The sequence below is a fragment of the Burkholderia sp. LMU1-1-1.1 genome (assembly GCF_040675865.1).
In the GTDB taxonomy this organism is placed as follows: Bacteria; Pseudomonadota; Gammaproteobacteria; order Burkholderiales; family Burkholderiaceae_D; genus Rugamonas.
Genome location: NZ_JBEGHG010000056.1, coordinates 168,422 through 282,497, shown reverse-complemented (window position 1 = coordinate 282,497; position 114,076 = coordinate 168,422). Strand labels below are relative to the sequence as shown.

Annotated in this window: 100 protein-coding genes and 2 tRNA genes (2 of these 102 cut by a window edge); 40 read left to right on the top strand and 62 right to left on the bottom strand. The window is 64.6% G+C overall.

The features are described 5' to 3' along the window. Both MRBLMU1_RS26825 and senA read right to left on the bottom strand, forming a co-directional pair. On the bottom strand, positions 1-1,167 hold the 5' portion of the coding sequence (locus MRBLMU1_RS26825; protein WP_363508282.1) for a metal-dependent hydrolase family protein. Its footprint begins 123 nt before the window's first position; 1,167 of the gene's 1,290 nt are visible here — the first part of the coding sequence; the start codon lies at positions 1,165-1,167; its stop codon lies off the left edge, out of view. A gap of 178 nt (positions 1,168-1,345) precedes the next feature. Then, entirely contained in the window at positions 1,346-2,545 is a 1,200-nt protein-coding gene (senA, locus tag MRBLMU1_RS26820) for a selenoneine synthase SenA (RefSeq protein ID WP_363508279.1), read from the bottom strand. A gap of 34 nt (positions 2,546-2,579) precedes the next feature. Between senA and senB the strand changes: the two genes are divergently transcribed. The 3 genes from senB to MRBLMU1_RS26805 all read left to right on the top strand — a co-directional run bounded on the left by senB (position 2,580) and on the right by MRBLMU1_RS26805 (position 5,518). Next, positions 2,580-3,584, top strand: coding sequence for a selenoneine biosynthesis selenosugar synthase SenB (gene senB, locus MRBLMU1_RS26815; RefSeq protein WP_363508277.1), 1,005 nt, complete (start codon positions 2,580-2,582; stop codon positions 3,582-3,584). Between the two features lie 4 nt (positions 3,585-3,588). Next, positions 3,589-4,635, top strand: coding sequence for a selenide, water dikinase SelD (gene selD, locus MRBLMU1_RS26810; protein ID WP_363508274.1), 1,047 nt, complete (start codon positions 3,589-3,591; stop codon positions 4,633-4,635). 229 nt (positions 4,636-4,864) lie between these two features. Next, on the top strand, positions 4,865-5,518 hold the full coding sequence (locus tag MRBLMU1_RS26805; RefSeq protein ID WP_315218409.1) for a hydrolase: 654 nt from the start codon (positions 4,865-4,867) through the stop codon (positions 5,516-5,518). 35 nt (positions 5,519-5,553) lie between these two features. Here the strand turns inward: MRBLMU1_RS26805 and MRBLMU1_RS26800 are convergent, their stop codons facing one another. Further along, positions 5,554-5,991, bottom strand: coding sequence for an HD domain-containing protein (locus tag MRBLMU1_RS26800; protein ID WP_363508271.1), 438 nt, complete (start codon positions 5,989-5,991; stop codon positions 5,554-5,556). 9 nt (positions 5,992-6,000) lie between these two features. Beyond that, positions 6,001-6,933: a LysR family transcriptional regulator gene (locus MRBLMU1_RS26795; protein ID WP_363508268.1), complete on the bottom strand. Its 933-nt coding sequence runs from the start codon at positions 6,931-6,933 to the stop codon at positions 6,001-6,003. A gap of 102 nt (positions 6,934-7,035) precedes the next feature. On the opposite strand from MRBLMU1_RS26795, the gene MRBLMU1_RS26790 reads away from it, so the two are divergent. Next, positions 7,036-7,809 carry an SDR family NAD(P)-dependent oxidoreductase gene (locus MRBLMU1_RS26790; RefSeq protein WP_363508265.1) on the top strand — a complete coding sequence of 258 codons (774 nt, stop codon included), beginning with the start codon at positions 7,036-7,038 and terminating at the stop codon, positions 7,807-7,809. A gap of 6 nt (positions 7,810-7,815) precedes the next feature. Here the strand turns inward: MRBLMU1_RS26790 and MRBLMU1_RS26785 are convergent, their stop codons facing one another. Next, on the bottom strand, positions 7,816-8,328 hold the full coding sequence (locus MRBLMU1_RS26785) for a nuclear transport factor 2 family protein (protein WP_363508263.1): 513 nt from the start codon (positions 8,326-8,328) through the stop codon (positions 7,816-7,818). Between the two features lie 594 nt (positions 8,329-8,922). Here MRBLMU1_RS26785 and leuA point away from each other — a divergent pair. Continuing rightward, positions 8,923-10,617 (top strand): 2-isopropylmalate synthase, encoded by a 1,695-nt coding sequence (leuA, locus tag MRBLMU1_RS26780; RefSeq protein WP_363508260.1) that lies wholly within the window; start codon positions 8,923-8,925, stop codon positions 10,615-10,617. Positions 10,618-10,726: 109 nt separating this feature from the next. On the opposite strand, the gene MRBLMU1_RS26775 is transcribed toward leuA, so the two are convergent. From MRBLMU1_RS26775 to egtD, 4 genes are all read right to left on the bottom strand, one after another. Beyond that, positions 10,727-11,695 (bottom strand): FecR domain-containing protein, encoded by a 969-nt coding sequence (locus tag MRBLMU1_RS26775; RefSeq protein WP_363508258.1) that lies wholly within the window; start codon positions 11,693-11,695, stop codon positions 10,727-10,729. A 222-nt stretch (positions 11,696-11,917) separates the two neighbouring features. Continuing rightward, positions 11,918-12,424, bottom strand: a complete 507-nt coding sequence (locus MRBLMU1_RS26770) for a GNAT family N-acetyltransferase (RefSeq protein ID WP_363508255.1) — start codon at positions 12,422-12,424, stop codon at positions 11,918-11,920. 320 nt (positions 12,425-12,744) lie between these two features. Continuing rightward, the gene (egtB, locus tag MRBLMU1_RS26765; RefSeq protein ID WP_363508252.1) at positions 12,745-14,025 is read right to left on the bottom strand and encodes an ergothioneine biosynthesis protein EgtB; all 1,281 of its coding nucleotides are present in this window, start codon (positions 14,023-14,025) and stop codon (positions 12,745-12,747) included. Positions 14,026-14,041: 16 nt separating this feature from the next. Next, positions 14,042-14,983, bottom strand: a complete 942-nt coding sequence (egtD, locus tag MRBLMU1_RS26760; RefSeq protein ID WP_414646121.1) for an L-histidine N(alpha)-methyltransferase — start codon at positions 14,981-14,983, stop codon at positions 14,042-14,044. Positions 14,984-15,178: 195 nt separating this feature from the next. Here egtD and MRBLMU1_RS26755 point away from each other — a divergent pair, with 195 nt between their 5' ends. The 6 genes from MRBLMU1_RS26755 (at position 15,179) to MRBLMU1_RS26730 (ending at position 19,728) form a co-directional block, all read left to right on the top strand. After that, complete coding sequence (locus tag MRBLMU1_RS26755) at positions 15,179-16,054, top strand: putative selenate ABC transporter substrate-binding protein (protein ID WP_363508246.1); 876 nt, start codon at positions 15,179-15,181, stop codon at positions 16,052-16,054. 16 nt (positions 16,055-16,070) lie between these two features. Beyond that, positions 16,071-16,904, top strand: coding sequence for a phosphonate ABC transporter ATP-binding protein (locus MRBLMU1_RS26750; protein WP_363508243.1), 834 nt, complete (start codon positions 16,071-16,073; stop codon positions 16,902-16,904). Beyond that, positions 16,904-17,737 (top strand): PhnE/PtxC family ABC transporter permease, encoded by an 834-nt coding sequence (locus MRBLMU1_RS26745; protein ID WP_363508240.1) that lies wholly within the window; start codon positions 16,904-16,906, stop codon positions 17,735-17,737. Before MRBLMU1_RS26750 ends, MRBLMU1_RS26745 begins: the two co-directional genes overlap by 1 nt. Next, a complete protein-coding gene (gene phnE, locus MRBLMU1_RS26740) occupies positions 17,734-18,540 on the top strand; it encodes a phosphonate ABC transporter, permease protein PhnE (RefSeq protein WP_363508237.1) in 807 nt (268 codons plus the stop codon). The genes MRBLMU1_RS26745 and phnE overlap by 4 nt, the downstream gene beginning before the upstream one ends. Positions 18,541-18,567: 27 nt before the next feature. Beyond that, a complete protein-coding gene (locus tag MRBLMU1_RS26735; protein WP_363508234.1) occupies positions 18,568-19,263 on the top strand; it encodes an ABC transporter ATP-binding protein in 696 nt (231 codons plus the stop codon). A 177-nt stretch (positions 19,264-19,440) separates the two neighbouring features. Further along, positions 19,441-19,728, top strand: a complete 288-nt coding sequence (locus MRBLMU1_RS26730) for a hypothetical protein (protein ID WP_090320664.1) — start codon at positions 19,441-19,443, stop codon at positions 19,726-19,728. Positions 19,729-19,868: 140 nt separating this feature from the next. On the opposite strand, the gene MRBLMU1_RS26725 is transcribed toward MRBLMU1_RS26730, so the two are convergent. Beyond that, positions 19,869-21,200, bottom strand: coding sequence for a hypothetical protein (locus tag MRBLMU1_RS26725; RefSeq protein ID WP_363508230.1), 1,332 nt, complete (start codon positions 21,198-21,200; stop codon positions 19,869-19,871). A gap of 137 nt (positions 21,201-21,337) precedes the next feature. On the opposite strand from MRBLMU1_RS26725, the gene MRBLMU1_RS26720 reads away from it, so the two are divergent. Together MRBLMU1_RS26720 and MRBLMU1_RS26715 are read left to right on the top strand one after the other, a co-directional pair. Then, on the top strand, positions 21,338-22,882 hold the full coding sequence (locus MRBLMU1_RS26720; protein WP_363508227.1) for a DUF1800 domain-containing protein: 1,545 nt from the start codon (positions 21,338-21,340) through the stop codon (positions 22,880-22,882). A gap of 40 nt (positions 22,883-22,922) precedes the next feature. After that, on the top strand, positions 22,923-24,110 hold the full coding sequence (locus MRBLMU1_RS26715) for a DUF1501 domain-containing protein (protein ID WP_363508224.1): 1,188 nt from the start codon (positions 22,923-22,925) through the stop codon (positions 24,108-24,110). A gap of 37 nt (positions 24,111-24,147) precedes the next feature. Here the strand turns inward: MRBLMU1_RS26715 and MRBLMU1_RS26710 are convergent, their stop codons facing one another. The 3 genes from MRBLMU1_RS26710 to MRBLMU1_RS26700 all read right to left on the bottom strand — a co-directional run bounded on the left by MRBLMU1_RS26710 (position 24,148) and on the right by MRBLMU1_RS26700 (position 25,503). Next, entirely contained in the window at positions 24,148-24,690 is a 543-nt protein-coding gene (locus MRBLMU1_RS26710) for a TetR/AcrR family transcriptional regulator (protein ID WP_363508717.1), read from the bottom strand. Positions 24,691-24,704: 14 nt separating this feature from the next. After that, on the bottom strand, positions 24,705-25,172 hold the full coding sequence (locus MRBLMU1_RS26705; protein WP_363508221.1) for a nuclear transport factor 2 family protein: 468 nt from the start codon (positions 25,170-25,172) through the stop codon (positions 24,705-24,707). Between the two features lie 73 nt (positions 25,173-25,245). After that, positions 25,246-25,503, bottom strand: a complete 258-nt coding sequence (locus tag MRBLMU1_RS26700) for an ArsR family transcriptional regulator (RefSeq protein ID WP_363508218.1) — start codon at positions 25,501-25,503, stop codon at positions 25,246-25,248. An 86-nt stretch (positions 25,504-25,589) separates the two neighbouring features. Here MRBLMU1_RS26700 and MRBLMU1_RS26695 point away from each other — a divergent pair, with 86 nt between their 5' ends. After that, on the top strand, positions 25,590-27,911 hold the full coding sequence (locus tag MRBLMU1_RS26695; protein ID WP_363508215.1) for an FdhF/YdeP family oxidoreductase: 2,322 nt from the start codon (positions 25,590-25,592) through the stop codon (positions 27,909-27,911). 99 nt (positions 27,912-28,010) lie between these two features. Here the strand turns inward: MRBLMU1_RS26695 and fdhD are convergent, their stop codons facing one another. The 9 genes from fdhD to MRBLMU1_RS26650 all read right to left on the bottom strand — a co-directional run bounded on the left by fdhD (position 28,011) and on the right by MRBLMU1_RS26650 (position 37,584). Then, positions 28,011-28,829 (bottom strand): formate dehydrogenase accessory sulfurtransferase FdhD, encoded by an 819-nt coding sequence (fdhD, locus tag MRBLMU1_RS26690; protein ID WP_363508212.1) that lies wholly within the window; start codon positions 28,827-28,829, stop codon positions 28,011-28,013. A 181-nt stretch (positions 28,830-29,010) separates the two neighbouring features. Continuing rightward, positions 29,011-29,784, bottom strand: coding sequence for a GNAT family N-acetyltransferase (locus MRBLMU1_RS26685; protein ID WP_363508209.1), 774 nt, complete (start codon positions 29,782-29,784; stop codon positions 29,011-29,013). A 107-nt stretch (positions 29,785-29,891) separates the two neighbouring features. Continuing rightward, on the bottom strand, positions 29,892-30,512 hold the full coding sequence (locus tag MRBLMU1_RS26680) for a hypothetical protein (protein WP_363508206.1): 621 nt from the start codon (positions 30,510-30,512) through the stop codon (positions 29,892-29,894). Positions 30,513-30,577: 65 nt separating this feature from the next. After that, complete coding sequence (locus MRBLMU1_RS26675; RefSeq protein ID WP_315218365.1) at positions 30,578-30,958, bottom strand: response regulator; 381 nt, start codon at positions 30,956-30,958, stop codon at positions 30,578-30,580. A gap of 9 nt (positions 30,959-30,967) precedes the next feature. Continuing rightward, on the bottom strand, positions 30,968-33,667 hold the full coding sequence (locus MRBLMU1_RS26670) for an ATP-binding protein (protein WP_363508203.1): 2,700 nt from the start codon (positions 33,665-33,667) through the stop codon (positions 30,968-30,970). Beyond that, a complete protein-coding gene (locus MRBLMU1_RS26665; protein ID WP_363508200.1) occupies positions 33,654-34,466 on the bottom strand; it encodes a transporter substrate-binding domain-containing protein in 813 nt (270 codons plus the stop codon). The genes MRBLMU1_RS26670 and MRBLMU1_RS26665 overlap by 14 nt, the downstream gene beginning before the upstream one ends. A 24-nt stretch (positions 34,467-34,490) precedes the next feature. Next, the gene (locus MRBLMU1_RS26660) at positions 34,491-35,945 is read right to left on the bottom strand and encodes a Ppx/GppA phosphatase family protein (protein ID WP_363508197.1); all 1,455 of its coding nucleotides are present in this window, start codon (positions 35,943-35,945) and stop codon (positions 34,491-34,493) included. 168 nt (positions 35,946-36,113) lie between these two features. Then, positions 36,114-37,295, bottom strand: coding sequence for a GGDEF domain-containing protein (locus MRBLMU1_RS26655; RefSeq protein WP_363508194.1), 1,182 nt, complete (start codon positions 37,293-37,295; stop codon positions 36,114-36,116). A 13-nt stretch (positions 37,296-37,308) separates the two neighbouring features. Then, positions 37,309-37,584 carry a hypothetical protein gene (locus tag MRBLMU1_RS26650; protein ID WP_315218359.1) on the bottom strand — a complete coding sequence of 92 codons (276 nt, stop codon included), beginning with the start codon at positions 37,582-37,584 and terminating at the stop codon, positions 37,309-37,311. A 260-nt stretch (positions 37,585-37,844) separates the two neighbouring features. Here MRBLMU1_RS26650 and MRBLMU1_RS26645 point away from each other — a divergent pair, with 260 nt between their 5' ends. Further along, positions 37,845-38,525, top strand: coding sequence for a transferase spermidine synthase (locus tag MRBLMU1_RS26645; RefSeq protein WP_363508714.1), 681 nt, complete (start codon positions 37,845-37,847; stop codon positions 38,523-38,525). Between the two features lie 155 nt (positions 38,526-38,680). On the opposite strand, the gene MRBLMU1_RS26640 is transcribed toward MRBLMU1_RS26645, so the two are convergent. Continuing rightward, entirely contained in the window at positions 38,681-39,856 is a 1,176-nt protein-coding gene (locus tag MRBLMU1_RS26640) for a LacI family DNA-binding transcriptional regulator (protein ID WP_363508191.1), read from the bottom strand. A gap of 151 nt (positions 39,857-40,007) precedes the next feature. Between MRBLMU1_RS26640 and gudD the strand changes: the two genes are divergently transcribed. From gudD to MRBLMU1_RS26625, 3 genes are all read left to right on the top strand, one after another. Next, complete coding sequence (gene gudD / locus MRBLMU1_RS26635) at positions 40,008-41,363, top strand: glucarate dehydratase (RefSeq protein ID WP_363508188.1); 1,356 nt, start codon at positions 40,008-40,010, stop codon at positions 41,361-41,363. Positions 41,364-41,446: 83 nt separating this feature from the next. Beyond that, positions 41,447-44,305 (top strand): glycosyl hydrolase 115 family protein, encoded by a 2,859-nt coding sequence (locus tag MRBLMU1_RS26630; RefSeq protein WP_363508185.1) that lies wholly within the window; start codon positions 41,447-41,449, stop codon positions 44,303-44,305. A 222-nt stretch (positions 44,306-44,527) separates the two neighbouring features. Then, positions 44,528-45,157 carry a hypothetical protein gene (locus MRBLMU1_RS26625; protein ID WP_363508183.1) on the top strand — a complete coding sequence of 210 codons (630 nt, stop codon included), beginning with the start codon at positions 44,528-44,530 and terminating at the stop codon, positions 45,155-45,157. A gap of 120 nt (positions 45,158-45,277) precedes the next feature. Here the strand turns inward: MRBLMU1_RS26625 and MRBLMU1_RS26620 are convergent, their stop codons facing one another. The 5 genes from MRBLMU1_RS26620 to MRBLMU1_RS26600 all read right to left on the bottom strand — a co-directional run bounded on the left by MRBLMU1_RS26620 (position 45,278) and on the right by MRBLMU1_RS26600 (position 50,641). Then, complete coding sequence (locus MRBLMU1_RS26620; protein WP_363508180.1) at positions 45,278-45,817, bottom strand: hypothetical protein; 540 nt, start codon at positions 45,815-45,817, stop codon at positions 45,278-45,280. 15 nt (positions 45,818-45,832) lie between these two features. Then, a complete protein-coding gene (locus MRBLMU1_RS26615; RefSeq protein WP_363508177.1) occupies positions 45,833-46,315 on the bottom strand; it encodes an acyl-CoA thioesterase in 483 nt (160 codons plus the stop codon). 149 nt (positions 46,316-46,464) lie between these two features. Then, positions 46,465-49,914, bottom strand: coding sequence for a response regulator (locus MRBLMU1_RS26610; protein ID WP_363508174.1), 3,450 nt, complete (start codon positions 49,912-49,914; stop codon positions 46,465-46,467). A gap of 87 nt (positions 49,915-50,001) precedes the next feature. Further along, positions 50,002-50,367 (bottom strand): hypothetical protein, encoded by a 366-nt coding sequence (locus MRBLMU1_RS26605; protein ID WP_363508711.1) that lies wholly within the window; start codon positions 50,365-50,367, stop codon positions 50,002-50,004. Between the two features lie 133 nt (positions 50,368-50,500). Further along, positions 50,501-50,641 carry a hypothetical protein gene (locus tag MRBLMU1_RS26600; RefSeq protein WP_177196792.1) on the bottom strand — a complete coding sequence of 47 codons (141 nt, stop codon included), beginning with the start codon at positions 50,639-50,641 and terminating at the stop codon, positions 50,501-50,503. 210 nt (positions 50,642-50,851) lie between these two features. Here MRBLMU1_RS26600 and MRBLMU1_RS26595 point away from each other — a divergent pair, with 210 nt between their 5' ends. Next, a complete protein-coding gene (locus MRBLMU1_RS26595; protein WP_363508171.1) occupies positions 50,852-51,043 on the top strand; it encodes a hypothetical protein in 192 nt (63 codons plus the stop codon). A 92-nt stretch (positions 51,044-51,135) separates the two neighbouring features. On the opposite strand, the gene MRBLMU1_RS26590 is transcribed toward MRBLMU1_RS26595, so the two are convergent. The 3 genes from MRBLMU1_RS26590 to MRBLMU1_RS26580 form a co-directional block, all read right to left on the bottom strand. After that, on the bottom strand, positions 51,136-51,300 hold the full coding sequence (locus MRBLMU1_RS26590) for a hypothetical protein (RefSeq protein WP_363508168.1): 165 nt from the start codon (positions 51,298-51,300) through the stop codon (positions 51,136-51,138). Between the two features lie 127 nt (positions 51,301-51,427). Then, positions 51,428-52,174, bottom strand: coding sequence for an SIMPL domain-containing protein (locus MRBLMU1_RS26585; RefSeq protein ID WP_363508165.1), 747 nt, complete (start codon positions 52,172-52,174; stop codon positions 51,428-51,430). A gap of 69 nt (positions 52,175-52,243) precedes the next feature. Then, entirely contained in the window at positions 52,244-52,762 is a 519-nt protein-coding gene (locus MRBLMU1_RS26580; RefSeq protein ID WP_363508162.1) for a hypothetical protein, read from the bottom strand. A 132-nt stretch (positions 52,763-52,894) separates the two neighbouring features. Here MRBLMU1_RS26580 and MRBLMU1_RS26575 point away from each other — a divergent pair, with 132 nt between their 5' ends. Further along, positions 52,895-53,452: a UPF0149 family protein gene (locus MRBLMU1_RS26575; protein ID WP_363508159.1), complete on the top strand. Its 558-nt coding sequence runs from the start codon at positions 52,895-52,897 to the stop codon at positions 53,450-53,452. A gap of 6 nt (positions 53,453-53,458) precedes the next feature. Here the strand turns inward: MRBLMU1_RS26575 and treA are convergent, their stop codons facing one another. Together treA and MRBLMU1_RS26565 are read right to left on the bottom strand one after the other, a co-directional pair. After that, positions 53,459-55,060, bottom strand: a complete 1,602-nt coding sequence (gene treA / locus MRBLMU1_RS26570) for an alpha,alpha-trehalase TreA (protein ID WP_363508156.1) — start codon at positions 55,058-55,060, stop codon at positions 53,459-53,461. Between the two features lie 129 nt (positions 55,061-55,189). Continuing rightward, the gene (locus tag MRBLMU1_RS26565; RefSeq protein ID WP_363508154.1) at positions 55,190-55,795 is read right to left on the bottom strand and encodes a TetR/AcrR family transcriptional regulator; all 606 of its coding nucleotides are present in this window, start codon (positions 55,793-55,795) and stop codon (positions 55,190-55,192) included. A gap of 120 nt (positions 55,796-55,915) precedes the next feature. Between MRBLMU1_RS26565 and MRBLMU1_RS26560 the strand changes: the two genes are divergently transcribed. Together MRBLMU1_RS26560 and MRBLMU1_RS26555 are read left to right on the top strand one after the other, a co-directional pair. Next, positions 55,916-56,674, top strand: coding sequence for an SDR family NAD(P)-dependent oxidoreductase (locus MRBLMU1_RS26560; protein ID WP_363508151.1), 759 nt, complete (start codon positions 55,916-55,918; stop codon positions 56,672-56,674). 35 nt (positions 56,675-56,709) lie between these two features. Further along, entirely contained in the window at positions 56,710-57,675 is a 966-nt protein-coding gene (locus tag MRBLMU1_RS26555) for an SDR family NAD(P)-dependent oxidoreductase (protein ID WP_363508149.1), read from the top strand. 157 nt (positions 57,676-57,832) lie between these two features. Here MRBLMU1_RS26555 and MRBLMU1_RS26550 read toward each other — a convergent pair. The 5 genes from MRBLMU1_RS26550 to MRBLMU1_RS26530 all read right to left on the bottom strand — a co-directional run bounded on the left by MRBLMU1_RS26550 (position 57,833) and on the right by MRBLMU1_RS26530 (position 61,574). Then, positions 57,833-57,922: transfer RNA gene (locus tag MRBLMU1_RS26550), tRNA-Ser, on the bottom strand. A 296-nt stretch (positions 57,923-58,218) separates the two neighbouring features. Continuing rightward, positions 58,219-58,308: transfer RNA gene (locus MRBLMU1_RS26545), tRNA-Ser, on the bottom strand. Between the two features lie 68 nt (positions 58,309-58,376). Beyond that, on the bottom strand, positions 58,377-59,666 hold the full coding sequence (gene serS / locus MRBLMU1_RS26540; protein ID WP_363508146.1) for a serine--tRNA ligase: 1,290 nt from the start codon (positions 59,664-59,666) through the stop codon (positions 58,377-58,379). 103 nt (positions 59,667-59,769) lie between these two features. After that, positions 59,770-59,976, bottom strand: coding sequence for a hypothetical protein (locus MRBLMU1_RS26535; RefSeq protein ID WP_363508143.1), 207 nt, complete (start codon positions 59,974-59,976; stop codon positions 59,770-59,772). A gap of 152 nt (positions 59,977-60,128) precedes the next feature. After that, positions 60,129-61,574, bottom strand: coding sequence for a PLP-dependent aminotransferase family protein (locus tag MRBLMU1_RS26530; protein WP_363508141.1), 1,446 nt, complete (start codon positions 61,572-61,574; stop codon positions 60,129-60,131). A 189-nt stretch (positions 61,575-61,763) separates the two neighbouring features. Between MRBLMU1_RS26530 and MRBLMU1_RS26525 the strand changes: the two genes are divergently transcribed. Beyond that, positions 61,764-62,087, top strand: coding sequence for a DUF2917 domain-containing protein (locus tag MRBLMU1_RS26525; RefSeq protein WP_363508138.1), 324 nt, complete (start codon positions 61,764-61,766; stop codon positions 62,085-62,087). Between the two features lie 85 nt (positions 62,088-62,172). Next, positions 62,173-62,589: a hypothetical protein gene (locus tag MRBLMU1_RS26520; RefSeq protein ID WP_363508135.1), complete on the top strand. Its 417-nt coding sequence runs from the start codon at positions 62,173-62,175 to the stop codon at positions 62,587-62,589. 20 nt (positions 62,590-62,609) lie between these two features. Here the strand turns inward: MRBLMU1_RS26520 and MRBLMU1_RS26515 are convergent, their stop codons facing one another. From MRBLMU1_RS26515 to MRBLMU1_RS26500, 4 genes are all read right to left on the bottom strand, one after another. Continuing rightward, a complete protein-coding gene (locus tag MRBLMU1_RS26515; RefSeq protein ID WP_363508132.1) occupies positions 62,610-63,449 on the bottom strand; it encodes an alpha/beta fold hydrolase in 840 nt (279 codons plus the stop codon). 9 nt (positions 63,450-63,458) lie between these two features. Continuing rightward, positions 63,459-64,763, bottom strand: coding sequence for a replication-associated recombination protein A (locus MRBLMU1_RS26510; protein WP_363508129.1), 1,305 nt, complete (start codon positions 64,761-64,763; stop codon positions 63,459-63,461). 66 nt (positions 64,764-64,829) lie between these two features. Continuing rightward, positions 64,830-65,462 (bottom strand): outer membrane lipoprotein chaperone LolA, encoded by a 633-nt coding sequence (lolA, locus tag MRBLMU1_RS26505; RefSeq protein ID WP_363508126.1) that lies wholly within the window; start codon positions 65,460-65,462, stop codon positions 64,830-64,832. 18 nt (positions 65,463-65,480) lie between these two features. Beyond that, complete coding sequence (locus tag MRBLMU1_RS26500; RefSeq protein ID WP_414646120.1) at positions 65,481-67,862, bottom strand: DNA translocase FtsK; 2,382 nt, start codon at positions 67,860-67,862, stop codon at positions 65,481-65,483. A gap of 235 nt (positions 67,863-68,097) precedes the next feature. Here MRBLMU1_RS26500 and trxB point away from each other — a divergent pair, with 235 nt between their 5' ends. The 4 genes from trxB (at position 68,098) to MRBLMU1_RS26480 (ending at position 72,397) form a co-directional block, all read left to right on the top strand. After that, complete coding sequence (gene trxB, locus MRBLMU1_RS26495; RefSeq protein WP_363508120.1) at positions 68,098-69,051, top strand: thioredoxin-disulfide reductase; 954 nt, start codon at positions 68,098-68,100, stop codon at positions 69,049-69,051. A gap of 2 nt (positions 69,052-69,053) precedes the next feature. Then, a complete protein-coding gene (locus MRBLMU1_RS26490) occupies positions 69,054-69,725 on the top strand; it encodes a Smr/MutS family protein (RefSeq protein WP_363508117.1) in 672 nt (223 codons plus the stop codon). A gap of 177 nt (positions 69,726-69,902) precedes the next feature. Then, a complete protein-coding gene (locus MRBLMU1_RS26485; protein ID WP_363508115.1) occupies positions 69,903-70,532 on the top strand; it encodes a trimeric intracellular cation channel family protein in 630 nt (209 codons plus the stop codon). A 131-nt stretch (positions 70,533-70,663) separates the two neighbouring features. Continuing rightward, positions 70,664-72,397 carry a rhamnogalacturonan lyase B N-terminal domain-containing protein gene (locus MRBLMU1_RS26480; RefSeq protein WP_363508112.1) on the top strand — a complete coding sequence of 578 codons (1,734 nt, stop codon included), beginning with the start codon at positions 70,664-70,666 and terminating at the stop codon, positions 72,395-72,397. Positions 72,398-72,581: 184 nt separating this feature from the next. Here MRBLMU1_RS26480 and MRBLMU1_RS26475 read toward each other — a convergent pair whose 3' ends face one another. From MRBLMU1_RS26475 to MRBLMU1_RS26450, 6 genes are all read right to left on the bottom strand, one after another. Further along, the gene (locus tag MRBLMU1_RS26475; RefSeq protein WP_363508109.1) at positions 72,582-75,632 is read right to left on the bottom strand and encodes a TonB-dependent receptor; all 3,051 of its coding nucleotides are present in this window, start codon (positions 75,630-75,632) and stop codon (positions 72,582-72,584) included. A gap of 145 nt (positions 75,633-75,777) precedes the next feature. Beyond that, positions 75,778-77,331 carry a tryptophan halogenase family protein gene (locus tag MRBLMU1_RS26470; RefSeq protein ID WP_363508106.1) on the bottom strand — a complete coding sequence of 518 codons (1,554 nt, stop codon included), beginning with the start codon at positions 77,329-77,331 and terminating at the stop codon, positions 75,778-75,780. Positions 77,332-77,703: 372 nt separating this feature from the next. Continuing rightward, positions 77,704-79,149, bottom strand: a complete 1,446-nt coding sequence (locus MRBLMU1_RS26465; RefSeq protein WP_363508103.1) for a sulfatase family protein — start codon at positions 79,147-79,149, stop codon at positions 77,704-77,706. Positions 79,150-79,161: 12 nt separating this feature from the next. Then, positions 79,162-81,474, bottom strand: a complete 2,313-nt coding sequence (locus tag MRBLMU1_RS26460) for a TonB-dependent receptor (protein ID WP_363508101.1) — start codon at positions 81,472-81,474, stop codon at positions 79,162-79,164. Between the two features lie 269 nt (positions 81,475-81,743). Further along, positions 81,744-82,082 carry a P-II family nitrogen regulator gene (locus tag MRBLMU1_RS26455; RefSeq protein ID WP_008447011.1) on the bottom strand — a complete coding sequence of 113 codons (339 nt, stop codon included), beginning with the start codon at positions 82,080-82,082 and terminating at the stop codon, positions 81,744-81,746. Between the two features lie 154 nt (positions 82,083-82,236). Further along, on the bottom strand, positions 82,237-84,291 hold the full coding sequence (locus tag MRBLMU1_RS26450; protein ID WP_363508097.1) for an NAD(+) synthase: 2,055 nt from the start codon (positions 84,289-84,291) through the stop codon (positions 82,237-82,239). Between the two features lie 123 nt (positions 84,292-84,414). Between MRBLMU1_RS26450 and MRBLMU1_RS26445 the strand changes: the two genes are divergently transcribed. After that, positions 84,415-85,548 carry a GNAT family N-acetyltransferase gene (locus MRBLMU1_RS26445; protein ID WP_363508094.1) on the top strand — a complete coding sequence of 378 codons (1,134 nt, stop codon included), beginning with the start codon at positions 84,415-84,417 and terminating at the stop codon, positions 85,546-85,548. A 126-nt stretch (positions 85,549-85,674) separates the two neighbouring features. On the opposite strand, the gene MRBLMU1_RS26440 is transcribed toward MRBLMU1_RS26445, so the two are convergent. Further along, positions 85,675-86,160 carry a Dps family protein gene (locus MRBLMU1_RS26440; protein ID WP_315218278.1) on the bottom strand — a complete coding sequence of 162 codons (486 nt, stop codon included), beginning with the start codon at positions 86,158-86,160 and terminating at the stop codon, positions 85,675-85,677. A 314-nt stretch (positions 86,161-86,474) separates the two neighbouring features. Here MRBLMU1_RS26440 and MRBLMU1_RS26435 point away from each other — a divergent pair, with 314 nt between their 5' ends. Beyond that, positions 86,475-87,071 carry a Crp/Fnr family transcriptional regulator gene (locus MRBLMU1_RS26435; protein ID WP_363508091.1) on the top strand — a complete coding sequence of 199 codons (597 nt, stop codon included), beginning with the start codon at positions 86,475-86,477 and terminating at the stop codon, positions 87,069-87,071. Between the two features lie 106 nt (positions 87,072-87,177). Here MRBLMU1_RS26435 and ppa read toward each other — a convergent pair whose 3' ends face one another. The 6 genes from ppa to hemC all read right to left on the bottom strand — a co-directional run bounded on the left by ppa (position 87,178) and on the right by hemC (position 92,557). Further along, the gene (gene ppa / locus MRBLMU1_RS26430) at positions 87,178-87,723 is read right to left on the bottom strand and encodes an inorganic diphosphatase (protein ID WP_363508088.1); all 546 of its coding nucleotides are present in this window, start codon (positions 87,721-87,723) and stop codon (positions 87,178-87,180) included. Between the two features lie 94 nt (positions 87,724-87,817). Then, positions 87,818-88,189: a translational machinery protein gene (locus MRBLMU1_RS26425; protein ID WP_315218274.1), complete on the bottom strand. Its 372-nt coding sequence runs from the start codon at positions 88,187-88,189 to the stop codon at positions 87,818-87,820. Between the two features lie 190 nt (positions 88,190-88,379). Then, positions 88,380-89,576 (bottom strand): heme biosynthesis protein HemY, encoded by a 1,197-nt coding sequence (locus MRBLMU1_RS26420; protein WP_363508085.1) that lies wholly within the window; start codon positions 89,574-89,576, stop codon positions 88,380-88,382. 2 nt (positions 89,577-89,578) lie between these two features. After that, a complete protein-coding gene (locus MRBLMU1_RS26415; RefSeq protein ID WP_363508082.1) occupies positions 89,579-90,736 on the bottom strand; it encodes a uroporphyrinogen-III C-methyltransferase in 1,158 nt (385 codons plus the stop codon). Then, on the bottom strand, positions 90,733-91,533 hold the full coding sequence (locus MRBLMU1_RS26410) for a uroporphyrinogen-III synthase (protein WP_363508079.1): 801 nt from the start codon (positions 91,531-91,533) through the stop codon (positions 90,733-90,735). Before MRBLMU1_RS26410 ends, MRBLMU1_RS26415 begins: the two co-directional genes overlap by 4 nt. A gap of 7 nt (positions 91,534-91,540) precedes the next feature. Continuing rightward, positions 91,541-92,557 (bottom strand): hydroxymethylbilane synthase, encoded by a 1,017-nt coding sequence (hemC, locus tag MRBLMU1_RS26405; RefSeq protein WP_363508708.1) that lies wholly within the window; start codon positions 92,555-92,557, stop codon positions 91,541-91,543. 163 nt (positions 92,558-92,720) lie between these two features. Between hemC and ppc the strand changes: the two genes are divergently transcribed. From ppc to MRBLMU1_RS26385, 4 genes are all read left to right on the top strand, one after another. Continuing rightward, complete coding sequence (gene ppc, locus MRBLMU1_RS26400; protein WP_363508076.1) at positions 92,721-95,591, top strand: phosphoenolpyruvate carboxylase; 2,871 nt, start codon at positions 92,721-92,723, stop codon at positions 95,589-95,591. Between the two features lie 208 nt (positions 95,592-95,799). Beyond that, complete coding sequence (locus MRBLMU1_RS26395) at positions 95,800-98,799, top strand: ligand-binding sensor domain-containing protein (RefSeq protein WP_363508074.1); 3,000 nt, start codon at positions 95,800-95,802, stop codon at positions 98,797-98,799. A gap of 101 nt (positions 98,800-98,900) precedes the next feature. Next, positions 98,901-99,680, top strand: coding sequence for a 3-hydroxybutyrate dehydrogenase (locus MRBLMU1_RS26390; RefSeq protein WP_363508071.1), 780 nt, complete (start codon positions 98,901-98,903; stop codon positions 99,678-99,680). 115 nt (positions 99,681-99,795) lie between these two features. Next, positions 99,796-100,209, top strand: coding sequence for a chorismate mutase (locus tag MRBLMU1_RS26385; RefSeq protein ID WP_363508068.1), 414 nt, complete (start codon positions 99,796-99,798; stop codon positions 100,207-100,209). An 8-nt stretch (positions 100,210-100,217) separates the two neighbouring features. Here MRBLMU1_RS26385 and MRBLMU1_RS26380 read toward each other — a convergent pair whose 3' ends face one another. Then, positions 100,218-101,426 (bottom strand): PQQ-dependent sugar dehydrogenase, encoded by a 1,209-nt coding sequence (locus MRBLMU1_RS26380; RefSeq protein ID WP_363508065.1) that lies wholly within the window; start codon positions 101,424-101,426, stop codon positions 100,218-100,220. 217 nt (positions 101,427-101,643) lie between these two features. Then, a complete protein-coding gene (gene rpoD / locus MRBLMU1_RS26375) occupies positions 101,644-104,127 on the bottom strand; it encodes an RNA polymerase sigma factor RpoD (RefSeq protein ID WP_363508062.1) in 2,484 nt (827 codons plus the stop codon). Between the two features lie 478 nt (positions 104,128-104,605). On the opposite strand from rpoD, the gene MRBLMU1_RS26370 reads away from it, so the two are divergent. From MRBLMU1_RS26370 to MRBLMU1_RS26355, 4 genes are all read left to right on the top strand, one after another. Next, entirely contained in the window at positions 104,606-105,070 is a 465-nt protein-coding gene (locus tag MRBLMU1_RS26370) for a ProQ/FINO family protein (RefSeq protein ID WP_315219023.1), read from the top strand. 73 nt (positions 105,071-105,143) lie between these two features. After that, positions 105,144-105,761 carry a 3'-5' exonuclease gene (locus MRBLMU1_RS26365; RefSeq protein ID WP_363508058.1) on the top strand — a complete coding sequence of 206 codons (618 nt, stop codon included), beginning with the start codon at positions 105,144-105,146 and terminating at the stop codon, positions 105,759-105,761. Between the two features lie 71 nt (positions 105,762-105,832). Next, entirely contained in the window at positions 105,833-106,543 is a 711-nt protein-coding gene (locus MRBLMU1_RS26360; protein WP_363508055.1) for a c-type cytochrome, read from the top strand. Between the two features lie 17 nt (positions 106,544-106,560). Then, entirely contained in the window at positions 106,561-107,853 is a 1,293-nt protein-coding gene (locus MRBLMU1_RS26355) for a c-type cytochrome (protein WP_363508052.1), read from the top strand. On the opposite strand, the gene MRBLMU1_RS26350 is transcribed toward MRBLMU1_RS26355, so the two are convergent. Then, positions 107,850-108,971 carry a type IV pilus twitching motility protein PilT gene (locus tag MRBLMU1_RS26350; protein ID WP_363508049.1) on the bottom strand — a complete coding sequence of 374 codons (1,122 nt, stop codon included), beginning with the start codon at positions 108,969-108,971 and terminating at the stop codon, positions 107,850-107,852. The genes MRBLMU1_RS26355 and MRBLMU1_RS26350 overlap by 4 nt on opposite strands. Before the next feature lie 28 nt (positions 108,972-108,999). Next, positions 109,000-109,644, bottom strand: coding sequence for an SAM-dependent methyltransferase (locus MRBLMU1_RS26345; RefSeq protein ID WP_315219019.1), 645 nt, complete (start codon positions 109,642-109,644; stop codon positions 109,000-109,002). A 66-nt stretch (positions 109,645-109,710) separates the two neighbouring features. Here MRBLMU1_RS26345 and MRBLMU1_RS26340 point away from each other — a divergent pair, with 66 nt between their 5' ends. Further along, positions 109,711-110,649, top strand: coding sequence for a head GIN domain-containing protein (locus tag MRBLMU1_RS26340; RefSeq protein ID WP_363508046.1), 939 nt, complete (start codon positions 109,711-109,713; stop codon positions 110,647-110,649). Between the two features lie 15 nt (positions 110,650-110,664). On the opposite strand, the gene MRBLMU1_RS26335 is transcribed toward MRBLMU1_RS26340, so the two are convergent. Next, positions 110,665-111,708: an Rpn family recombination-promoting nuclease/putative transposase gene (locus MRBLMU1_RS26335; protein ID WP_363508043.1), complete on the bottom strand. Its 1,044-nt coding sequence runs from the start codon at positions 111,706-111,708 to the stop codon at positions 110,665-110,667. Between the two features lie 27 nt (positions 111,709-111,735). Between MRBLMU1_RS26335 and MRBLMU1_RS26330 the strand changes: the two genes are divergently transcribed. Next, a complete protein-coding gene (locus MRBLMU1_RS26330) occupies positions 111,736-113,031 on the top strand; it encodes a metal-dependent hydrolase family protein (protein WP_363508041.1) in 1,296 nt (431 codons plus the stop codon). Positions 113,032-113,035: 4 nt separating this feature from the next. Here MRBLMU1_RS26330 and MRBLMU1_RS26325 read toward each other — a convergent pair whose 3' ends face one another. Together MRBLMU1_RS26325 and purU are read right to left on the bottom strand one after the other, a co-directional pair. Further along, positions 113,036-113,578 carry a YaeQ family protein gene (locus MRBLMU1_RS26325; protein ID WP_363508038.1) on the bottom strand — a complete coding sequence of 181 codons (543 nt, stop codon included), beginning with the start codon at positions 113,576-113,578 and terminating at the stop codon, positions 113,036-113,038. A 16-nt stretch (positions 113,579-113,594) separates the two neighbouring features. After that, positions 113,595-114,076: the 3' portion of a formyltetrahydrofolate deformylase gene (purU, locus tag MRBLMU1_RS26320; protein WP_363508035.1), read on the bottom strand. Its footprint extends 397 nt past the window's final position; the window shows 482 of its 879 coding nt (coding positions 398-879); its start codon lies off the right edge, out of view; it ends in the stop codon at positions 113,595-113,597.

The window sequence follows — 114,076 nt, the reverse complement described above, 5'->3', positions numbered from 1 at the left end:
CACCCTGTCCTTCCAACCCAACAAATCGGCCGCGTTGATGGTCGCCGCCTGGATCGCCTGCATCGACGTCATGCCGTACTTGATCATGTAAGCGAACTGCTTGGCGTTATCGCCATGCGGATAAACGCCCGAATCGCTGCCGAACGCCATCTTCGCGCCGCCGGTGAGCGCCTTGCGGAAGTTATCGCGCTGCAGCTGGCCGATCACCTTCTCCTTGGCGATCGACTCGGGCAGCATGCCGGCCTTCTCGCCCTCCTGCAAAATGAAGTCGTCGTTATAGATATCCATCACCAGATAGGTGCCCTTCTCGCGCGCCAGCCGGATGCCCTCGTCGTCGATCAAACTCGCATGCTCGACCGAATCCACCCCGGCCAAAATCGCATCGCGGATGCTGCTGGCGCCATGCGCGTGCGCCGCCACCTTGCGGCCAAGTTTGTGGGCCTCGCCGACGATGGCCTGCATCTCCTCCAGCGTGTACTGCTGCGCGCCCGGCTCGTCGCCCTTGGACAGCACGCCGCCAGAGGCGCAGATCTTGATCACGTCGGCACCGTACTTGGCCATCTCGCGCACCTTGGCGCGCGCCTCCCACGGCCCGTCGGCCACGCCGCGCCCGGTGATCTTCATATCCGCAGGCAGCAGGTTTTCGTCGCAATGGCCGCCCTGGATGCCGATCGCGTAACCGGCCGTGCGCATGCGCGGACCGATGAAATCCCCCTCGTCGATGGCGTCGCGCAGCGCGACGTCGCCGAAGCCGCCCGCGCCCACGTTGCGCACGCTGGTGAAGCCCGCCTCCAGCGTCTTGCGCGCCGAACGCACGCCATACAGCGCCGCGCGCGTGTCGGACACGCCCAGCGCATTGTAGCCGCCCAGGTAGGCGTTGGCGGTCAAATGGGTATGCATGTCGATCAGGCCCGGCAGCACCGTCTGCGACGACAGGTCGATCACCTGCGCGCCGCCCGGCAACTTGGCCGACGCGCTCGGGCCGACCGAGGTGATACGCTCGCCGGTGATAACGATGGTCTGGTCCCTGAGCACCGTGCCGGCCACCACGTCGACCAGTTTGCCGGCGCGGATGACGACCACCTTGGCGTCGGCGGCAATAGACGGTGCCGCCGCGCCGAGGGCGCCCAGTACGCTGGCGGTGATCAGGAGATGCTTGAACTTCATGGCGTGCGCCCTTTTCAAAAAGAGAAAAGAATAGCAGAGCTACCACAGGGGGCGGGCTCATTTTTTGGCGGCCAGCGAAACCCGCACGGCCAAGCGGGGTCGTACCCCACCGGGTACGACCCCTAAGCGGCGACGCAAGCCTCTCGTCAAAAGCACACGGGTTTGATGGCCGGGCGCCTCAGCGCGGCCAGGCGCAGGTGCGCAGCCCCACGAACATATCGTCGCGCTCGGGCATGTAGAAGTTGCGGTACTTGGCCGAAACCATGCGCGGCTGCGTCGCGAACGAGGCGCCGCGCAGCGCCTGGTGGGTCGAGAACCACGGCTGCGAATACTCGCGGTAGCGGTCCGGGGTGAAGTCCGGATACGGCTCGAACGGCGTCGAGGTCCACTCCCACAGCTGCCCCCAGCGGAACGCCGGGTGGCCCGACAACGCGGCGTATTCCCACTCCGCCTCGGTCGGCAGACGGCGTCCGGCCCAGGCGCAGTAGGCCTGCGCCTCGTACAGGGTCAGATGGCGCACCGGCTCCGCGCCGCCCAGCGTGGTCAACTCGCCGAAGCGCATCGTGCGCCACACGCCGCCGTCGCGCTGCCAGTGGCGCGGCGCCGAACGCTCCTGGCGCATCAGCCAGTCGGCGCCCGCGTTGCTCCAGAACTGGCGGTTGTCGTAGCCGCCATCGGCGACGAAATCGGCATACTGGGTGTTGGTCACCAGGCCGCTGTCGATGGTGAACGGCGCCACGCGGCAGGCATGCGCGGCGCGCTCGTTGTCGAACACGAAGCCGCCGCCGGCGCTGCCCATCTCGAAGGTCCCGCCGGGGAAGCCGATCTCGGACGGCGCGAACAGCGCCTGCCCCTGCGCGACGGCCGTCGCCGGCGCCGGCAGCCCGAGCGTCTGCAAGGTGTAGAGCAACGCCTCGCCGTGCATGTCCTCGTGCGCCAGCGCCAGCCGGTAGGGATACAACGCCTCGTCGGTGTTGGGCTCGCGCGACAGCTTGTCGAGCACCCGGTCGAGCACCTCGTGGCAGTAGGTCTTCAGCGCGCCGGTGGCGGGAAGGTCCAGCGTCCAGCGGCTGCGATGCGGCACCAGCGCGGAATCGAACCAGTCGTCGCCCCGGCTCAGCAGGCAGTTGCCGTTGCCGTCGGCCGGATGGCTGGACGTCGCCTCGCGCAAAATGAACCATTCGGCGAACCAGGCGATATGGCCAAGCTCCCACAACGGCGGATTGATGATGCGCAGTTGCGGCACGCGGGCCGGCACGTCCATGCCGGCGGCGGCGAAGCAATCGAACAGCAGCAGCGTATAATCCCGCGCATGCCGCAGCGACTGCGCCAATTGCTGTGGACCGGCGTTCCGGAACGAGGATGGGCTGGAATTCATGGGGCGATTGTAACGACTTTTAAGCAAAACACCAGTGACACGACAGCATATCTGGATCGTCAGCCCGGCGTCGGCCCGCGCCAACAACGGCAACTGGCAGAGCGCCAGCCGCTGGGCGCGTTTCCTGCGCACGCGCTACCGGGTCACGGTCAGCCTGCACTGGCCCGACGCCGGCACGCCCTCGCCGGCCGGCGCGCCTCCTGACCTCCTGATAGCGCTGCACGCGCGCCGCTCGGCGCCCTCGCTTGACGCCTGGACCCATGCCTGGCCGGACCGGCCGTCCATCCTGCTGATGACCGGAACCGACCTGTATCGCGACATCGACACCGAAGCCAGCGCGCGGCGCTCCCTGGAACAGGCCGGGGCGCTGGTGCTGTTGCAGGCGGCCGGCCTGCAAGTGCTGCCGGCGCCGTTGCACGCCAAGACCCACGTCATCTACCAGTCCGCCGCCACGCTGCGGCCGGCGCCTCCCGCGACCAGGCGGCATGCGGACATCTGCATGATCGGCCACCTGCGCGCCGAAAAAGACCCGTACACGTTCATGCGCGCCGCCGCGCTGGTGACGTCGCCATCCGCGCGCCTGATCCACATCGGCGGCGCGCTGGAGCCGGCGCTGGCCACCGCCGCCCGGGTCACCGCCGGCAAAGAGCCGCGCTACCACTGGCTCGGCGCCATGCCGCACGGGGACACGCGCCAGCGGCTCAAGCGCAGCCACGCGATGGCGCTGACGTCGCACATGGAGGGCGGCGCCAACGTCATCATCGAAGCGGTGAGCGCCGGCGTGCCGGTGCTGGCGAGCGACATCAACGGCAATCGCGGCATGCTGGGCGACGACTACGCCGGCTACTTCCCGCCCGGCGACGCCGCCGCGCTGGCGCGCCTGATCGACCGCACCATCGACGAACCGGCCTTCCACGCCTTGCTGCGCGCCCAGTGCGACGCCCGCGCGCCACTGTTCGCGCCGGCCGCCGAACGAACGGCATTGCTCCAGTTAGTGGATAATCTGCTGAACCACCGAATAAGCCCAACCAAGGAATGAACAAATGAGCAACGACGCTATCAAACTAACCTCCTTCTCCCACGGCGGCGGCTGCGGCTGCAAAATCGCGCCCGGCGTGCTGTCCGAGATCCTGAAGAACTCGGCCGGCTTCCCGGTGCCGAAGGAACTGATGGTCGGCATCGAGACGGCCGACGACGCCGCCGTCTACAAGCTCAATGACGAACAGGCGCTGATCGCCACCACCGACTTCTTCATGCCGATCGTCGACGACCCGTTCGACTTCGGCCGTATCGCCGCCACCAACGCCATCTCCGACGTCTACGCCATGGGCGGCACGCCGATCATGGCCCTGGCGCTGGTCGGCATGCCGATCAACAAACTGCCGATCGAAACCATCGGCCAGATCATCAAGGGCGGCGAATCGATCTGCGCCGAAGCCGGCATCCCGATCGCCGGCGGCCACACCATCGACTCGGTCGAGCCGATCTACGGCCTGGTGGTGCTGGGCCTCGTGCACCCGTCCAAAGTCAAACGCAACGCCGACGCCAAGGCGGGCGACGTGCTGGTGCTGGGCAAACCGCTGGGCGTGGGCGTGCTGTCGGCCGCGCTGAAGAAGGACAAGCTGGACGCCGACGGCTACAAGGCCATGATCGCCAACACCACCAAGCTGAATAAGCCCGGCAAGGCGCTGTCCGAAATGGCCGGCGTGCACGCGCTGACCGACGTCACCGGTTTCGGCCTGCTGGGCCACCTGCTGGAGCTGGCGCGCGGCGCCATGCTGGAGGCGCACCTGGAGATGGCGAAGATTCCGCTGCTGCCCGGCGTCGAGCAACTGGCGCACGACGGCTACTTCACCGGCGCCTCGGGCCGCAACTGGGACGCGTACGGCAAGGACGTGACCTTGGGTGCGGGCGTCTCGCAAGCGCAGCACATGCTGCTGACCGACCCGCAAACCTCGGGCGGCCTGCTGGTCTCGTGCGACGAAGGCAGCGTCGACGAAGTGCTGGCCCTGTTCCGCCGCGAAGGCTTCGGCGAAGCGGCCGTCATCGGCCGCATGGCCGAAGGCGCGGCGCGCGTGCGCGTCGAATAACGACGCCAAAAACCGGCCGGGGCGCCCGCCCCGGCCGACGCTTCACCATCCCGCTCCCGCCCCAAAAAGTCATTGTCGATATTTTCGAACATAGACCCGTAATTTTTCCGCTTTTATTTTCCCCTGCCGTCGCGGATACTTCATTCCAGCAGCGAACAACGCGAAATAAAAGCCGCGAAGAACGCCAAACACTCTATCGAAACTATTCAACATAACTTAGGAGCTTACCATGCCAACCGCCATCGCCAAACCAGGCAACACCCTGCTGAACCCAACCAACCACACCCTGATCATGATCGATCACCAGTCGCAGATGTCGTTCGCCACCAAGTCGATCGACCCGGTCCAGCTGCGCAACAACGTCGCGCTGGTCGCCAAGGCGGCCAAAGGCTTCGCCGTCCCGACCATCCTGACCACGGTCGCCGAAAAATCGTTCTCCGGCCCGATCTTCGACGAAATCAAATCGGTCTTCCCGGACGAAGTCGCGATCGACCGCACCACCATGAACACCTGGGAGGATCCGCGCATCGCCGACCGCGTCAACGCCATCGGCAAGGACAAGATCGTGCTGGCCGGCCTGTGGACGTCGGTATGCATCGTCGGCCCCGCCCTCTCGGCGCTCGACCAGGGCTTTGAGGTCTACGTCATCACCGACGCCAGCGGCGACGTCTCCGACGAAGCGCACGAACGCGCCGTCGAACGCATGGTGCAACTGGGCGCCCGCCCAATGACCTCGCTGCAGTACCTGCTCGAACTGCAGCGTGACTGGGCGCGCGGCGAGACCTACAACGAAACCGTGGCCACCTCGATCGCGCACGGCGGCGGCTATGGCCTGGGCCTGATCTACGCCAAAACCATGTTCAACGCCGGCGAAGGCCACTGATCGGCTGCGGGTCGGGCACTTGCCCGGCCCGCCGATCAATCGATCGCGCCGTCACGCCCCAGCAGGATCGCCCGCACGGCCTTGTATTCCTCCAGTCGGGCGAAGTCACGTTCGGTCGGGTTTTCAATGCGCGACAAATCCATGTTCTCGGCGTTGTCGGCCAGCTTCACCTGGCGCGCCACCGGATCGGCGGCCGCCCTGCGCGCCGCGTCCACGCGCGATTCGCCGGGACGCTTGGTGAGCGCTTCGACGGCGGCGATGACCTCCGGCGCAAATCCCTCTCCCACCAGCTGTTGCAACGACACCGGCGTGTCTTCGACCACGTCGTGCAGCGCCGCCGCCATGCGCTCATGCGCGGAGGTCAGGCGCAGCATCACCCTCAGCGGATGAAGGATATAAGGTTGTCCCGCCTTGTCGAACTGTCCGGCATGCGCGCCGGCCGCGATCTCAATTGCCCGTTCCAATGTCGCCATGGTCAATCCTTAAAAAATGGAGCGCCGCGCTTGAGCGCGTGATCCTTCAAGCATAACAGGCCGGGTGATCTGCATGATCCAGTTGAACACCGCCTCCGCGCGCGGCGCGATGTGGCGGCGCTGCGGCACCATCAACGACACCTGCATCGGCGGCGCGCGAAATTCCGGCAGCACCTCAACCAACGCGCCGCTGTCGATCAGGCGGCGGTTGGTCGGCAGCGCCACCTGCATGATCCCCAGCCCGTTCAGACAGCCCGCCTGCATGAAGGTCGAACTGTTGACCGACAGCGCCGCGCGCATCGGCACCTCGCGCACCACGCCGCCCACCTCGTAGCGAAACGCCGCGCCGTCGCTGCGCAGATTGGCGGCGTAGTGGACGATGCGATGGTCCGCCAGGTCGGCCGGTGTGCGCGGCGTGCCGTGCCGGCGCAGATACGCCGGACTGGCGAGGTTACACATCGCCATCGCCCCCATCGGCCGCGCCACCATGTCGGAATCCGGCAGCGGCCCGATCCTGACCAGCGCGTCGAAACCTTCGCGCACCATGTCGATGCGGCGGTCGTTGACGCTGATGCCCAGGTCGAGCAGCGGATGCTCGGCGAGCAGCGACTGCAGGTGCGGCATGACCAGCTCCTGCGCGAACATGCCGGGCATGTCGATGCGCACCTTGCCCCGCAGCGCGCCGGCGGCGGGCCGGAACATCCCCTGCAACTGATCGGCCTCGGTCAGCAGCTCCTTGCAACGGGCCAGAAAGGCCTCGCCGTCGGGCGTGAGCCGCACGCTGCGCGTGGTCCGCTGCAGCAGGCGGCCACCCACCTCCGCCTCCAGCGCCTGCACCAGTGTCGACACCCGGCCCTTGGCCATGCCCAGTTCCTCGGCCGCCCTGGTGAAGCTGGCCAGTTCGGCGACGCGGCAAAACACCTTCAACTCGTTCAGATCCATCTCATTGTTCTTTTTGACGAAACAGTTCATTCATTTTATAACGATTTATCCCCGATAAGGAGAACGGTAAAGTGGCTGCTCATTCATCCATTCGGAGCATCCATGAACACGACCACCACACCACACCGCATCGCCCTCATCACCGGCGCCAGCCGGGGCATCGGCCGCAGCCACGCGCTGCAACTGGCCGCCCGAGGCGTCGATGTGATCATCACCTACATGAATGGCGCGGAGCAGGCAGCGGCCGTCGTCAAGGAAGTCGAGGTCCTGGGCCGCCGCGCCGTGGCCTTGCGCCTCGACGTCGGCGCCGCCGGCACCTTCGCCGCGTTCGCCGACACGCTGCGCGCCGCGCTCAAGGACACCTGGGGGCGCGAGCGCTTCGACTACCTGGTCAACAACGCCGGCGGCGGCATCAACGCCACACTGGCCGACACCACCGAGGAGCAATTCGACCTGATGATCAACACCCATCTGAAAGGCACCTTCTTCCTGACCCAGAAACTGGCGCCGATGATCGAGGACGGCGGCCGCATCATCAACACCTCGTCGGGACTGGCCCGCTTCACCTTTGGCGGTTACGCCGCCTACGCATCGGCCAAGGCCGGGGTCGAGGTGCTGACGCGCTACATGGCCCTGGAACTGGGCGCGCGCGGCATCAGCGTGAACGTCGTCGCCCCGGGACCGACCGCAACGGACTTTGGCGGAGGCCAGGTCCGTGACAACGCCGCCCTCAACGCGCAACTGGCCAGCATGACGGCGCTGGGGCGCAATGCTGGCGCAGACGACATCGCCGGCGTCGTCGCCGCGCTGCTGATCGGCGACGCCGGCTGGATCACCGGCCAGCGCATCGAGGCCTCGGGCGGCCTGCTACTCTGATTTGTCTTATTTATTATCCCTGTAATGCGCCGACCAGGTGACGGAAAAGATCTTCCATAGCCCGTCGCGCTTGACCATTTGCCAGGCCTCGACGCCGTGGTTCTGCACCACGCCGTCGAACAGGAACTCGTAGTCGAACATGACCCAGGCGACATCGCCGTCCTGGGTGATCTTCAAATCATAAAACTTCTCTTCGACCTGCCGCTTCTCTGTTTTGATGAATTGGACAAAATCGTTGTAACCGCCGGCGCGCACGCCGTCGAAGTTCGGATCGACCTCCTTGCGGATTCGGGCCACCTGCTGGTCGGTCGCCGGCGAGGCGAAAAGGATGTTCGAGTTCAGCATCAACGATGACAACTTGTGCGCATCCTTCGCCTTGAGTGCCGACTGGAAGTCGGTGGCCACGGCCGCAATGGCTGCGGCGTCCTCCGGCGTCGCCACCGGCTTGGGCGGCGCCGCCTGCGCGCCGCCCGCGCCTATCAACACCATCAACACTGCCGCGCCAATAAATCGATACATGGGGAGTCCTTTAAAGATAGAGGCGTCGATAGTAGGCGAGTATGGCAAAAACATCAACATGGCCGCCCTTGACCAAGCCTGCCGGCGCCGACCGGCGTGCCTCGCCGCCCGTCGAGCGCGATGGACACTAGGCCAGCGACTTGGCAAACTAGCCGCACGTTTTCACGTCGCACATCAATTCCCTTGACAGCAATGCGGGCGATCTCGTACATTAAGGCCTATGACTTCGCATCTGCACCTATCCGCTTTCCTGCTGCCGTCTGCTGGCCTATCGCTAGCAGCGCGCCTACTAGCACGCGCTTAATCCGCGTTCCAGCTGTACCCCGTGCCGGCCATAAGCCGCACCCGTCTTCAAAACCCAGGAAAGTCTGCACCGATGCTCACCACGGCCACCCATGCTCCATCCCGCACCGGCGATTCGATCGCGTCGCGGGCTGACGCGCGTGCGTTCGCCCCAGCGCCGCTACTGCTAAAACTACCGATCGGTTGCCTGGCCTAGTGTTCCGTGGCCGCCCGGCAGCCTTTCGCCACACGCAGCGCCAGCGCAAGCAGGCATCCCAGCACTTCCCAATTTAAAAGACCCAGGAGCACCCCATGATGTTGCAGAACCCAGCAGCGAAGTACCGCGCCTTCCCACCAGTTCAATTGTCCGACCGCCAGTGGCCCAATAACATCATCTCCAAGCCGCCGATCTGGATGAGCACCGATTTGCGCGACGGCAACCAGGCACTGATCGAGCCGATGAGCCCAGAGAAAAAACTGCGCTTCTTCGAACTGCTGGTCAAGATCGGTCTCAAGGAAATCGAAGTGGGCTTCCCTTCGGCCTCGCAGACCGACTTCGACTTCGTGCGCAAACTGGTCGAGGAAAACCGCATCCCGGACGACGTCACCATCATCGTGCTTACCCAGTCGCGCGATGAACTGATCCGCCGCACGGTGGAAGCGGCGGCAGGCGCCAAGCGCGCCATCGTCCACCTGTATAACTCGGTCGCGCCGGTGTTCCGCAAGGTCGTCTTCGGCATGTCGCGCGAGGAGATCACCAACATCGCCACCACCGGCACCACGCTGGTGAAGGAATTGATCAAGCAGCACCCGCAAACCGACTGGGGCTTCGAGTACACGCCGGAGTCGTTCTCCACCACCGAACTCGATTTTTCCAAGCATATCTGCGACGCCGTCACCGCGATCTGGGAACCGACGCCGAACAAGAAGATGATCATCAACCTGCCGTCGACGGTCGAATGCAGCACGCCGAACGTCTACGCCGACCAGATCGAATGGATGTCGCGCAAACTGGCGCGCCGCGATTCGCTGATCATCAGCGTCCACCCGCACAACGACCGCGGCACCGCCGTCGCTTCCGCCGAGATGGCCGTGATGGCCGGCGCCGACCGCGTCGAGGGCTGCCTGTTCGGCAACGGCGAGCGCACCGGCAACGTCGACCTGGTCACGCTGGCATTGAACCTCTACACCCAGGGCGTGCATCCGGGCCTGGACTTCTCCGACATCGACGAAGTGCGCAAGTGCGTCGAGGAGTGCAACCAGCTGCCGGTGCATCCGCGCCATCCGTACGTCGGCGACCTGGTGTTCACCGCCTTCTCCGGCTCGCACCAGGACGCGATCAAGAAGGGCTTCGCGCAGCAGAAGGAAGGCGCGATCTGGGAGATTCCGTATTTGCCTATCGATCCGGCCGATCTGGGTCGCAGCTACGACGCCGTCATCCGCGTCAACAGCCAATCCGGCAAAGGCGGCATGGCCTACTTGCTGGAGCAGGACTACGGCCTGGTGCTGCCGCGCCGCCTGCAGATCGAGTTCAGCCGCGCCGTGCAGGCGGTGGCCGACGCCACCGGCCTGGAAATCACCGCCGAAGGCATCTACGATATCTTCAGCAAGGAATACTTCGAACAGAATGCGCCCTACGCCTACAACTCGCACAAGATGGTGGAAGACACCAGCAACGACGAGCCGGTGCAGATCGACATCAACCTGACCCACCGTCAGGCGCCGATGGCGCTGCAAGGCGGCGGTAACGGCCCGATCGACGCCTTCGTCGACGCGCTCGGCCTGGACATCAAACTGATGGACTACCACGAGCACTCGATCGGCTCGGGCGCCAACGCCAAGGCGGCCTGCTATGTCGAACTGCGCCTGGCCAACGGCCCGACCCTGTTCGGCGCGGCGACCGACAGCAACATCCTGACCGCCTCGTTCAAGGCGGTGCTCAGCGCGGTCAACCGCCAGCTGAACACCATCGAAGCGGCGCAAGCCAAAGGCGCGGTAGCGGCCTAAGAGCTTTCAATGCGGCGCCGGCGGGAACAACGCGTTCCCGCCGGCCAGCGCCGCCAGCCGGACGATGGCGCGGCCCCGCGAGAAACCGAAACAGCTCAACTATCTTGAATTATTTTTTCAGGCCGACCGTGACCCAGTAGCGGGTGTAGCGGTCGACCTTGACCGGCAGCGTGGTTTGCAGGATATCGAGCACCTTGTCGGAATCGGCCAGCGGGTAGGTTCCACTGACGGTCAGCCCTGCGGCCGATGGCGCGCAGCGCAAATGCCCGGGGCGATAGCGGTTCAACGCGGACAGGAATTCGGGCAGCGCCATGTCCTGCGCCACCAGCATGCCATCGATCCAGGCCGTGACGGCATCGTCCACCGCCTCCACCGGGCCGACGGCGGCGCGCGTGAAGCCGGCCTGCCGGCCAGCGTCGAGCCTGACGGCGGCGTGGCCACCCGCCGGAAGGATCTCCACGGCGCCGTCCAACACCGACACCACGCTGCGGCCGTCCAGCCGCCGCACCTGGAAGTGGGTCCCGAGCGCGCGCGCGGAGCCTTCGGGCGTATCGACCGAAAAGGAACGCGCCGACGCGCCCTCGAACACGGGTTCGTGCGCGGTGGTGACCAGAATTTCCCCGCGCAGCAGCCGCAGCGTGCGCGCGGTGGCGGTGTAACGGATATCGAGCGCCGTATCGGCGTTCATGCGCACCCGCGTGCCGTCGTCGAGCATCAGCACCGAGCGTTCGCCGACGCCGGTGCGATGGTCGGCCGACCATTCGCGCCATGGCGTCTCCTCCTCGGCCAACCAGGCGGTGGCGCCGACGCCCATCAGGATCGCCAGCGTTTTGAGCGTCTTGCGGCGCTGCTCCGATCGTGCCCCGTGCAGGGTGGCGTGAGCGATGTCCGGTTGAAGGCTTTGGAGCTTGTCGCCAAACGCCTCCACGCGCGCCCATGCCCTAGCGTGCGCCGGATCGGCATCGTGCCACAGGCGCCAGCGCAGCCGCAGGTCGTCGTCGGCCAGCTCCGATTGCAGCTCCATCAGCCACTCCACGGCTTGCGCGCGCACTTCGGATGGAATCGGCGGTGTCGTCATATCAACCGGCGAAACCGCATTGCGGCATTGCCCCGCCTTTTGCGCGGCCAGCACTCAAGCCAGCCGTGGTGGGCGTCGTCGATCGATTTGACCTGTTCGGAATGGAGGGATGCAGCCGACATTAGACTATATGAATGAGAACTGTTCTCAATATTAGCCTAACTTTCATCCTGCACGCAAGAATGCATCGCTAGCGTTGACGGTTTTGCTTAGTGACTGCGCTTACAGCTGGATATCCATCAGTACATCGTCGTACGGCACGCCGTCGACGATCAACGCGCAATGTTCGCGTCCATAGACCTTGAAGCCGATCGATTCGTACAAGGTGATCGCCGCCGCGTTACCGACGGTGACGGCCAGGGTGACCTTGGTCACGCCTTCCATGGTCGAGATGAATTCCATCGCGTGCTCCATCAGCTGGCGGCCCACGCCGGTGCCGCGATAGGCGACATCGACCTGCATGCCGCGGATGTAGGCTTTGTGACGCAGCTTGATCTGCGATTCGCGGCCGACGCCGACCATGCCGACCAGGCGGTCGCCGTCGAAAGCGCCGAAACGGTTGCGGCCAGCCTCGGATTCAAAGTACTTCTCGGTCACGGGGATCGGCGTATTGCACTCCTCTTCATAGCTGGAGGTGAAAGCGGTTGGGGTTTCACGAAGGCCGGAAAGGCGCAATGACTGGAAAGCTGCGGCGTCTGCGGGGGTTAATCGGCGTATGAGGATAGGCATAATAAGAGAATGATAAAAAAGTGGAATCGAACGATGCATAAATTATCATTTACCTCACTACCAATAGCAAGCGAATAGGGGCGCACGAGTGAAACTTAACCGCCATATGGTAATTAAGATCGTTCGTATGACATTTATGACAGGCCTTATGGCGCTTATGTGGACGGATTGTGGCCGGACCAAACCGGTACGGCGACTGGCGCTACGCCGAGGCTGCGCCGTTCCCGGACAAAAACAGGGACGAGAGAGCTATCACCAGTATGAATTTCTGGCCTGCCAGCGGACCGCGCGGTTCGGTGGCGACGGCAACGGCGTGACATTCAGACTTGCCGCGCCAGACGGATGCCGGTGAACTGCCAGCGGGCGCCGGCCGGGAAGAAGTTGCGGTAGCTGGCGCGCGCGTGCCCGGCGGGCGTGGCGCATGAGGAACCGCGCAGCACATACTGGTTCAACATGAATTTGCCGTTGTATTCACCCAGCGCGCCCGGCGCGGTCTGGTAGCCCGGATACGGCGAGTAGCTGCTGCTGGTCCATTGCCAGCAATGGCCGAACATCTGCAGCAGCCCCCCATCGGCAACGGCAGCGGCGCCGGCACCGGCGGCGGCCGGATGCAGCTCGCCGGTTTCGATGGCTGCCCGCGCGGCGGCGACTTCCCACTCCGCCTCGGTGGGCAGGCGGGCGCCGGCCCAATGGGCGTAGGCGTCCGCCTCGAACAGCGAAAGATGCGTCGCCGGCAGGTTCGGGTCCAGCGCCCGCGCGCCGCGCAGCGTGAATTCCTGCCAGTTGCCATTGTCGTCCTGCTGCCAGTAGATCGGGCACTTCAGATTCTGGCTGCGCACCCAGTCCCAGCCCTCGGCCAGCCACAGCGCCGCGTTGAAGTAGCCGCCGGCGGCGATGAACGCCTGGTACTCGCCATTGGTCACGAGGCGCGAGGCCAGCTGGAACGGCGCCACATACTGCTTGTGGCGCGGCAGCTCGTTATCGAAGCAAAAGCCCTCGCCGTCGTGGCCTATCTCGGTCAGGCCGCCGTCAAAGCCCACCCACGACAAGCGCGGCGCGGCCGGCGCGGCAGGCATGGACGCCTCCATATACGCGGGCAGCAAGGCGCTTTGCGCCAGCAAGTGCTTGACGTCGGTGAGCATCAGTTCCTGGTGCTGCTGCTCGTGCTCCAGTCCCAGCGTGATCAGCATCTCGAGCTGTTCGCGCTGCCCTCCATCGAGTTCGGAAGCCAACAACCGCGCCACGCGCGCGTCGACGTCGGCACGGTAGGCGCGCACCTGCGCCATCGCCGGCCGTGTCAGCAGGCCGCGCTGGGCGCGCGGATGCTTTTCGCCGACGCCGTTGTAATAGGAGTTGAACAGCACCCGGAACGCCGGATGGAAAGGCTGGAAGCCGGCCTCCATGCGCTCGAGGATAAAGGTCTCGAAGAACCACGTGGTGTGCGCCAGATGCCACTTGATCGGACTCGCGTCCGGCATCGACTGCGCGCCGCAATCCTCGTCGGTCAAAGGTTCGGCCAGCAGCAGCGAGCGCTGACGCACGGTGTGATAACGGGCGCTGAGCTGGGCGAAAAGTGGCTGCCGGGGCAAACGCATGTCCATGTCGTGTCTCTTCTTGTTAATCGCGGATGACGCGGGCGTGGATGACGGCGAACCAGCCCGCCGGATCGGTCCAGACGCGGGTGGTGGCGAACCCGGACTGCTCCAGCAGGCCGACGAAGGACTGCCGCGTGTATTTATAACTGTCTTCGGTGTGTATGCGTTCGCCCTGCGCGAAGCGGCGCTCGCCGCCCTGCCAATGCACCGTCAACGCGTCGCGCGCCTCCAGGTGCATCTCGATGCGGCTGGCCTCCCGGTTGAAGAAGGCGAGGTGCCGCCATTGGCGCACGTCGAAGTCGGCGCCGATCAAATGATTCACGTGGCGCAGCATGTTCAGGTTGAAGGCCGCCGTCACGCCGATCGCGTCGTCGTACGCCGCATCGAGCACCGCGCTGTCCTTGATCAGGTCCACGCCGATCAACAGGCCGCCGTCGTCGCCGGCGTTGGCGTGCAGGCCGCGCAGGAACACCTTGGCCTGTTCCGGCGAAAAATTACCGATCGACGAGCCGGGGTAAAAGAACAGGCGGCGCCGATGGCGCACGCTGTCCGGCAGCGTGAAGCCGCTGGAAAAATCCAGTCCCAGCGGCGTCATGTCGATTTGCGGGAAGCGCTGTTGCAGGCGCGAGACTGCATCGAGCAGGAAATCGCGCGAGATATCGACCGGCACGTACTGCGCCGGTTGCAGCAGCGGGAACAGGCCGGCCGCCTTGGCGCAATTGCCCGCGCCCAGGTCGATCAGCGAGGTGCCGGTGCCGATGTCGCGCGCCATGTCCGCGCCGTGCGCGGCGAAGATGCCGGCCTCGGTGCGGGTGGGATAGTATTCCGGCAGTTCGCAGATCGCCTCGAACAGCTTGGAGCCCAGGCCGTCGTACAGGTATTTGGGCGAGGTATTCGCGTTGGGAGCCAGCAGACCGGCGCTGATTTCGGCGATGACCGCATCGCTGCCGTGAGGGCGGGACATTTGCATGGTGACTCTGCCTTTGACTGAAGGTGCGTGTCCCGCCAGTGGTCTCCCCTGCCGCAGACAAACTTTTTGTTATGATAGCTGAATATCCATTTTGAGGCGCCGCGTGGCGGATGACCGTGCGGCTTTTCACTTTCGGCCGAGTTACAAGCATATAAATAGAAACACAATCCTTTACATAAGGCACCGACGATGAAATTTTCCCCGATGAACACGCTTAAATCCCTGCTGGCCGCCGGCCTGCTGCTGGCCGCCGCCCATTCCCAGGCGCAATCCGCCGACCGCGTGCTGCGCGTGTCCGCCATTCCGGACGAGGCCCCGACCGAACTCCAGCGCAAGTTCAAGCCGCTGGGCGAGTACCTGGAAAAGAAAATCGGCATGAAGGTCGAATTCACTCCGGTCACCGACTACGCGGCGTCGGTCGAAGCGCTGATCAACAAAAAAGTGGACATGGTCTGGTTCGGCGGCTTCACCTTCGTGCAGGCCAAGGACCGCAGCAAGAACCAGGTCACGCCGCTGGTGCAGCGCGCGGAAGACGAGAAATTCCGCTCCGTGTTCATCACCACCAACAAGGACATCAACAAGCTGGAAGACCTGAAAGGCCGCACCCTGAGCTTCGGTTCGGAATCGTCGACCTCGGGCCACCTGATGCCGCGCTCCTACCTGCTGGCCGCGAAAATCGATCCGGATAGCGATCTGAAACGCATCGCCTTCTCCGGCGCGCACGACGCCACCGTCGCCGCTGTCGCCGGCGGCAAGGTCGATGCCGGCGCGCTGAATATCTCGGTATGGGAAAAACTGGTCGCCGAGAAGAAGGTCGATCCTGCCGTGGTGCGCGTGTTCTACACCACCCCGGGCTACTACGACTACAACTGGACCGTGCGCACCGACATGAGCGCGGACCTGAAGAAGAAAATCACCGACGCCTTCCTGGCCCTCGATCCGAAGAACCCGCAGGACAAGATCATCATGGATCTGCAGCGCGCCTCGAAGTTCATCCCGACCAAGGCCGAGAACTACACCGCGATCGAAGCGGCCGCCCAAAACGCCGGCCTGCTGAAGAAGTAAGGTTTAAAAGCACTTCATGCCGACCTACCAACTGCGGAACCTGACGGTGCGCCACCTCGGCGCCCCGGCCTCGGCTTCCGCCGCGGCTCCTGCCCTGCAAGCGATCTCGTTGACGGTACAACAGGGCGAGCAACTGGCGCTGATCGGCCCCTCCGGCGCCGGCAAGACCACCTTGCTGGCGACCTTGGCGTGCGCCCAGCGGCCGGCCGAAGGCGGATTTGAAGCCTTCGGCGCCGATCCGTGGACGCTCAACGAAGCCGCGCGCCACCGCCTGCGCGCGCAGTTGTTCCTGGCGCCGCAAACGCCGCCGCTGCCGCCGCGCCAGCGCGTGGTGACGGCGGTGCTGGCCGCGCGCCTGCCGCAATGGAGCGTGTGGCGCGCGCTCGTCTCGCTCTTTAAACCGGCCGACCCGCAAGCCGCGTGGCAGGCGCTGTCGCGCTTCAACCTGGGCGACAAACTGTATTCGCGCGTCGACCGCCTGTCCGGCGGCGAGCGCCAGCGCTGCGGCCTGGCGCGCCTGCTGCTGTCGCCGGCCAAGGCCCTGCTGGTGGACGAGCCTTTGTCGGCGCTCGATCCCGCGCTGTCCGAGCTGACCTTGACCACCTTGCGCGAGGAAGCCGCCTCGCGCGGCGCCACCCTGATTTGCAGCCTGCACCAGGTCGAGCTGGCGCTGCGCCACTTCCCGCGCATCGTCGCCCTGCGCAACGGCCGCATCGAATTCGACCTGCCGCGCGAGCAGGTCACGCAGCAAATGATCGACGAGCTGTATCAGGGCGAGCAAACCATCAGCGCCCCGCCGCCGGACCACGAGGCGCTGGCCGTCAAACTGGGCATCGGCGCTTGCCTGTAATGGCCGTCTTTCCGCCCAACCTGCACGCCGACCCGGCCTGGCGCGGCCGGCTGATCGCCTGCGCGGTCGCCGTCGTCATCCTGTGGCCGATGCTGGTCGTCAGCGAATTCAAGCCGTGGATACTGTGGGACTGGCAAAGCCTGTCGGCCACCGGGCGCTTCCTGTCGGACTTCCTGGTGCCGGCGCACGGCGCCGAATTCCTGCAGATGCTGCTGCGCGAAACCTGGCAGACCGTCGCCATCGCCACCGCCGGCCTGGCCCTGGCGCTGCTGGGCGCGATCCCCGCCACCCTGATCATCAACGAAAAGCTATCGATCTCCGCGCTCGGCACGGGGCGCATGCGCGCTCCGGCCAGGCTGCTGCGCCAGGGCGTGCGCTGGCTGCTGGTGCTGCTGCGCAGCGTGCCGGAGCTGGTGTGGGCGCTGCTGTTCGTGCGCATCATCGGCCTCGGCCCCACCGCCGGCGTGCTGGCCATCGCCCTCACCTACTGCGGCATGCTGGGCAAGGTCTACGCCGAAATCCTGGAATCGTCCGACTCCCACGCCACCGACACCTTGATGGCCAACGGCAGCGGCAGACTGGGCGCACTGCTATACGGCGCGCTGCCGGAATCGGCATCGGAACTGATGTCGTACACGGTCTACCGCTGGGAATGCGCGATACGCGGCTCGGTGGTGATGGGCTTTGTCGGCGCCGGCGGCCTCGGTCAGCGCATGGACGAATCGATGAAAATGCTGGCCGGCGCCGAAGTGTCGTCGATGCTGCTGGTGTTCGTGGCACTGGTCGCGCTGGCGGACCTGTTCTCCAAAATCCTGCGGAGGCGGCTCGGATGATCGACGTCAAACCGCACGCCGACATGCCCAAGCCGCCGCCGCGCGACTGGACCGTTCTGACGCTGATGGCGCTGGTGGCGGTGCTGGTGGTGGCCAGCTTCGCCGCGCTGCCGCTCAAGTGGCGCGAGTTCTTCACCGTCGACGCGGTCAACAGCGTGGTCGAACTGCTGGCCGGCTTCGCGCCGCCGGACCTGTCGGCCCGCTTCCTGGCCAAGACCGGGTGGGCCACGATCGAAACGATGTCGATGTCGGCGCTCGGCACCTTGCTGGCGGTGGCCGCCGGGCTGGCGTTGTCGCTGCCGGCGTCGGGGCGCTTCGGCCGGGCGCCGCGCGCCGCGGTGCGCGCCGTGCTCAATGTGCTGCGCTCGATCCCGGAACTGGTGTGGGCCTCGATCCTGCTGATCGCCGCCGGCCTGGGACCGTTCGCCGGCACGCTGGCGCTGGCCGCGCATACCGCCGGCGTGCTGGGACGCCTGTTCGCCGATGCGCTGGAAAACGCCGCGCCGCTGCCGGAGCAAAGCCTGCGCACCAACGGCGCCTCCGCCACCAGCGCCTTCTTCTACGCGACGCTGCCGCAAACACTGCCGCAGATGCTGTCCTATACCCTGTACCGCTGGGAGAACAATATCCGCGCCGCCGCCATCCTCGGCGTGGTCGGCGCCGGCGGCCTGGGTCAGATGCTCAAGTATCACCTGTCGCTGTTCCAGATGCAAAAGGCCGCCACCGTCATCATCGCCATGCTGCTGCTGGTCGCGCTGGTCGACGCCATCAGCTTCGCTATGCGCCGCGCCCTGACGCGCTAATTTCCCCTCCCCGGATACCCACCCGCCATGCTCGAACTGCGCAACCTGTCCAAATCCTATGCCAGCGGCCGTCCGGTGCTGTCCAACCTCTCGTGGACCTTCAAGGCGGGCGAATTCGTCTCCATCATGGGCGACTCCGGCGTCGGCAAGTCGACGCTGCTCAACCTGATCGCCGGCCTCGATACGCCCGATGCCGACCCCAACGCCGCACCGGGCGCGTCGCCGATCATCGTCGACGGCGTGGCGATGTCGGGACTCGACGACGACGCCGCCACCAAATTGCGGCGCGCGCGCATGGGTTTCATCTTCCAGGCCTTCCACGTGCTGCCGCATCTGACCCTGCTGCAAAATGTCGCGCTGCCACTGCTGCTCAACGGCCTGCCGACCGCGCGCGCGGCGGAGATGCTGGCCGCCGTCGGCCTGGACGGGCGCGGCGACGATTTTCCGCACCAGCTGTCCGGAGGCGAAATGCAGCGCGTGGCGATCGCCCGCGCGCTGGTGCACCGGCCGGCGCTGGTGCTGGCCGACGAACCGACCGGCAACCTCGACCCGGATACCGCCCACAGCATCCTCACCTTGTTACGCCGCGAAATCAAATCGACCGGCGCCTGCGCGATTATGGTGACCCATTCGCGAATTGCCGCCGAGATGACAGACAAAGTCCTACAACTATCGAAAAGCTGCATACAAGAAACAACAAACGTCAACCCGTTTAAGCAATAAACAAGATAATTCATTTGTTAAACCCAGCAATTTTTCCCGCAAAGTAGTATTATTTAAAATAACTTGCATGGTTATCAAGAATGTTGAGTCGCGCACCACATTCAGATCAAAAATGTGGGCGCTAGCCTTGCTGGGAAACGTCTTTTTTGACACGTTTGAGCAAAGGAGGAGCAAATCATGAACGTACGGCAAAAAAAGCTGGAACTGATCGAAGCCATGAATCGTGCTCGGGCACTGGAACCATCCAGCTTCGTCCCGAACAAGTTGCTTGATACTTTGATCGAAAAAATGAACTTGAAAAACGACGCGGAATTGTGCCGAGTTTTAGAAGTGCAGCCTCCCATCATCAGCAAAATCCGACACCGCAAGTTGGCAGTTGGAGCCACGATTTTGCTGCGTATGCATGAAAAGTCAGAGATCAGCATACGGGAATTGAAAGATCTGTCGACCGCGTCTATGCATTGAGCAGCTCAGCTGATCTTGCCATGCCAGGCGCCGGCATGCGGTACCGGCGCCCCCTTAATGCACCAAAGCGTCAGCCCAAACCCCGCTGAACGCCGCATTAAGTCCCCACCAAGTTCCAACCCAGACCCACCCAGCTCCCATCAAAAGAATTCAGGATGCCGCTTTAGCAGCATCGCCTCAAAGTCATTGACGGCCGTGAAGTTCGGTACCTTCGGCGCGATGCCGCGTCCAATGTCCCAGCTGCGCCAAGCGCGCGGACTATCGCCGGTCAACAGCAGCAAATCCCCCAGATCCTTGTACGCGCCGCCCAGTACCGGATTGGCCTCCAACACCTCGCCGAACAGCTGCAGGCTTTCCTTGCGCTGGCCAAGCCGCAGGCGGTTGTTCGCCTCCAGCAGCTTGAGGACGTAGGCCTTGCGCGGCGCCTGCTTGCGCAGCTCCGCCAGCGTCTTGACCGCGCCCTCGTACTCCTCCTTGTTCTTCGGGCTGACGGAAGCCAGCATCAGCGCCACCGCCGGGTCCTCGCGCATCCTCTCCAGCTGCGCGGGGGTAAACGGCAGCATCGGTTCGCCGGTGGCCAGCACGCACTCGGTACGGCCCAGCATCGTGTCGAGCAATTGGTCGTCGCGGTAGTCGGCGGCGGTGTCGCAGGGATGGGCGGCGCGCAGCGCGGCCAGCCGCTCCGGCGTCAGCGACGCCATCCGGTCGAGCATGATATCCACTTCGCCCGACTGCGCCACGCGGGGCGCGTAGCCTTTCAGATCGTAGGCCGGCGGCCGCGCGCTTTTCACTTCGGCGACGTCGATGCTGACGGTGCGCACGCCCACGCCGGTGTTGACGGTGAACGTCAACCGGCCGGGAATGATACCGTCCTTGACCAGCCTGGCCAGCAGCCGCGGGTGCCCCGCCTGCGTGTAGCGCAGGAACTGTGCGAAGCGCGCCGCGTCGGCCGCGCCGACCTTGGCGCCGGCCTTGCTCCACGAGGCCAGCTGGCGGCCCTCGCTGGAAAACTCCAGCGTGCCGTCGCCGGCGCTTTCATCGATCTTCGCCGCGTCGTCGTTCGCCACCGACAGCTCCTGCTCGCGGTCCACCTGGCGGCTGAGCGGGGTGTCGATCTTCGCCTTGGCCAGCATGGCGTTGATGTTTTCGCGGTTCTTCAACTCCATGGTGCGGAAGCCGGCGATGCTGTACAGAGAATAGTCGACATAGACCTTGTTGACGGTATCGAGCACGCAGTAGCGCCGCGACTTGAAGTCGTAGATCAATTCGACCTTGGGCATTTTCACGGCGGTGTAGTCGTCGGACAGCGTCACGTCCATCACCTGGCGCGTATCGGCCGGCGGGTTGGTCACGCCCTTGACGGATTCGGTGTGCACCGAGGAGGTGACCTGCAGCGTGACGGCGGCGAAGGCGCCGTGGCTGGCCGCCAGCGCGGCGCACAGTGACAGAAGGCGGAGCGGGTGTCGGGCCATGGAGTGTTCTCTCACCTTGTTCGGGAATTGTTTGGGAAGGCGGCGCGCGCCACGGTAACATGTTGTAGCACACGATACATAGCAAAATATAGCAGTTCGCCGGGATTGGCGTACTCTACAGCCTTATGATGATAACCATGCCCACCCTGTCCATGCGCATCGGATTCCTGGCCGCCTGCGCCGCGCTGCTGATCCTCGGCGGCTGCGCCACGCCCTTCCAGGCCCCCGCCACCTCGGCGGTCAAGCCGGAACAACTGGCCGGAGCCCTGAACCGCGTCAGTTGGGGCATCAACCAGAGCACTTGGCAGCAGGCCGAAAAACTCGGCTACGACACCTGGCTGGACCGGCAGCTGCATCCCTCGCCGGCGGTGCTGCCGGCGGCCGCCCAGGCGCAGATCGACGCCATGACGATCACCCAAAAGCCGCTGCCGCAACTGATCCAGGAGCTGGACCAGCAACGCAAGGACATCGACAAGATCAGTGTCGACGACGACAAGAAATCGGCGCAGCAGGCCTATCAGCAGGAGTTGAACCGCGTGGCCAAGGAGGCGGCGGCGCGCTCGCTGCTGCGCGACCTGTACTCGCCCAACCAGCTGCAGGAGCAGATGACCTGGTTCTGGATGAACCACTTCAGCGTCCATCAGGGCAAGAGCAACCTGCGCGTGCTGGTCGGCGACTACGAGGACAAGGCGGTGCGCCCGCACGCGCTGGGCAAGTTCCGCGATCTGCTGGCCGCCACCGTGCGCCATCCGGCCATGATCCGCTACCTGGACAACGAACAGAACGCCGCCAACCGCATCAACGAGAATTACGCGCGCGAGCTGATGGAGCTGCACACCTTGGGCGTGGACGGCGGCTACAGCCAGCGCGACGTGCAAGAGCTGGCGCGCATCCTCACCGGCGTCGGCGTCAACCTGGGCAGCGCCGAACCGAAGGTGAAGAAAGAGCTGCAGGCGCAGTACGTGCGGCAAGGGCTGTTCGAGTTCAATCCCAACCGCCACGACTACGGCGACAAGGAATTCCTGGGCCAGACCGTCAAGGGCCGGGGGCTGGCGGAGGTCGACGAGGCGATCGACCGCCTGAGCCGCCATCCGGCCACGGCGCGCTTCATCAGCCGCAAGCTGGCGGTGTACTTCGTCGCCGACGAACCGCCGCCGGCGCTGGTCGAACGCATGGCCGCGACCTTCCTCTCCAGCGACGGCGATGTCGCGGCGGTGCTGCGCACCATGTTCACCTCCGACGAATTCGCGCGGTCGCTGGGCCGCAAATTCAAGGACCCGGTGCACTACGTGGTCTCCGCCGTGCGCCTGACCTACGACGACAAGGTGATCCTCAACTCCGGCCCGATGCTGTCCTGGCTCAACCGCATGGCCGAACCGCTGTACGGGCGCCAGACGCCGGACGGCTATCCGCTCACCGAATCCGGCTGGGCCAGTCCGGGCCAGATGACGACGCGCTTTGAAATCGCCAAGGCCATCGGTTCCGGCAACGCGGGCCTGTTCAAGACCGACGGCCCGCAGCCGACCGAGCGCCCCGCCTTCCCGCAACTGGCCAACGCGCTGTACTACCAGACGCTGCAAAAAACGCTGGGCCAGCCCACGCGCCAGGTACTCGACCAGGCCACGTCGCCGCAGGAATGGAACACCTTCCTGCTGTCGTCGCCGGAGCTGATGCACCGTTGATGCGGTAGGCGCACGAGGAAACGCAACGAGGAGACGCACGATGAAACGCCGTACCCTGCTCCAATCACTGGCCGCCCTGCCCGCCGCCACGATGGCCGGCAAGCTGTGGGCCGCGCCCGCCAGCAAGACGCGGCTGCTGTTCGTCTTCATGCGCGGCGGTTATGACGCCACCAACCTGCTGGTGCCGATCTCCAGCCAGTTTTACTACAAAGTGCGCCCCAACATCGCGGTGCCCAAGCCCGGCGACGACCTCAACGCGGCGCTGCCTGTCAACGCCGACTGGGGCCTGCACCCGGCCCTGCGCGAGAGCATCTACCCGCTGTTCACCATCGGCCAGGTGGCGTTCGTGCCGTTCGCCGGCACCGAGGACATCTCGCGCAGCCATTTCGAAACGCAAGACAGCATAGAACTGGGCCAGGCGCTGGACGGCACGCGCGACTACCGCTCCGGCTTCCTGAACCGTCTGGCGACGACCTTGAACGCCGATCGTGCCAGCGCCATCTCCTTCACCGACCAGCTGCCGCTGATCATGCAGGGCGGCGCGCAATTGCCCAATATGGCGCTGCGCTCGATCGGCAAACCGGGCGTCGATGCGCGCCAGGCGAAGATGATCGCCTCGATGTACGGCGACACCGCGCTGGCGCGGCAGGTGCGCGACGGCTTCGTGGTGCGCGAGGACGTGATGAAGGAGATGATCGGCGAGATGGACGCGGCCAACCGCAACGCCATCACCGCCAAGGGCTTCGAGCTGGAGGCGCGCCGCATCGCCAAGCTGATGAAGGACAAATACAACATCGGCTTTGTCGACGTCGGCGGCTGGGATACCCACGTCGGCCAGGGCGGCGCCACCGGCTATCTGGCCGGCCGCTTCGAGGAGCTGGGGCGCGGCCTGGCCGCGTATGCGAAAGAAATGGGGCCGGACTGGAAGGACACGGTGGTGGTGGTGGTCAGCGAATTCGGCCGCACCTTCCGCGAGAACGGCAACCGTGGCACCGACCATGGACACGGCAGCGTCTACTGGGTGCTGGGCGGCGGCGTGGCCGGCGGCCGGGTGCGCGGCGAACAGATACGGCTGGAGCAGAACACGCTGTTCCAGAACCGCGACTACCCGGTGCTCAACGAATACCGCGCCATGTTCGGCGGCCTGTTCGCGCGCATGTATGGCCTCGACGCGGGACAGGTCGAGCGCATTTTCGGTACAAAGGGGCAGGACCTGGGCTTGATCTGAACGTCGACCGTTTGCGCGCACAGCCAATTGGCCGCCGCTATCCCAAACGCACCCGCATCCGCTCCAGCGCGCGCATGAACAGCTCCGGTTCGTCGGCCGCGCGCGCCAGCACCAGCGCGCCCTGGATGCCGCCGACGACGTCCTCGGCCAGCTCGCGCGCCTCCGCCGCCGTGCGCCCGCCGCGCTCGAGCGCCGACGCCAGCGCGGCTATCCACTCGGCGAAATACGCCTGCACCTTCACCGCGAAGCGGTCGCGCTCGTGGCCGAGCGCGAACACGCCCACCAGGCAGACCTTGCGCCCGGACAGGAAGTAGCGGCCGACCGCCGTGAACATGTCGGCCACGCCCCCCCCCGCGTCGGGTCCTTGGCGTAGCGGCTGGAACACCTGGTCGCGGAACCAGCCGTCGATGTTGGCCAGCACGGCCTCGGCCATTTCCTCTTTGCCGCCGGGGAAGAAGTTGTAGATGCTGCCCTTGCCCAGACCGGTGCCCTCGCTGATGCGCGCCAGGCTGGCGCCCTCGAAGCCATAGGTGCGGAACACCTCGGCCAGCAGCGGCACCACGTCGCCGCGCTCGCCCATCACCCGTGCCACGGTCAGAAACCCAGCTCGCTCAGGCTGGCGTGATCGGCCGGGCGCGGGCCGCTCGCGTCCCAGTGGAACTTGCGGTCGGCCGCCGCGATCGGCGCCTCGTTGATGCTGGCCAGGCGCAGCCGCATCAGGCCGTCGGCCGCGAACTCCCAGTTCTCGTTGCCGTAGGCGCGGTACCACTGGCCGGAATCGTCGTGGTACTCGTAGGCGAAGCGCACCGCGATGCGGTTGCCTTCGAACGCCCACAGCTCCTTGATCAGGCGGTAGTCCAGCTCGCGGGTCCATTTGCGCGTCAGCAGGGCGACGATGTCGGCGCGGCCGGTGACGAATTCGGCGCGGTTGCGCCATTGGCAGTCTTCCGTATAGGCCAGCGATACTTTTTCCGGGTTGCGGGTGTTCCAGCCGTCTTCGGCCATGCGGACTTTCTGGATCGCGGTGTCGCGGGTAAAGGGAGGTAGCGGCGGACGTGTCATGGTGGGCTTTCTAGGGTTGTACCAAACGGTACAACCAGTCTACGGCGTTACCGATTTGGATGCAAGGTTTTTTTCAGGTGAACAGTTCGTTCGACAATTGCAGGCCGGCGGTACTCAACCGCACGGTGCCGGTGATGCCGCCCTCGTCCAGCCGCAGTTCGACCCAGCCCGCCTCCACCAGCATCAGCAACTGGCGCCGCAGCACGCTCATCGGGCGCTGCGCCTGCTTGCTCAGCTTTGCCAGCGAACAGGGTTTGCCGGGATGCCCGGCTTCGATACGCCATAGCGCTTCGAGCACGCCGATCAGGGCCGCCATGACTTCATCATCCATTTACCGCTATCCTTTGATCTGTTTTCTGCCGTGAATGTGATTCTGCACTATACTCTCGGAAATACGATATATTACCGGAAAGCAACATGCAAAAAGATAAACCCGAAGGCCACATCGAACCGTACACCCATGCCGCGGGCGGCTGGGGCGCGCTGAAGCAGGTGGCCATCAACCTGGTGCGCGAGAAGGTCAGCGGCGGCAACTATAAGACGCTGCTCAAGCAAAACCAGCCCGACGGGTTCGACTGCCCCGGCTGCGCCTGGCCCGACCGCGAGCACGCGTCGACCTTCGAGTTCTGCGAGAACGGCGTCAAGGCCGTCGCCGCCGAGGCGACCAGCAAGCGCGTGAAGCCGGAGTTCTTCGCCGCGCACACCGTCGCCGACCTGCTGCGCCAGTCCGACTACGAGCTGGAACAGCATGGCCGCCTGACCGACCCGATGGTCTACGACAGCGCCAGCGACAAATACCTGCCGATCGCCTGGGACGACGCCTTCGCGCTGATCGCCCGCCATTTGAAAGCCCTGCCCGATCCGAACCAGGCCGCGTTCTACACGTCCGGCCGCACCGGCAACGAGGCGGCCTTCCTGTTCCAGCTGTTCGTGCGCATGTACGGCACCAACAACTTCCCGGACTGCTCCAATATGTGCCACGAGCCGACCAGCCGAGGCTTGCCGGGCACCGTCGGCATCGGCAAGGGCACGGTCACCCTGGAGGATTTCGAGCACGCCGACACCTTGCTGATTTTCGGCCAGAATCCGGCCACCAACCATCCGCGCATGCTCGGCGAATTGCGCGACTGCGCCAAGCGCGGCGCCCGCATCGTCTCCATCAATCCGCTGCGCGAGCGCGGCCTGGAACGCTTCACCAGCCCGGCCCACGCGCTGGAAATGCTGACCAATTCGAGCACCACCATCAGCACCATGTTCATCCAGCCGACGCTGGGCGGCGACTTCGCGCTGATCAAGGCGCTGGCCAAGCGCCTGGTCGAACGCGACGACGAGGCCATGGCCGCCGGCCAGGCCGGCCTGCTGGACCGCGCCTTCATCGCCGAACACACCAGCGGCTTCGAAGCGTTCGCGCAGGACCTGCGCGCCCAAAGCTGGGCCGAGCTGGTGGCCGAATCGGGCGTGCCGCGCGCGCAGATCGAGGAGCTGAGCGAAGTTTACATCAACGGTAAAAACGTCATCTGCACCTGGGGCATGGGCCTGACCCAGCACAAGGGCGCGGTGGCGACGATCCAGATGCTGTCCAACCTGATGATGATGCGCGGGAATATCGGCCGCAAGGGCGCGGGGCTGTGCCCGGTGCGCGGCCACTCCAACGTGCAGGGCGACCGCACCATGGGCATCGAGGAAAAGCCGACCAAGGCCTTCCTCGACCGCATGCAAAAGGTCTTTGATTTCGAGCCGCCGCGCGAGCATGGCTACGACGTGGTCGAAAGCATCCAGGCCATGCTGGACGGGAAAGTGAAAGTCTTCTTCGGCATGGGCGGCAATTTCGCCATGGCGACGCCGGACACGCCCCTCACCTTCGACGCGCTGCGCGCCTGCGACCTGACGGTGCACGTGGCGACCAAACTGAATCGCAGCCATCTGATCCTCGGCAAGGAGGCGCTGATCCTGCCGACGCTGGGCCGCACCGAGATCGACACGCAGAACGGCGTGCCGCAGGGCGTGACGGTGGAGGACTCGATGAGCATGGTCCACCTGTCCTACGGCATGAACCAGCCGGCGTCGGACAACCTGCTGTCGGAGACGGCGATCGTCGCGCGCATGGCGCACGCCACGCTGGGCAGCGACAAGATCGACTGGAACGCCTATGGCAGCGACTACGCCAGCATCCGCGACGCCGTCGCCAAGGTGTTCGACGACTTTTACGACTTCAACGCGCGCGTGGCCAAGCCGGGCGGCTTCCATCTGAAGGTGGCCTCGCGCGAGCGCGAATGGCGCACCGCCAGCGGCAAGGCGCAGTTCGTGGTGCACGCGGTCGATACCGACACGCCGATCCACCGCGCCCGCGCCCTGCACGGCGAGCGTTTGATGGTCCTGATGACGGCGCGCTCGCACGACCAGTACAACACGACGATCTACGGTATGGACGACCGCTATCGCGGCGTCTTCGGCCTGCGCCGCGTGGTGTTCATCAACAAGGACGACCTGGCGATGCTGGGCATGAAAAACGGCCAGTATGTGGACATGGTCAGCGTATGGGACGACGCCGTCGAACGCCGCGCCGAGCGGTTCGTGCTGGTGGAATACGACATCCCGCGCGGCTGCCTGGGCGCCTACTTCCCGGAGACGAACGGCCTGATCCCGCTGCACAGCACCGCCGATGGCGCCGGCACGCCGACATCGAAATCGATACCGGTGCTGTTATCGCTGTCAGCAAACCAATCAGCCGCCGAGTAGCCCGACGACGACGACGACAACGATCCCCGACATACCGGGGAGGCACGTAGGGCGGATTAGGCGGAACGCCGTAATCCGCCAAGCGCCGCCAGCGGCTCGTCAGGTGTACTCCACACACCCATCCTGCCGACAAAAACTCACCAGCTTGATCCCGGCCTCGCTGGCGATATCGATCGCCAGCGTGCTTGGCGCCGAAATCGTCGCCAGCATCGGTATGTTCATGCGCGCTGCCTTGCGCACCAGTTCATAGCTCGCGCGGCTGGACATGAAAACAAACCCGCCCCGCATATCCACCCCATCGAGCGCCAGATGGCCGATCAACTTGTCCAACGCGTTGTGACGCCCCACGTCCTCGCACACCTTCAGCACCGCTCCGCCGGCATCGCACCACGCGGCCGCATGCACGCCACCCGTAGCCTTCATCAACTGCTGATGCGCGCCCAACTCCGCCGCCGCGCGCGCGATCGCCGGCGGCAGCGACACTTCATCATGCAACGCCGGCGCCGTGATGCGGCCCGGCTTCAGGTCCAGCAGTTCCAGGCTCTCGATGCCGCACACGCCGCAACCGCTGCGGCCCGCCATCGAACGGCGCTGCTGCTTGAGCTGCACGAAATTTTCCTGCGCGATGGTGATTTCCACTTCGAAGCTGCGCGCATGTTCGTGCAGTTCGATGTCGTAAACATGGGAGGCCTGCGCCACCAGGCCCTCGGTGAGCGCGAAGCCCATGGCGAACGGCTGTAGTTCGCGCGGCGTGACCATCATGACGGCATGCGATATGCCATTGACGACCAGCGCCACCGGCAATTCCTCGGCGACGCGGTCGGTGGTGCTGGAGGCGTCCTGCGGCGCGGTGCCGCGATGGCGCACCGCTGGGCGCAGCTGAAAACCCGCGCGTTCTATTTCACTGTCCAATTTCATCGCCGCCGCCCCGCAAATAAACCATTTTACACGGGGCGGCAGCGCACCGCAGAGACACGTAGGGCGGATTAGGCGGAACGCCGTAATCGGCCATCGGTGAGCCGCCGGCGGCGCATCGATGGCCGATTACGCGCTGCGCGCTAATCCGCCCTACGTGTTTTAGACGAATTCCAGCGTCACCTTACGCCGCCAAGGGCTCGTTCGCCACGCCATAGTGGCGCGCATAACGCCCGTCCAGGTTCGCGAGCGGCAGCAGCAGGAACAAGTCGGCGCTTTCGAAATCAGGGTCCCATGCCGGTTCGCCGCAAATCCACGCGCCCGAACGCAGGTAGCCCTTCAACAGCGGCGGCACTTGCGGTTTTTGCGCCGCTTCCAGCTTCGAGAACGGGAACGGCAAATGCGGGGTGACGCGGTATTCGGAAGGAGCCATGTGCTGGCCGATCAGCGACTGGAACACGGCGACGGCATTGTGACCGCCATCGGCCAGGCTGATACTGGCGCAGCCGGCCAGATAGTCGCAATTCTCGCGGCGCATGTATTCGGCCAGGCCGGACCACAGCAGCATGATGACGCTGCCGCCACGATAGTCGGGATGGATGCAGGCGCGGCCCGCTTCGACCATGCGGTTGCGCAGGTTGTTCAGGCGGCCCAGATCGAACTCGCCTTCGGAATAGACACGGCCGATTTTGCGGGCGCGCGCTGCGCTCAGCAGGCGGTAGGTGCCCACCACCTTGAGCGTGTTGGCGTCGCGCACGATCAGATGATCGCAATGCTCGTCGAATTCGTCGCTGTCGAGGCCATCCTCGCGCACCAGCGAGCTCAGTCCCATCGTTTCGATGAAGACCTTGTAGCGCAGGCGCTGCACTTCACGCAGTTCTTCGGGCGTGCTTGCCATACTGAGCACCAGCTTGCCGGAAGTCGCTCGGACGTCCGCTTGTATGATCGAGGTTTGCATGCTTCATCCTTTCTGTGGAAGACGAAGCAAGCGTACCGATCGAATACTTCAAGGAAATGACAACTTAATGTCAGTTCCGTGACATGCGCACAAGTGTTGTTTTTAAATCAGTTTTTCTTCGGGCGGCCGGTCTTGAGCTGCGGCAGGCTGGCCAGCACTTTTTGCAACGTCGCCATGTCGATCTGGCTGATCAATGCAACGCCGATACGCAACAATTCGCTCTTTTTGATCTCGAAACCGGCTTTCAGGCAGGCTTTCTTGACCTGGCTTAGCACCGCGTATTCCTGTTCAGGCATCGTGAAGCTGTCGCGTACCAGCTTTTCCTTCGGCAGTTTGTGCTTAGCAGCATCGGGAGCGGCCGGCTTGGCGGCTGCAGTTTTGGAAGTTTCCACGGACGATTTTGCGGCGGCTTTCGGAGCAGCTTTTGGAGCGGCGGCTTTCGCGGCGACGGCTTTCGGGGATGGCTTGGCGGCGGCTTTAGGCGCCGGCTTGGCGGCGGCCTTCGCCGCTGGTTTCGCGGCTGGCTTGGCTGCCGGTTTAGCTGCGGCCTTGACTGCCGGTTTCGCCGCTGCGGTTTTTGCGGCGGCTGGTTTGGCGACCGGCTTGGCGGCTGCTTTCGCGGCCGGCTTGGCGGCCGGCGTGACGGCGATTTTTGCGGCGGCTGGCTTGGCGGCGGCTTTGGTCGTTGGCGCTTTTCCGTTGGCCAGACCGTTTACGGGCTTGTTCATACTTATTACTCCAAATTAATCAACAATATAAACAATATATATCATTTACGTAAATTTTGCTTGCGTTATCGCAAATGCGCGGCGACCCGGGCGAACAGCAGTTGCGGGCTGACCGGCTTGCGCAGGAAATCCACACCGCCGGCTTTGTGGCCCATCACCTCGTCCTCGGCCTGCCCTTTCGCCGTCAGGAACAGCACGGGAATGGCACTGCTGGCGGGATCGGCCTTCAGGCGGCGGCAGGTCTCGAAGCCGTCCATGTCGGGCATCATGATATCGAGCAGGATCAAATCCACCTTGGCCGAGGCGACGATCTGCAGCGCGGTCGCGCCGCTGGTGGCGACCTTGGTGTTGTAGCGGTCTTTTAACAAACCGGCAATCAAGGTCAGATTGTCCGGCGTATCGTCAACGATCAACACCGTTGCACGGTCATCGGCTTTCGTGTTCATGGCACCTCCTCATTCTTCGTCTTCACCCGCCACGGCGGCCAGCAACTTGCCCGCCGCTTCAAGCTCATACTGTTCCATGTGATGCTTGAGGCGTCCCATGGTCTGCGGCGACAATATCGTCGCCAGGCTTGCGCGCACGCTCTCGAAATAATCCAGGCTCTCGCCGCTGAACTCCGCCAGCAGCACGCGCAGCGCGGCGACCGCCCGGCGCGCATCCTCCTCGCTGATGGTTTGGACTTCCGCGCGCGGCGGCAGCGGCGGCACCACCTTCATCGACATGCCCAGCCAGCGCGAAAGCACCCGGTAAAGCCTCTGCGGATCGATAGGCTTGGTGACGTAGTCCTGCATGCCATTGGCCAGGCAGCGCGCGCGCACGTCGGCCAGCGCGTGCGAGGTCACGGCGATCACCGGCAGCTCGTTGAAGCGGCCGTCCTTGCGCAGCTGCTGGGTGGCCTCGTAGCCGTCCAGCAGCGGCATACCCAGATCCATCAGCACCAGGTCGTAGGCGTGCGGCCCGGCCGCCAGCAGCCGCTCCACCGCCAGTTGGCCGTTGCCGACGACTTCGACGTCCAGGCCTTGCAGCGCCAGCAGCTCCCTGGTGACATCCTGGTTATCGGCGCTGTCTTCGGCCAGCAGCACGCGCGCGGTGCGGCGCGGCGACGCGTCGAGCTTGAGCTCCGCCGCCGGTCCTTCGTAGACGGCGGCGCGCACCGCCAGCGCCGCCGCGTCGGACACCGCGAGCTCCACTTCGAAACGGAAGGTGGAGCCGTGATCGACTTGGCTCTCGACGTCGATATTCCCGCCCATCAGTCGCACCAGCTGCTGCGAAATCGACAACCCCAGGCCGGTGCCGCCGTACTGGCGCGTGGTCGAGCCGTCTGCCTGGATAAAAGCGCGGAACAGCTTACCCTTCTGCTGCGGCGTCATGCCGATGCCGGTGTCTCGCACCGAAAAACACAGCCTGGCCTTGCCATCGGCCGCGGCGGCGCCGGCGGCCAGCGCGCAGCGCAGTTCCAGCGATCCGGCGGGCGTGAACTTGACCGCGTTGTTGACCAGGTTGATCAGCACTTGGCCCAGCCGCAGCGGATCGCCCACCAGATAGCGCGGCACGTCCGGTGCGACGTCGATCACGTAGTTGAGCTGCTTGTCGGCGGCGCGCTGCGCGGTCACGCTGGAGACATGGGCCAGCACGTCGTCCAGCAAAAAGGGAATCGACTCCAGCTCCAGGCGGCCCGCCTCGATCTTGGAAAAATCGAGGATGTCGTTGATGATCCCCAGCAGCGACAGCGCCGCCATGTGGATCTTGCTGATGTAGTCGTGCTGCTTGGGCGTCATCTCCGTGCGCAGCGCCAGATACGCCATGCCTAGCACCGCGCTCATCGGCGTGCGGATCTCATGGCTCATATTGGCCAGGAATTCGGATTTGGCGACGTTGGCCGCTTCCGCCATGACGTTGGCGGCGACCAGCTTTTGCTCGCGCTCGCGGCGCACGCTGATGTCGCGGATGAAGGCGCAGAACTCATAGCCGCCCTGCGTGTCCGTACCGACCTTGGTGATCGACAGCTCGATCGGAAACTCCTCGCCGTTGCGGCGCAGCGCGAACACCTCGATGCGGGTATCGAGCACCCCGCCCCCGCCACCCGACAAATGGCGCCGCATGCCACGGTGATGGTCGTAGCGGAAGCGCGGCGGAATGATGGTCTGGTCCAGTTCACGCCCCAGCGCCTCGTCGCGGCTCCAGCCGAAGATCCGCTCGGCCTGGGTGTTCCAGCCGACGATGCCCCCTTCGGGATTCATGCGCACCACCGCGTCGAGCGCCGTGTCGACGATGGTTTGCAGCTTGGCCTCGCTCTCTTCAGCCATCAGCATCGACTCGGTCAACTCGCGGGTGCGCTCGCTGATGCGCATTTCGAGATCGGCGTTCAGGTCGCGCAGCTCGCGCTCGGCGTCGCGCAGGCGCGTGAGGGTGTCGCGGAAACGCAGCACCGCCTCGGACATGCGCCCCACCTGGTCCTCGCGCCCGATGCCGGACAGCTTGATGTCGGTCTCGCCGTGCGTGAGCTTCTCCAGGGCGGCCTGGATGTCGGAAAAAGGACGCGCGGCGCGCCGCCCCACCAGGAAGATCGACAGTCCGATGCCCAGCGCCAGCAGCAGGTTGGCGGCCACCGTGTCGAAGATGCGGCGGCGTAGGTCCTCGTCCATCTTCTGGCGCGAGAAAGCCAGCTCGATACGACCCAGTTCATAGGTGCGGCGCGCGTCGCTGAAGCTGATGTCGCGGCGCACATGGATCGCCGCCACCGGCTCGCGCAGCGGTGAGACGTAGCTGGCCATTTCGGCGCCGTTGGGCGCCAGCACGCGCAGCACCAGCACTTCCGGCGTGGCGCCGGAGGCGTCGACGACGCTGGAGACGGCCGCGCTGTTGATGTCGAACAGCGGCCGCGCCAGCGCCCGCGACAGCACCGCCGTCAGGCGCTCGGCCCTCTCGCGCAGGTTCTGCTCGGCCTCGGTGCGCAGCGTTTGCATCACATAGGTGGTGTAGATGGCGGTGGAGACGGCCAGCGCGAAGAAGATGCCGAATCCCAGCCGCAGGAAGATATTGCGGCGCCACGCGGCACGCAGCCGCGCCAACGGGCCGCGGCCGCGCATCAACACCGCGTTGGCGGCGGCGTCGCTGGCGGCGGCAGGCCGCCTGGTGTCAATGACCGACACTTTCCGCCCGTTCCAGTTTTTTGTACGCCGCGCTATTGCGCGCCTGCTCGACGGCGCGCCAGATCCGCTCGGCCAGCTCCGGCCGCGAGGCCACCATCGCGTGCGACAAAATCAGGAAATAAGGTTTTTCGATGATCGGGATCGGCAACTGCTCCAGTTCCGACTTGAGCGGGCCGCGCATCAAGCCGCCGGCGTCGCTGCCGCCGACGGCGGCCGCCGCCACCCGGCCGGCGATCAGCTTGCGCGCCAACTCGACGGCGCGCTGGCTGCCCTCGTCCACTTCCAGATTCTGCGCGCGCAGCACGTCGCCGACCGAATACCCCAGCTGGAAGCCGATCGGGCCATCCAGGTTGTGGAAGCTCTTGCCGTCCCATTCGACCTTGCTGCCTTTTTTGCGCAGCACCACATAACGGTCCACGTGCATGCGCTTGCCGACGTCGATTTTCTCGCCGCCGGGATACTCGCCCAGCTCGCGCCGGTCGGGCTTGTAGCTGACGGCGAAGGCGCCGTCGACCGCGTTGGCCTTCAACTGCGCCAGGCAGCGCTTCCACGGGATGCTCAGGTAGTTGAACTGGATGTCGAGCCGCTGCTCGACCATCTTGAGCAGCTCGAAATTGAGGCCGCCGCCCTTCTCGGTACGCCACGGCAGCACGTCCTGCGCCTCGAAACACAGGGAGACGACTTCCTTCGGCTTGTCGGCCGCGTGCGATGCCAACGGCAACACCAGCGCCAGAACGGCAGCGGCAAAGGTGCGCCCAAGGGTTTGCCCACTAAGGTGGGGCTGCGTACGGTCGGTCATCGGCGTCTCCCGTCTTCGTCTTCTTTAGCCGCTGGTGCGGATGGTGAAATCCACGCCCACTTCGTCCCAGTTCTCCTGTTCCTTCTCCAGCCAGTACGACAGCGTGGGATGGTCGGCCACCCACTCGCGGCGGATCTCCAGCTCGATGCGGTTCTTCACGCGCAGCTTGAGCAGGCTGAAATCGATATCGATGCGCGAGTGCATGAACAGCACCGCCAGCCGCAGCGCCACCACCGCCTTGGCGAAATCCGGTTCGGCCAGCACATCGACCACCTTGCGCAGATTGCCCTTGTGGGCGATGATCAAGCGGCTCATGATCTTTTGCTCGCGGGTGGTGAAGCCCGGCAGGTCGGCGTTCTCGATCATGTAGGCGGCGTGCTTGTGGTAGCCGGTCTGCGACACCACCAGGCCCACCTCGTGCAGCAGCGCGCTCCAGTACAGATGGCGCGTGTACTCCTCGGTGGCCGGCCTGGTCTGCAGGTACAGGGCCAGCGCGTCGTCGGCCACGCGGTTGGCGCGGCGCTCGTCGACGTGGAACTTCTGCACGCAGGCCTGCACCGACTGCTCGCGCCGATCGCGCTTGGTCGAGCGCAGGTGCAAATCCCACATCACGCCCATGCGCAGGCCGGCCTCGATCGGCTGCACCACCGGGATCTCGAGCTCGCGCACCAGGCCGATGAGGATCGCCAGGCCGCCGATGATGGTGCTGGCGCGGTCCGGCCGCAGGCCCGCCATCTCGATCTTGCTGACATGGCCGAATTCGATGAAGCGCTGTTTCAGCGCGCCCAGGGTGGCGGCGTTGACTTCGCGCCCGATGCCGTTCTTGATGATGATGTCGGCGATGGTGCGCGCGGTGCCCGAGGAACCGTAGCACTGCTTCCAGAACTGCGGCCGGTAAGGCGGCGCGGCGTCCTCGAAATGGCTGCGCGCCGACAGGATGGCCGCCTCGAACGACGGCGCGTCGACCCGGCCGCCGACGAAGAACGACAGGCTTTGCTTGACCGTGCCGACGCTGAACGATTCGACCTTCTCGATCTCCTGGCCGCGCCCCAGTATCAACTCGGTCGAGCCGCCGCCGATATCGATCACCAGCCGGCGCTCGCCGGGGGTGGCCAGCGCGTTGGCCACGCCCATGTAGATCAGGCGCCCCTCCTCCTCGCCGGAGATGATCTCGATCGGATGGCCGATGGCCAGTTCGGCCTGCGGCAGGAAGGCGGCGGCGTTGCGCGCCACGCGCATCGCCGAGGTGGCGACCACGCGCACGCCATCGAGCTTGTAGCCGTCCAACACGGCGCGGAAATTCTTCAGGCAGGCGAGCGCGGTCTGCATCGCCGCCGGCGTCAGGTTGCCCCTGTCGTCCAGGCCCGCGGCCAGGCGTATCGGTTCGCGCACGCTTTTCAGCACGCGGATCGCGTCGCCGTCATGCTTGCCGACGTGGAGGCGGAAACTATTGGAACCCAAATCTACTGCTGCGTACATAAATGAAAGCCTCTCTGTGCAAACGGCTACGAAGGCTTGCGTTGGATAAACCGGAATCAAACTAAACGATTTACACGGTTACGAAAATCATCACGATATGCGCCCATTATGACAGCGTGATGACGCCCGCGCTCGCGCTCGTCATCAAACACGCCAAACGTGTCTGGTCTACGCCTCCAGCGCGCCGGCGGGCGACTGCGCCTCGGCCACCCGGTTGCGGCCGGAGGCCTTGGCCTCGCGCAGCGCCTCGTCGGCGCGCTTGAACAGGCTCACGGCGCTGTCGTCGGCGCGGATGGTGGTCACGCCCAGGCTGGCTGTCATGTTGATGACGGCTTTTTCGGCCTTCACCGGCAGCAGGGCGATGGCGTTGCGGATACGCTCGGCCACCATCATGGCGTCGTCCTGGGTGGTGCGCGGCAGCTGGATGGCGAACTCGCCGCCACCCAGGCGGCCCATCAAATCGCTGTCGCGCAGCTGTTTTTTGCAGACATCGACCATCGCCACCAGCACCATGTCGCCCACGGCGTGGCCGTAATCGTCGTTGATGCGCTTGAAATGGTCCAGATTGAGGATGATCATCGCCGTCGGCAGGCCCGGGCGGCGCGCCAGCGCCATCCACGGCGTCAGCGCCTGGTAGAAGCCGCGCCGGTTCGGCACGTCGGTCAGCGGGTCGAGCACCTCCAGCCGCGCCAGCTCGCCGTCGAGCCGCTCGTGCCCCAGCAGCAGGTAGCCGAAAGCGTTGCTCAGCATCATCAAATACAGGGCGGCGATGCCCAAGCCCTGGATCAGCGCCGGGCTCATCCAGCCCCAGCCGTCGGGCAGCGCCAGCGACAGCAGGCCGCGCGCCACCACGGCCAGCGCCAGCACCAGCATGGCCACCACCAGATAGCGGCGCAGCATGGTGCCGGCCGACCAGCCGCGTCCCAGCGCGGCTGCGCCGGCGGCGAAGAAGAAGCCCATGACAACCGAGGCGATGGCGATGCGCTCGGGCGCCGGCTTGTCGAGCAGCCAGGCGCTGACGAAGATCGTGATCGCCGCCACCAGCACCGGCACCAGATAGCGGCGCCACACGCGCCGGCCGGCCTGCTCCCACAGCGCGGAAGCGTCCAGCGCGAAGCCGGTGAACAGCAAGGCGTTGGCGAAGGGGATCGTCAGGAAATCGGGCAAGGTGCCGCGCAGGTACAGCAGGGTCCAGGCCACGGCCTGGAACAGCTTGGCCCTGGACCAGGTGGCGGTGCGCACCTGGCCGGCGACGGTGGCGGCGCCCTGCTGCTGCTCAAAAAAGAACAGCGCCGCGCACAGGCTCAGATTGCCCAGCGCCAGCGCCAGTACCAGGGTTTTTATATCCATGACCGCGGGCTGGTCAGACCTCGTGCTCGACGTTGGTGCTGCCGTCGCCCATTTTGCTGGCCCACGCCTGGGTGAAGTACACCTTTTCGTCCTCGGTCGGGGCGTCGTGCCAGAACACGATCAGCGTGCCCTTGTGGTCGTGCAGCTGGCTGACCTTCTCGATGAAAGTCTGCTTGCCGGCCACGTCAGCCAGGGCGACGACGTAACCGTAGACCCGGGTCAGCCGCTCGATACGGTCCGGTTCGGTCAAGCTGTTGGTGGCGGTAAGCGTAGGGTGATCTAAAAACATCGTCTCTCTCCAAGATGGCGGCCAAGGGGCCGCCGGGGCTAACGTCAATGTACCTATTATTTTTCCGTCTGTAAATGCAAGCATGGCGGCCGCGCGCGCCGGCGACACAATCGCCGCGCTTTTGGCCCGTGTCGCCGGACCGGCATGCTACTATAAATCGCCTACGTAAATCCACAAGACAACAAATCTTGACATCCCCCACCCATCGTCCCCTGGTCCACACGCGCGGCGACAAGCGCTCGCTTGAATTCGAGCCGGGCATGATCCAAAGCGAGATGCGGCTGTCGCGCCCGGACGACCTGATCCTCGGCTACGCGCGCGCGATGATGTGCTTCGTGCTGTTTCATCCACGGCCCGAGCACATCGTCATGGTCGGCCTGGGCGGCGGTTCGCTGGCCAAGTTCTGCTACCGCTACCTGCCGCACAGCCGCATCACCGTGCTCGAGTTGCGCGCCGACGTCATCGCCCTGCGCGAGCAATTCGCCATCCCGCGCGACGATGGGCGTTTCCGCGTGGTCGAGGCCGATGCCGCCCGGTATATGCGGCAGCTGCGCGGCGCCGTCGATGTGTTGCTGGTCGACGGTTTCGACGCCGCCGGCCTGCCACCCGAGCTCGGCAGCGCGACGTTTTACGCCGATTGCCGCCGCGCGCTGCGGCCCGGCGGCGTGCTGGTGGCGAATATCTTCAGTTACGACCCGCAGTACGGCGCGATGCTGCGGCGGCTGCGGCACGCTTTCCAGGGGCGGATTTGCTGGTTTCGCGGCATTGCGGGCAATAACCGGATTTTATTCGCGGTCAAGGGCGGCGCGCCGTCGCCGGCGCTGGCCATGCAGCAGAAGGTCGCGCGCAGCCATGGGCTGGCGCTGCCGGTGTTGAATCGGTTGCTGGCGCATTGGACGGTGTTCAGGCTGAGGTGGAACGGCCGCCAACGGACTGAATAAACGCCGTAAATCGGCCATCGTCGGGCCGCCGACGGCGCATGCATGGCCGATTACGCTGCGCTAATCCGCCCTACGTGTATTCGAGGTGTATCCGAGGTACGTGTCCGAGGTGTGCATCCGAGGTGATCCGTGGCATCCGCCCGTCGCTGCCGGATTTACGTACTACCCCGCTGAATCAGCTCAAACCCCGTATCGAACACGCGCGACGCCGTCGCCTGGTCCCCGCCCACGCCATCGATACGGTCAAGTATCGCCTGCGCCGCCACCAGCCCGATATTGCGCCCGTCCACCCGCACCGTCGACAGCGGCGGATGCGTGTGCGCCGCAAAATTCAAATCGCCAAAGCCGATCACCGCCAGCTGCTCCGGCACCTTCAACCCACGGCTCATCGCCTCGATCATCAGGCCGTGCGCCAACGTGTCCGAACTGCAATAGACGGCATCGATGTCCGGCGCCAGCGCCAGCAGCCGCGTCAAACCCTCGCGACCCGCCTGCATCGTGGTCGGTGGCGGCATCGTCTGCACGGCCGCCACGGCGATCCCCAATCTGGCGAGCTCGGCCTGCAAACCCTGGTTGCGCCGCTCGGCGCGCGGATCGTCCGCCGACAGCACCGCGATGCGCCGGTAGCCGCGCTCGACCAGATGCCGCGCCAGCGCGTGGCCGACACCCTCGTGCGAGAAACCGACCACCATGTCGATCGGCGACGGCGACATGTCCCACGCCTCGACCACCGGTATCCGCGCCAGTTGCAGGCGGCGCCGGGTAATATCGGTATGCAACGTACCGGTCAGCATGACGCCGTCCGGACGCCGGCTCAAAATGGTCTCGACCAGCACCTCTTCACGCCAGGCCTCGTAACGCGACAAGCCCAGCAGCACTTGGTAGCCGGCCTGCGTCAGCCGGTCGCTGGCGGCCTCGACCATGTCGGCGAAGATCGGCGTGGCGATGGTCGGCAGCACCAGCGAAATAAGCTTGCTGCGGTTCGACGCCAGCGCGCCGGCCATCATGTTCTTTACGTAGCCGGTCTGCTGCACCGCCTCCTGCACCTTGGCCACCGTGTTCGGACGCACAAGATGCGGCTGGTTCAGCGCGCGCGACACCGTGATCGGCGACACGCCGGCGACCTTGGCGACGTCGATCAAGGTCGCGCCGCTGACGCTCAGGTCGGCGGTGGGCGTGTGCAACACCCGCAGATCGGTCTTGTCGGCGTTTTTGACGGCGACCTTGGCCGCTGCGCCTTTGGCAGCGTTTTTACCGGCGGACTTGGCGGCGCCTTTAGTGGCGGGCTTGGCCTTCTTCACGGCGGACTTGACGGTTTTTTTGTTATCCATAACAACGGATTATACAGCAGCGCATCATTTTCAATCATTATCGCAAGCTTAAAAGTCAATCCGATGAGCAAATTTGTGTTGAATTTTCCAAGGGCGGCCGGTATGATCGAATGATAGCGCAATCATTAGCATGACAAACACAGGAATCACAATGTCACCACACCCTACCTCCTCCGGCAACGACACCCCGCGCGTGGTCGCCATGCGCGTCATCCCGGTCGCCGGCCGCGACAGCATGCTGCTCAATCTGAGCGGCGCCCACGGCCCCTACTTCACCCGCAACCTCGTCATCCTGACCGACAGCGCCGGCCGCACCGGCGTCGGCGAGGTGCCGGGCGGCGAGGCGATCCGTCAGACGCTGGAGGACGCGCGCGAACTGGTCGTCGGCCGCGCGCTGGGCGACTACAACGCCGTGCTTAACCAGGCGCGCCGGGCCTTCGCCGACCGCGACGCCGGCGGCCGCGGCCTGCAGACCTTCGACCTGCGCGTGGCGATCCACGCCATCACCGCGCTGGAGGCGGCGCTGCTCGACTTGCTGGGCCAGTTCCTCAACGTCCCGGTCGCCGCGCTGCTCGGCGACGGCCAGCAGCGCGACGCCGTCGAAATGCTGGGTTATCTGTTCTACATCGGCGACCGCAAGGCCACCGGCCTGCCCTACGCCGACACGCCGGCCGACGCCTCCGATGACTGGCTGCGCCTGCGCAACGAGGCGGCGCTGACGCCGGCGGCGGTGGTGCGCCTGGCCGAGGCGGCGTACCAGCGCTACGGCTTCAACGACTTCAAGCTCAAGGGCGGCGTGTTCCGAGGGGAAGAGGAAATCGAAGCGGTCACCGCGCTGGCCGAGCGCTTCCCCGACGCACGTATCACCCTGGACCCCAACGGCGGCTGGCTGCTCAAGGACGCGATCCGCCTGTGCCGCGACCAGCACGACGTGCTGGCCTACGCGGAAGACCCGTGCGGCGCCGAGAACGGCTACTCCGGCCGCGAAGTGATGGCCGAGTTCCGCCGCGCCACCGGCCTGCTGACCGCCACCAACATGATCGCCACCGACTGGCGCGAGCTGGGCCACGCGATCCAGCTGCAATCGGTCGACATTCCGCTGGCCGACCCGCATTTCTGGACCATGCAGGGTTCGGTGCGGGTGGCGCAGATGTGCCATGAATGGGGCCTGACGTGGGGTTCGCACTCGAACAACCACTTCGACGTCTCGCTGGCGATGTTCACCCACGTGGCCGCCGCCGCGCCGGGCAAGATCACCGCCATCGACACCCACTGGATCTGGCAGGACGGCCAGCACCTGACGCGCGATCCGCTGAAGATCGAAGGCGGCATGGTAAAGGTGCCGGCCAAACCAGGCCTCGGCGTCGAGCTGGACATGGAGGCCGTCGAGGCCGCGCACCAACTCTACCTCGGCATGGGCCTGGGGGCTCGCGATGACGGCGTGGCCATGCAGTACCTGATCCCGGGTTGGAAGTTCGACAACAAGATGCCGTGCATGGTTCGTTGATGTGGACGACTGCGTCCACGGGGACCCGACGCCCCCGCCCCCTTGCCCGACTTACCCGGCTGCTTGCCGCCCTGGCTTGGCTGATGGCTGCAACCGCAGCCCAGGCGCTGGGCACCAGCCGCTTTGTGCAACTGGACGGCGGCGACGGCGTGGTCGTTGCGGCCGAGGGGCGCGCGGCGCCATTGCTGGTGTCGTCCGGCGATTTCGCGGGTGTGCTGCGGGCGGCGCGCGATGTGCAGCGTGATATCGGCAAGGTCAGCGGCGCCACCCCGGCGTGGCGCACGGATACCGCGACCACGGCGGACGACATCATCATCGCGGGCACGCTGGGCCGGCACCCCGTGATCGACCGTTTGGCGAAGGAAGGGAAAATCGATGCGGCGAACCTAGCCGGGCAGTGGGAAGGTTTTCTGATCCAGGCTGTCGTCGATCCAATGCCAGGCGTGAAGCGCGCACTGGTCATTGCCGGCAGCGACAAACGCGGCACGATCTATGGCCTGTATACGCTGTCCGAACAGATTGGCGTCTCGCCGTGGCACTGGTGGGCCGATGTGCCGATGCCCCGCCACCGTTCGCTCACCATTCCGCTCGCCACGCACGTTACGGAAAAGCCCGTTGTGCAATACCGTGGCATTTTCCTCAACGACGAGGCGCCGGCGCTCACCAACTGGGCGAAGGAACGCTTCGGCGGCTTCAACCGGCAGTTTTACGAGAAACTGTTTGAACTGATGCTGCGCATGCGGGCCAATTACCTGTGGCCTGCGATGTGGTATTCGTCGTTCTATGACGACGACAAGGGCAATGGCGAGCTGGCGGACATGATGGGCATCGTCATGGGCACATCGCACCATGAGCCGATGATGCGAGCCCAGCAGGAATGGCACCGCTATGGCAAAGGCCCCTGGGACTATCAGAAAAACGGCGACACGCTGCGCGAATTCTGGGCTGGCGGCTTGCGCAATACGCGGAACTACGAAAGCGTCATCACGATGGCCATGCGTGGCGACGGCGACGAACCGATGTCCGAGAGCGCGAACGTGGGGCTGCTCGAACGCATTGTCGCCGACCAGCGCGATCTGATCCGGAAAGAATGGCGGCGCGAGCCCGAGACCGTTCCCCAGTTGTGGGCGCTGTACAAGGAAGTCCAGGACTACTATGAAAAAGGCATGCGCGTGCCGGACGACATGCTGCTGCTCTGGTGCGACGACAACTGGGGCAATATCCGCCGGTTGCCGACGGCCGAGGAGCGCAAGCGGCGCGGAGGCGCCGGGGTGTACTATCACTTCGACTACGTCGGCGTACCCCGCTCCTACAAGTGGCTGAATGTGACCCAGATCGGCAAGGTGTGGGAGCAGATGAACCTGGCGAACGAATATGGCGCCAACCGGATGTGGATCGTCAACGTGGGCGACCTGAAGCCGATGGAAGTGCCGACCGAATTTTTCCTCGCCTACGCATGGGACCCGGCGGCTTGGCCTGCCGAACGCCTTCCGGACTACCTGCGCCAGTGGGCCGCCCGAGAATTCGGGGCGCGGCACGCGAACCAAATTGCCGACATCGTCGACAAATACACCCGCTACAACGCGCGCCGCCGGCCTGAACAACTGGCCCCGGACACCTACAGCCTTGTGAATTACGACGAGGCCGAACGCGTGGTGACCGACTACACGGCGTTGGCGGACGAAGCACAACGCATTGGCAAGACGCTCCCCAAGGCCATGCGCGACGCCTACTTCCAGCTGGTGGAGTACCCGGTGCGGGCCTCCGCCAACGCTGTCGATCTGTATGTGTCCGCCGGCCGCAACCAGCTTTACGCGCGCCAGGGACGGGTCAGCACCAACGACATGGCGGCGCGGGTGCGCCGGCTGTTCCGGCACGATGCCGAACTGGCACGCCAGTACCAGCATGGCATCAGCGCCGGCAAGTGGAATCACATGATGTCGCAGACGCGCTTCGGCTACACCAACTGGGATCAACCTTACCGCGATGTGATGCCGGCCGTGTCCGAACTGCGCGTTCCCGAACCGGGCCAGTTGGCGGCGCCGAACGGCATTCACCCTTCAGACCGAATGGGCGTGGCGGTCGACGGCAACCCCGTCGCATGGCCCGTCTTCCCGATCCGCCAGTTGGTTCTGCCGGCGCTCGACCGGTACGAACGCAAGCCCCGCCATATCGAGCTGTTCAACCGGAGCGGCGCACCGTTCGATTACACGATCGCCGCCAGCCAGCCGTGGCTCAAGATCAGCCACCCGGCCGGCCATGTGGACAAGGATCGCCGTATTGCCATCGATGTCGACTGGGATGCCGTGCCGGCCGGCGTGACGGAGGCGGAGCTCACCGTACGCGGCCCGGACAAGGCCAATGTGGTGATCAAGGTACCCGTGCATGCGCGCATCAATGCTGTGGAAGGCCACGTCGAGACCGGCGGCGTGATCGCCATCGAGGCCGAACACTACACCCGCGCGCTGGCACCAGAGGGCAGACGGTGGCAGACGATCCCTGGCTATGGCCGGACACTGTCCGGCGTGACGACTATGCCCGGCGCGGCGCCGGCTCTTACGGTGCAGGACGGCATGCGGCTCGAGTACGACGTGCATCTGTTCAGTGCGGGCGACGTGAAACTGCACGTGGTCTTGTCACCGACGCTGAAGTTCCAACCCGGCGCTGGCTTCCGCTACGCGGTATCGGTCGATGATGGTCCGCCCGAGGAAGTCAACGTACACGCCGACCAGTCCGAAGATTACTGGCGGCGAATCGTATCGGACGGCGTGGCACAGTTCGTCACGACTCGCAGGATCGACCAACCCGGCAAGCACACGTTGAAGTTCTGGTCGCTCGACCCCGGACTTGTGCTGCAGCGGCTTGTCATCGACGCGGGAGGATTGCGGCCGAGTTACTTGGGGCCACCAGAAAGCCCCCGGATCGTCCGTCCCAGGGAGTAGTGACTGGCGGCTGCCGCCCCCTAAGCCGACCGTCGTTGCTTCCGCAACAACGGGAATACCGTCGCGCTCCTTAGGTGTATGCATATGGATGGGCCGTCCCTCTCCGTGTAGCAAAAGCCCGATTCCCCGTCCTGTTTTCCCCTATTTTTCTAAGGATTGAACTATCGCCGCGCCGCTCGGTCTAAATATGGGAAAGCAGAACGAAATAGGGGAGAAAATCGCATGAATACCACAGTGACCGTGCAGGTACCCACCGACACGCTGCTCCAACTAATAAAAAAACTACGCCGCCGTGGCGGCTCGCAAGACGTTTCGGAAGCCATCACGACGGCCATCGAATGCTGGCTGCAAGACCCGGCCAGATTCGCGCCGGGCGCGGACCCTGAGGACATCCACGGCTACCAATGGAAATCATTGTTCCTTCCCGAAGGCACCGTGTTGAAATCATGGAGCTACGGCGAAAACAACTACGCGCGCGTTGTAGGTGATCAGATCATCCACAATGGCCGCGCGGTGTCGCCAAACCAGTTCGCGCAATCGTTCGCGCGCTCGACGCGCAATGCGTGGCAGGATTTATTCATCCGTCGCCCCGGCGACAAGACCTTCAAAATAGCATGCCGACTGCGCGATGAACTGATCGCGGCGTCGAAGCCGGCTTCCGCAACGCCAGCCGGCACGATCCCGCCTGTTCCTACCGCAGCCCCGCCGTCGGTCGCATCCACAACAACCTTGCCCGCGCCGCAGGCTCCGTCGCCAACTGGCGCACCACCGCGCAACACCGACCGGGAACCCGGCTGGGATTTACCGGAGCGCAGACAATTCCGCTATCGGCTGGAAGATGTCGCCTATTGAATAAGCAACTACTCTGGCTGGAATTGGAATGACGAGGAATGTCCGTTCTTGGCCGGTAGCGGCCCTCCAACCTTACTTCATCAGACAATACTTGTCAGGTCCAGTCTTAGCAAGTGCACCTTAACGCGCCTTCTCGGCGGCCCGGGCCACTGGCGCCCGCAATACAAGCGTGCGAGCCGGCCCACGCTGCCTTTTCGCGTTGACTGCGTAGACCTCCATTTTCATCGCCAGTGGCTTGTTCGTCACATAGGGCGACTCGAACAGCAGAAAATCGAAGCGCATCGAATCGCCTTCGCGCTCGCCCGTCACGGGCACCTCCTCCACAGACAGCCCGCTGTCTTTGGTCAGCATCTTGAACTGGAAACCGATCTTGTCGAGTTTCACCGCGGCGGTGCGTGGCCAATGGATACGCACGCTTACCCTGCCCGAACTACAGGCTTCGATCCGCTGCCGATAGTCGACGGGGATATAGGGCAAGCGCTCGATCCGTTCGACCTTTAGCACCGGCGCCGGCAGCGCGCGATTCATTGGGGCTTTGTCCCACTCAAAGGTCTCCGGCACCGATGGCGCGAACGTCATATTACTGGTGATCAGTAGACAAGCGGAAGCCGGCGAGGCAAAGCCGGCCAACAGACACAACACGTTTAGTAGGCGATGCATCGCGCGCTTCCGCTATCAGCCCTTGCGCGCGCGGTCGTGCACCATCTGGCGTGATTGCTTGCGCAACAGCGCCTGTTCCCAGCGCTGCTTCTGTTCTTCGGTCTCCGGCACCAAGGTCGGCACTTCGACCGGCTTGCGGCCGGCGTCGACGGCCACCATCGTGAAGTAGCAGCTGTTGGCGTGGCGCACCAGGCGCTGCTGGATGTTTTCCGTCACCACGCGGATGCCGACTTCCATCGAAGTGCGGCCGGTGTAGTTGATCGAGGCCAGGAAGGTCACCAGTTCGCCCACGTGGATCGGTTGCAGGAACATCACCTGGTCCACCGACAGGGTCACCACGTAGCTGCCCGAATAGCGGCTGGCGCAGGCGTAGGCGACGCTGTCCAGGTATTTGAGGATGGTGCCGCCGTGGACGTTGCCGGAGAAGTTGGCCATGTCCGGGGTCATCAGCACGGTCATGCTCAGTTCGTGGGCCGACCACGTCATTGGTTTTTCCATTGTTTGCTCCCTGGTTTAGATTTAAAAATCGTTTCTGTTAGAACGGCGTTTTTCGGACATGGATGCGTCGGCGGTGACGCATGCATGGCGGATTACGCTTCGCTAATCCGCCCTACGTGGTTCAGATCGTGTTTGGGTCGGTGCCCATGTCATGCTTCGGTCTGCGGTATTGCCGGAGCTAGTTGGCGCACCAGCTGTTCGATGTCGCTGACCAGCCCCGGGCCGGCGTCCAGCACCAGCCCCAGCTGATCCCAGGCGCGCGCCGAGGCGCCCTCCTTCAACGCCGTCTCCGCCAGCTGCGACAGCGCGGCCATGCGGTCGGCGCCCACCGTTCCGGACAATCCCTTGAGCGTGTGCAGCACCGGCAGCGCCGCCTGCGCATCCCCGGCGGCGCGCGCCTCCCGCAACTGCGCCGCCAGCTTGACCGATTCCCCCGCGAAGCTGCGCAGCGCCATCAGGTAGACCTGCTGCAAACCGCCCATGCGCTTGAGCGCGGCGGTGCTGTTCAGACCGGCCTCGGGCAGCGCCATGGCGCCGCTGTCGGCGGCGACGGCGTTATCGGCAGGCGCGGGGGCCTCCGCCGCCACGCCCGCCGGCTCGGCCCCGCGCCCCACATGCTTGAGGATGACCTCGATCAGCTGCGCCAGATCGAACGGTTTGCCGACGTGGTCGACCATGCCCGCCTCCAGCGCGGCGACGCGGTCGGCGGCCATGGCGTTGGCGGTCATCGCCACGATCGGTGGCGCGCCCTCCCCCAGCAGCTTGCGGATCGCCCGCGTCGCCTCGTAACCGTCCATCTCCGGCATCTGGATATCCATCAGGATCAGATCCGGCATCGGACCGCCGCGCGTGACCGCTTCGATCGCGAACGCGCCGGAGCCGACCACCTCGACCCGGGCGCCGTCGTTGCCGAGCAACTCGCTGGCCACTTGCTGGTTGGCCGGGTTGTCGTCCACCAGCAGCAGCCGCAGGCCGGCCAGCCGCTGCTTCGACGGCACCGACACCAAGGACAACGGCGCGCGCCGCTCCATGCGCGCGTCGGCCACGGCGTCGAACAGCATCGAGGCGGTGACCGGCTTGACCACGAAACCATCGAGCACCGGCGACAAGTCGTCGTGCTGCTGCGCCAGCAGTTCGCGGTCGTGCGCGGTGACCATGACGATCAGCGGCATCTTGCCCAACGGCGCCAGCTTGCGTATCTGGCAGCTCGTCTCCCAGCCGTCGAGCGTCGGCATGCGCCAGTCGATGAACACCACGTCGTAGGCGCGCTGCTGCGCCACCTGTTCGGCCACGGCGGCCAGCGCCTCGTGGCCGCTGGCCGCCAGGTCGACCTTCCAGCCGAACGAGCCGGCCATTTCACCCAGCACCACGCGCGCGACCGGATTGTCGTCGACCACCAGGCACTTGAGCCCTCGCATCAACTCGTCGGGCGGTTGCGCGCCCGGCTGCGCCTGCCGCGCCGGCTGCTGTTCCGCCGCCTCGCACTCGATGGTGAAGTCGAACACGCTGCCCTTGCCCGGCGTGCTGTCGACGCCGAGCGTGCCGCCCATCAGCGCCACCAGCCGCTGGCTGATCGCCAGGCCCAGCCCGGTGCCGCCGTAGCGCCGCGCGGTCGAGGCCTCGGCCTGCGAAAAGCCGTCGAAGATGTGCCGGCACTGTTCCTCGGAAATGCCGATGCCCGAATCGCGGATCGCGAAGCCGATCGACAAGCGCCGGCCGTCGCGCGCGAGCAGCTTGGCCGACAGCACGACCTCGCCGTGCTCGGTGAATTTGATGGCGTTGCCGGCCAGGTTCAGCAGGATTTGCTGCAGCCGCAGGCCGTCGGCGACGACCATGTCGGGTAGCGCCGGATCGATGCGGAACAGCACTTCGATGTTCTTGCTGCCGACATTGGCCGACAGGATCACCGCCAGGTCGCGCCACAGTTTGTCGAGCCGGAACGGATGCGGGTCCAGCGCCAGCTTGCCCGCCTCCACCTTGGAAAAGTCGAGGATGTCGTTGAGCAGTCCGAGCAAGGCGCTGGCGGCCGAGTGGGCCTTGGACGTGTAGTCCTGCTGGCGCTCGCTCATTTCGGTCTGCTGCAGCAGTTGCAGCATGCCCAGCACAGCGTTCATCGGCGAGCGGATCTCGTGGCTCATGTTGGCGACGAAGTCCGATTTGGCGCGGCCGGCCTGGACCGCCTCCTCCTTGGCCTGCTGCAGCGCCAGGCGCGAGGCGCGCGATTCGGTGCGGTCGGTGCTGCTGCCGACCCAGCTGACGATCACGCCGTCGGCGTCGCGCTGCGGCAGCGCGTGGTTGTCGAACACGCGCCAGACGCCGTCGCGCCGGCGCATGCGGCAGTCGCAGCGGAATTCGGTGCCTTCGGTGCTGGCGCGCCGCCAGGCCGCCGCCATCGCCGCGATGTCGTCCGGGTGGATCACGCTGGCCCAGTTATCGTCGCCCATCATCTGCTCGGGCGGAATGCCGCTGAACTCCTCCCAGTGGTGGCTGAGGAAATCGACGCGCAGGTTCGGCGTGGCGGTCCACACCATCTGCGGCAAGCCTTCCGTCAGCGAGCGCCAGCGCGACTCCGACGCCGTCAGCTGCGTCAGCAAGTCCTGCAGCGCCTGCTTGTTTTCCATCAGCTGCTCGACCGACTGGAATTGCTTGCGCAAGCCGAAGCGCACGCTCATCAGCAAGCCGGCGGCCAGGATCAGCAGCAGCGTGGCGAAGATGGCGGCGTTGCGCACCTCCTTGCGCCACGGCGCCAGGAAATCGTCGCTGGCCAGCCCCACCACCACATACACCGGATAGGCGCCCACCCGCGACACGCTCAAGGTCCGCTCGAGGTTGTCGCGCGGGCTGATGACCGTGTAGGTGCCCCGGTCCTGCTTGCCGTCGATGATGCGCTGGGTGATGGCGTTGACCTTGATGGTGGTGCCAAAGAGCATGTCCTCGGCTTCCGGATAGCGGTGCAGCACGCGCTTGCGGTTGTCCAGCAAGACGATGGCGCCGTGCGCGCCGATATTGAGCGCGGCGAACGCCGTCGTCAGGCGCTCGCTGTTGATGAGGACATAGGCGGTGCCGCCGAAGTCGCCGTCCGGCATCGTCAGCGGAAACGCCAGCGGCAACACCCATTGGTCGCTGATGCGCGACCGGGCCGGCAAGCCGATGATGAGCTCCTGCTCGCTCTTGGCGCGCTGGAAGAATTCGCGGATGCTCAGGTCCTGCGGCTTGGACGGATCGATGCCTTCGCCGTAGATGACGCGGCCGGCGGCGTCGGAGCCGCGCACGGCGTCGGCCTGCGGGATGCGCTCCTTGAGCGAGCGCAGGTAGGCGCTGAACTTTTCGTTGTCGAAACGCCCGGCCGCGTGCATCGCCTGGAACTCGACGCCGGCGCGGCGCATCGCCAGGTCCACCTCGAGGAAATGGGAGTTGAGGAATTTCTCCAGGGTGATGGCGAGGTTGCGCGAAGTCTCGTCGGCGGCGGCGTAGTAGCGCAGGCGGCTCTGGTTGAGGACGTGCCCGATACCCAGCAAAACGATCAACAGGACGACGGCGACGGCAGCCACCAGCACGCCAAACAGCTTCCTAAACTTCCGCAGGGTATCGACTCTCATCACGGGATGCGTGCTCTCATTTACGCCAGTTGCTCATTTATTACTACATTACAGCAAAAAAAACGCCCCAGCGGAGCGTTTTTTCGATCACAAACCTTGATTGGCGATATCGGCCAACGATTCGCGGCCCTTGTCGCTGAGCTCGAAGCCTCCTGCGGCGCGGGGCACGATGTGGGATTTTTTGCCCAGGAACAGCGCCACGTCGGCGTCGAGCGGGCTGGCGGGATCGGCTTCGATGGCGCGCAACCCCAGGATGCAACGACGCAAGAAGAGCACCTCCTCCCCCTTGTCGGTGAGCGAAATGCGGCCGTTCTTGGCGATGGTGAACAGTTTGATGCCGGTCAGGCGTTTGGTGTTGCGACCGACGCAAGCGCTGACGCGCTCGCCTTTGATACCGCGTTTGACTTCGTCCAGCGCGTTGTATTCGTCCTGCGTTAATTTCTCGTTCTTCATTGCCATTTTTTCCATAAGAGACTGCTGCGGCCCTCATGGTACGCGCCCGGCGGGATGACGGCAAGAAAATGCGCCGCCAACGCGTTTCCGAAGAAACGCCCGACCCACCCGGACAATGGCGGAATGGACTGCTTTACAGCGCCCGGATCGCCAGCCACACCAAGCCGATGCTGGCAAAGGCGGCGATACAAATCAGGGCTTGCACACGCTTCGTGCTCAACACGACACTACGACGACGACCGAGGTAGATTTTGTTGTGTAAGGAATTGCCCATGATGCTCTCCGTGAACGAAAAACGATGACATGACTAAATTATAGGAACAGTTTCATGACGGCAGTGTGACGTTGAACACAAACATGTAAATTTGTATCCGTCGAGCAACGATACTCACACTTTCTCACACTGCCCAACGCGCGCCGGTCGACACGCCAAACTGCTAGGATGAATTTCGTCCAACCACGTCCAGCCACTCAAGGAGTCATCATGAATCAACCGAAGAAACCGCACGGCGACGAACACGCCGCTGAAGGCGGCCACATGCTCGACGAAGCCGACATCGGCAGCGGCGAGCGCACGCCGGGGCAACGCGACACCGAGGAGGATATCAAAAGCATTCCCCCGCTGCCGCACGATAGCGAGCCCGGTAAGTCCAAGCAGGCGCCGCGCCCGTCATAGTCTGTGTTCAACCCGGACGGCGGCGTACAGGGGTCGTACCCTGCAGGGTACGACCCCGCCTTATTGGGTTGCCGCCCGGCTCATTCCACCGTCTACGTTTTGATCGGCGGCGCCTTGGGCGTCGGTTCCTCGATCGGCGCCTGCTCCGGCATCGGCATATTGTCCGGCGGCGGATCTTTTTCCGGCTGCGGCGGCGGCACTTCGGGGTCGGGGGTCGAATGGGCGTGGGTAACGGCGCGTGGGTCGATGGCGGTCATGACTAGGTCCTCCTAAGTGGGTTCCAGATGTAGATCGGGCACAAGGCACGATTCACAAGCGCCTGATTACACCGTTGCGTGCGGCAGCGCACGCAAGTCGTCGCAAGACCAGGCCGCCCTCATGTCATCACTTGATGCGGAAGATCATGTCCACATTCTGCGTCCAGCGCAGCACCGTGATCGACAGGAAATCCTTCTCGCTGGTCTTCGCCTGGACCCGGCGGTCCGAGTTGTAGCAGTCGCTCGGCATCAGGCCGACGGCCTTGGTCAGGTTGCGCAGCGGGCTCGACGAAATCGCGGTGACCGACCCCACCTTTTTGCCGAATCCGGCCGCCATGCCCTCGGCGCGGCGCAGCGCGTCCTTGATGGCGGCGGCGGTCAGCTCCTGCTCGACCTTAAGGCGGTCGCTCTTGCCGAAGGTGGTCGACATATGGTCGATGTTCTTCATCTCCAGCAGCGCCTGCATGATGGGGCGCCATTTGGTCAGGTCGCGCACCACGATGTGCACCGAGCTGCGGATATCGTATTCAGGGGTTGCGGCGGGATCGGGATTGGCGGACTTGCGCATTTCCTTGCGCATGTCCTGCACTTCGACGCCGGCCGCGCTGTCGCCTTCCGGCGGCCCGGAATGCTCGATCAGCAGCGCGCGGATTTCTTCCACGCGGGCCTGGATCACTCCGACAGCGACGGCCGGATCGGCGTCGAAGGCGCTGACGTCGAAGTCGATCTCGCCCATGTCCGGCGCCACCATGACAAAGCCCTCGCCGCCGACGTGGATGAACGGATAGGTCGGCAAGTCGGCCGCCCGGACCGCGAACGACGACAGCGACAGCGCCGGCAGCAACGCCAGCACACAAGCAAATTTCTTCAGCATCGACCCGTCCTTGAAAAGTTAAGGACTTAGTATGCTTTATTTTTTAATAATTTTCAATTTGCAACGAATTTATTTACCTTTGTTGATTTCGGTCAGCAGCACAAACACCTCGTGGCGGATGGCCGGTTCGGCCGCCTTGAATTCCTTGTTGGCTTTCACGAAGGCCGGCTTTTTCTGTTCGGCCTTTTCGGCCGGCGTCGGCGTCGGGTCGGCCGCGTACATGCGCGGGCCGCCGTTATAGGTTTCCTTGAGCAGCCGCTGGCCGTAGCTCGACTGGTAGTAGCGGGTCATCTCGACCGCCGTCTCGGTGCTGACCAGGCGCGCCACCGGCTGCGACAGACGGGTGTAGACCATCTCCGGCGTCAGCTTTTCGACCTTGGCCATGGTCAGCTCGCGCTGGGCCGGGCTGGGGAACTTGCTCATGCCGGCGGTCATGCGCAGCAGTTTTTCCGCCTGCATCGACAGCAGCAGATCATGGGCGGCCTTGACCCGCGCCGCGTCGGGCGCGGCGGCCGGAGCCGGAGCGGCGGCGCTGGCCCAGCCGGCGATCGAGAGGGTGGCCGCAGCCAGGAAAATGCTTGGTTTCATGTCGACTCCTTGGATTTTGGAATGAATTAATGTTGGCACGCATCATATTGCGAATTCAATAAAATTGCTTGTCTGATTGAGATCCTCACTTGCAGGTAGAATGTCGACTCCCCCAGACTACCGGTTCAGACCATGCTCACCACACCCCTCACGGACGAAGAATACGACCAGCTTGACGACCTGCTGCGCGACCTCGGCGAACAGGCGATGGACGTCTCGGCGCTGGAGGGACTGCTGACTGCGCTGGTGGTCGGCCCGCGCCCGGTGCCGCAGGCGGTGTGGCTGGAGAAGGTCTGGGGCGGCGCGCAGGCCGGCAACGACACGGCCACCAGCCTGGTGCTGCGCCACCTCGAATACATGCGCAAATGGATGCTGCAGGACCCGGGCAGCTTCGAACCGATCTACGAGTGCGGCGGCGCCTGGAGCGCGCAGGCGTGGACCGCCGGCTTCGAGACCGGCATGGCACTCGACGCCGAAGGCTGGGCGCCGCTGCTGGCGGCCCATCCGGAATGGCTGGCGCCGCTCCAGCGCCAGGGCGACGATTGGGAACGCGCCGTCACGCAGTCGGTCATCCGCATCAACGCCCACTGGCATCCCGAGCCGGTCAAGACCGCCAAGGTAGGCCGCAACGATCCCTGCCCTTGCGGCAGCGGCAAGAAATACAAGAAGTGCTGCGGCGACGGCAAATAAAACCCCTCACTTGTTCAGGTCGGGATAGCGCTCCAGCAAGGCGCTGGTGACGCCGTTGGTCCAGCCGAAGCCATCCTGGGTAGGGTATTCGCCACCGCCGCCGCTCTTGCGTTCCTCGACATCATATTTTTCCAGCAGCTTGCCGGTCTCGGCCCAGGTCCGGGAGACGGTGCCGACCCAGCGGCGGGCGATCTCGTGCGCCAGCTCCTTGTGGCCGTAGCGGGCCAGGCCGTCGACCGCGACCCATTGCAGCGGCGCCCAGCCATTGGGCGAGTCCCACTGCTGGCCGTTGCGGACCAGCGTCGTACGCAAGCCGCCCTCGGCCAGCAGTTCGGCCTTGGTGGTGGCGGCGACCGCGTCGGCCTGGAATTGCGTCGCCATGCCCACCCACAGCGGGTACAGCGTGGCGGCGCTGCGCACCGCCGTCGGCGCGTTTTTGGCGAGGTCGAAGTCGGCGTAGCGCCGTTCGGCGGCGACCCACAGATGTTTCTGCACTGCCGTGGCCCGCACTTCCTTCGCGCGGCGGAATCGCGCCGTGCAGGCGCTGTCGCCGGCCGCCTTGCAGCGCCGCTCGATCTCCCCTTCCAACTGGAACATCAGGCTGTTGAGATCGACCGGCGCGATGGTCGTGGTGCGGATCGTGGCCAGGCGCGCGGGGTCGTCCAGCCAGCGCGACGAAAAGTCCCAGCCGCTTTCGGCCGCCGCGCGCAGGTCGCGGTACACCTCGGGCGCGGGACGCTTGCCTTCGCGCGCGGTGGCGACATCCTCGCCCAGGGCCTCGTCGCGCGGCGAGTCCTTGGCATCCCAGTAGCGGTTCAGGACGGTGCCGTCGGCCAGGCGGGCCACGCGCTCGCAGGCGCCGGCGCCGGCCTTCGGCAAGCACCCTGTGCCGCGCATCCAGAACGCGTGTTCGGTCTTGAGCGCGGCGAGCACCTTGGCGTCGTCGGCGCGGTCGCCGAGCGGCTTGAGCTGGGTCATCGCCGCGAAGAACGGCGGTTGCGAGCGGCTCAGGTAGTAGCTGCGGGTGCCGTTCGGGATGAAGCCGTAGCGCTCGATGAGGCTTTTAAAATCGACGATCATCGAATCGACCAGGTCGCTTCGATGGTCGGCCTTCAGGCCCAGCATCGTGAAGTACGAATCCCAATAATAGATCTCGCGGAAGCGGCCGCCGGGAACGACGTAGTTGGCCGGCAGCGCCAGCGCCGACGACCATTTGGGCGGATCGAGCGGCGGACGGGTCAGCACCGGCCACAGCGACGCGATGTGCTGGCGCAGCGTGACGGCGGTCGGCTCGGGCAGCGAAAAATAGCGCTCGACGAAAGCCTTCAGCGCGACGGCGTCCTTGGGCTGTTCGCGCCGGTACTGCGCCAGGATGGTTTGCGGTTCTTCCTTGGCGACGGCGTCGGCGAAGGTTTTGGCGTCGGGATAGATGCGCGCCGCCTGCACAGCCTCGAACAAGGGGCCGAACATTTCGTGCGGCGTGGCCGCGTGGGGCATCGTCTGCGGCGCGCGCTGCGCCATGGCGGGCCATGCGGCCCCCAGCAGCAATGCGCACGCCAGTACATTTGCGTTCCCTAAAGACCACGACCGGATTGTTGCACGTTCCATGTTTCCTCCATTTCTCCGCGCTAATGCTACGCGATCCCAGGAAAAAACATGTTTTTTGCGCAAGCGAACCGTGCCGCATCAAAACGTCGTGCCCTTGAAAAAAACCGGATCCTCCGGAGAGCGTGATTGTCAGGATGACGCCGGCGGATTCACCGCGCCAGGCCAGGTCGACAATGCCTGGTCGGCGACCGCCAGCAGCATCTCGCGGCTGAAGCCGGACTTGGCCTGCAGGGCCATGCCATGCAGCATGGCCATGACGAAGGCGGCCAGGGCATCCGGCCTGGCCGTCGGCGGCAGGTCGCCTTCGCGCTGCGCCCGTTCGAAGCGTTCACGTAGCCGGGCCTCGCCCCCTGCGCGAAACGCGATGAGCGCCTGCCGCACCGGTTCGGACTCGTCCGCGCCGGCGATGGCGCCGTTCACGCCCAGGCACCCGGTGCGGTCCGCGTACCGGGTGTTCAATTCGACCGAGCTGTACAGCAGGTGCGCCGCCACTTCACGCGACGTCGGCATCGCCAGCGCCTCGGGGATATGGCCCATGTATTGATCTTCATAGCGCTCCAGCGCGCGCCGGAACAATGCTTCCTTGTTGCCGAAGGCTGAATACAGGGCGGGCCGCTCGACTCCCGCCGCCTGCGTCAAGTCCGCATACGACGCGCCTTCGTATCCTTTGCGCCAGAAAACACACAGTGCCGCGTCGAGCACTTTGTCCACATCGTATTCGCGATGGCGTCCCATCCCTACCTCCAAATTCAATAATGACCGTTAATAAATCTCTTGACAGGCCGTTTCATAATTATATACTCTGCGTTACGGTAACGGTCGTTACTGAAAAACGACGTGAAGCGAAAGGGTTTTATGAAACAGTTATTGAAGGGCAAAGTGGCACTGGTGACCGGCGGATCGCGGGGCCTGGGCGCGGTCACGGCCGAGGCACTCGCCGACGAGGGCGCGGACGTGGCCATCAGCTACGTCGCTTCCAAAGAGAAGGCCGACGCCGTGGTCGCACGGCTGCAAACGAAAGGCGTGCGCGCCATCGCCATCCGGAGCGACCAGGCCGACATGGCCGCCGCCAAACCACTGATCGATCAGGTCATGGCGCATTTCGGCCGGCTCGACATCCTCGTCAACAACGCCGCCATCGCGGTGCAGGGCAAGACCGTCGACGATCCCGAACTCGACACGGTCAACCTCGACCGCCAGTGGCAAATCAACGTGATGGGCACGGTGGCCGCCACGCGCGCCGCCGCGCCGGTGCTGTCGCACGGCGGCCGGATCATCTTCATCGGCTCGCTGCTGGGCACGCGCGTCCCGTTCGCGGGCGCCGCCGACTATGCCGGCACCAAGGCCGCGATCGCCGGTTACGCACGCGGCGTGGCACGGGACCTGGGCCGGCGCGACATCACCGTCAACGTCATCCAGCCCGGCGTCATGCCGACCGACATGGCGGCCGAGGTGCTCGGCGACGGCATTCCCCCTGCCCTGCTGGACCTGCATCCCATCCGCCGCATTGCCACGCTCGAGGAAGTGGCGGCGCTGGTCTGCTTCCTGGCAGGGCCGCATGGCGGGTATATCACGGGTGGCGTCCACGATGTGGCCGGCGGCCTGGGCGTCTGACCCGCAACAATTCATTGACAACAGAAGGAAACAACATGACCAAGAAATTTGACGCCACATCGACCGCCGACGACGTCCTTGCCGGCATCGACCTCAAGGGCAAACGCTACCTGGTGACGGGCGTTTCATCGGGCATCGGGCGCGAAACGGCGCGCGCGCTCGTGGCGCGCGGCGCCACCGTCATCGGTACGGTCAAGGACATCGCCGCGGCCGAGGCGAGCCTCGGGCAGGTGCGCGAGGCGGCAAGCCATGGCGGCGGGCGCTTGAAGCTCGTCGCGCTCGACCTGGCGTCGCTGCAAAGCGTGCGTACCTGCGCCGACCAGCTGCTGGCGGACGGCCTGCCGTTCGACGCGGTCATCGCCAACGCCGGCGTGATGGCGACGCCGTTCGGCAAGACGGTCGACGGCTTCGAGACCCAGTTCGCCATTAACTACCTTGGCCACTTCGCGCTGGTCGACCGTCTTACGCCGCTGTTCGCGCAAGGCTCGCGACTGGTGGCGCTGTCGTCCCAGGCACATCGCGTGGCCGATATCGACCTGCTCGACCCGCACTTCGCGCGCCAGGACTACGAGCCATTCGTGGCGTACGGCCGCTCGAAAACGGCCATCACGCTTTTTGCGGCGGAATTCGATCGGCGCCATCGCGCGCAAGGGATACGCGCCGCATCGGTCATGCCGGGAAACAGCCTGACTGAGCTGCCACGCAATTTCACGCCTGAACAATTGCAGGGCCTGTTTGCGACCGTGGGCAAAGCGCGCGCCGATGCCGGCCTGCCGCCCGGCCAGTTGAAAGACATCGGACAAGCCGCCGCCACGTCGGTCTGGGCGGCGGTGGTGGCCGACGCCGACGCCATCGGCGGCCGGTACCTGGAAGACTGCGCCGTCGCGCCGGTCAATGACACGCCCAATCCGTTTGCCGATGGCGTGCGGTCGTATGCGCTCGATCCCGTCAAGGCCGGGCAGCTATGGACACAGAGCGAGGAATTGATCAAGGCCGCATAAATGAAACGGGATGGGCAGATGCTGACGCACACGCCCCGCTCAAACGCTTTGCGAATTCACTTGGGGCCGAGACATTGTAAGAGCTCGTCACGAAGCTCACTCCTCTGCTGTCCGGAAAATAAAAAAGCTCCCTTGCGGGAGCTTTTTTATTCAATCATGGCGGAGAGGGTGGGATTCGAACCCACGGTACGATTTAACGTACGCTTGATTTCGAGTCAAGTACATTCGACCACTCTGCCACCTCTCCTGGTGTTGCTACGCCGGGTCGACGAAGGCAAGATTATAGCAGGCAACAAAGGAAGACGGAAGCCCCGCAAATATAATTCACGCGCGAGTCTTCGCATCACGCGCGCGATACGCTTCGCAAAACAAAAAACCCGCCGAAGCGGGTTCTTCTAAATACTGGCGGAGAGGGTGGGATTCGCCTACATCCCGCAGGCCGCCCTCGCGCGAGTACGCGCGAGTCTTCGAATCCCACGCGCGAGCTGCGCTCGCTCCTCTCCGCAAAACAAAAAACCCGCCGAAGCGGGTTTTTCTAAATACTGGCGGAGAGGGTGGGATTCGAACCCACGGTACGATTTAACGTACGCTTGATTTCGAGTCAAGTACATTCGACCACTCTGCCACCTCTCCTTTTCCCGCGTCACTGCTGCGAGAAGGCAAGATTATAGCAGCCCTCGGCGAAAAGGGAAGGACTATTTTTACGCTTTCAGATGCGTCAGCCCGCCCATGTACGGACGCAGCACTGCCGGGATCTCGACGCTGCCGTCGGCCTGCTGATAATTTTCCAACACGGCGACCAGGGTGCGTCCCACCGCCAGGCCCGAACCGTTGAGCGTATGCAGCAGCTCCGGCTTGCCCTGGGCGTTGCGGAAACGCGCCTGCATGCGGCGCGCCTGGAACGCTTCGCAGTTCGACAGCGACGAAATTTCGCGGTAGGTGTTCTGCGCCGGCAGCCACACTTCCAGATCGAAGGTCTTGGTGGCGCCGAAGCCCATGTCGCCGGTGCACAGCGACATCACGCGGTACGGCAGGCCCAGGCGCTGCAAGATCGTTTCGGCGTGGCCGACCATCTCGTCCAGCACCGCGTACGAGGTGTCCGGATGCACGACCTGCACCATTTCGACCTTGTCGAACTGGTGCTGGCGGATCATGCCGCGCGTGTCGCGGCCGTAGCTGCCCGCTTCCGAGCGGAAGCACGGCGTGTGCGCGGTCATCTTCAGCGGCAAGGTATCGGCGGCGACGATCTCGTCGCGCACGATGTTGGTCAGCGACACTTCCGACGTCGGGATCAGATAGAAAGTCTCGCCCTCGCCTTCGACGCCGCCTTTTTTGACCGAGAACAGGTCGGCTTCAAACTTCGGCAGCTGGCCGGTGCCGCGCAGCGAGTCGGCGTTGACCATGTAGGGCGTGTAGCATTCGGTATAGCCGTGCTCGTCGATGTGGGTGTTCAGCATGAACTGCGCCAGCGCGCGGTGCAGACGGGCGATGCCGCCTTTCATGACCGAGAAGCGCGTGCCGGTCAGCTTGGTGGCCACTTCGAAGTCCAGCCCCAGCGGCGCGCCGACGTCGACGTGATCTTTCACTTCGAAGTCGAACGTGCGCGGCGTGCCGACCTTGCGCACTTCCACGTTGCCCGTTTCATCCGTGCCTTGCGGCACCGATTCGTGCGGCAGGTTCGGGATCGCCTGCATGAAATCGGCCAGCTTGGCCTGCACCGCCGACAGCGCGGTTTCGTTGGCCTTGAGCTCGTCGCCCAGGCCGGCCACTTCGGCCATGATCGCCGTCGTGTCTTCGCCCTTGCCCTTCATCATGCCGATCAGCTTGGACTGCGAATTACGCTTGCCCTGCAGCTCTTCGGTGCGCGTCTGGATCGCTTTCCGTTCAGCTTCGAGGGCGTTGAACGCTTCCACGTCGAGCTGGTACTTGCGGGTCGCCAGGCGCGCGGCGACGTTGGCTATATCTTTGCGGAGAAGTTGGATATCAATCATGGGGACAAGTGCCGTTTGTATCGAAAACGTCAATTGTACCAAGAGGATGCCACTTCCTTGCGAGTTTTGAGCAGCCCGCCGGCTGGTGCGACCGCCCGCTGGATTACAGCGCGGCTTTTTCGGCGGCGGTCAGGCGCTTGGCGGTCACGGTGACGACCGGCATGTCGGCGTTGACGGTGGCGACCTGGGCGACGCGCGTGTCGGCGGCGACCATGATCGCCGGTGCGTCGGCGGCGGTGGCGAAGGTGGTGGCGCCGGCGATGACGGCGACGGTGACGAAGATGATTTCCATGTTTTTAGCGATGTTCATGATAGCTCCCTGGGGTGGTGGTTTCGGCCGACTTATGTCTGCCGCTTTGGTATGGTTGTACTGTACCTAAAGGGCCTATGCGAAACCATCGGGATGCGACGAAGCGCCGGAAACGGCGGATGAAGTGCAAAAATTGGAGATATCCGGAAAACTCAGGCGGCGCTGCGCAGCGCTGGCGCCTCGTCGGCGAGGCTGTGCACCAGCGCGCCAAGTTTGGACACGGCGGCCTCCACCTGCGGACTCCACGCATTGCCACAGTTGAGCCGGACAAAGTTGCCGTACTTGCCAGACGCGGAGAACAACTGCCCCGGCATGCAAGCCACCCCCGCCTCGTGTGCGCGCTGGTGCAGCACCAGCGCGTCGACCTGCTCCGGCATGCTGACCCACACCACGAAGCCGCCCTGCGGCTCCGACACCGTGCACTGCTGCGGGAACGAGGCGCAAATCGCGTCCGACATGCGGGCGATGCGCTGCGACAGCGCCCTTCTCATCTTGCGCAGCTGGTTCTCATAAGCGCTGCCGGTCAGGAACTCGGCCAGCACGGCCTGGAAGAAGTGGCTGGTGGCGCCGCTCGACACCATCTTGAGCACCGCCACGTCCTGCGCGTAGCGCCCGGCCAGCACGTAGCCGACGCGCGCGCCGGGGCTGACCGCCTTCGAAAAGGACGAACACAGCATGACGTGGCCGCTGGTGTCGTACGCCTTGACCGGCCACGGCCGCTCCGGCGTGAAGCACAGCTCGCCGTACACGTCATCCTCGATCAGCGGCACGTTGTGCTGCGACAGCAAACCCGCCAGCCGCTTCTTGTTCGTCTCCGGCATGATGCAGCCGAGCGGATTGTTGGCGTTCGGGACGAACAGCACGGCCTGTACCAGGCCGGCGTTCATCGCCAGCTCGAGCGCGTCGATCGACGGCCCGGTCTTCGGGTGGGTGGGAATCTCCAGCGCCTTCATGCCCAGCGATTCGATCAGCTGCAGCAGCACGAAGTAGCTGGCCGATTCGATCGCGACGGTATCGCCGGGCTTGGCGACGGCGCGCAGGCACAGGCTGATCGCTTCGGTGCAGGAGGTGGTGACGACGATCTCGGCCGGGTCCAGGCGGCCCCAGTCCAGCGCCCGCCGCAGGATCTGGCGGGTGAATTCGGGGTGATTGGTTTCGTAGCAGCTGACAGAGCTCAGCAGCGCGGAGTCGCGCCGCGCCACCGCCGCCACGATCTTCTGCATGCGCTTCATCGGCAGCAGCTCGTCGAGCGGCCAGGCCGAGCCCAGCTGCACAATGTCCGGGTCCTCGTTGGCCTTGAGCACCCGCATCAGCAAGTTGTTGATGCCGACATAGGCCGGCTCCTGAAGATGCGCGGCGTCGGTCATCACCGCCATCGTCCGTGAACGGTGACGCACGTAATACCCCGCCTGCGGCCTGGCCTCGATCAGGCCGCGATCCTCGATCAGCCGTAGCGCCTGCATGACGGTGCTGACCGACAGGCGCTTCTGCTGCGCCAGATGGCGGATCGACGGCAACCGGTCGCCGGGCGCGAAAACGCGGCTGGCGATCAATCCGCCCAGTTCGTTGGCAAGCTGCTCGTACAAATTGATGTGCATTTCGATATTGTGGCCCAGCCCCACCCTCGGCCGACAGGTACAGCGAGCAATCATTTTGACCATAACAGTTTAGCCAAATCGCCTCTGTGATGGTAACAATTTCGATTCGCTGCATCTGTTATGGCCGGGCGCCGCTGCGTATTCTGGTGGCATCACGTAACACCTATAACTCAGCGCGCAGGAGCAACCATGAAACCGCAACTGGTCACCGTAAAACAAGGCTTGGCCGAATATCGTTTGACCCAGGATCATCCACTGCGCATCGCCAACGCGGCCGGCCAGCGCATCGAATGCCTGGACGGCACGGCCTGGATCACCGCCTACGGCGAGCACACCGATTTCATGCTGCGGCGGGGGCTGACGTTCGAGGTGCCGAACGACGGCCTGATGCTGATCGAGGCGGCCGGCGCGGGCGTGGTGCGCATCCGTCTGCCCGCGCAAACGGCGCTGCCGCCGGGCTGGCGGGGCTTACAGCGCAAAGTTGCCACAGTACTTTCCGGTCTGCATCTGTAGGATTTCACCTACGCAACTAATCGTGCGCCCCGCACTCCTCGAAATATGTACAATGCGTCAACAATACAGCCCCGAGGAGAATAATTTGAAAAATCAATATCTGAAGATGGGCGCGATGAGCGCATTGATGGTTCTGGCCGCAGGTTGCTCGACGCTCGGTGGCGGTCCGCCAGCCGACGAGGCGCCGCCACCTGCCAACCCGAACTTCGCCGCTGAAATGGACAAGTTCAACAAGCAGTTCCCGAACGACAAGGCGACCAAGTACGAAGAGGTTTCGCTGAACTATAACAACGCGAAAAAGCTGGACGAGAAAGGCAATTGCCATGACCTGTCCAAGTATCCGGTGGTGATCGTGTTGACCCTGGATGCGTCCGGCAAAGTGGTGAAGAGCACCACCGACGTCGAGAACCGCAAGGCCGCGTGCTTCCGCGACGCGTATGCCGGCGTGCAGTTGCCGGCGCCACCGTTCGCGCCGTATTACAAGCCGATCAAGTTGCGTTAATATTTGATAGCAACTTAAGCTTAAGCCGCCGCGTCCTCACCGGCGGCTTCTTCTTTTGCGGCCGGCTTTTCCAGCCACTCCAGCACCACCGCGTTGAACCCCTCCGGATCGCGCACCATCGGCCAGTGGTCCGTGCTCATCGCCACCACCTTGCAATCCTCCTTCGCCGCCAGCTTGTCGCGCCACTGCGTCGAGTGGAACATGAACGGCTTGCGCGTGCCGTAGATGAACAGCATCGGCACCTTCGGGAAGAACGGCACCAGCGTCCTGTACGATCCCGCCGCGCCCGCCGTCAATATGTAATACGGGAAGTTCATCGCCGAGCTGATGTACTCTTTCGGCGCCGGCACCTTCATCGCGTTGACCATTCCGCGCGTGATCATGTTGCCGATCGGTCCGCCGATCGCCCACGCCAGCGACAGGATGTTCTGATAGCCGCTGACCATCATCTTCTGTCCGAAGGTGCGCGAGCGGTCGGTGGCGTCCGAATTGGCGTCGCCGATATCGACGCCGACGATCGCCGACACCAGCCCCTTGTTACGCATATAAAACTCATAGCCGAACACGCAGCCCCAGTCGTGCAGCATCAGGATCACCTTCTGCTTCTGGTTGACGGCGGCGACGATGTGCAACAGGATGCGCATCGTCGCGTCGAGCGAGTACGAGCGGCGCGGCTTGCCGATGTCGAAGCCCGGCAAGGTGAAGCGCACGCAGCGATAGCGGCTCTTGAGCTCCTCGACCTGCGCATCCCACAGCCGGTGCGTGTCCGGCCAGCCGTGGATCATGATGATCGTCTCGGAACCCTCCACGCCGCCTTCGATATACACGTCGATGTCGTCGACCACCATCAGTTGTTGCATGCTGTTCCTTTAGTTTTTACCGGCGTCTTCATCGAGCTTGCGCAGGAAGGCCATCTTGTCGGCGATCTTGCTCTCCATGCCGCGCGGCACCGGCTGATACCAGCCCGGCTCGCGCATATCGTCCGGGAAGTAGGTCTCGCCGGCCGCGTAGGCGTGCGGTTCGTCGTGGGCGTAGCGGTACTCGTGACCGTAGCCCAGTTCCTTCATCAGCTTGGTCGGCGCGTTGCGCAGGTGCACCGGCACTTCGCGCGACTTGTCCTTTTTCACGAACGCCATCGCCTGGTTGAAGGCGTTGTAGCCGGCGTTGCTCTTGGCGGCGATCGCCAGGTAGATCACCGCCTGCCCCAGCGCCAGTTCTCCTTCCGGCGAGCCGAGCCGCTCGAAGGTGGCGGCGGCGTCGTTGGCCAGTTGCATGGCGCGTGGATCGGCCAGGCCGATGTCCTCCCAGGCCATGCGTACGATGCGGCGCGACAGGTACTTGGCGTCGGCGCCGCCGTCGAGCATGCGGCACAGCCAGTACAGCGCCGCGTCCGGGTTCGAGCCGCGCACCGACTTGTGCAAGGCAGAGATCTGGTCGTAGAAATTGTCGCCGCCCTTGTCGAAGCGGCGCGCGTTCAGGGTCAGCGCGTTCTGGATGAACTCGCTGGTGACCTTGTTGGTCTTGGCCGCGTTGGCCGCCGTGCTGGTTTGCTCCAGCAGGTTGAGCAGGCGGCGGCCATCGCCGTCGGCATAGCCGATCAGCGTGTCGATGGCGGCGTCGTCGAATTCCAGGTGCGCCAGCACCTTGGCGCGCGCCTTGGCGACCAACTGCTTCAACTCGTCCTCGTTGAACGATTGCAGCACATAGACCTGCGCCCGCGACAGCAGCGCCGAATTGACCTCGAACGAAGGATTCTCCGTCGTCGCGCCGATCAACGTGACCAGGCCGGATTCGGCGTACGGCAGCAAGGCGTCCTGCTGCGACTTGTTGAAGCGGTGGATCTCGTCGACGAACAGGATGGTGTGCTTGCCCATCGTCAGATTCTGCTGCGCCTGCTCCATCGCGGCGCGGATGTCCTTCACGCCCGAGAACACGGCCGACAAGGCGATGAACTCGCACTCGAAGGCGTTGGCGGTCAGCCGCGCCAGCGTCGTCTTGCCGACGCCGGGCGGCCCCCAAAGAATCATCGAATGCGGCTGGCCCGACTCGAACGCCAGGCGCAGCGGTTTGCCCGGCCCCAGCAAATGGTGCTGGCCGATGACGTCATCGAGCGTCTTGGGCCGCAGTGCTTCGGCGAGCGGCTGGCGCGGTTCTGTTGCAAATAGGTCAGCCATAGTGTCTCGGAATGGAAAAACGCCGCAGCGTCGCAGCCGCGGCGTTATCGCTGCATGCTTTAATCTTTAATTATTGAACACGTCCGCGCCCTTCGGCATGACGAATTTAAAACTCGTCGCGGTCAGCGCGGGGTTTTTCTCGAATTTGCTGAACGTCAGCAGCGAGGTCTGGCCGAAGGAATCCTTCAGCTCCATCGCTTGCGGCAAGCCGTCGCGCAGGCCGATGCTGATCTGCTCGAAGCTGGTGTCCTTGGCCTTCGGCACGGCCTTGAGCCATTCCATGCCGTCCCTGGTGCCCGCTTCCGACAAGGTGAAGTTCTTTTCCAGATCGTTGCTGCCGAACAGGATCGCGGCCGGCGACGAGCCCAGCGCGTTGCCCAACTGTTTGACGGTGACCTGGTTCAGGTCCTTGTCGAAGATGTAGAGTTTTTCGCCGTCGGCCTGCAGCACCTGGTCGTAGGGTTTCACGTACGTCCAGATGAACTTGCCCGGACGGGCGAACAGGAAGGTGCCGCTCGACGGCGGCGTCGGCTTGGCGGCCTCGCCGTTGGTGTTCTTGACCTGGCGCTGGGTGAACTCGCCCTTGGCCGCCTTGGTCGAGGCGACGAAGGTTTTGAACTGGTCCAGCGCCGTGGCGCCGGCCGCGCCGGCCAGCAGCAAGCCGGCGGCCAGTGCCGCTACGTTTTTCAAATACTTCATACGTTATCTATTCCTTGGTTATTCAGCACTGGCGGCGGGCGCCAGGATCTCGCGGTTGCCGTTCGATTGCATCGGCGACACGACACCGCTATTTTCCATCTGTTCCAGCAAACGCGCCGCGCGGTTATAGCCGATGCGCAAATGGCGCTGCACCAGCGAAATCGAGGCGCGGCGGTTCTTCAACACCACCTGCACCGCCTGGTCGTACATCGGATCGGCCTCGCCGCCGCCTTCGCCGGCGCCCGCGCCGTCGGCGCCGCCCTCGCCTTCCAGCGTGCCGCCCTCGAGGATGCCGTCGATGTAGTTCGGCTCGCCCGTGGTCTTGAGGTGCTTGACCACCCGGTGCACCTCGTCGTCGGAGACGAAGGCGCCGTGGACCCGCACCGGCAGGCCGGTACCCGGCGGCATGTACAGCATGTCACCCATGCCCAGCAGCGCCTCGGCGCCCATCTGGTCGAGAATGGTGCGCGAGTCGATCTTCGACGACACCTGGAACGCGATACGGGTCGGGATGTTCGCCTTGATCAAGCCGGTGATCACATCCACAGATGGACGCTGCGTCGCCAGAATCAAGTGCAGACCGGCCGCGCGCGCCTTTTGCGCGATACGGGCGATCAATTCCTCTACCTTTTTGCCGACGACCATCATCAGGTCGGCCAGCTCGTCGATGATGATGACGATGGTCGGCAGTTTTTCCAGCGGCTCCGGCGAATCGGGCGTGAGGCTGAACGGATTCGGGATCAGTTCCTCGCGCTTCTTGGCCTCGGCGATCTTGGCGTTGTAGCCGGCCAGGTTACGCACGCCCAGCTTGGACATCAGCTTGTAGCGGCGTTCCATCTCGTTCACGGCCCAGTTCAGCGCGTGCCCGGCCTGGCGCATGTCGGTCACGACCGGCGCCAGCAGGTGCGGAATGCCTTCGTACACCGACATCTCCAGCATCTTCGGATCGATCAGGATCATGCGCACGTCGGCCGGATCGGATTTGTACAGCAGCGACAGGATGGTGGCGTTGATGCCCACCGACTTACCGGAACCGGTGGTACCGGCGACCAGCAAGTGCGGCATCTTGGCCAGGTCGGCCACGACGGCCTTGCCGGCGATGTCCTTGCCCAGCGCCACGGTCAGCGGCGACGGATTGTCGTTATAGACTTTGGAACCGACGATCTCGGAGAGGCGCACGATCTGGCGCTTGGCGTTCGGCAGCTCCAGCGCCATGTAGTTCTTGCCGGGGATGGTTTCGACCACGCGGATCGACGTCAGCGACAGCGAGCGCGCCAGGTCGCGCGCCAGGCCGACGATCTGGCTGCCCTTGACGCCGGTGGCCGGTTCGATCTCGTAACGCGTGACCACCGGGCCCGGATAGGCCGCCACCACCTTGGCTTCGACGCCGAAGTCCGACAGTTTTTTCTCGATCAGGCGGCTGGTGAACTCCAGGGTCTCGACCGGCACGGTTTCCAGCACCTCGGCGGCCTCGTCCAGCAGCGACAGGGCCGGCAGCTGGCTGTCGCCGCTCAAGTCCTGGAACAGCACGGCCTGGCGTTCCTTCTCGACGCGCTCCGATTTGACCACGGCGACCACCTGCGGCTCGATCTTGACCGGCGCCGACACCACGTGTTTTTCCACATGCTTGGCGCGCTCGATAACGACCACTTCCTCGCGCTTGACGGCGGCCACTTCGCCCTGGCGGCGGTCTTCGCGGTACTGGTAGCGCTGGATGAACCACTCGATGCCGGTCTCGATCGTGTAACCGATACGCTCGGCGACGGCCAGCCACGACACATGGAAGAACAGGCTGAAGCCAAGGCCGAACAGCAGCAGCAACAGCAAGGTCGCGCCGGTGAAGCCGAACGCCACATGGGCGGAATGACCGATGAGCTCGCCCAGCACGCCGCCCGGCGCGCGCGGCAATTCCGCGTGCAGCGAGTACATGCGCAGGTATTCAAGCCCGACGCTGCCGGCGAACAGCAGCAGGAAGCCGATGGCGCGTATCAGCCCCTCCTGCGCGTGCTCGGGGTCGGATTCCTTCGACAGCACGTATTTTTGGGTCAACTGGCGGTAGCCGTTCCAGACCAGGCGCAGCAGGCAAAACGCCCACCACCAGGCGGAAATGCCGAAAATATACAACAACAAGTCGGACAGCCAGGCGCCGGCGCGGCCGCCCAGATTGGTGACTTTGGGGACCAGCGTCTCGTGCGACCAGCCCGGGTCCATTTTGTTGTAGCTGGCCAGTATCAGAACGAAATACAGGCCCAGCACCGCCAGCGCGAGCCAGCGCGCCTCCGACAGCAGCCGCACCAGCCGGTTCGGCAGCGGTTGGCGCATGGTCGGGGTGCGGGTATAGCCCGGCGAGGAGGAAGTTCCAGCTTTTGGCGCTCGCTCCTGAACTTTTTTACTGCTCATAGGTATTAAGGTGTTGCAACGTTAGCGAGGAGGAAATATTCATATATGCGTATTTTACGGCAAAGCAGCATCAACCGGCCCGACGATTCATCCTCTTCGCCTGCTTGCACTATAATCTTGTATTGCCTGCGTGAATGCAATGGCGGCGGCGGGTGGCAACTCGCACGGCCGCCCTTGCCTCCACTCTAAACGCCCCCAAATTCGGATTAATCCAACATATATTAAGAAGCCCTCCATGACCACTCCTAAACACGCCCGCGTACTGATCCTTGGCTCCGGTCCCGCCGGCTACAGTGCCGCCGTCTACGCCGCCCGAGCCAACCTGAACCCGATGCTGGTCACCGGCATGGAGCAAGGCGGCCAGCTGATGACCACCACGGACGTGGAAAACTGGCCGGGCGACCCGATGGGCGTGCAAGGCCCGGACCTGATGCAGCGCCTGCTGCAACACGCGGAAAAGTTCAACACCGAGATCGTGTTCGACCACATCCACACCGTCGACCTGGCCGCGCGTCCGATCCGCCTCAAGGGCGACAGCAACGAATACACCTGCGACACCTTGATCATCGCCACCGGCGCCTCGGCCCAGTATCTGGGTCTGCCGTCGGAACAGGCTTTCATGGGTAAAGGCGTGTCGGCCTGCGCCACCTGCGACGGTTTCTTCTACCGCGGCCAGGAAGTGGCCGTCATCGGCGGCGGCAACACCGCCGTCGAGGAAGCGCTGTACCTGTCGAACATCGCCACCAAGGTCACCCTGATCCACCGTCGCAACAAGTTCCGCGCCGAGCCGATCCTGATCGACCGCCTGAACGCCAAGGTCGCCGAAGGCAAGATCGAGATCAAGTACAACCACACCTTGCAGGAAGTGGTCGGCAACGACAGCGGCGTCACCGGCTTGAAGATCCAGTCGACCGACACCGGCGCCGTCACCGACATCACCGTCCACGGCCTGTTCGTGGCGATCGGCCACAAGCCAAACACCGGCATCTTCGAAGGCCAGCTGGACATGCACAACGGCTACATCAAGACCAAGGCCGGCACCGAGGGCATGTTCACCGCCACCAGCGCGCCGGGCGTGTTCGCCGCCGGCGACGTGCAGGACCACATCTACCGTCAGGCGATCACCAGCGCCGGCACCGGTTGCATGGCGGCCCTGGACGCGCAGCGTTATCTGGAAGCGCAGGAGTAACTGTGGGTCTGAAAGACTTCGCCGACCTGAAAACCCTGGGCAAACAGCTCAAGGAACAGGCCGAGACGCGCGCGGCCGCCGAGGCCGAGCGCGTCAAACGGGAAAAGACGCAGGCAGTGGAGGCGAATATCTTCCAATCCAGCGTGGGCGGCGTCAAGCGCATGCCGGTGTCGGACCGTTACGTGCCGTCGCTGCCGAAGTCGGCCGGCCCCGCCGCCGCGCCGGCGCGCAAGCTGACGCAGGCGGAGGACGACGCGGCCGTGCTGCGCGAGTCGCTGTCGGACCTGTTTGAAGTCGATCATTATCTGGAGGAAGACCCGGCGTTGAATTATGCGGCGCCGGGCGTGGGACCGGACATCGTCAAGAAAATGCGCAAGGGGCACTGGCCGGTGCAGGACGAGCTGGATTTGCACGGCCTGCGGCGCGACGCCGCGCGCGACGCCATCGGCGATTTCCTGCGCAAGTCCGCGATGCGCAACCACCGGTGCGTGTGCGTGATCCACGGGCGCGGGTTCGGTTCGAAGAGCCAGGAGCCGGTGCTCAAATCGATGGTGCACAGCTGGCTGGTGCAGAAGGAGGAAGTGGTCGCCTTCTGCCAGGCGCGTCCGTCCGAGGGCGGCGAAGGCGCGTTGATCGTGTTGTTGCGCGCCGCGTTGCGGCCCGAGCGGCTGTAAACCCGCCAGCATTCACCACCACGCCAGCGTTACCACTTAGGGGTCGTACCCCGTCGGGGTACGACCCCGCATGGGGGTGCGGGTTAAATCACGCCCCATCCCGCGCCCCAAGTGGCTCACACGTAACTGTTGCGGCATGTTAACCTACGGACATTCCCACTTTGTCCGCATGCCTACATGAAGCCAGTTCCCGTCCACGTTTCCCTGATCACCGTCATCGAAATCGTGGCTATCCTGGTCGGCGCCTTCTCCGGCTTCGTCGAGGCGCGCCGCAAGCGCATGGACCTGGTCGGCGTTTTCACCGTCGCCTTCATCACCGCCTTCGGTGGCGGCACCTTGCGCGACATCCTGCTCGACCGCCGGCCGCTGTTCTGGGTCATGCACCAGGAATACGCGATCCTCATCTTCGTGCTGGCGCTGATCGCCGTGCCGCTGATGCGCACCCTGCGCCAAATCCTCTCCGAACGCCTGATCGTCATCGCCGACGCCATCGGCCTCGGCCTGTTCGCCGTGGCCGGCGTGTCGCAGGCGCAGGCGGCCGGCATGCCGCTGTTCATCGCCTCGATGATGGGCGTGATCACCGGTATCTTCGGCGGCGTGCTGCGCGACATCGTCTGCAACGAGGTGCCGATGGTCTTCCGCGACGGCAAACCGTACGCCATCTGCGCCTTCTTCGGCTGCTGGATGTATATCGGCCTGCAGTACACCAGCGTCTCCGACGACTACGCGCTGTGGGCCAGCGCCACCTTCATCACCACCCTGCGCCTGGTGACGTGGAAGTTCGACTTGCGTATCGGACGCCACTAAGCGACTGCTCAACAAGGTGATTTATTTGCCATTGTTGCACGAACGCTGTTGACCTGCCCCTCCCGAAAATCGACTATGGTCGCAGCGTGCCGGCGCGTCCAAACAACATCTACAACATTCGGGAGACACAATTGGACCACACCACACTGCGCGCCCTCGCCGGCGCGGCGGCGCTGACCCTGCTCGCCGGTTGCGGCGGCGGCTCGGCCGACACCAGCACCACCAACGCCAACCGCCTCCACGCCGACACCGTCGTCTCGACGGCCGCCGCTGACTCGTTCGGCCTGACCGAGGACGCCAACTTCTACACCATCGACACCGGCGCCGGCCTGGTCTTCAAAATCCGCCGCACCGACAACGGCGTCAGCACGCAGTCTGCCGGCGACATCGCCTCGATGATCTACAACGGCGTGCAGTACCAGGACCAGTCGCGCGGCTCGCAGCTCAATTCGGGCTTCGACTACCTGTACACGGGCGTGTCGGCGGTCAACGTCAGCGCCACCACGGTAGGCGCCGACACCATCAAGATCACCGTCACGGCCGGCGACCTGACACACTATTATTTGGCGCGCCGGGGCCAGCCCAACATCTACATGGGCACCTACTTCACCACCGAACCGAGCACCCTGGGACTGGCGCGCTTCATCGTGCGCGTGCCGATCGCCGTGCTGCCGAACGGGCCGGTGCCGTCCGACATCCGCAACAACACCGGCGCCATCGAGTCCGGCGACGTGTTCGGCATGGCCAACGGCGAGACGCGCTCCAAGCACTACTCCAACATCCGCCTGAAGGATTGGCGCTACTTCGGCGCCACCGGCCCCGGCGTCGGCCTGTGGATGGTGCGCGACAACAACGAAGGCAATTCGGGCGGTCCGTTCTACCGCAGCCTGATCAACCAGGCCACCTCCACCAACCAGGAACTGACCTACATCATCAACTACGGCGAAGGCCAGACCGAGGCCTTCCGCCCCGGCATCCTCAACACCTACACGATGAGCTTCACCGGCGGCGGCGCCCCGGCCACGCCCGACACGTCGTGGTTCGCCGGCATGGGCATGACCGGCTACGTGCCGGCCGGCGCACGCGGCGGCGTGGCCGGCGTCGGCATCGGCAACCGCGACACCGCCTACACCTACACGGTCGGCTTCGCCAACGCCACCGCGCAGTACTGGGTCGACGCCGACGCGGCCAACGGCCACTTCGACAGCCGGGGCATGATCCCCGGCACCTACACGATGACGATCTACAAGAACGAGCTGGCGGTCGATACCCGCAGCGTCACCGTCACGGCCGGCGGCATGGCCACGCTCAACACGATCACCATCGCCAACGACCCAAGCAACACGGCCGCGCTGTGGCGCATCGGCGACTGGGACGGCACGCCGAAGGAGTTCATCAACGGCGGCAAGGTCAGCACGATGCATCCGTCGGATGTGCGCATGGCCGCGTGGACGGTGCCGGACTACGTGATCGGCGCATCGAACGCGGCGACCGGCTTCCCCGCCTACCAGTGGAAGGACATCAACAACAACACGGTGATCCGCTTTAACCTGACTGCAAGCCAGATCAGGAACTACACCTTGCGCGCGGGGATCACGGTCGCCACGGCCGGCGGCCGGCCCAAGATCGCGGTCAACAATTGGTCGTCGGCCAACCCGGCCGCGTCAACCCAGCCGAAGACGCGCACCCTCACGGTCGGCATCTACCGCGGCAACAACACCACCTTCAGTTTCGACATTCCGGCCAGCGCGCTGGTGGTCGGACAGAACACGGTGACGTTGACGGCGATTAGCGGCACCACCAGCACGGGCTGGCTGAGCCCGGGCTACGCGTGGGACGCGGTCGACATGATTCCGGCGCCATAGCCCCCCAACCCCGCATGCGTTTAGCGATACGCTGGCTGCGCCACTTAAGGGTCGTACCCCGTACGGGGTACGACCCTGCATGGCAGTACGGGGTAAAAAAAATCCCGCGCGGGACGGGCCCGGGCGGGAAAAGATCGCCGGCGTGGAGAGCGTCCCCGCCGGCGGATCGAGGATGACGACTCGATCAGAACGCGTAAGTTGCCTGCACGGTGTAGCGCGGGCCGCTCATGAAGACCTGGCGGGTGAAGTCGCCCGCATGCTGCTCCATGATCTGACGCGTGTAGGTGTTCGTCAGGTTGGTCCCCAGGATACCGATGCGGAACTTGTCAGTGAAGTCATAGAAGATCGACGCGTCCACCTGGCCATAGCCGGCCTGGTACAGCGGCAGGCCAAAGGCCTGGTCGTTGTTGGTCGTCGGTATCAGGTACTTGTCCGCAGGGGCGGCCGGATTCGTGTTCAGGCCGTTGTTGCCGCGGCTGCCCCACTGGGTCACGCCCAGCAAGTAACGCGAGCGCCAGTTGTAGGCCACCCGCATCGACAAGCCGTGCGCTTCGTACATCAGCGCCAGGTTGACCGTGTGGCGCGACAGGCCCTGCAACGGGGTCTTGCCGAACGCGCGTCCATCGGTATCGCAGCCGTTGATGAACAGGTTGAAGTTGGTCGACGCGTCGTTGCCCTGGCACCATGCGTTAAACACCGGTTCTTTCAGCTTGCGCTCGCTCGACACATAAGTCCAGCTTGCCTGACTGCCGATGCCGCGCAGCCAGTCCGGTACGAAATCATAGTACTGCTGGTGGGCGATCTCGAAACCGCGGGCAAAGCCGTTGGCGCCGTTGACCGGACCGGTGACCACGAACTGCTGCGCCTTGCCGTTCACGTCGACCGCGTTGTAGCTGTAGTTCTTGGTCGTGATGATGTCCTTGAGGTCCTTGTTGAACGCCGAGAACGTCAGCGAACCGGCCTTGGCGAAGTACCACTCGGCGGTCAGGTCGACGTTGGTCGACGTGGTCGGCTTGAGCAGCGGATTGCCGTCGCTGGTGCCGCTCAGGCTGGTGCCGTCGAAGCGGATGGCGGTGGTGTTGCCCGCCGCGTCACGGGTGACCGTCTGGCTGTGCTGGGCGTTGAGCGTCGTCTGCACCTGGAGCTGGTTGAAGTCCGGACGCGACAGCGACTTGGCCACCGCGAAGCGGAACTGCAGCTGGTCGGTGGCCTTCATGCGCAGGTTCAGGCTAGGCAGCCAGTTGTCGTACGAATTGTTGACCGTCTGCTGTTCCGCGAACGATGCGATGTCGATCAGATTGCCCTGGCCGGTCGGGACGACGCCGCTGTTGCCGGCGGTGGGGAGGCTCGGCCGCGTGAACGAAACATAACCGCTGCCGGCGCCCGTCGTCTTCACGTAGCGGATGCCGATGTTGCCGTCGATCGGGTACTTGAGGTTATCCCAGCCGAAGCGCAGCTGCGTGTACGCGGCGCGGGTCTTCTCGGTCTGCGTGTTGTTGGCGGCCGGGTCGTTGAAGGTCGCCGGTTTCCACGGATCGCAGGTCGAACCTTGCTCGGCGCACAGCACGTCGTGGTACGCGTGGATCTTGCTCCATTGGTCGGGGAAGCCGCGCACGGTGGCCTCGTCGGCGAACAGCATCGGCGGGATGTTGTATTTGCCGCCGAAGAAGTTATCCATCGTCTGCAGCGAAGAGCCGCCGGCGAAGCGCGGATCGCTCAGGCGGGCCACGCCCGGGATCTGCCAGCCTTCCATCCACGGGAAGGTGATCGCCGACCAGTTGTAGAACTTCTGGGCCTTGTGGTTCACGCCTTCGCGGTTGGCCATGCGGACGCCAAAGCGGATGTCGCGCAGCACCGGGTCGTCGAACGAGAACTTGACGTCCGATTTCCACGCTTTCTGGTTGGCCGAGGCGCGGTCCAGCGCTTCCTGGGTATAAGCCCAGTAGTAGTTTTTCGGGTCGGCCATGTAGGCGGCCGAACCGAGGCCGATCTGCGGTACCTTGCCGGTCATGTCCATGGTCTGGTCCGGCAGGATGAAGCCGGTCGACACGTCGGCGTCGAAGCCTTCGGTGGTCGAATGCACATGCTGGAAGTCGTTGGTCCAGGTCAGGTCCGGCGTGATGCGCCATTGGACGTTGAGCGAGGTGTCGCGGGTCTCGGATTCACGCGTGTTGATACGCTGCGAGCTGTTGAACGGCGAACCTTTATACGTGGGGTTCGAGATCGTGCCGCTCTGGAAGGCGCCGTTTTTGTCGAACACCGAGTTGCTGCTGGCAACCTGCTGATACCACTTGTCCTCGGACGAGGCCACCACGTGCTCGTCGAGGTCTTCCTTGTAGTGGGTCTTGAAATAGGTCAGCGCGGCCGTCAAGTCCTTGTTCGGCTTCCACTGCAGCGCCGCGTAATCGCCGCGGCGGGTACGTTCGAAGTCCTGCGAGCGATAGCCGACGCCCATCGGTATCCATTGCGTCTTGGAGCGGTCGTACAGCGCCGGATCGGTGGAATTCACGTGCGGGAAGTACGGATCGACACCCACGCCGTCCGAGCGGCTCGGGCTCTCGGCCTTGGCGAAATTGACCAGCGCGCCGACTTCGCCGAACGGCGTGTTCCAGCGGTTCGACAGCAGGATGGTGCTGGTCGGCGAAGGTTTGCCCTCGCGCAGCGTGGAATAGGATTCGGAGAAGCCCGCCGTCCCCTTGAAGCCCTTGTAGTCGAACGGCATGGCGGTGCGCAGATTGACCAGGCCGGCGATGGCGCCTTCGACCTGCTCGGCGGACGGATTCTTGTAGACATCGACTCCGGCCATCAGCTCCGGCGACACGTCGGAGAAGCCGAGCGAGCGGCCGCCACCGGCGGAAAACGCATCGCGGCCGTTGATTTCCGAACGCACGTAGGTCAGGCCGCGCACGGACACGCCGGAGCCCTCGACCGACTGGCGGTTCGGGTCGCCCGCCATGTTGCGGTCGATGGTGACGCCGGCGATACGCTGCAGCACCTCGGTGACCGAACGGTCGGGCAGCTTGCCGATGTCCTCGGCGACGATCGAGTCGACGACCTCGTCGGCTTCCTGTTTGAGTTTTTGCGCCGATTGCAGGGCGGCCCGCTGGCCGCTCACCACAACGACGGCAGGTGCGGCGCTGGCGCCGTCAGCTGCTTGGGCCCATGCCGGGCTGGCGTGCAGCAGGACAACCTGTGCGACCGCCGCGGCGATTGCGGTTTTTTGTAATTTGCTCAATTTCGTCTCCCCGCCTATATAGGTGGTTTTTATATTTACAAGTCATAACGCTACAGTGTTGCGTCCTGATACTGGTACCGGTCTCTTTATAAGTGCTCTCTGAAAAGTTTATGCCTCCCTAAGTTTGGTGATGAAATAACACATGTCAGGCGGCCGCCAGCGATGAAACGCCCGCCGCCGCCTGGCCCGCGACATAGGCGCCGTGATCCGGCAACCGCGCCACCGCCCGCGCGATCAGGTCGCGCAGTTCGGCGAAATGGCCGTGCACGGCGCGGATGTCGACGCGGTCGGCCAGCGGGTCGTAACGCTTCGGCACCACGCCCAGGCCCATCATCATCGCCACGAACGAGGGCTCGGCGAAGCCGCCGCGATCGACGATCGCCACGCGCCCGGTCTCGCGGAACAGCTCGATCTGGTGGCGCAGCGCGTCCGGGACCGCCATGTTGGCGCAGTAGCGCCAGAATTCCGAATCGTCGCGCCTGGTCAGCTTGTAGTGCAGGACGATGAAGTCGCGCACCGATTCGTAACGCATGCCCATGACGCGGTTGAATTCGTCGGCCAGCGCCGGACTGCAATCGCGGTCCGGGAACAGTTCGAGCAGCTTGCGCACCGCGATCTCGATCAGGTTGATGCTGGTCGATTCGAGCGGCTCGACGAAGCCAGCCGACAGGCCGATCGCGACCACGTTCTTGACCCAGGACTTGCGCCGCCGACCAGTGACGAAGCGCAGCTGGCGCGGCTCGTCGAGGGCGGCGCCGTCGAGGCCCTCGAGCAGGACGCTACGCGCCCGCTCGTCGCTGGTGAAGCCGTTGCTGTAGACGTGGCCGTTGCCGGTACGGTGCTGCAGCGGGATGCGCCAGAGCCAGCCGGCTTCCTTGGCGGTGGAACGGGTGTAGGGCGTCAGTTGCGGAACCGAGGCGCACGGCACGGCCTGCGCGCTGTTGCAGGGCAGATAGGCGCTCCAGTCCTCGTAACCCGCCTTCAGCGCGCCCTCGATCAACAGGCCGCGGAAACCCGAGCAGTCGATGAACAGGTCGCCTTCGACGCGGCGGCCGTCGCGCAGCTTGACGGCGGTGACGAAGCCGCTCTCCGGATGCTGCTCGACATCGACGATCATGCCTTCGATGCGGCGGGCGCCGCGCGCCACGGCGTAATCGCGCAGATACCCGGCGTACAGGCTGGCATCGAAATGGAAACCGTACGAATAGGCGTCGGTCAGGCCGGGCGTTTCCCCGCTCGGCGGGATGAACTTGCCGTGGCGCGCCATGACCGAGGGCATCGACCAATTCTCCATGTCCGGCATGTTGGCAAACGCCTGCGCCAGACGCAGCCAGTGATGGTGCGCGTCGACGCCGGCCAGCGCCGGGCCGAAATCGCCAAAGGCGTGGAAAAAGCGGTTACCGACGTGGCCCCAGTCCTTGAATTCGATGCCCAGCTTGAAGCTGGCCTGGGTCTTGCTGATGAAATCGGCAAAGTCCAGGCCCAGTGCCTCGTTGTAGATGCGGATCGTCGGCAGGGTCGCCTCGCCGACGCCGATGGTGCCGATCTCGGGCGATTCCACCAGGATCACTTCGCAGGGCTGGGTGGGGTGCCGCGCCAGGCGCTGGGCTAGCGGGGCGGCCGCCATCCAGCCGGCGGTGCCCCCGCCTACGATGACGATCCTGCGGATCGCGCCGCCATGCGTGTCATTGTTGTCCATCTCGCCTCCGGTCATTGTTTTTGCGCGTATGCCTGGGATTTGTTCAAAATGGACTAACTATGACAACGTTTTCATTTTGGGACGAAACAGCGGCGGCTAATGTATATGCCCCGCAATCAAGGGCGAGTTGGACCACGGCCCTGGCACTGGCCGTCTTCTGTGGCGTTCTCAATTTGTTTGTCTCCCGCATTGTTTTTTTATAACCCGCAATTGCTGCTTGTCCATCACAAATTAACATTAATGCGAGCGACGAACAAATAATTCTGTCGTAAATGTCGCTGTTTAACCGCAAAAGCTAAACAACACCCCACAAAAGAAAATCCCCGCCAAGGCGGGGATGAGTGAATTTTAGTCGGCAAAACCAACTGAATATCAGTCGGTAATTCGCCCTCCCGGCGGAACGCCATAGCGATCGGCCTGCACATTCCCACTAACGCCGTGGGTGCGCACATCGGCTGTAATCGGCAACATTTCCTTGTCCCACGCCTCCCATTGCGCCTTCAATCGCGCGAACACCTCGGGATGGCGCTTGGCCAGGTTGGCGCGCTCGCGCTGGTCCTTGACGACGTCAAACAAAAACTCGTTGCCGCCGATTTTCAGATACTTCCAGTCGCCCGAGCGGATGGCGCGCTGGGCGTTGGCCTTGTAGCGCCACAGCACCGTGCGCTCGCGCGGCTTGGCCTGGCCCAGCAAGGTCGGCAGCAAATTCTGGCCGTCCGGCGGATAGGCCGGATCGGGCGCGCCGCCGGCCGCCGCGAGCAAGGTCGGCAGCCAGTCCATGCTGACGGCGACCTGGTCGGTCACCTGCCCCGCCGCGATCTTGCCGGGCCAGCGCACGATGGCCGGCACGCGGATGCCGCCCTCGAGCAGCTCGGTCTTTTGCCCGGACAGCGGCCAGTTCTTGGAGAACCGTTCGCCGCCGTTGTCGCTGGTGAAGATGACGATGGTGTTCTCGGCCAGGCCCTTGTCCTCCAGCGCCTTGAGCACACGGCCGATCGACGCGTCCAGCGATTCGACCATGCGGCCGTAGGTGGCCAGATCGCCGCCGTCGTAGTGGAAGATGTTGTCGATGTCGCGCGAGATCGCCTCGTCGCCAGGACCTTCCCACGGCCAGTGGGGCGCCGTGTAATGCAGCGACAGCAGGAATGGCTTGCCCTCCTTTTGCCTATTGACGAAGTCGACCGCGCGCGCGCCCAGCAGATCGGTGTAATAGCCGATCTGGTGCACCGGCACCTCGTCCTCGTACAGGTCCTCCTTGACGTTCGGGCCGACGCCCGGCTTGTGCGTGAAGTAGTCGATGGCGCCGCCGTAGTTGCCGAAGAAGCTGTCGTAGCCGCTTTTGATTGGACCGAAGTTCGGCAGGGAGCCCAAGTGCCACTTGCCGATCAACGCGGTGCCGTAGCCGTTTTTCCGCAGCAGCGACGGCAGGGTCGGATGCGTGCGCGGCAGGCCGATGGTGTCGGAGGCGCCGGCGATCGGTTCCTCCAGGCCGCCGCGCAGGCGGTACTGGTAGCGGCCGGTGATCAACGCGAAACGCGTGGCCGAGCACACCGCCGAGTTGGCGTAGGCCTGGGTGAAGCGCAGGCCCTGCGCGGCGAGGCGGTCGAGGTGCGGCGTCTTGATGTCGGTCTGGCCGTAGGCGCCCAGGTCGGCGTGGCCGAGGTCGTCGGCCAGGATGAAAATGATATTCGGCTGCTGTTTGCTTGCGGCCAAAGCGCCCGGCACATAGCCGGCCAGCGCCAGCGCCGGCAAGGTTTTCAGGATGCGGCGGCGGGTGCTATCGGCCTGCTTGATGGTGGTGTTGGTTTTGTCGGTCATTGCTGGTCTCCATTAAAAATCCGCGCGGGCGGTCAGGCCGATCTGGCGCGGCGTGCCGATCACGGTGTTGTAGGCGTTGGGGCTGGTGTTCCACATGCTGGTGTAGTACTGCTTGTCGAACACGTTCTTGGCCCACACGGACACGTCCCAGCGGGTTGAGCCGTTCATCAGTTTAATCCCCGCCGACAAGTTGGTCAGGCTGTAGGCGGGAATGCGCGAATACTCGGACGCGTCGAGGGTGCCGTAGGTGCCGCCGCGATAGGCGTAGTTGACGTTGCCGTAGGCTTCGATATTGGCGGCCAGCGCGTGCGCGTATTGCGCGCTGAGGTTGCCGATCCAGCGCGGCGCGTTGACCAGCGCCGCCCGGCCCGACAGATCGCATGAAGGGCCGGGGCGCTCGGCCGGGCACGGGGCGTTCTTGTACTCCGTGTACTTGACGTCGTTGAACGAACCGTTGGCGCCCAGGGTGAGGCCGCGCACGACGACCAGGCTGGTGTCGAGCTCCAGGCCACGGCTGCGCACGTCGCCGGCGTTGGTCAGGTAGGACGTGGCGCTGACGGGGTCGTAGGCGTTGTTCTGGTAGCCGTGCACCTCGTTCCAGAAAAGGCTGGCGTTGACCTGCGCGCGGCGTCCCAGCAGATTGCTCTTGATGCCCAGTTCCAGGTTGTTGGCCTTCTCGTTGTCGACCTTGAGCGAGGACACGCCGGCCGCACCCGGCACCGACAGGTTGATGCCGCCGGACTTTTCGCCGTGCGACACGCTGGCAAAAGCCAGCACGTCGGTGTCGAGCTTGTAGGCCAGGGTCAGCAACGCGGACGGGCTCAGGTTGTTCAAGCGGACCTCGCCGGAGTTGAAGGCGCCGTAGCGGGCATTGCGCGAAGCCAGCGCCGCGCCGGTGACCGGGGCGCCGACCGGCACGTCGCGCGTGACGCGGGCCAGCTTGTCCTCGTAGGTGGCGCGCAGGCCGGCGGTCAGGTCCCATTTCGGATCGATATGCCAGATCGACTGTCCGAACAAGGCGTAGCTGTTGACCCGCAGATGGCCGTAGCCGTAGCTGCTGACGTTGCTCCACGCGCCCGCCGGCGTGGCGTTGAAGCGGTCGGCCAGCGGACCGTTGACGGTGAAGCTGGTGTTGTCCAGATTCTGATAATAGTAGTACGCGCCGTACACCGATTCGACGTCGCGGCCCAGCGGCGTCGCCAGCCGGAATTCCTGCGTGAACTGGCGGTGGCGGGTGGAGGCGCCGACGTTGAGCACCACCGGCACGTCGAGGCCGTCTTCATTGTGGGGCGTGAAGTCCCAGAAGCGGTAGGCGCTGATCGAGGTGAACTTGTAGCGGCTGTCGAGCTTCCAGTTGACCTCGCCCGAGACGCCGCCCTGGTGCACGTCCACGTGCGAGCCGGTGTCGAGGTTGACCTGCCGCAGCGTCGGATCGGTGACCGGATGCGCGCCGACGGCGGCGGCTTGCGTCAGGAAGCGGCCGCTCGGGCCGGCGCTGTAGAAGATCAGGGTGCCGTTGTTGGAATCCTCGACGTTGTAGTCGGCGATCAGGCGCGCGCTGAGCTGGTTGTTCGGCTCCAGCAGCAGTTGCGCGCGCACGCCCTGGCGGTCGCCGCCCTGGACCTTGTCGCCGTTATGGATGTTGGTGATGTAGCCGTCCTCGTGCGTCTTGTACAGCGAGATGCGGCCGGCGGCCGTGTCCGAAAACGCGCCCGAGATCACGGCCTTGCCTTGCGCATAGCCCTGCTCGCCGATGGACAGCTGCGCGCTGTTCTCGGAGCGGAAGGTCGGCTGTTTGCTGGTGATGTTGAGCACACCGGCGGTGGTGTTCTTGCCGAACAAGGTGCCCTGCGGGCCGCGCAGCAGTTCCAGTTGCTGGATGTCCAAGGTATCGAAAGCGGCCATGCCGGGACGGGCCAGATAGACGTTATCGAGGTAGACGCCGACGCTGCCTTCCAGGCCGTCGCTGGCCGGGTTGTTACCGAGGCCGCGCACGGCAAAGCTCATCTGGCGCGCGTGGACGTAGTTGACAGTGGTGCTCGGCAATAGCTGCTGCAAATCCTGCACGCGGTAAACGCGGTTGTTTTCGAGGCTGTTCGCGTCCAGCACGCTCATGGTCGTGGGCACGCTCTGCGAGGTCTCGTTGCGGCGGCGGGTGGAAACGGTCACGCGGGCGACCACCTCCTGCGAGGCGTCGGGAGCAGCGGCGACGGCGGCTGTGATGGTTGCGTTGGCCTGTTCCGGGTCGGCGTTCACATCGGAGGCCTCGGCGGCGGCCGCAGTCAGCAGCGACAACGCCAGGGCGAAAGGGATGTTCGTATTCATTGCGCAGCATCTTGATAAGTGGAAAGTTTGGCTATATTACTAATCCACGTAGATAAGCCAAACTAATATAACCAAACAACGATATACAGAAAATGCAACTCCGGGGTCAGGTCCACCATTTCTACACGAACGGGGCCGTACAGGGCCAAGGGATGTGCTCGTGTAGAAATGGTGGACCTGACCCCGGGTTGGTTTTGGATGGGCGCTCAAGCCTGCGGGCAAAAAAAATGCCGGCTAGGCCGGCATTGGAATGTGTTGCGTGGAGAAGCTTACACCGCGTCCGCGCCAGTCTCGCCGGTACGGATGCGGATGACCTGCTCGACGTTCTGCACGAAGATCTTGCCATCGCCGATCTTGCCGGTGCGGGCGGCTTTGATGATGGCGTCGACCACTTGCTCGGCCACGCCGTCATCGACGACCACTTCCACTTTCACCTTCGGCAGGAAGTCGACGACGTATTCCGCGCCGCGATACAGTTCGGTATGGCCCTTCTGGCGGCCGAAACCCTTGACTTCGGTGACCGTCAGGCCAGTGACATTGACTTCAGCCAGTGCTTCACGCACCTCGTCCAATTTGAACGGCTTAATCACAGCGGTAATCTGTTTCATGACTTCTCCTTATGGGCAATCTAAATTCAACAATCTGTAGCCGGCGATCCGCAAGCGATTAAGTATATTGTAATCGACAACTCCCGACTGTCCACTCCCGACTGAAAAACCGGCCGAAAACACGCCGTTTTACCCATTTTTACCTGATTTTTCTCTACTCTTGCACCGGAATGGAGCGTAATTCCTCCATCCAGACCACGCTCTGCGCGTCGCTAGGCGCGCGCCAGTCGCCCCTTGGCGACAGCGAACCGCCGGTGCCGACCTTGGGCGCGTTCGGCACGCAGCTGCGCTTGAACTGGCTGGTGCGGAAGAAACGGTCTAGGAAGATGCCCAGGTTTTTCTTGATCGCCGCCAGATCGTACTGGTTGCGCGTGACGTGGTCGCCATCCGGCCAGCGCCCCTGCTCCCGGTCCTTCCAGGCGTTGAGCGACAGGAACGCCACCTTCGACGGCCGGAAGCCGAAGCGCAGCACGTAGTACAGATTGAAATCCTGCAGCTCGTACGGGCCGATCGTGCTTTCGGTGCGCTGCTCGGGCTGGCCTTCGGCGGTGCCCGGCACCAGTTCCGGACTGATTTCGGTGGCCAGGATGTTCAGCAGCACCTGCGCGTCGTTGCGCCCGATGACACCGGATTCGGCCACCCAGCGCACCAGGTGCGAGATCAGGGTCTTCGGCACGCTGGCGTTGACATTGTAGTGCGACATGTGGTCGCCGACGCCATAGGTGCACCAGCCCAGCGCCAGCTCGCTCAGGTCGCCGGTGCCGACGACGATCGCGTGATGGTGGTTGGCCAGGCGGAACAAGTGGTTGGTGCGCTCGCCGGCCTGCACGTTCTCGAACGTGATGTCGTACTGCGCCTGCCCCTCCGAATACGGGTGGTTCAGGTCCTTGAGCATCTGGATGCAGCTTGGGCGGATATCGATTTCCTGCGCCGAGCAGCCGACCAGCTTCATCAGCGCGTGCGCCTGCGTCAGCGTGCGTTCGCTGGTGGCGAAGCCGGGCATCGTGTATGCCAGGATATTGGTGCGCGGCAGCTTGAGCTTGTCCATCACGCGCGCGCACACCAGCAGCGCGTGCGTCGAATCGAGTCCGCCGGAGACGCCGATGACCACTTTCTTGATGTTGCTCGACGTCAGGCGCTGCGCCAGCGCCTGCACCTGGATGTTGTAGACTTCGTTGCAGCGCTCGTCGCGGCGGCGCGCGTCGGCCGGCACATACGGGAAACGCTCGACGCAGCGCTTGAGCGCCAGCGGTTCCTCGCGCCCGATCTCGAGCTCGAAGAACACGGTGCGGAATTTATTGACCTCGGCGGCGTGGCGCTGCACCGATTGCGCGAACGTGTTCATGCGCATGCGCTCGCGCGACAGGCGCTCCAGGTCGATGTCGGCGAAGGTCAGACTCGGCTCGTCGGTGAAACGCTTGGACTCGGCCAGCATGTCGCCGTTTTCGCAGATGACGCCCTGCCCGTCCCAGGCCAGGTCGGTGGTCGATTCGCCGCCGCCGGCCGAGGTGTACAGGTAGGCGGCGATGCAGCGCGCCGATTGCTGCGACACCAACTGGTTGCGGTAGCCGGCCTTGCCGACCAGCGCGTTCGACGCCGACAGGTTGACCAGCACCGTGGCGCCGGCCAGCGCCGCGAACGACGACGGCGGGATCGGCACCCAGACGTCCTCGCAGATCTCGACGTGGAATTTCAACAGCGGCATGTCGGCCACCTCGAACAGCAATCCCGAACCGAATTGCACGCGCTCGCCCAGCAGGTCGATTTCGGTGGCGACCGCGTAGTCGCCGCTGCTGAACTGGCGCGCGTCGTAGAACTCGCCGTAATTCGGCAGATAGCTCTTCGGCGCCACGCCCTGGATCTGGCCGTTGGCGATGACCACCGCGCAGTTGTACAACTGGTGCTCGACCCGCAGCGGCGCGCCGACCACCAGCGCCATTTTCCACTGCGCCGACGCGGCGACGATCGTATCCAGCGCCTCGAGGCAACCGTCGAGCAAGGCACGCTGATGGAACAGGTCGTCGCAGGTATAGGCCGACAGGCCCAGCTCGGGAAACGCGACCAGCGCCGCGCCCTGCGCCGCCGCCTCCGCTGCCAGCGCGATCGTCTGCCCGGCGTTGTAGGCGGGATCGGCGATGCGGCACACCGGCGCCGCGATGGCGACCCGGGCGAAATCATGCGTGTACAAATTAAGGAAATTCGAGCTCATGTAAAGTCTTTCGCGTGCGCAACCAAACAAAAGCCAATTATCGCACGGCCATGGACGCGCCGCCGGCAACGGATCAGCGCCAGATAGGCTAGACTGGCGCCAATATCAGAGCTGGAGCAAAGCGTGTCAGAAGCAGAGTTTTCGATCATCGACTCGTTGGAAAACGTCGACCCGGCGCAGTGGCAAGCCATCGCCGGCGACAACCCGACCCTGGCCTACGCCTTCCTGCACGCGCTGCACGAGACCCGCTGCGCCTCGACCCAAACCGGCTGGACGCCGCGCTATCTGGTGATGCACCGCGACGGCGCGCTGGCGGCGGCGATGCCGCTGTATCTGAAGGATCACAGCCGTGGCGAGTACGTGTTCGACCACGCGTGGGCCGACGCCTTCCACCGCAACGGCCTGCCCTACTATCCGAAGCTGCTGTCGGCGGTGCCGTTCACGCCGGTGACCGGCGGCCGGCTTTTGGCGCTGACGCAAGAAGATCGACAGTTGCTGGCCCGCGCGGCGCTGCAGGTGGCCCGGCAGCTGGACACGTCGTCGCTGCACATCCTGTTCCCCGACGAGCGGGACCGGCAAGCGCTGGAGGCGGCGGGCTTCATGCTGCGCGAAGGGGTGCAGTTCCATTGGGAGAATCCGGGTTGTGCCGACTTCGACGCCTTCCTGGCCAGTTTTAAAATGGAAAAACGCAAGAAGATCCGCCAGGACCGCCGCCGCGTGCACGACGCCGGCATCACCTTCGAGCATCTGGCGGGCCGCGACATCACGCCCGAGGTGCTGCGTTTTTTCTATAGCTGCTATGTGTCGACCTACCACGCGCACTTTTCCAAGCCTTATCTGACCTTGAAGTTTTTCGAGCGTCTGCTGGACGAGGTGCCGGACAGTCTGATGATCGTGCTGGCCAGGCGCGGCGAGCAGCCGATGGCGGTAGCGTTGAATCTGGTGGGCGGCGGCATCATGTACGGCCGCTACTGGGGGACGCAGGAATTCGTCTCCGGCCTGCATTTCGAGACGTGTTACGTGCAATCGATTGAATACTGCATCAAGCACGGCATCGCGCGCTTCGAGGGTGGCGCGCAGGGCGAGCACAAGATGTCTCGCGGCCTGGTGCCGACGCCGACGTGGTCGGCGCATTGGATCGCGGACGAACGCTTCGCCGACGCGATCGCGGATTTCCTGGCGCAGGAGACGGCGGCCATGAACCAATACATCGACGAGCTGGGGGAGCACGTGCCCTTCAAGCCCACGGCAGGGTGATTGTCGTTGAAACACGTAGGGGGGATTAGCGCAGCGTAATCGGCCATGCATGCGCCGCGTTGACGCATGCATGGCCGATTACGGCGTTCCGCCTAATCCGCCCTACGTGGAACAGGTGTGCGCGTATTACTCTTCCAGCAAACTGCGCAGCATCCACGCGGTTTTTTCGTGCGTATCCAGGCGCTGGGCCAGCAGGTCGGCGGTCGGCTGATCGTCCGCGCCCTCGACCAGCGGCAGCAGCTTGCGCGCGGTGCGCGCGGTCGCTTCCTGCGCCTTGACCAGGTGCTGAACCATTTCCATCGCCTTCGGCACGCCTTCGACTTCCTTGATGGTCGCCAGCTTGACGAACTCGGTGTACGTGCCCGGTGCCGGATAGCCCAGCGCGCGGATACGTTCGGCGATCAGGTCCAGCGCGGTCCACTGCTCGGTGTACTGCGCCATGAACATCTGATGCAGGCTGTTGAACATCGGACCTTTGACGTTCCAATGGAAGTTATGGGTCATCAGGTACAGGGTGTAGCTGTCCGCCAGCAGGCCTGACAGGCCGGCGGCAATGTTCGCGCGACTTTCGTCGGAAAGGCCGATATCGATCTTGGAGGCTTTTGCGTCCATGTGTAACTCCTTCTATTAGCTTGGACCTTTATTGTAATCGTATACAGGCCTGCCCGTGGAAACGTAGCAATCGGCAAACCATCCGGCGACCAGTCCGGAACGCACAAAACGGTTCCGCGGAATACCGACATTTCATCCCCGGGTTAAAATCAGGTTGATACAATTTTGTCCCGCTAGATGAAACCAGTTTGCTTCACAGCATTTTCAATCGAGCCTATACTCTATGCCCCGTTGTATGGTTTTATGAGGAATGTGGCACACACAGCATGAATGCAGATTTTATAAAACAACGGAACCGCTTCAAGTCCGCCACGATGAAGCGTATCAATGTCAGTGAAGAGTCTTATACCAACGTGACGAACCTGCTGGCGACGATCGCCGAGCCGTTCCACGCGCGTAAAGGCGAGTTTCTGCAGCATGCCGGCGTGCCGGCCACGCAGGTGCACTGGCTCGCCAGCGGCGTCGCGCGCAGCGGCTTCTTCAATCGTGACGGTGTCGAGATGACCTTGCGGTTTTTCCGCGAGGGCGAATCCGCCACCACGCTGACCGATCTGATCACCGGCGAGACCGGCCAGCCGGCCGTGCAGTTCCTGGTGGCCGAGACGACCATCCACGGATTCACGCTGGACTGGGCGCAATCGTGCGCGCTGCGCGCCCAGCACGAAGTGTTGCAACACTATCACCTTCAGGCCGCGATGCATGGTTTGCAAAGCCTGGCGCAGCGCGCCTACAACAGCGGCGAGACGTCGGCGCAAGAGCGCCTGGCCGCGTTCCGGGAGGAATATCCGGGGCTGGAGGCGCGCATCTCGCAACGCGCGATCGCCTCGTACCTGGGCATCACGCCGCAATACATGTCGCGCCTGCGCCGCGAGGCCGAGGCCGAGGCCGCCGAGGGCGCCGCGCGCGAGTAAGCAAGCCCTCGCCAAATAAAAAAGCCCCATGTGCGCTTGCCGGGACCGAGGTCCCCGCAAAGCCACATGGGGCTTTTTGCCGGCCAGTGGTTCAGCCGGCGGCGTATCAGGCTTTGGCTGCCGCTTCCTTGTTGTACGAAGCGACGCCGTTCAGGATTTCCTGCTTGGCTTCTTCCGGACCGTACCAGCCATCGATCTTGACCCATTTGCCTTTTTCCAGATCTTTGTAGTGCTCGAAGAAGTGCTGGATCTGGCGCAGGCGCAGTTCGTTCAGGTCTTCCGGCTTCTGCCAGTGGCTGTAGATCGACAGTACCTTGTCGACCGGCACGGCCAGCACTTTGGCGTCTTCACCGGATTCGTCGGTCATTTTGAGCACGCCGATAGGACGGCAGCGCACCACCACGCCCGGGATCAGCGGGAACGGGGTGATCACCAGCACGTCGACCGGGTCGCCGTCGTCGGACAGGGTGTTCGGCACGTAGCCGTAGTTGCATGGGTAGTGCATCGCGGTGCCCATGAAGCGATCGACGAAGATCGCGCCCGAATCCTTGTCGACTTCATACTTGATCGGATCGGCGTTCATCGGGATTTCGATGATCACGTTGAAGTCGTTTGGCAAATCGCGGCCGGAAGGCACTTTATTCAAGCTCATGGGGTTCCTCGTTGTTGTGCTGACAAATGTTTAACTGCGTAATTATAACGAAGTCCAGAGCGCTTGTGCATTGCAGCACTACCGTGCGGAAATTTTAATGGGTCAGATCGGACTTGACGAAATACTTGCGCGCATAGGTCAACAACTCGCTGTCGTTCGGATGATCGACTGTTTCCACGCTGACGACCTTGTCGGCGGTGTCGGCATGGCGCTTGGTCATGTGGCGCATCAGCGCGAGCTTTTCCTGGCCTGGGCCGACCACCAGGATTTGCTTGGCTTCGGTAAGGGCGGCGATGACCTCGTCCATATAAGTGGTGTCTTCCTCGGCGCGGTTGTTGCTCACGACGCCGGCCTTCTGGTGCTGCGACGTGGTCTTGATCACTTCGGTCTCGGCGTCGTCGCGGGTGAAATGGATAACGTGGGCTTCGGTCTGGTCGAGCCAGACGACTGCGTGTTGAAACGACATGGGGTTTTTCCTTGAGGTGGGGGGATGCTGCGGAGGGCCGACGGGACGAGAGGTCTATCATCGGCCAGTGCAACGATCCTGCTCTCTTATGCCGCCGCGATCTGTACGCAACCGTACCCAGCTCCAATGAAAAAGGCCGGCTCCACATTGAAGCCGGCCTTTCGCCATCCGCCCGCGATGACCGGCAATATTAAAGTATGGTCGCCAGCGCGCACTGGCGGAAATGGTTGGCCGCTTCTTCGGGCTGCTGCAACGCCTCGTGCATCTGCGCCAGCTTCAGGTGCGATTCGCGCACCATGCGCGGATCGGACGCGTCCGACAGCGCCTGCTCCAGATAGCGCTGCGCCTTGCCCCACAGTTTCTGCTTCAGGCACAGCGATCCGAGCGTCAGGGCCAGCTCGGCGTCCGTCGGCCGCGTGTGCAGCCATTTTTCGCACGCCTCGATCTGCGCCAGCAACGCCGCCGAGCCGGCCGGCGCCGCCGCTTCGCGGTAGGCGCGGATCACGCGGTCGTCCCAGTCGGCGGCCAGCGATTCCTCGGCCACCATGCGCGCCTCGTCGTGCAGGCCGCGCGCGTTGAAGGCGGTGGCCGCCAGACAGGCGACATACGGCTTGACCCGGTCGCTGTTCGGCACCGTCGCCCAGACCCGCTGCAGCGACTCGGCGTCGTTGGTGTGGTCCGACAGCATGTCGGCATAGGCCAGCTCGCGCAGCCGCGCCGACAGCGCCGGATGCAGCGCGCGGTGCTTGTCGAGCGAACGCACCAGGCGCAGCACCTCGGGCCAGTTCTTGGCCTGCTGCTGGGCCTTCAAAGACCATTGCAGCGCGTGGATGTGGCGCGTGCCGCTGGCGTTGAGCTCGCGCACGGCGTCGAGCGCGGCCTCCGGCTGATGGTCGTCGACCAGCAATTCGGTCATCGTCATCAGGCGCGCCGTCTTCATGACGTTGTCGTCGTTGAGCTTGGCCAGCCACTGGTCGCGGCGCGCGCCCTGGCGCATGCGGTGCGCGGCGCGGGCGCCGATCAGCGCGGCGACGCCGGCGTTCTCCGGCAGTTCGGAGGCACGCATGGCGGCTTTTTCGGCGTGGCCGAAGCGGCCTTCGAACAAGGCCTTCAGCGCCTCGCGCAATCCTTTGTTGCCGTCGCGCTCGCGCTTTTGCTGGCGGTAGGCCGCCACCTTGGCCGGCATCTTGAGGGTGGCGCGCAAGGCGCGGATCACCGCGTACAGGAACACGAACAGCGCCGCCGCCAGCACGCAGAAGAAGTTGAGCGACATGTCGATCCGGTGCGGCGGATAGAACAGCACCACGTTGCCCGGATTGAAACGCGCCGTCACGGCGATGCCGATGGCGGCGGCCATCAATGCGACTAACCAGAGAAATAATCGCATGGCTATTGCTTCGCTTTGTAGTTGCGCACGGCGTTCAGGCTGTCCGACAGGGTCGGCATCTCGATCGCCAGATTGCTGGTCTGCACCTGGCGCAGCAGCGCCTGCACGGTCTGGGTGTTTTTGGCGCGGGTGTCGAAGTACTTGACCAGCGCTTCCTGGGCGGCGATCAGGTCGGCGCGGAACGCCGCCTCATTGCGCGACAGCAGCGCCATACGGGCGTTCAGCAGGCGCAATTTGAGGTTCTCGCGCAGGAAGTAGGCCTGCGTCGGCGACAACATCAGCGCGTCCGGCGTTTCCACGCTGCGCACGCGGATCAGTTGGCGCACGTCGGTCCACATTTCCGTGCTCCAGCCGGTCCAGGTGTTTTGCAGCGCCAGCAGCCATGGGTTCGGCTCGCTCACCGGAACTTGTGGCACCGGCTTGCCGTTCTTGTCCAGCACCGGTTTGACCTTGACTTTCTTCTGCGGCGCGGCCGGCAAGGTCGGCTTCTCGTCCGACAGCATCGGCAAGGTGTCGATCTGCGCGATGACGTTGTCCAGGCGCAGCGCGACGCCGACCGAGTCGACGCTCGGCAGGGCTTTCAGCTTCTCGGTGTCCTTGGCGATGGCGCGGCGGATCGTGATGAATTGCGGCTTGTCCGAGCGCGACAGGCTGCGGTCGGCGTTTTGCAGCGCGATCAGCGCGCCCGGCACGTTGCCGGCCAGTTGCAGCTGCTGGCTGGCGGTCGACAAGACCTGTTCGATCTCGGTCAGCGCCCACTCGTCGCGGTTCTTCGACAGATCCTGGTACAGCTGCTCGAGCGCCAGTTGCTGGCTTTGCGCTTCCAATTGTTTGCTTTCCAACAAGCCAACCTTGATCTGCAGTTCGCGGCTGGTTTCCTGCACGGCGCGCGCCAGGGTGCCGGTTTCGGCGTTGGTGGAGTCGCCCTTTTGCAGGCGCAGCGCCATTTCCTGGCGCAGCTTGCCCATCTTGTTATGGGTCGACCAGGTCTGGGCGGCCAGCAACACGGCCAGCACCACCACCCCGCCCAGCAGGATGCGCGGCTGCTGCAGCGTGTCGAGCAGTCGGGGCTCGGACGGCGATTTGAGCGGCGCGGACGGGGACTCGGCGGAGGAGGCGGTCTGGGCGACGGGGTCGGGTAATGTAGGCAAATCGTTCATAGACGTGATTGTAACGCGGCCAGCAGGCGTTCGTCGCCTGATCCGGTGAGCGTCAGACGGGAAAAGCCCAAATCGCTTGCAGTTTCGGCAATTCGGGCGTGCGGTACGATCAAATGCTGTTGTTGCATCGACACAACACTCGACGGCGTGCCGCCGGAACTTTTTGTATCGAGTTCGGCCAGCAGGCCGCACAGGCCGCGCAGCGCCTCCGAACTGGTGATGATCCAGTCGTTTTGTTGCGCGAGCAAGCGGCGCAAGGTGCTTTCCAGCGCCGGCGTCAGCCGCGGCACGGAACGACGGTAGGCCGCCACCACCTCGACCCGGGCGCCGGCCGCGCGCAGGCCGTCGGCCATCAGTTCGCGCCCGCTCTCGCCGCGCACGATCAGCACCGGCCGGTCCTTGAGCGCGGCCAGGTCCAGCGTTTGCAACAAATGTTCGGAATCGCTGGGGCCGTTGTCGGCCGGGCTGACGATGTCGAACCTGTCCGGCGTGACGCCGTGGGCGGCCAGTGCCAGCCGGCTGCCCTCGCCTACCACGGCGGCGGTCACGCCGGCCGGCCACTGTTGAATATGGGCGAAGGCGGCGTCGATGGCGTTGGGCGACACGAACGCCACCATCGCATAGGCCGGCACGGGAGCGCACAGCCGTGCCAGCGCGGCCCGCAACGCCGATTGATCCGGCAGCGGCGCGATCTCCAGCAGCGGCAACACCTCGACCTCCCGGCCCAACGCGGCCACGCGGGCCGCCAGCGGCCGCGCTTGCGCCAGGGGACGGGTGATGACGACGGCGCCGGTCATCCGCTGGTCAAACGGGCTGGGCGCCGGTTGAGCCGTCGGCGTTCAGTTCGCGCGAACGCGCCTCCTCCTCGGCCTGGGCGGCGTCGCTCAGGCAGGCGGCCAGGATGCCGGCCGCGTCCTGCGCGCGCAGCAGTTCGGACACTTGCAGGCCCAGCGCCTCGGGATCGGCGGCCGGGCCGCGCACCTCGGCGCTGGCGACGCGGCTGCCGTCCGGCGTGCCCACCATGGCGCGCAGATGCATCTGGCCGTCTTCCACGGTGGCGTAGGCCGCCAGCGGAATCTGGCAGCTGCCGCCGAACACCCGCGACACCTTGCGCTCGGCCCTGACGGCCTGCTCGGTGGCCAGGTCGTTGAGCGGCGCCAGCAAGGTTTTCAGGTCCAGTCCATCGTCGCGCTCGGCGATCTCGATCGCCATCGCGCCCTGCCCTGCGGCCGGCAGGCTGTCCTCCGGCGCCAGCACGGCGCGGATGCGCTGCGGCAGTCCCAGGCGTTTGAGGCCGGCGGCGGCCAGGATGATGGCGCTGTAGTCGCCGCGATCGAGCTTGGCCAGCCGGGTGTCGAGGTTGCCGCGCAGCGGTTTGATGACCAGGTGCGGATAACGCGCCGCGATCAGCGCCTGGCGGCGCAGGCTGCTGGTGCCGACGATGGCGCCCGGCGGCAGCTCGGCCAGGGTGGCGTAGTCGTTGGAGACGAAGGCGTCGCGCGGGTCTTCGCGCTGCATCACGGCCGCCAGCGCGAAGCCCTCGGGCAGCTCCATCGGCACGTCCTTGAGCGAATGGACGGCCAGATCGGCGCGGCCCTCGGCCATCGCCACTTCCAGTTCCTTCACGAACAGGCCCTTGCCGCCGACCTTGGACAAGGTGCGATCCAGAATTTGATCGCCTTTCGTCGTCATTCCGACAATTTTGACATCGCACTGCGGATATAATAATGTCAAGCGTTCACGGACGTGCTCGGCCTGCCACATGGCCAGGCGGCTCTCCCGCGATGCGATCACCAATCTGGACGGGGGAGTTTGGACCACTTCGGATGTTTTCAAAACCAGTTCTTTCGCTGTAGCTGACGCTCACCGGCGCTGGCCAGTAAATCGCGCATGTTTAAGATCACAAATTTTATCATGCTCACCTTCATGCAGAACCGGGCTACCAGCCTTTGCACCGACATTTCACATCTTTGCGGCTTATCACATGGCAAAACAATCTAGTGCAATCGACGACAACATCGCTGAACAACCAGGCGCGGCCACCGAAGTAGACAAGGACGCGCCCCTTAAGGAAGATATCCGCCTGCTCGGCCGCCTGCTGGGCGACGTGCTGCGCGACCAGGAGGGCGAGGAAGTGTTCGCCGTGGTCGAAACCATCCGTCAAACGGCCGTGCGCTTCCGCCGCGAGGCCGACGCCGGCGCCGCCAAGGAACTGGACGGCATGCTCAAGATCCTCACCCGCGAACAGACCATCTCGGTCGTGCGTGCGTTCTCGTACTTCTCGCACCTGGCCAACATCGCCGAGGACCAGCACCACATCCGCCGCCGCCGCGCCCACCTGCTGGCCGGCTCGAACGCCCAGAAAGGCAGCGTCAGCTTCGCGCTGTGCAAGCTCAAGGAAGCCGGCGTCAGCGAGCAGACCGTCGGCGAGTTCTTCGACCAGGCCCTGATCGCTCCGGTGCTGACGGCCCACCCGACCGAAGTGCAGCGCAAATCCATCCTCGACGCCGAACACGACATCGCCCGCCTGCTGGCCGAGCGCGACCTGCCGCTGACGCCGAAGGAAAAGTCCGCCAACATGCACCTGCTGCGCGCGCGCATCGCCACGCTCTGGCAGACCCGCATGCTGCGCTACACCAAGCTGACCGTGGCCGACGAGATCGAGAACGCGCTGTCGTACTACCGCACCACCTTCCTGCGCGAACTGCCGGGGTTGTACGACGACATCGAGAGCGACATCGCGCACCACTATGGCAGCGCGCCCACCGACGACCGCGAGCCGGCCATCAAACCGATCAACGCCCCCTATGTGCAAATGGGCAGCTGGATCGGCGGCGACCGCGACGGCAACCCGAACGTCAACGGCGGCACCATGCAGCACGCGCTGGTGCGCCAGGCCACCACCATCCTCGACTTCTATCTGGAAGAGGCGCACACCCTGGGCGCCGAATTGTCGATCTCGACCCTGATGATCGGCTGCACCCCCGCCCTGCAGGCGCTGGCCGACCAGTCGCCGGACACCTCCGACCACCGCGCCGACGAGCCGTACCGCCGCGCCCTGATCGGCATCTACGCCCGCCTGGCCAGCACCGCCCGCGCGCTGGGCGCGACCAACATCCTGCGCAAGGAAGTCGGCCACGCCGAGCCGTACGCCAGCGCCGCCGAGTTCTCGGCCGACCTGCACACGCTGGTCGAGTCGCTCACCGCCAACCACGGCGAAGTGCTGGTGCGCCCGCGCCTGTCGACGTTGAAGCGCGCGGCCGACATCTTCGGCTTCCACCTGGCGTCGCTGGACATGCGCCAGTCGTCCGACATCCACGAGCGCGTGCTGGCCGAGCTGTTCGCCAAGGCCGGCGGCGAGCCCGCCTACGCCTCGCTCGACGAGGACGCCAAGGTGGCGCTGCTGCTGAGCGAGCTGTCGCAACCGCGCCTGCTGTACTCGCCGTATATCGCCTACTCCGACGAGACCGATTCCGAGCTGGGCGTGCTGCGCGCGGCGCGCCAGATCCGCGACCGCTACGGCGCCCGCGCGATCCGCAACTACATCATCTCGCACACGGAAACCGTGTCCGACCTGCTGGAAGTGATGCTGCTGCAAAAGGAAATGGGCCTGCTGCGCATCGCCGCCGGCGAGGCCGAAGCGGAACTGGACCTGATGGTCATCCCGCTGTTCGAAACCATCCCCGACCTGCAACGCGCCGCCGGCATCATGGAAGCGGTGATGGCGCTGCCGCTGGTCAAGGGCCTGATCGCCAAGCAGGGCCAGATCCAGGAGGTCATGCTCGGTTACTCGGACTCCAACAAGGACGGCGGCTTCCTGACCTCGACCTGGGAACTGTACAAGGCCGAAACCCACCTGGTGACGGTGTTCGAAAAAGCCGGCGTCAAGCTGCGCCTGTTCCACGGCCGTGGCGGCACGGTCGGCCGTGGCGGCGGTCCGAGCTACGAGGCCATCCTGGCCCAGCCGCACGGCACCGTCAACGGCCAGATCCGCCTGACCGAACAGGGCGAGATCATCGCCTCCAAGTTCTCCAACAAGGACATCGGCCGCCGCAACCTCGAGCTGCTGGTCGCCGCGACCCTGGAAGCGAGCCTGATGCCGCAGTCGGAAGACAGCGCGCACCTGGCCCGGCTGCGCGAGTTCGAGACGGTGATGGCCGAGATCTCCGACCGCGCCTACAAGGCCTACCGCAACCTGGTCTACGAGACCCCGGGCTTCACCGACTACTTCTTCAGCGCCACGCCGATCGCAGAGATCGCCGAACTGAACCTCGGTTCGCGTCCGGCCTCGCGCAAGTCGACCAAGCGCATCGAGGACTTGCGGGCGATTCCATGGGGCTTCTCGTGGGGCCAGTGCCGCCTGCTGCTGCCGGGCTGGTACGGCTTCGGCAGCGCCATCGGCGCCTGGGTGGCCGACGGCGACAAACAGCAACGCCTGGACCAGTTGCGGTCGATGTCCAGGGAGTGGCCGTTCTTCGCCACCCTGCTGTCGAACATGGACATGGTGCTGGCCAAGACCGACCTGGCGATCGCCTCGCGCTACGCCGAGCTGGTGCAGGACAAGGAACTGCGCGAGCGCATCTTCAAGCGCATCACCGAGGAGCACGCCAATACCTTGGCGATCCTGCAGGACATCACCGGCGCCTCGGAGCGTTTGACGGCCAACCCGCTGCTGGCGCGCTCGATCCAGAACCGCATCGCCTACCTCGATCCGCTGAACCACTTGCAGGTCGAGCTGATCAAGCGCCACCGCGCGCTGACGGTCGACCCGGCCAAGGCCACGGACGAGCGGGTCCACCGCGGCATCCACCTGTCGATCAACGGCGTCGCGGCCGGCTTGCGCAACACCGGCTAAGCCGCCCCGCCGTCGACCGAAGGACCAGCGCCCCGGCTCATCCCCGGGGCGTTGTTTTTGCCTGCTTTTAACCCGCACGGCCACCTGGGATCGGACCCCTTGGGGTCCGACCCCTAAGTGGTAACGCGCGCGTATCGCAAAAAGCGTGGCGGGTTCGACTGGCACCGCCACCTTCATTTCCAAGTTGAAATCCGCTATGCTCCTTGTCATGGACATCATCACAAGTTGGACATTCCGGTGCGCCCGCTTGCTGATGGTGGCGGCGCTGTGCGCGCTGACCGGCCTGGCCCCGCCGGCGCGGGCGGCCCAGCATGCGCGCCTGCTGGGCGACTACGCGCACCGCGCCTGGAGCTCCGCCCAGGGCGCGCCGGCGCAAATCCAGGCCATCACGCAAACGCCCGACGGCTGGTTGTGGCTGTCCACGCCCACCGGTTTGTACCGTTTCGACGGCGTCAACTTCGAGCGCCGCGACCAGATCGGCGGCCACCCGCTGCTGTCGACCATCGTGCTGCCGCTGCACACCGCGCCCGACGGCGGCCTGTGGGTCGGCTACCGCTTCGGCGGCGCCAGCGTGTTCAAGGACGGCAAGGCGTCGCACTACGGCGCCGACAACGGCTTCCCGCCCGGCGCCGCCCACAGCTTCACCACCGCGCCGGACGGCGTACTGTGGGCCACCACCGCGCGCGGCCTGGCGTGGCTCGACCGCGCGCGCGACCGCTGGGTGCGGATCGGCCCGGACAGCGGCTTCGATCCGCCCCAGGCCATCTGGCAGGTGCTGTTCGACCGCGCCGGCACGCAATGGGTCTCGACCTCGAACAAGGTGTACTACCGCCGCGCCGGCGAGGCGCGCTACCACGCCGCCAGCCCCGGCGACCTCGAACTGGCGTCGCTGGCTGCCGCGCCCGACGGCACCGTGTGGGTATCGAACGGCGTTGACGCCAATTACCGCCTGTCGCAAACGCCGCCGGTGGCCGGCGCCAGGCCGCCACGGCCGGAACTGCCCGGCAGCGGCATGTGGTTCGACCGCGCCGGCACGATGTGGCTGGCGAGCGATACCCACGTCGAGCGCGTGCTGCCGGACGTGTTCCCCGATCCGCGCCAGCGCCTCACCCGCGACCAGGGCTTGAGCGGGCTGAGTCCGCAGACCTTTTTTGAAGACCGCGACGGCAATATCTGGTTCGGCACGGCGACCGGCCTCGATCGCTTCCGCCGCCACCGCGCCGTGCCGCTGCCGGGCGACCAGCCGATCGTCACGCCGGGACTGGCGGCCGACATCGACGGCAAGGTCTGGCTCAGCAACTTCAGCACCAGCGCCTGGCTGATGGACGCCGAAGGCCGCCAGCACGCCACCCTCGGCAGCGGTTTCTGGAGTTCGGCGGAAGGCGATGGCGGCCGCGCGCTCGGCAGCTACAAGGGCATCTGGCAGACTGCGCGGTCCGGCGAAACGCTGATCCCTTCGCCGCCGGGACCGCTGCGCGACAGTTCCACCATCTACGCGCTGGCGCGCAGCCGCAACGGCGACTGGTGGGCCAGCTATCTGAATTACGACCTGTTTCGCCACCGCGACGGCAAGTGGGAGCAGCCCTACCCGTCGCTGCCCAAGCTGCGGGTGATGTCGCTGCTGTCGGACAGCCGCGACCGGCTGTGGATAGGCTACCAGGGCAACCTCATCGCCATCGTCGACGGCGGCCAGGTGGGCTTGCTGGGCGCCGAGCACGGCCTGCGCATCGGCAACGTGCTATGCATCTACGAGCGCGACGGCAATTTATGGGTGGCGGGCGAATCGGGCGTGGCCCGCTACGACGGCAAGCGCTTCGTCCCGCTGCTGGCGGCCGACGGCCACGAGTTGCGCGGCATCAGCGGCATCGTCGCCACCGACGACGGCGAACTCTGGCTGCATGGCCACGACGGCGCCTTCCGCATCGCCGCCGACCAGCTCAAGGCCTTCGTGCGCGACGGCGCCAGGGTGGCGTACGAACTGCTGGGCAACGAAGAGGGCCTGACCGGCACCGTCCAGCCCAGCGGCCCGTTCCCGTCGATGGTGCAGGCCAGCGACGGCAAGCTATGGCTATCGACCACCAGCGGCGCGATGCTGATCACGCCCGGGACCATCCGCCGCGACCCGATCCCGCCGCCGGTCGAGATCACCTCGGTCTCCAGCAACGGCAAGCGCTACGGCACAGGCCAACCGCTGCGTCTGCCGCAGGGAGCGAACAACCTGCACATCGCCTTCACCGCGCTCGGTTTGTCCGTGCCGGAGCGCGGCGCCTTCCGCTACCGGCTCGAGGGCGTCGACCAGGACTGGCAAAACGCCGAGGGCCGGCGCGAAGCGTTCTACACCAACCTGCAGCCGGGCCGCTACCGTTTCCAGGTGATCGCCGCCAACCGCGACGGCGTATGGAACACAGAGGGCGCCGGGCTCGACATCGAGCTGTCGCCGACATTCCTGCAAAGCGTGTGGTTCAAGCTGCTGTGCGGGGCGCTGTTGATCCTGCTGGTCGCGCTGGCGTGGCGCTGGCGGCTGGCGCAGGTGGCCAGGCTGATCGAGGCGCGCCAGCTGGAACGCCTGAGCGAGCGCGAGCGCATCGCCCGCGCGCTGCACGACACCTTCCTGCAACAGGCGCAAGGCACGATCCTGATGATGCAGGCGGCGATGGAGCAGATACCGCCGGCCCTGCCCGCGCGCGCCGCGATGGAGCGCGGCATCGGCTACATCGAACGGGCGCTGATCGAGGGCCGCGACGAGGTGATGGGCCTGCGCTCGGCGTCGAGCGGCAACGAGACGCTGGCCCAGGCGCTGGAATGTTTCGGCAACGGCCTGGCCGAGGTGCTGCCGGCGCGTTTCCGCCTGGAAGTGCGCGGCACGCCGTACCCGCTGGAGACGGCGCTGCGGGACGACCTGTTCGCCATCGGCCGCGAAGCGATCGGCAACGCCTTCCGCCACGCCGAGGCCGGGGAGATCGTGGTGGAACTGGACTTCGGCGCCGACGCGCTGACCTTGCAGGTGCGCGACGACGGCAAGGGCATCCCGGACGACATCCTCGACGAAGGCAAGCGGCGCGGCCACTTCGGCCTGGTCGGCATGCGCGAGCGCGCCGAGCGCATCGGCGCGGTGTTGGAGATGGGCAACCTCGACACGGGCGGCGCCTTCGTCCGGGCCAGCGTGCGATCCTCGGCGGATGTTGGTGCAACATCTCGCGCACCTTAATCCTCCCTTCAGCCAGGTCGTGCACTGTACGTTCGAGCATCGACATGCGACAGCGCATGGCGTGTAATGTCCCAACACCACCCAACCCAAGGAGCCCGCACATGAAACTGAAAGACAAAGTCTGCGTCGTCACCGGCGCCGCCAGTGGCATCGGCAAGGAAATCGCCCTGATCTACGCGCGCGAAGGCGGCAAGATCGTCATCGCCGACCTCAACCTGGAAGCGGCCCAGGCCACCGCCGACGAGCTCAAGGCCGCCGGCAAGCAGGCGATGGCTGTCGCCATGAACGTCACCGACGAAGCGCAAGTGAACGCCGGCATCGCCGAAGTGATCGCCGCCTGGGGCCAAATCGACGTACTCGTGAGCAACGCCGGCATCCAGATCATCCACCCGGTCGAAGACTTCCCCTACGAGGAATGGAAAAAGCTGCTGTCGATCCACCTCGACGGCGCCTTCCTCACCACCAAGGCCTGCCTGCCGCACATGTACAAGGCCGGCAGCGGCAGCGTCATCTACATGGGGTCGGTGCACTCGAAGGAAGCCTCCAAGCTCAAGTCCGCCTACGTCACGGCCAAGCACGGGCTGATCGGCCTGGCCAAGGCCGTCTCGAAGGAAGGCGCCGAGCACGGCGTGCGGGCCAACGTCATCTGTCCCGGGTTCGTGCGCACGCCGCTGGTGGACAAGCAGATTCCCGAGCAAGCCAAGACGCTGGGCATCTCCGAGGACGACGTCATCAAAAAAGTCATGCTGGCCGACACCGTCGACGGCAAATTCACCACGGTCGAAGACGTCGCCGAAGTCGCACTGCTGTTCGCCAGCTTCCCGTCGAACGCGCTCACGGGCCAATCGCTGGTCGTCAGCCACGGCTGGTTCATGCAATAAACTCCGGGGTCAGGTCCACCATTTCTACACGAACGCTGCCGTAGATGGCTTTACGGAAGAACCCGTGTAGAAATGGTGGACCTGACCCCGTCTTTACAACCTAACCGGAGTGCTCATGCGTCTGTCTCTTCTCACCGTTGCCTTTTTGACCGTCGTCTCGGCCCACGCGCAGGAGCCGGCACCGGCGCCCTGGGGCAGCCCGACCGTCGACAACGGCGCCTGCTGCCAGTCGATCGAGGAGGTGCGGAAGAATATCGACCGCATCGACCACGACATCGTGCGCCTGATGGCCGAGCGCGGCCGCTATGTCCACGAGGCGGCGCGCTTCAAGGCCGATCCGACCCACGTGGAAGTGCCGGCCCGCGCCGAGGCGGTGGTGCAGAAGGCGAAATCGCTGGCCCAGGAAAACGGACTGTCGCCGCAGATCGCCGAGGCGACCTACCGCCCGATGCTGCGCGCGTATCTGGACTACGAGCAGGAAGTGTTCGCCAAGGCCAGCGCGGCCGGCCAGACCCCGTGGAAGAAATAGCGTCGCCTTTACCGATCGTACTGCAGCCGCACCACGCGGCCGGTGCGGTCTTCCACCAGATAGATGTTGCCGTCGGCGCCCTGTTTGACGTCGACCGGCGCGCCCATGCCCTGCTTGCCCTTGTGTCCCCAATCGCCGATCAACTCGACCGACTTGCCGAGCGGCGCGCCGTTGCGGTCCGCCAGCAGCGCGACGAGCCGGTGGCCGTGCTCACGATAGCCGTGGTAGCCGATGATCAAGCTGTTCTTGTACATCGCCGGAAACCGCGCGGCCGTGTAGAACGTCATGCCCAGCGGCGCCGCATGCGCCGGCAGCAGGCGCAGCGGCGCGCGGTAGGTTGAACAGACCGTCGCCGGATATTCCGGACTGGGCCGGTTGTCGTCGTAGCAGTAAGGCCAGCCGTAATTGACGCCGCGCTGCACCAGGTTGAGCTCATCGTGCGGCAAATCATTGTCGTTGGCCAGCTTGGGCATGGCGGCCTGGATGGCGTCGCGGCCATTGTCCGCCTGCCACAGCGCGCCGCCGACCGGATGAAACGCCAGCGCCTGCGAATTGCGCAGGCCGGACGCGTAGACTTCCCAAGTGAGCGCTTTGCCCTGCGGCCACTGCATTTGATACTTGCGTATCACGCCCAGCGCCGACGCTCCCTGCGCCTCGGCGCACGGCTTGGCGGCGGCGGGCGGCGCGTTGTTCTCGCCCTCGCAATGATCGCTGGCCGAGCCGATGTTGACGTACATATCGCCCCGGGCGTCGAACCGCATCGTCCTCAGCAGATGACGGCCCAGGCCGGGCAAGGCCGCGACACCGGAACCGCCACCGATGACGTCCGTTAGCGTCCCCTCCGGATTGCGCGGGTCGAAGCGGACGATGCGCTTGACCAGGCCGACGTACACCAGGCCGTCCGGCCCCAGCGTGATGCCATTCGGCCGGTCCAGCCCTTTGAGCAACTGCGTCTTTTCGTAGCGGCCATCGATGGCCTTGAGCAGCCAGACGCTGCCCCGCCCCGGTTCCCAATTACGCATGTCGACCACCACCAGGTCGCCGTTGGGCAAGGGCTGTATGCCGCGTGGGAATTTGAATCCGTCCGCCAGCACCGCGGCGCAAAAACCGGGCGGCGTTGCGACGTTGAGCCGTTTGAAGGCGCCGCAATTGTCGGCGGCATGGGCGTGGCCGGCGGCAAGCGCCAGGGCGGTGAAAAACGGAAGAAGTTTGGGCATCGTCGGCGATCGAATAGTTGGCGCCAGTGTAACGTATCCGATTCAGGAGGCGAAGCGGCGGGAGGTCGATACGTGGAATCCTGCGTACCCCAATGGCCTTGGCTGTCGGGCAATGGCGGAGGTGGCCGCGATCGCGTTAAATTTCGTGGAGACACGTCATTTGGTGGACGAAAAAAAGGGAGGCATGGTGCCTCCCTTCTGTGCGCTTGCTTGACGCTTAGTTCTGCGTCAGGAACGTCTTCAGCTTGTCCGAACGCGACGGCTGGCGCAGCTTGCTCATGGCCTTCGCTTCGATCTGGCGGATCCGCTCGCGCGTGACGTCGAACTGCTTGCCCACTTCTTCCAGCGTGTGGTCGTTCGACATTTCCACGCCATAGCGCATGCGCAGCACCTTCGCTTCGCGCGGGGTCAGCGAATCCAGCACTTCCTTGATGACGTTGCGCATCGAGGCGTGCAGCGCGGCGTCCAGCGGGGCCAAGGTGGTGTTGTCCTCGATGAAGTCGCCCAGCTGCGAATCGCCGTCCTCGCCCATCGGCGTTTCCATCGAGATCGGCTCTTTGGCGATCTTCATGATTTCGCGCACTTTGTTTTCCGGCATTTCCATCTTGACGGCCAGCGTCGCCAGGTCCGGCTCGCTGCCGGTTTCCTGCATGATCTGGCGCGAGATGCGGTTCATCTTGTTGATCGTTTCGATCATGTGCACCGGCACGCGGATGGTGCGGGCCATGTCGGCGATCGAACGGGTGATGGCCTGGCGAATCCACCAGGTCGCATACGTCGAGAACTTGTAGCCGCGACGGTATTCGAACTTGTCGACCGCCTTCAACAGACCGATGTTGCCTTCCTGGATCAGATCGAGGAACTGCAGGCCACGGTTGATGTACTTCTTGGCGATCGAAATCACCAGACGCAAGTTGGCGACCGTCATTTCACGCTTGGCCTGGCGCGCGCGTTTTTCACCGGCGGCCATCTGCTTGTTGATCTTGCGCAGGTCGGCCAGCGGCAGCGCCACGCGCGCTTGCAGGTCGATCATCTTCTTTTGCAGCTCTTTCACCGCCGGCACGTTGCGGCCCAGGATGGCGCTGTACGGATAGGCCGAATCGACCTCGCCGTCGACCCAGTCCAGGTCCGTCTCGTTACCCGGGAACACCTTGATGAAGTGGGCGCGCGGCATGCCGCATTTGTTCACGCACAGCTCCAGCACGGCGCGCTCGATGTGGCGCACTTCTTCCATCTGGCCGCGCAGCGTGTCGCACAGCTTCTCGACGACCTTGGCGGTGAAGCGGATGCCCAGCAGCTCGGCCGAAATCGCTTCCTGCGCGGCGACGTAGGCCTTGGAGCCGTAACCGCCGGCGGCCTTGCGCATCTTGTCGTACTGGTTCGAGATGACGTCGAACTTTTCCAGCGCGGCTTTTTTCAGCTGCGCCAGTTGCTCGGTCGAGAAGCCGGCCGCGCCGCCGTTGGCGTCGCCGTCTTCTTCCTCGACTTCTTCTTCCTCTTCCTCATCGTCGTCCGACGACGCGGCCGGCGCGGCGGCCACGGCCGGCGCGTTGTTCGCTTCGTTCAGGTCGACGAAACCGTCCACCACTTCATCGACCTTGAGCTCGTCCGCTTCGATCTTGCGGGCCAGCGCGACGATCTCGGCGATCGTGGTCGGGCAGGCGGAGATGGCCTGGATCATGTCCTTCAAGCCGCCTTCGATGCGCTTGGCGATCTCGATCTCGCCTTCGCGCGTCAGCAGCGCCACGGCGCCCATCTCGCGCATGTACATGCGGACCGGGTCGGTGGTGCGGCCGAAATCGGAGTCGACCGTCGACAGCGCGGTCGCGGCGGCCGCTTCCACTTCGTCGTCGGACGTGACGGTGGCCACGCTGTCGGTCAGCAGCAGCGATTCGGCGTCCGGGGCGCGCTCGTAGATGGCGATGCCCATGTCGTTGAAGGTCGCGATGATGCCTTCGATCGCTTCCGGATCGACGATGTTTTCCGGCAGCTGGTCGTTGATCTCGGCGTAGGTCAGGAAGCCGCGCTCCTTGCCCATGTTGATCAGGTTCTTGATCTGGTTGCGGCGGCGCTCCAGGTCCTCGGCCGAGCTTTTCGGGTCCATGCCCAGCATGTCGGCGGCGCCGCCCTTGGCCTTGCGCTCGCGCGCCTTCGAGACGGCCTTCAGTTCGGCGCGCTCGACGGCGTTCAACGCCGCGACTTCATCGTTCTCCGGCGTGAACTCGGACGGCTTGCGGCCGCGGCGGCCCGGCACCTTGACGCTCGGCAGCAGATAGCCGGAGGTGTCGATCGACGCCAGCGTGGCGGCGTCGGTGACCTGGCTGACGGCCGGGCCGGCGGTGACGATGGTCACCGGCGCCGGTTCAACCTTGACTGCCTTGACCAGCTTGGACTTCGGCGCGGCCTTGACCACCACCGTGTCGGCGACCGGTTCGTCGGCCGCGACGGCGCCGGCCGGCGCGCCCTTGCGCGCCACCTTGACGGCCTTGACCGGCGACTCGACGGCCACCTGCGCCTCCGCCTGGGCCGCTTCGGCCGCGGCGCTCAGGCGCGTTTTCTTCTTGACTACCGTTACTTTGCTCGCTGCCTCTTGCGCATTATCGATCACATAGGATAGAGTCGTCTTTGGCACGACCAGCGGAGCGGAGCTGGTGCGGGCGGTCTTGACGGACAACGTTAAAGTTTTCGGCGTTTTTGTCATTAAAAGTCTCTCAATGCGTATTCGCCAGAAAATACAAAATGCCATAGCCCGCGCCGACCGTTACCAGTGCGCATGGATGGAAATGTTGTAATTTAGCTGACGATTATCTGCGGAATAAAAAAAGCCCGCTTCCAACAACGGGCTTGTTTCTCTTTTCAGTGAAGAATGAGGAGAGGGCAAAGTATGCCGTATAGCGAGACATCAGGATAATGAATAAATCACATATCCGACATCCTAAAACCATATAACAAGGGCACGCGCCCCTGTCAGACCGTCCGAATCGCATCCTGTACCAAACTGAAACGCACCGCCCTGCAATTGGTGCGTCAAGCATTATACACGTTTTAGGCCGCCGCCGCACCTGTCGTCCTTCTGCCGTTGGCCGGAGTGTAAGCAAACCGGCACGGTAGCCTAAAAGGCACTGCAATCCCGGGGGGCGCATGATATGCTGGCGCCTCTTGCTTAACCTACGAAGTCGATGAACACTAGCCTTACCCCTCAGCCTTTGGCGACCGAGCCAGCCGCATCCGCTCCGGCCACCGCGGCCCTGACCCCGCGCACCCTGTTGAAACAGCTGCAAACCCAATTCCCGGCGTTCCGCGATTTTCTGCCGTTGTCGATCGGTATCGACAAGCAGATCCTGGCGATCATGCCCGAACTGGACCGCAAGACCATGCGCTCGGCGCTCGGTATCCACACCGGCTCGCTGCGCTATCTGAAAGTGATGGAAAAAGCCAAGGTGCGCCACGACCTCGACGGCACGCCCGGCGCCGAAGTCACCGACACCCACCGCGCCCACGCCACCCAGGTATTGCAGGAGCGCTTCAAGAAGGAAGCCGAACGCAAGAAGGCCGAACGCGACGCGGCGGCGGCCGAGGAAGCGGCGCGCGTGCGCGCCGACAAGCTGAACCAGCTGACCGCGAAATTCTCGCGCAAGGGCTGAGTTGGCCGAGTTGCCTACCAGGTCGCCCGATACGCGGCACACACCGGCGGCGGAGGCCGAGCTTCCGCCCTACGTGGGTCTGCGAATCGCCGATGTGCAACTGGTGACGACGCCCGAACATGCGCTGGCCGCGCGCGCGGCCCTGCTGGCCGCCGACGCCATCGGCTTCGATACCGAGTCGAAGCCGACCTTCGTCAAGGGCGAGACGTCGACCGGCCCCCACCTGATTCAATTCTCCACCGACGACAAAGCCTATCTGTTCCAGATCGGCGCGAGCACGTCGGCGCACACGCTCGAACTGCTGCAAGCCGTCCTGGAACAGCCGGCGCCGCTGAAGATCGGTTTCGGCCTGTCCGACGACGTCAAGCGGCTGCACGCCAAGCTGGCGATCCGCGCCGCCGGCGTGGTCGACCTGTCGGTGGCGCTGCGCACGCCCGGCCAGCGCAACGACCTCGGCGCCAAGACGGCGGTGGCCAAGTTCTTCGGCCAGAAGCTGCAGAAATCGAAGAAGATCTCCACCACCAACTGGGCGCTGCCGCGCCTGAACGACAAGCAGATCCTGTACGCGGCCGACGACGCCCAGGTGGCGTTGCGCGTGTACCGGCATTGGATCGCCAACGGCGGCAAGCTGCCGCCGATGCGGCCGGTCAAGCTGCCGCGCGCGCCGAAACCGCCGCCGGCCGACGCTTAGACGTTCTGTCCACTGTCCTTTTTGGCAACACCGGGGTATCCTGTCCGCAATGATCAGGGACCAGGAACTGTATGCTTACTTTTTCCACCGTACGATTGGGCGCGCTGCTGGCGTTGAGCCTGCCCGCCGCCGCCGCGACACCGCCCGACACCCTGGAGCAGCGCGTGGCCGCCTGCATCGCCTGCCATGCCGCCAAGGAGCGCGGCGACGCCTTTTTCCCGCGCATCTCCGGCAAGCCGGCCGGCTATCTGTATAACCAGTTGATCAATTTCCGCGAGGGCCGCCGCAATTATCCGATGATGACCTATATGGTCGACCATCTGCCCGACGCCTACCTGCGCGAGATCGCCGACTACTTCGCCGCCCAGCATCCGCCCTACCCTCCCGCGCAAGCCGGCAGCGGCGCCAACGCGAGCGCCGCCAGCCTGGCGCGCGGCGAAGCATTGGTGCGGCACGGCGATCCGGCCAAAAAGATACCGGCCTGCGTCAGCTGCCACGGCGCCGCGCTGTACGGCGTCGAACCGGCCATCCCGGGACTGCTCGGGCTGCCCAGCGATTACATCAACGCCCAGTTCGGCGCTTGGAAGAACCAGGTGCGCCGCGCCGCCGCGCCCGACTGCATGGCCGACATCGCCGGCAAACTGACCGTGGCCGACGTGGCCGCCATTTCGGCCTGGCTCAGCAAGCAGCCGCCGGACGCTGCCGCCCGGCCGGCAGCCGCCGCCAGCATCGCCATGCCGCTGCCGCAGCCGTGCGGCAGCGTGCCGGGTGGCGCCAAATGAGCGCGGGGACGACGACCATGAAAAAAGTCCTCCTGGTGTTTGCGGGATTGCTTGTGCTGGTGGTGGCCGGCGCGCTCTTCATGCTGTTCCGTACCGGTGACGATCTCGGCCCGCCGCCGAGCGTCACCGCCAAACTGGCGCCGGCCGAGAAAATCGCCCGTGGCGCCTATCTGGCCAAGGCCGGCGACTGCATGGCGTGCCACACCACGCGCGGCGGCCAGCAATACGCCGGCGGCCGCGCGCTCAAAACGCCGTTCGGCAGCGTGATTTCGCCCAACATCACGCCGGACAAGGCGACCGGCATCGGCGGCTGGAGCGCCGACGACTTCTGGCTAGCGCTGCACAACGGCAAATCGAAGGACGGCCGGCTGCTGTATCCGGCCTTCCCGTACACCAATTACACGCGCATCACGCGCGACGACTCGGATGCGCTGCACGCCTATTTCCAGTCGGTCCCGGCGGTCAGCCAGGCCAACCGGCCGCATGAATTGCGCTTCCCGTACAACCAGCAGTTCATGCTGGCCGCGTGGCGGGCGCTGTACTTCAAGCCGGCGGTGTTCCGTCCCGAGACCGGACAGTCGATGGACTGGAACCGGGGCGCCTATCTGGTGCAGGGCCTGGGACATTGCAGCGCCTGCCACAGCCCGCGCAACGCCTTGGGCGCGGTGAGCGGATCAAGCGGCGACAGCCTGTCGGGCGGGTTAATACCGGTGCTGGGCTGGTATGCGCCCTCGCTCAACTCGGATGCCGAAGCGGGCCTGGGCGACTGGCGGCAGGAGCACATCGCGGCGTTGCTGAAGACCGGCGTGTCGCCGCGCGCCACCGTGTTCGGACCGATGGCGGAGGTGGTCAGGGAAAGCCTGCAGCATCTGAGCGACAGCGATATCAACGCGATGGCCGTATATTTGCGCGCGTTGCCGGCGCAAGGGGTCAAGTCGGAGTTCGAGCGCGACAAGGGGGCGCAGGCGACGGCCTTCCTGACGGCGGGCGCCAAGCTGTACGAGCAGCACTGCGCCGAGTGTCATGGCGCCGGCGGCGCCGGCATGCCGCCCGGCTATCCGCCGCTGGCGGGCAACCGCGCGCTGACGATGGAGCAGGCGGTCAATCCGATCCGCATCGTGCTCAATGGCGGCTTCGCGCCGGGCACGGCCGGCAATCCGCGTCCGTACAGCATGCCGCCGTTCGGCCACGTGCTCAACGACACCGAAGTGGCGCAGGTGGTCTCCTACCTGCGCAGCGCATGGGGCAACAACGCCCCGCCGGTGGACGGCAACGAGGTCAACCGGTATCGGGCGATACCGTTGGATTAATGGTGCTCGGCGAAGCCGATGCGATCCGTGGTCGCGTTGCGCGCGTCGTCGACGCCGATCTTGCCCTCGGCCAGCAGCACCCGCAACGAGGCGTTCATCGTGTGACAGCCTTCGCTGGTTTTGCCGGCCATCCAGCCGCGCAGCGCCGACAATTGCCCGCTGGCGATCATGTCGACCACCTCCGGATTGGACGTCAGGCACTCGGTGGCCAGGTGGTAGCGCTCCCCCTCCACCGACGGCAGCAAGGCCTGGCACAGCACGCCGCGCAAGGCGTGCGCCAGCGCCTGCGACTGCGCCTCGGAGTTACCCAGCAGCCGCACCATCTTTTGCAAGCCCAGCTCGGTCGAGCGCGCATGCAACGAGGCCAGCACCAGCGGACCGGATTCGGCCAGCGCCAGCGCCTCCTGCGCCGTTTGGGCGTCGCGGATCTCGCCGATGACGATAACGTCCGGCCGCTCGCGCAGCGCGTCCAGGGCGCCCAGGTAGAAACTCTCGACGTCGCCGTCAAAACCCACCTCGCGCTGCGTGATGACGCACTGGCGCTGCGGGATCAAGGTTTCGACCGGGTCCTCGATCGTGATGATGTGGCCGGACCGGTGCTTGTTGATCTCGTCGAGCATCGAGGCGATAGTGGTCGATTTGCCCTGGCAGGTGTCGCCGATAATCAACACCAGCCCGCTGGTCAGCTTGGCGAAATTCTGCTCGTGCTGGCGCAGGCCCAGCTGATCGAGCGGCATCGGCTCCTTGGGGAAGCGGCGTATCACGCAGCCGAGCCGCTTCTTGCCCTGGAATGTGAAACAGTTGGCGCGGATGCGCGCCGTGTGCAGGTCGACCGCGCGGTCGAAGGCGCGGTCCTGGATGCGTTCGGACCAGTTCGGCTCGACCACCTCGAAGAACTCTTCCAGCTCCTCGCGCGTGATCGGCGAATCGGTCACCGCCACCAGCCCCTTGGGCTGGCGCAGCAGCAGCGGGCTGTTTTGATGGATCAGGATGTCGCTGAAAATGAGCTTGGAGTTCAGCAGGTGCAGGATCTGTTGTACCAGGGTGCCGAAGACCGGATGGTCTTCGTTCTCGATATAGGTCAGCGTGCGTATTTGCGACGACAAGTAATTTTCCATCTGTACAGTGCTCTCCGGGGCATAGGAACTAGCTCTTCAGCTTCGGATATTTGAAGCCGGTGCATAAGTCCATACTGTAACGCTGATTGCCTTCGAGCACCAGTACGTGTTCCGGCGGTTCCTCGCCGGCCAGGGCGCCGGAGAACAACGGCAGGCCCTCGCCCTTACGGATCAGGTCGTCACAACGCTCGTAGACGTTGGGGCAGCCGGTCTCCGCCAGCAGCGCCTGCACGATCGGCACCTTCCAGGCGTCGACGCCGCCGGACTGGAACTGGCAGATCAGATAACCGTTGACGCCGCCCCAGCCGTGCACCAGCAGGCCGGACAGGCCGTCGTCCTCGCCCAGGATCACCGGCACCAGCGCGTTCGGACCGGCGGCGCGGATGGCGGCGGCGCGCTTGGCGACGGCGGCCTTGACGCGGCGCTTCATCATCGCGTGGTCGACCGGCTCGTCCTCCTTGTAGCTCCACATGCGGGCGCGAATCTGCGACTTGGAGTTATAGGCGGCGCGGCCGATGAACTGGCGCGAGGAGCTTTGCACGATCGCGGTCGAGCCCGGCTTCATTTTTTCCTGCGGCTTGCCGTCGACCTTGTCGATCGCGGTCGGGTAGATCCAGGGGTCGCCGGCCAGCAAGCTCTTTTCCTTGCCCTGTTTGATGGTGATGATAAGCATGTGATTCCAGATAGGTGTCGCGATGGTGATGCGAGGGGTTTTGCGGGATAGGCCGAATGATACCTCATGCCGCTCGCCCGGCCGCCGTCGGCCGCCGCCCGTCCCCACCGATTCCCGTCGGAACGCATTCCAGCCCGTCCAGCGTGCAGTCTGTCGCAGTCCTGTGTCGCCGGCGGCGCCGGTTGCGTAGTATTCAACCTCAAGATGACCAACCAGGAGAACACCATGACCACCACCACCGTTCGCGGCACACTGCGCGTCCTGATCCTCGCCGCCGGCATGCTGGCGGTCGCCGCGCCGGCCAACCTGGCGCTGGCCGGCCCCTTGAGCTGGGTCGGCGGCGACCGCGTCCAGGGCAACGGCAAGATCGTCAAGCAGAACCGCGAGGTCGGCCACTTCACGGCCTTCGCCACCAGTGTCGGCGGCGATGTCGAGATCCGCCAGGGCAATACCGAAGGCGTCACCGTGGAGACCGACGACAACCTGCAGGCGCTGGTCGAAACGGTGGTGGAAAACGGCACCTTGCGGATCCGCACGGCCAAGAAGAACATGTCGCTGGAAACGCGCAACATGAAGATCATCGTCATGGCCCGCACCCTGGAGCGGGTCTCGGTGGGCGGTTCCGGCGCGGTGGCGGCGGACAAGCTGCACGTCGAGCGCATGCAGTTGGACATCGGCGGTTCCGGCGAAGTCAATGTGCGCGACCTGCGCGCCGAGTCGCTGGCGGTGTCGCTGGGCGGCAGCGGCGGCCTGAATGTCGGCGGGAACGTGGAGCGTTTGCAGATTTCGATAGGCGGTTCGGGCGAGGTGCAGGCGGGCCGGCTGGCGTCGCGCGATGCCGTCGTGAGCATCGGCGGCTCGGGCGAGGCGACGGTGTCGGCGAGCAAAACGCTGAACCTGAGCGTGGCCGGCTCCGGCGACATCGGCTACTACGGCGATCCGAAGGTGAGCCAGAACATCCGCGGCTCCGGCACCATCAAGCGGCTGGGCGCGGCGCCGCAATAAACACTGCACAGGGCATCAACGCTCGGAAAATATTTGGCGTGGTCTGTCGCCGGCGAACAGCGATTTCACCCAGGTCCGCAATTGGTCCTCGTCGGCGGCAGAGATTCTCTCGTTTAAGTCCGGCGGCAATTCATCTTTAAAATCCGCTGTCATTGTCTGCAACACGTCCTGCAACACCAAGCGCGCGCCCTCCTGCCGGCCTTCTTCCTTTCCCTTGGCGCGTCCACGCTCGATCGCCTCATACTCCAGCAGGTCTTCATACTTCTTGAATCGTTTGTTGAACAACATCGCGGGGCCCTCCTCCAAACCTATATTGGTCTCACTGAACTCTTCCTGCAAGACTGACCGTATCCAGCGCGTCAAACTATCGCGCGCGCGTGACATATCCGGCGCCCGCATGCGTTCCGCAAAGGCGTTCAGCGCGCCGCGCATCTCCTCGTCGGTGTGCGAACGCATCAGGCGAAACAGGATTGCCAGCACATTAGACCGGCCGTCGACGCCGACGTTCCGATGCTGATCGATCAGCAGGTAGTGCTGGCTCGGCTGATAGCGTTCCAGTCCCTCCGGCGGCGGCAGCATCAACTTGGCAAGATCCGTACTTGCGCGCCAAGGCTTGCGGCCGTGATAGAGCACGACGGGCAAGACGGGCGGCAGTTTCCCGTACCGGGTCAGCCGATGCTGCGCCACCAGGTCTTGGCACAACAGCCCGACATAGACCTGCATGCGCAATGCCATCCACGGATCGGAGCGTGACTGGAACTCCAGCAACAAGTAAACATAGATCCAATCGCCACCGATTTTTGCGCGCCACACAATATCCTCGTGACGGACTCTGCCGCTGTCGCTGGTGTAGCTGGCGTTGATGCGCTCAAACGCACTGGCATCAAGCGAGCCGGGCCATTCCGCCGAGACAAATCCCGTCAGCAGGTCCCGGACCACTTCGGGATGCGCGAACAACCGCTTATACAATATGTCGCTGTGACTTTTCATCGACAAAGTGTAGCGTTCGACATCATTGACGAGTACGCTTGTCGGCGAGCCCGCTTTGTCGCTCCTCAAAAAAACCTCATCCACAGGGAGAAATACTTGAACGTCATCGCCTCATCCGTCCGCCTCGCGCTGGCATCGCTGCCCGCCATGTTATTGAGTTCCGCCGCCGCTGCGGCGGACGTCCCAGCCGCCGCCGTCACCGCCATCAAGGCCGCGCACATGGTCGACGTGCGCAAAGGCACGGTGATCGACGACGCCGTGGTCCTCGTCAGCGGCGAGCGCATCACCGCCGCCGGCAGCAAGCTGGCGATCCCTGCCGGCGCCACGGTCATCGACCTGGGCAACAAAACCCTGCTGCCGGGCCTGATCGACAGCCACACCCACCTGACCGGCGACCCGCAGGACGCCGGCTACGCCATCGTCGCCAAATCGATCCCGCGATCGACCTTGACCGGCGCCAAGAACGCCCGCCTCACGCTCAACGCCGGCTTCACCACCGTGCGCGACGTCGGCGCCGACGGCTATGCCGACATCGGCCTGCGCGACGCCATCAACGACGGCGACGTGCCCGGCCCACGCATCGCCGCCTCCGGCCCGGCGATGAGCATCACCGGCGGCCACTGCGACGACAACATGCACGCGCCGGAGTACCAGCGCTCGGCGCTGGGCGTGGCCGACGGCACCGACGAGGCGCAAAAGATCGCGCGCCGCAACATCAAATACGGGGCCGACGTCATCAAGGTTTGCGCCACCGGCGGCGCGCTGTCGTTCGGCACCGACCCGCGCGCCTCGCAGTACACGCTGGAGGAATTGAAGGCCATCGTCAAGACCGCGCACGGCCTCGGCCATACCGTCGCGGCCCACGCGCACGGCGGCGAAGGCATCAAGCTGTCGGTGCTGGCCGGCGTCGATTCGATCGAACACGGCTCCTACATCGACGACGAGGGCATCAAATTAATGAAGGAACATAAGACCTGGCTGGTGCCGACCGTCTACCTGGGCGACTGGCTGGTCGAGAACGCCGAGGCGATCAAGCTGCCCAAGCCGCTGCTGGAAAAAGCCAAGGTGGTGTTGCCGCAGGCGCGCATCAATATCGGCCGCGCGATCAAGGCCGGCGTGCCGGTGGCGTTCGGCACCGACGCCGCCGTCTACCCGCATGGCTTGAACGCGCGCGAATTCGCGGTGCTGGTCAAGCTGGGCATGACGCCGGCGCAGGCGATCCGCGCGGCCACCGTCAACGCCAGCGAGTTGCTGGGCTGGAGCGACCGGATCGGAACGATAGAGGCGGGCAAGTTCGCCGACATGATTGCCGTCGACGGCGAACCGCTCAAGGATGTGACGGTGCTGGAACGGGTCCAGTGGGTGATGAAGGGTGGCGCGGTGGTCCGGTAAAACCTTAGCGCTCGGCCTTGAAGGTCTCGCGGCCGACTTCCACCGTCGTGGTGCCGTCGGTCAGCCAGATCTGGCCGTCCTGGATGGTGCATTGCAACTGCATCGAGCGCTGCGCCATGCGGGCCAGCTGCTCGGTGGCGTCGGCGTTCAGGTTGACCACGGTCAGGTTCTTGCAGCGCTCGACCTTGTTCGCCAGCGACTTCCACCAGATATGGCTGGTGGCCGCGTAGCTGTACACATAGACGTGTTCCGAACGGCCGCTGGCCTTCAGGATCACCTTCTCGTCCGGCTGGCCGACCTCGATCCACAACTGGATCGCGCCGGTCAAATCCTTCTGCCAGATGTCGGGTTCTTCGACGTCGAACAGCCCCTTGGTGAAGGTCAGCGCCTCGTTGGCGTGGATCGCGAACGCCACCAGCCGCACCATCATGCGCTCGTCGGTCTCGGACGGGTGGCGCGCCAGGGTCAGCGACTGGGTCTCGTAGAAATTGCGGTCCATGTCCGCGATCTGCAGGTCGGCTTTATAAATTGTTGCTTTGAGGGCCATCGGTAAATCTCTTAAATTATTTAAAGACGACAGTCTTGTCGCCGTTTTGCAAAATGCGGTGCTCGACGAACCACTTCACGGCGCGCGCCAGCACCACGCACTCGACGTCGCGGCCGATGGCCGACAAGGTCTCGGCGTCCATCGAATGGTCGACCCGCTCGACATCCTGCTCGATGATCGGGCCTTCGTCCAGATCGCCGGTGACGAAGTGGGCGGTCGCGCCGATCAGCTTGACGCCGCGGTGATGCGCCTGCGCGTACGGCTTGGCGCCCTTGAAGCTCGGCAGGAAGGAATGGTGGATGTTGATCGCCTTCCCTTTCAGCGCCGTGCACAGGCCCGGCGACAGGATTTGCATGTAGCGCGCCAGCACCACCAGGTCGATCTTGTGGGTGTCCATCAGCTCGATGACCTTGGCTTCCTGCGCCAGTTTGGCTTCCTGGGGCGCGCCGGTGGCCAGCGGCAGGTGGTGGAACGGGATATTGTAGCTCGCCGCCAGCT

Coding starts and splice junctions, on each gene's coding strand:
- senA (WP_363508279.1), bottom strand. CDS start 2,545: ATGAATTCCAGCCCATCCTCGTTCCGGAACGCCGGTCCACAGCAATTG.
- selD (WP_363508274.1), top strand. CDS start 3,589: ATGAGCAACGACGCTATCAAACTAACCTCCTTCTCCCACGGCGGCGGC.
- MRBLMU1_RS26805 (WP_315218409.1), top strand. CDS start 4,865: ATGCCAACCGCCATCGCCAAACCAGGCAACACCCTGCTGAACCCAACC.
- MRBLMU1_RS26800 (WP_363508271.1), bottom strand. CDS start 5,991: ATGGCGACATTGGAACGGGCAATTGAGATCGCGGCCGGCGCGCATGCC.
- MRBLMU1_RS26795 (WP_363508268.1), bottom strand. CDS start 6,933: ATGGATCTGAACGAGTTGAAGGTGTTTTGCCGCGTCGCCGAACTGGCC.
- MRBLMU1_RS26790 (WP_363508265.1), top strand. CDS start 7,036: ATGAACACGACCACCACACCACACCGCATCGCCCTCATCACCGGCGCC.
- MRBLMU1_RS26785 (WP_363508263.1), bottom strand. CDS start 8,328: ATGTATCGATTTATTGGCGCGGCAGTGTTGATGGTGTTGATAGGCGCG.
- leuA (WP_363508260.1), top strand. CDS start 8,923: ATGATGTTGCAGAACCCAGCAGCGAAGTACCGCGCCTTCCCACCAGTT.
- MRBLMU1_RS26775 (WP_363508258.1), bottom strand. CDS start 11,695: ATGACGACACCGCCGATTCCATCCGAAGTGCGCGCGCAAGCCGTGGAG.
- MRBLMU1_RS26770 (WP_363508255.1), bottom strand. CDS start 12,424: ATGCCTATCCTCATACGCCGATTAACCCCCGCAGACGCCGCAGCTTTC.
- egtB (WP_363508252.1), bottom strand. CDS start 14,025: ATGGACATGCGTTTGCCCCGGCAGCCACTTTTCGCCCAGCTCAGCGCC.
- egtD (WP_414646121.1), bottom strand. CDS start 14,983: ATGTCCCGCCCTCACGGCAGCGATGCGGTCATCGCCGAAATCAGCGCC.
- MRBLMU1_RS26755 (WP_363508246.1), top strand. CDS start 15,179: ATGAAATTTTCCCCGATGAACACGCTTAAATCCCTGCTGGCCGCCGGC.
- MRBLMU1_RS26750 (WP_363508243.1), top strand. CDS start 16,071: ATGCCGACCTACCAACTGCGGAACCTGACGGTGCGCCACCTCGGCGCC.
- MRBLMU1_RS26745 (WP_363508240.1), top strand. CDS start 16,904: ATGGCCGTCTTTCCGCCCAACCTGCACGCCGACCCGGCCTGGCGCGGC.
- phnE (WP_363508237.1), top strand. CDS start 17,734: ATGATCGACGTCAAACCGCACGCCGACATGCCCAAGCCGCCGCCGCGC.
- MRBLMU1_RS26735 (WP_363508234.1), top strand. CDS start 18,568: ATGCTCGAACTGCGCAACCTGTCCAAATCCTATGCCAGCGGCCGTCCG.
- MRBLMU1_RS26730 (WP_090320664.1), top strand. CDS start 19,441: ATGAACGTACGGCAAAAAAAGCTGGAACTGATCGAAGCCATGAATCGT.
- MRBLMU1_RS26725 (WP_363508230.1), bottom strand. CDS start 21,200: ATGGCCCGACACCCGCTCCGCCTTCTGTCACTGTGCGCCGCGCTGGCG.
- MRBLMU1_RS26720 (WP_363508227.1), top strand. CDS start 21,338: ATGCCCACCCTGTCCATGCGCATCGGATTCCTGGCCGCCTGCGCCGCG.
- MRBLMU1_RS26715 (WP_363508224.1), top strand. CDS start 22,923: ATGAAACGCCGTACCCTGCTCCAATCACTGGCCGCCCTGCCCGCCGCC.
- MRBLMU1_RS26710 (WP_363508717.1), bottom strand. CDS start 24,690: ATGGGCGAGCGCGGCGACGTGGTGCCGCTGCTGGCCGAGGTGTTCCGC.
- MRBLMU1_RS26705 (WP_363508221.1), bottom strand. CDS start 25,172: ATGACACGTCCGCCGCTACCTCCCTTTACCCGCGACACCGCGATCCAG.
- MRBLMU1_RS26700 (WP_363508218.1), bottom strand. CDS start 25,503: ATGGATGATGAAGTCATGGCGGCCCTGATCGGCGTGCTCGAAGCGCTA.
- MRBLMU1_RS26695 (WP_363508215.1), top strand. CDS start 25,590: ATGCAAAAAGATAAACCCGAAGGCCACATCGAACCGTACACCCATGCC.
- fdhD (WP_363508212.1), bottom strand. CDS start 28,829: ATGAAATTGGACAGTGAAATAGAACGCGCGGGTTTTCAGCTGCGCCCA.
- MRBLMU1_RS26685 (WP_363508209.1), bottom strand. CDS start 29,784: ATGCAAACCTCGATCATACAAGCGGACGTCCGAGCGACTTCCGGCAAG.
- MRBLMU1_RS26680 (WP_363508206.1), bottom strand. CDS start 30,512: ATGAACAAGCCCGTAAACGGTCTGGCCAACGGAAAAGCGCCAACGACC.
- MRBLMU1_RS26675 (WP_315218365.1), bottom strand. CDS start 30,958: ATGAACACGAAAGCCGATGACCGTGCAACGGTGTTGATCGTTGACGAT.
- MRBLMU1_RS26665 (WP_363508200.1), bottom strand. CDS start 34,466: ATGACCGACCGTACGCAGCCCCACCTTAGTGGGCAAACCCTTGGGCGC.
- MRBLMU1_RS26660 (WP_363508197.1), bottom strand. CDS start 35,945: ATGTACGCAGCAGTAGATTTGGGTTCCAATAGTTTCCGCCTCCACGTC.
- MRBLMU1_RS26655 (WP_363508194.1), bottom strand. CDS start 37,295: ATGGATATAAAAACCCTGGTACTGGCGCTGGCGCTGGGCAATCTGAGC.
- MRBLMU1_RS26650 (WP_315218359.1), bottom strand. CDS start 37,584: ATGTTTTTAGATCACCCTACGCTTACCGCCACCAACAGCTTGACCGAA.
- MRBLMU1_RS26645 (WP_363508714.1), top strand. CDS start 37,845: ATGATCCAAAGCGAGATGCGGCTGTCGCGCCCGGACGACCTGATCCTC.
- MRBLMU1_RS26640 (WP_363508191.1), bottom strand. CDS start 39,856: ATGGATAACAAAAAAACCGTCAAGTCCGCCGTGAAGAAGGCCAAGCCC.
- gudD (WP_363508188.1), top strand. CDS start 40,008: ATGTCACCACACCCTACCTCCTCCGGCAACGACACCCCGCGCGTGGTC.
- MRBLMU1_RS26630 (WP_363508185.1), top strand. CDS start 41,447: ATGGCTGCAACCGCAGCCCAGGCGCTGGGCACCAGCCGCTTTGTGCAA.
- MRBLMU1_RS26625 (WP_363508183.1), top strand. CDS start 44,528: ATGAATACCACAGTGACCGTGCAGGTACCCACCGACACGCTGCTCCAA.
- MRBLMU1_RS26620 (WP_363508180.1), bottom strand. CDS start 45,817: ATGCATCGCCTACTAAACGTGTTGTGTCTGTTGGCCGGCTTTGCCTCG.
- MRBLMU1_RS26615 (WP_363508177.1), bottom strand. CDS start 46,315: ATGGAAAAACCAATGACGTGGTCGGCCCACGAACTGAGCATGACCGTG.
- MRBLMU1_RS26610 (WP_363508174.1), bottom strand. CDS start 49,914: ATGAGAGTCGATACCCTGCGGAAGTTTAGGAAGCTGTTTGGCGTGCTG.
- MRBLMU1_RS26605 (WP_363508711.1), bottom strand. CDS start 50,367: ATGAAGAACGAGAAATTAACGCAGGACGAATACAACGCGCTGGACGAA.
- MRBLMU1_RS26600 (WP_177196792.1), bottom strand. CDS start 50,641: ATGGGCAATTCCTTACACAACAAAATCTACCTCGGTCGTCGTCGTAGT.
- MRBLMU1_RS26595 (WP_363508171.1), top strand. CDS start 50,852: ATGAATCAACCGAAGAAACCGCACGGCGACGAACACGCCGCTGAAGGC.
- MRBLMU1_RS26590 (WP_363508168.1), bottom strand. CDS start 51,300: ATGACCGCCATCGACCCACGCGCCGTTACCCACGCCCATTCGACCCCC.
- MRBLMU1_RS26585 (WP_363508165.1), bottom strand. CDS start 52,174: ATGCTGAAGAAATTTGCTTGTGTGCTGGCGTTGCTGCCGGCGCTGTCG.
- MRBLMU1_RS26580 (WP_363508162.1), bottom strand. CDS start 52,762: ATGAAACCAAGCATTTTCCTGGCTGCGGCCACCCTCTCGATCGCCGGC.
- MRBLMU1_RS26575 (WP_363508159.1), top strand. CDS start 52,895: ATGCTCACCACACCCCTCACGGACGAAGAATACGACCAGCTTGACGAC.
- treA (WP_363508156.1), bottom strand. CDS start 55,060: ATGGAACGTGCAACAATCCGGTCGTGGTCTTTAGGGAACGCAAATGTA.
- MRBLMU1_RS26565 (WP_363508154.1), bottom strand. CDS start 55,795: ATGGGACGCCATCGCGAATACGATGTGGACAAAGTGCTCGACGCGGCA.
- MRBLMU1_RS26560 (WP_363508151.1), top strand. CDS start 55,916: ATGAAACAGTTATTGAAGGGCAAAGTGGCACTGGTGACCGGCGGATCG.
- MRBLMU1_RS26555 (WP_363508149.1), top strand. CDS start 56,710: ATGACCAAGAAATTTGACGCCACATCGACCGCCGACGACGTCCTTGCC.
- serS (WP_363508146.1), bottom strand. CDS start 59,666: ATGATTGATATCCAACTTCTCCGCAAAGATATAGCCAACGTCGCCGCG.
- MRBLMU1_RS26535 (WP_363508143.1), bottom strand. CDS start 59,976: ATGAACATCGCTAAAAACATGGAAATCATCTTCGTCACCGTCGCCGTC.
- MRBLMU1_RS26530 (WP_363508141.1), bottom strand. CDS start 61,574: ATGCACATCAATTTGTACGAGCAGCTTGCCAACGAACTGGGCGGATTG.
- MRBLMU1_RS26525 (WP_363508138.1), top strand. CDS start 61,764: ATGAAACCGCAACTGGTCACCGTAAAACAAGGCTTGGCCGAATATCGT.
- MRBLMU1_RS26515 (WP_363508132.1), bottom strand. CDS start 63,449: ATGCAACAACTGATGGTGGTCGACGACATCGACGTGTATATCGAAGGC.
- MRBLMU1_RS26510 (WP_363508129.1), bottom strand. CDS start 64,763: ATGGCTGACCTATTTGCAACAGAACCGCGCCAGCCGCTCGCCGAAGCA.
- lolA (WP_363508126.1), bottom strand. CDS start 65,462: ATGAAGTATTTGAAAAACGTAGCGGCACTGGCCGCCGGCTTGCTGCTG.
- MRBLMU1_RS26500 (WP_414646120.1), bottom strand. CDS start 67,862: ATGAGCAGTAAAAAAGTTCAGGAGCGAGCGCCAAAAGCTGGAACTTCC.
- trxB (WP_363508120.1), top strand. CDS start 68,098: ATGACCACTCCTAAACACGCCCGCGTACTGATCCTTGGCTCCGGTCCC.
- MRBLMU1_RS26485 (WP_363508115.1), top strand. CDS start 69,903: ATGAAGCCAGTTCCCGTCCACGTTTCCCTGATCACCGTCATCGAAATC.
- MRBLMU1_RS26470 (WP_363508106.1), bottom strand. CDS start 77,331: ATGGACAACAATGACACGCATGGCGGCGCGATCCGCAGGATCGTCATC.
- MRBLMU1_RS26465 (WP_363508103.1), bottom strand. CDS start 79,149: ATGACCGACAAAACCAACACCACCATCAAGCAGGCCGATAGCACCCGC.
- MRBLMU1_RS26460 (WP_363508101.1), bottom strand. CDS start 81,474: ATGAATACGAACATCCCTTTCGCCCTGGCGTTGTCGCTGCTGACTGCG.
- MRBLMU1_RS26455 (WP_008447011.1), bottom strand. CDS start 82,082: ATGAAACAGATTACCGCTGTGATTAAGCCGTTCAAATTGGACGAGGTG.
- MRBLMU1_RS26450 (WP_363508097.1), bottom strand. CDS start 84,291: ATGAGCTCGAATTTCCTTAATTTGTACACGCATGATTTCGCCCGGGTC.
- MRBLMU1_RS26440 (WP_315218278.1), bottom strand. CDS start 86,160: ATGGACGCAAAAGCCTCCAAGATCGATATCGGCCTTTCCGACGAAAGT.
- MRBLMU1_RS26435 (WP_363508091.1), top strand. CDS start 86,475: ATGAAGCGTATCAATGTCAGTGAAGAGTCTTATACCAACGTGACGAAC.
- ppa (WP_363508088.1), bottom strand. CDS start 87,723: ATGAGCTTGAATAAAGTGCCTTCCGGCCGCGATTTGCCAAACGACTTC.
- MRBLMU1_RS26425 (WP_315218274.1), bottom strand. CDS start 88,189: ATGTCGTTTCAACACGCAGTCGTCTGGCTCGACCAGACCGAAGCCCAC.
- MRBLMU1_RS26420 (WP_363508085.1), bottom strand. CDS start 89,576: ATGCGATTATTTCTCTGGTTAGTCGCATTGATGGCCGCCGCCATCGGC.
- MRBLMU1_RS26415 (WP_363508082.1), bottom strand. CDS start 90,736: ATGAACGATTTGCCTACATTACCCGACCCCGTCGCCCAGACCGCCTCC.
- MRBLMU1_RS26410 (WP_363508079.1), bottom strand. CDS start 91,533: ATGACCGGCGCCGTCGTCATCACCCGTCCCCTGGCGCAAGCGCGGCCG.
- ppc (WP_363508076.1), top strand. CDS start 92,721: ATGGCAAAACAATCTAGTGCAATCGACGACAACATCGCTGAACAACCA.
- MRBLMU1_RS26395 (WP_363508074.1), top strand. CDS start 95,800: ATGGACATCATCACAAGTTGGACATTCCGGTGCGCCCGCTTGCTGATG.
- MRBLMU1_RS26390 (WP_363508071.1), top strand. CDS start 98,901: ATGAAACTGAAAGACAAAGTCTGCGTCGTCACCGGCGCCGCCAGTGGC.
- MRBLMU1_RS26385 (WP_363508068.1), top strand. CDS start 99,796: ATGCGTCTGTCTCTTCTCACCGTTGCCTTTTTGACCGTCGTCTCGGCC.
- MRBLMU1_RS26380 (WP_363508065.1), bottom strand. CDS start 101,426: ATGCCCAAACTTCTTCCGTTTTTCACCGCCCTGGCGCTTGCCGCCGGC.
- rpoD (WP_363508062.1), bottom strand. CDS start 104,127: ATGACAAAAACGCCGAAAACTTTAACGTTGTCCGTCAAGACCGCCCGC.
- MRBLMU1_RS26370 (WP_315219023.1), top strand. CDS start 104,606: ATGAACACTAGCCTTACCCCTCAGCCTTTGGCGACCGAGCCAGCCGCA.
- MRBLMU1_RS26360 (WP_363508055.1), top strand. CDS start 105,833: ATGCTTACTTTTTCCACCGTACGATTGGGCGCGCTGCTGGCGTTGAGC.
- MRBLMU1_RS26355 (WP_363508052.1), top strand. CDS start 106,561: ATGAAAAAAGTCCTCCTGGTGTTTGCGGGATTGCTTGTGCTGGTGGTG.
- MRBLMU1_RS26350 (WP_363508049.1), bottom strand. CDS start 108,971: ATGGAAAATTACTTGTCGTCGCAAATACGCACGCTGACCTATATCGAG.
- MRBLMU1_RS26345 (WP_315219019.1), bottom strand. CDS start 109,644: ATGCTTATCATCACCATCAAACAGGGCAAGGAAAAGAGCTTGCTGGCC.
- MRBLMU1_RS26340 (WP_363508046.1), top strand. CDS start 109,711: ATGCCGCTCGCCCGGCCGCCGTCGGCCGCCGCCCGTCCCCACCGATTC.
- MRBLMU1_RS26325 (WP_363508038.1), bottom strand. CDS start 113,578: ATGGCCCTCAAAGCAACAATTTATAAAGCCGACCTGCAGATCGCGGAC.